At 71.4% G+C, this 115343-nt stretch carries 109 protein-coding genes, 3 tRNA genes and 1 pseudogene (2 of these 113 cut by a window edge); 34 read left to right on the forward strand and 79 right to left on the reverse strand.

The window, feature by feature from the left end:
- The 6 genes from EDF48_RS06250 to EDF48_RS06275 all read right to left on the reverse strand — a co-directional run.
- Positions 1-201 carry the start of a hypothetical protein gene (locus EDF48_RS06250; RefSeq protein ID WP_131878853.1) on the reverse strand. It extends 1158 nt beyond the left edge of the window, so only the first 201 of its 1359 coding nucleotides appear in the window; its start codon is at positions 199-201; its stop codon lies off the left edge, out of view.
- A 31-nt stretch (positions 202-232) separates the two neighbouring features.
- On the reverse strand, positions 233-952 hold the full coding sequence (locus EDF48_RS06255; RefSeq protein WP_131878855.1) for a GAP family protein: 720 nt from the start codon (positions 950-952) through the stop codon (positions 233-235).
- A gap of 80 nt (positions 953-1032) precedes the next feature.
- Positions 1033-1527, reverse strand: coding sequence for a DUF1269 domain-containing protein (locus EDF48_RS06260; RefSeq protein WP_123292617.1), 495 nt, complete (start codon positions 1525-1527; stop codon positions 1033-1035).
- A gap of 28 nt (positions 1528-1555) precedes the next feature.
- The gene (locus EDF48_RS19280) at positions 1556-2062 is read right to left on the reverse strand and encodes a DUF1269 domain-containing protein (protein ID WP_159573007.1); all 507 of its coding nucleotides are present in this window, start codon (positions 2060-2062) and stop codon (positions 1556-1558) included.
- A 57-nt stretch (positions 2063-2119) separates the two neighbouring features.
- Positions 2120-2422 (reverse strand): SHOCT domain-containing protein, encoded by a 303-nt coding sequence (locus EDF48_RS06270; RefSeq protein ID WP_131878857.1) that lies wholly within the window; start codon positions 2420-2422, stop codon positions 2120-2122.
- 8 nt (positions 2423-2430) lie between these two features.
- On the reverse strand, positions 2431-2859 hold the full coding sequence (locus tag EDF48_RS06275) for a DUF6325 family protein (protein WP_131878859.1): 429 nt from the start codon (positions 2857-2859) through the stop codon (positions 2431-2433).
- Positions 2860-3038: 179 nt separating this feature from the next.
- Between EDF48_RS06275 and EDF48_RS06280 the strand changes: the two genes are divergently transcribed.
- Together EDF48_RS06280 and EDF48_RS06285 are read left to right on the forward strand one after the other, a co-directional pair.
- Positions 3039-3293, forward strand: coding sequence for a DUF6458 family protein (locus EDF48_RS06280; protein ID WP_123340453.1), 255 nt, complete (start codon positions 3039-3041; stop codon positions 3291-3293).
- A 17-nt stretch (positions 3294-3310) separates the two neighbouring features.
- Positions 3311-3973: a GAP family protein gene (locus EDF48_RS06285; protein WP_159573006.1), complete on the forward strand. Its 663-nt coding sequence runs from the start codon at positions 3311-3313 to the stop codon at positions 3971-3973.
- 61 nt (positions 3974-4034) lie between these two features.
- Here the strand turns inward: EDF48_RS06285 and EDF48_RS06290 are convergent, their stop codons facing one another.
- Positions 4035-4970: an AraC family transcriptional regulator gene (locus EDF48_RS06290; protein ID WP_243650021.1), complete on the reverse strand. Its 936-nt coding sequence runs from the start codon at positions 4968-4970 to the stop codon at positions 4035-4037.
- 104 nt (positions 4971-5074) lie between these two features.
- Here EDF48_RS06290 and EDF48_RS06295 point away from each other — a divergent pair, with 104 nt between their 5' ends.
- Positions 5075-5407 carry a hypothetical protein gene (locus tag EDF48_RS06295; RefSeq protein ID WP_131878863.1) on the forward strand — a complete coding sequence of 111 codons (333 nt, stop codon included), beginning with the start codon at positions 5075-5077 and terminating at the stop codon, positions 5405-5407.
- An 86-nt stretch (positions 5408-5493) separates the two neighbouring features.
- Here EDF48_RS06295 and EDF48_RS06300 read toward each other — a convergent pair whose 3' ends face one another.
- Positions 5494-5808 carry a hypothetical protein gene (locus EDF48_RS06300; RefSeq protein WP_123672695.1) on the reverse strand — a complete coding sequence of 105 codons (315 nt, stop codon included), beginning with the start codon at positions 5806-5808 and terminating at the stop codon, positions 5494-5496.
- Between the two features lie 207 nt (positions 5809-6015).
- Here EDF48_RS06300 and EDF48_RS06305 point away from each other — a divergent pair, with 207 nt between their 5' ends.
- Positions 6016-6852: an alpha/beta hydrolase gene (locus tag EDF48_RS06305; RefSeq protein ID WP_131878865.1), complete on the forward strand. Its 837-nt coding sequence runs from the start codon at positions 6016-6018 to the stop codon at positions 6850-6852.
- 143 nt (positions 6853-6995) lie between these two features.
- On the opposite strand, the gene EDF48_RS06310 is transcribed toward EDF48_RS06305, so the two are convergent.
- From EDF48_RS06310 to EDF48_RS06340, 7 genes are read right to left on the reverse strand one after another with little or no spacing between them, the layout of a single operon-like run.
- Positions 6996-8621, reverse strand: coding sequence for an ABC transporter ATP-binding protein (locus tag EDF48_RS06310; protein ID WP_165932332.1), 1626 nt, complete (start codon positions 8619-8621; stop codon positions 6996-6998).
- Entirely contained in the window at positions 8618-9514 is an 897-nt protein-coding gene (locus EDF48_RS06315) for an ABC transporter permease (RefSeq protein WP_123938233.1), read from the reverse strand. Before EDF48_RS06315 ends, EDF48_RS06310 begins: the two co-directional genes overlap by 4 nt.
- Positions 9511-10494 carry an ABC transporter permease gene (locus tag EDF48_RS06320; RefSeq protein WP_131878869.1) on the reverse strand — a complete coding sequence of 328 codons (984 nt, stop codon included), beginning with the start codon at positions 10492-10494 and terminating at the stop codon, positions 9511-9513. Before EDF48_RS06320 ends, EDF48_RS06315 begins: the two co-directional genes overlap by 4 nt.
- Positions 10491-12053: an ABC transporter substrate-binding protein gene (locus EDF48_RS06325; protein WP_131878871.1), complete on the reverse strand. Its 1563-nt coding sequence runs from the start codon at positions 12051-12053 to the stop codon at positions 10491-10493. The genes EDF48_RS06320 and EDF48_RS06325 overlap by 4 nt, the downstream gene beginning before the upstream one ends.
- A 56-nt stretch (positions 12054-12109) precedes the next feature.
- A complete protein-coding gene (locus EDF48_RS06330; protein WP_123292604.1) occupies positions 12110-13432 on the reverse strand; it encodes an NtaA/DmoA family FMN-dependent monooxygenase in 1323 nt (440 codons plus the stop codon).
- Entirely contained in the window at positions 13429-14805 is a 1377-nt protein-coding gene (locus EDF48_RS06335) for an LLM class flavin-dependent oxidoreductase (protein ID WP_131878873.1), read from the reverse strand. Before EDF48_RS06335 ends, EDF48_RS06330 begins: the two co-directional genes overlap by 4 nt.
- Entirely contained in the window at positions 14802-15842 is a 1041-nt protein-coding gene (locus tag EDF48_RS06340; RefSeq protein WP_159573002.1) for an LLM class flavin-dependent oxidoreductase, read from the reverse strand. The genes EDF48_RS06335 and EDF48_RS06340 overlap by 4 nt, the downstream gene beginning before the upstream one ends.
- Before the next feature lie 235 nt (positions 15843-16077).
- Between EDF48_RS06340 and EDF48_RS06345 the strand changes: the two genes are divergently transcribed.
- Positions 16078-17085 carry an AraC family transcriptional regulator gene (locus EDF48_RS06345; protein ID WP_123938238.1) on the forward strand — a complete coding sequence of 336 codons (1008 nt, stop codon included), beginning with the start codon at positions 16078-16080 and terminating at the stop codon, positions 17083-17085.
- A gap of 118 nt (positions 17086-17203) precedes the next feature.
- Here the strand turns inward: EDF48_RS06345 and EDF48_RS06350 are convergent, their stop codons facing one another.
- Together EDF48_RS06350 and EDF48_RS06355 are read right to left on the reverse strand one after the other, a co-directional pair.
- On the reverse strand, positions 17204-17536 hold the full coding sequence (locus EDF48_RS06350) for an ASCH domain-containing protein (protein WP_131878875.1): 333 nt from the start codon (positions 17534-17536) through the stop codon (positions 17204-17206).
- Positions 17537-17539: 3 nt separating this feature from the next.
- The gene (locus tag EDF48_RS06355) at positions 17540-18517 is read right to left on the reverse strand and encodes a hypothetical protein (RefSeq protein WP_131878877.1); all 978 of its coding nucleotides are present in this window, start codon (positions 18515-18517) and stop codon (positions 17540-17542) included.
- 130 nt (positions 18518-18647) lie between these two features.
- Here EDF48_RS06355 and EDF48_RS06360 point away from each other — a divergent pair, with 130 nt between their 5' ends.
- Complete coding sequence (locus EDF48_RS06360; RefSeq protein WP_165932333.1) at positions 18648-19334, forward strand: HAD family hydrolase; 687 nt, start codon at positions 18648-18650, stop codon at positions 19332-19334.
- Between the two features lie 96 nt (positions 19335-19430).
- Positions 19431-20597 (forward strand): N(5)-(carboxyethyl)ornithine synthase, encoded by a 1167-nt coding sequence (locus tag EDF48_RS06365; protein ID WP_131878882.1) that lies wholly within the window; start codon positions 19431-19433, stop codon positions 20595-20597.
- A gap of 96 nt (positions 20598-20693) precedes the next feature.
- On the opposite strand, the gene EDF48_RS06370 is transcribed toward EDF48_RS06365, so the two are convergent.
- A complete protein-coding gene (locus tag EDF48_RS06370) occupies positions 20694-21272 on the reverse strand; it encodes a TetR/AcrR family transcriptional regulator (protein WP_131878884.1) in 579 nt (192 codons plus the stop codon).
- A gap of 81 nt (positions 21273-21353) precedes the next feature.
- On the opposite strand from EDF48_RS06370, the gene EDF48_RS06375 reads away from it, so the two are divergent.
- Positions 21354-22235: an NAD-dependent epimerase/dehydratase family protein gene (locus EDF48_RS06375; RefSeq protein WP_131846194.1), complete on the forward strand. Its 882-nt coding sequence runs from the start codon at positions 21354-21356 to the stop codon at positions 22233-22235.
- Between the two features lie 149 nt (positions 22236-22384).
- Here the strand turns inward: EDF48_RS06375 and EDF48_RS06380 are convergent, their stop codons facing one another.
- Together EDF48_RS06380 and EDF48_RS06385 are read right to left on the reverse strand one after the other, a co-directional pair.
- Positions 22385-22582: a hypothetical protein gene (locus EDF48_RS06380; RefSeq protein ID WP_123938243.1), complete on the reverse strand. Its 198-nt coding sequence runs from the start codon at positions 22580-22582 to the stop codon at positions 22385-22387.
- Positions 22583-22608: 26 nt separating this feature from the next.
- Positions 22609-22681, reverse strand: a tRNA-Val gene (locus tag EDF48_RS06385).
- A gap of 111 nt (positions 22682-22792) precedes the next feature.
- Here EDF48_RS06385 and EDF48_RS06390 point away from each other — a divergent pair.
- Both EDF48_RS06390 and EDF48_RS06395 read left to right on the forward strand, forming a co-directional pair.
- Positions 22793-23437 carry a SatD family protein gene (locus tag EDF48_RS06390; protein ID WP_123292593.1) on the forward strand — a complete coding sequence of 215 codons (645 nt, stop codon included), beginning with the start codon at positions 22793-22795 and terminating at the stop codon, positions 23435-23437.
- On the forward strand, positions 23437-24294 hold the full coding sequence (locus tag EDF48_RS06395; protein WP_131878886.1) for a hypothetical protein: 858 nt from the start codon (positions 23437-23439) through the stop codon (positions 24292-24294). The genes EDF48_RS06390 and EDF48_RS06395 overlap by 1 nt, the downstream gene beginning before the upstream one ends.
- Before the next feature lie 180 nt (positions 24295-24474).
- On the opposite strand, the gene EDF48_RS19535 is transcribed toward EDF48_RS06395, so the two are convergent.
- On the reverse strand, positions 24475-24600 hold the full coding sequence (locus tag EDF48_RS19535) for a hypothetical protein (protein WP_279432379.1): 126 nt from the start codon (positions 24598-24600) through the stop codon (positions 24475-24477).
- A 588-nt stretch (positions 24601-25188) separates the two neighbouring features.
- Here EDF48_RS19535 and EDF48_RS06400 point away from each other — a divergent pair.
- The 3 genes from EDF48_RS06400 to EDF48_RS06410 are packed head-to-tail and all read left to right on the forward strand — an operon-like array spanning position 25189 to position 27305.
- Entirely contained in the window at positions 25189-25716 is a 528-nt protein-coding gene (locus tag EDF48_RS06400; RefSeq protein WP_111085686.1) for a hypothetical protein, read from the forward strand.
- Positions 25717-25776: 60 nt separating this feature from the next.
- The gene (locus tag EDF48_RS06405; RefSeq protein WP_131878888.1) at positions 25777-26757 is read left to right on the forward strand and encodes an aldo/keto reductase; all 981 of its coding nucleotides are present in this window, start codon (positions 25777-25779) and stop codon (positions 26755-26757) included.
- Positions 26754-27305 carry a hypothetical protein gene (locus EDF48_RS06410; protein WP_131878890.1) on the forward strand — a complete coding sequence of 184 codons (552 nt, stop codon included), beginning with the start codon at positions 26754-26756 and terminating at the stop codon, positions 27303-27305. Before EDF48_RS06405 ends, EDF48_RS06410 begins: the two co-directional genes overlap by 4 nt.
- Before the next feature lie 88 nt (positions 27306-27393).
- Here the strand turns inward: EDF48_RS06410 and EDF48_RS06415 are convergent, their stop codons facing one another.
- Together EDF48_RS06415 and EDF48_RS06420 are read right to left on the reverse strand one after the other, a co-directional pair.
- A complete protein-coding gene (locus tag EDF48_RS06415) occupies positions 27394-28977 on the reverse strand; it encodes a CoF synthetase (protein ID WP_243698050.1) in 1584 nt (527 codons plus the stop codon).
- Positions 28974-30011, reverse strand: coding sequence for a hypothetical protein (locus EDF48_RS06420; protein WP_131878892.1), 1038 nt, complete (start codon positions 30009-30011; stop codon positions 28974-28976). The genes EDF48_RS06415 and EDF48_RS06420 overlap by 4 nt, the downstream gene beginning before the upstream one ends.
- Positions 30012-30114: 103 nt before the next feature.
- Between EDF48_RS06420 and EDF48_RS06425 the strand changes: the two genes are divergently transcribed.
- From EDF48_RS06425 to EDF48_RS06445, 5 genes are all read left to right on the forward strand, one after another.
- Positions 30115-30492 carry a holo-ACP synthase gene (locus EDF48_RS06425; protein WP_123938251.1) on the forward strand — a complete coding sequence of 126 codons (378 nt, stop codon included), beginning with the start codon at positions 30115-30117 and terminating at the stop codon, positions 30490-30492.
- Between the two features lie 124 nt (positions 30493-30616).
- Entirely contained in the window at positions 30617-30925 is a 309-nt protein-coding gene (locus EDF48_RS06430; protein ID WP_123292585.1) for an acyl carrier protein, read from the forward strand.
- A complete protein-coding gene (locus EDF48_RS06435) occupies positions 30922-32097 on the forward strand; it encodes an acyl-CoA dehydrogenase family protein (RefSeq protein ID WP_200849193.1) in 1176 nt (391 codons plus the stop codon). Before EDF48_RS06430 ends, EDF48_RS06435 begins: the two co-directional genes overlap by 4 nt.
- Complete coding sequence (locus EDF48_RS06440; RefSeq protein WP_131878894.1) at positions 32094-33047, forward strand: amino acid--[acyl-carrier-protein] ligase; 954 nt, start codon at positions 32094-32096, stop codon at positions 33045-33047. The genes EDF48_RS06435 and EDF48_RS06440 overlap by 4 nt, the downstream gene beginning before the upstream one ends.
- Positions 33044-34630: an alpha/beta fold hydrolase gene (locus EDF48_RS06445; RefSeq protein WP_131878896.1), complete on the forward strand. Its 1587-nt coding sequence runs from the start codon at positions 33044-33046 to the stop codon at positions 34628-34630. Before EDF48_RS06440 ends, EDF48_RS06445 begins: the two co-directional genes overlap by 4 nt.
- A gap of 174 nt (positions 34631-34804) precedes the next feature.
- Here the strand turns inward: EDF48_RS06445 and EDF48_RS06450 are convergent, their stop codons facing one another.
- Both EDF48_RS06450 and EDF48_RS06455 read right to left on the reverse strand, forming a co-directional pair.
- Positions 34805-35731 carry an alpha/beta hydrolase gene (locus EDF48_RS06450; protein WP_165932334.1) on the reverse strand — a complete coding sequence of 309 codons (927 nt, stop codon included), beginning with the start codon at positions 35729-35731 and terminating at the stop codon, positions 34805-34807.
- A 53-nt stretch (positions 35732-35784) separates the two neighbouring features.
- Positions 35785-36273 (reverse strand): peroxiredoxin, encoded by a 489-nt coding sequence (locus EDF48_RS06455; RefSeq protein WP_111085695.1) that lies wholly within the window; start codon positions 36271-36273, stop codon positions 35785-35787.
- 241 nt (positions 36274-36514) lie between these two features.
- Between EDF48_RS06455 and aceE the strand changes: the two genes are divergently transcribed.
- From aceE to EDF48_RS06485, 6 genes are all read left to right on the forward strand, one after another.
- Positions 36515-39259, forward strand: a complete 2745-nt coding sequence (gene aceE / locus EDF48_RS06460; protein ID WP_131878900.1) for a pyruvate dehydrogenase (acetyl-transferring), homodimeric type — start codon at positions 36515-36517, stop codon at positions 39257-39259.
- A gap of 37 nt (positions 39260-39296) precedes the next feature.
- Entirely contained in the window at positions 39297-40511 is a 1215-nt protein-coding gene (locus EDF48_RS06465) for a helix-turn-helix domain-containing protein (RefSeq protein ID WP_111085717.1), read from the forward strand.
- A gap of 78 nt (positions 40512-40589) precedes the next feature.
- Entirely contained in the window at positions 40590-41531 is a 942-nt protein-coding gene (locus EDF48_RS06470; protein WP_123292580.1) for an ACP S-malonyltransferase, read from the forward strand.
- Positions 41528-42532 (forward strand): beta-ketoacyl-ACP synthase III, encoded by a 1005-nt coding sequence (locus EDF48_RS06475; protein ID WP_123938256.1) that lies wholly within the window; start codon positions 41528-41530, stop codon positions 42530-42532. The genes EDF48_RS06470 and EDF48_RS06475 overlap by 4 nt, the downstream gene beginning before the upstream one ends.
- 120 nt (positions 42533-42652) lie before the next feature.
- Positions 42653-42901 carry an acyl carrier protein gene (locus EDF48_RS06480; protein ID WP_017886710.1) on the forward strand — a complete coding sequence of 83 codons (249 nt, stop codon included), beginning with the start codon at positions 42653-42655 and terminating at the stop codon, positions 42899-42901.
- Between the two features lie 83 nt (positions 42902-42984).
- Positions 42985-44229 (forward strand): beta-ketoacyl-[acyl-carrier-protein] synthase family protein, encoded by a 1245-nt coding sequence (locus EDF48_RS06485; protein ID WP_131878902.1) that lies wholly within the window; start codon positions 42985-42987, stop codon positions 44227-44229.
- A 202-nt stretch (positions 44230-44431) separates the two neighbouring features.
- On the opposite strand, the gene EDF48_RS06490 is transcribed toward EDF48_RS06485, so the two are convergent.
- From EDF48_RS06490 to EDF48_RS06515, 6 genes are all read right to left on the reverse strand, one after another.
- A complete protein-coding gene (locus EDF48_RS06490) occupies positions 44432-44932 on the reverse strand; it encodes a DUF3145 domain-containing protein (RefSeq protein ID WP_243698051.1) in 501 nt (166 codons plus the stop codon).
- Between the two features lie 170 nt (positions 44933-45102).
- The gene (locus EDF48_RS06495; RefSeq protein WP_131878904.1) at positions 45103-45933 is read right to left on the reverse strand and encodes a DUF1684 domain-containing protein; all 831 of its coding nucleotides are present in this window, start codon (positions 45931-45933) and stop codon (positions 45103-45105) included.
- Positions 45930-47054 carry an AI-2E family transporter gene (locus tag EDF48_RS06500; RefSeq protein ID WP_185094211.1) on the reverse strand — a complete coding sequence of 375 codons (1125 nt, stop codon included), beginning with the start codon at positions 47052-47054 and terminating at the stop codon, positions 45930-45932. Before EDF48_RS06500 ends, EDF48_RS06495 begins: the two co-directional genes overlap by 4 nt.
- Before the next feature lie 7 nt (positions 47055-47061).
- A tRNA-Ile gene (locus EDF48_RS06505) sits at positions 47062-47136 on the reverse strand.
- Between the two features lie 10 nt (positions 47137-47146).
- Positions 47147-48358, reverse strand: coding sequence for a glycosyltransferase (locus tag EDF48_RS06510; RefSeq protein WP_131878906.1), 1212 nt, complete (start codon positions 48356-48358; stop codon positions 47147-47149).
- Between the two features lie 144 nt (positions 48359-48502).
- Positions 48503-49414 (reverse strand): DMT family transporter, encoded by a 912-nt coding sequence (locus tag EDF48_RS06515; RefSeq protein WP_181437562.1) that lies wholly within the window; start codon positions 49412-49414, stop codon positions 48503-48505.
- 39 nt (positions 49415-49453) lie between these two features.
- Between EDF48_RS06515 and def the strand changes: the two genes are divergently transcribed.
- Complete coding sequence (gene def / locus EDF48_RS06520) at positions 49454-50029, forward strand: peptide deformylase (protein WP_131878908.1); 576 nt, start codon at positions 49454-49456, stop codon at positions 50027-50029.
- A 59-nt stretch (positions 50030-50088) separates the two neighbouring features.
- Here def and EDF48_RS06525 read toward each other — a convergent pair whose 3' ends face one another.
- Complete coding sequence (locus EDF48_RS06525) at positions 50089-50577, reverse strand: hypothetical protein (protein WP_131878910.1); 489 nt, start codon at positions 50575-50577, stop codon at positions 50089-50091.
- Between the two features lie 141 nt (positions 50578-50718).
- On the opposite strand from EDF48_RS06525, the gene EDF48_RS06530 reads away from it, so the two are divergent.
- On the forward strand, positions 50719-52137 hold the full coding sequence (locus tag EDF48_RS06530; RefSeq protein ID WP_131878912.1) for a hypothetical protein: 1419 nt from the start codon (positions 50719-50721) through the stop codon (positions 52135-52137).
- A gap of 98 nt (positions 52138-52235) precedes the next feature.
- Here EDF48_RS06530 and EDF48_RS06535 read toward each other — a convergent pair.
- From EDF48_RS06535 to dusB, 10 genes are all read right to left on the reverse strand, one after another.
- Positions 52236-52308 (reverse strand) — tRNA-Asn (locus EDF48_RS06535).
- 126 nt (positions 52309-52434) lie between these two features.
- Entirely contained in the window at positions 52435-53436 is a 1002-nt protein-coding gene (locus EDF48_RS06540) for a D-isomer specific 2-hydroxyacid dehydrogenase family protein (protein ID WP_243698052.1), read from the reverse strand.
- The gene (locus EDF48_RS06545; RefSeq protein ID WP_123292572.1) at positions 53433-54362 is read right to left on the reverse strand and encodes an ATP-binding cassette domain-containing protein; all 930 of its coding nucleotides are present in this window, start codon (positions 54360-54362) and stop codon (positions 53433-53435) included. Before EDF48_RS06545 ends, EDF48_RS06540 begins: the two co-directional genes overlap by 4 nt.
- Before the next feature lie 175 nt (positions 54363-54537).
- Complete coding sequence (locus EDF48_RS06550) at positions 54538-56214, reverse strand: ABC transporter ATP-binding protein (RefSeq protein WP_131878914.1); 1677 nt, start codon at positions 56212-56214, stop codon at positions 54538-54540.
- The gene (locus EDF48_RS06555; RefSeq protein ID WP_123292570.1) at positions 56211-57215 is read right to left on the reverse strand and encodes an ABC transporter permease; all 1005 of its coding nucleotides are present in this window, start codon (positions 57213-57215) and stop codon (positions 56211-56213) included. Before EDF48_RS06555 ends, EDF48_RS06550 begins: the two co-directional genes overlap by 4 nt.
- Positions 57216-57217: 2 nt before the next feature.
- A complete protein-coding gene (locus tag EDF48_RS06560) occupies positions 57218-58294 on the reverse strand; it encodes an ABC transporter permease (protein ID WP_123292841.1) in 1077 nt (358 codons plus the stop codon).
- Between the two features lie 117 nt (positions 58295-58411).
- Complete coding sequence (locus tag EDF48_RS06565) at positions 58412-60043, reverse strand: ABC transporter substrate-binding protein (protein ID WP_123292569.1); 1632 nt, start codon at positions 60041-60043, stop codon at positions 58412-58414.
- Positions 60044-60600: 557 nt separating this feature from the next.
- The gene (gene dnaG, locus EDF48_RS06570; protein WP_123340415.1) at positions 60601-62514 is read right to left on the reverse strand and encodes a DNA primase; all 1914 of its coding nucleotides are present in this window, start codon (positions 62512-62514) and stop codon (positions 60601-60603) included.
- A 40-nt stretch (positions 62515-62554) separates the two neighbouring features.
- Entirely contained in the window at positions 62555-63883 is a 1329-nt protein-coding gene (locus EDF48_RS06575) for a deoxyguanosinetriphosphate triphosphohydrolase (protein ID WP_131878916.1), read from the reverse strand.
- Positions 63880-65034: a tRNA dihydrouridine synthase DusB gene (dusB, locus tag EDF48_RS06580; protein WP_131878918.1), complete on the reverse strand. Its 1155-nt coding sequence runs from the start codon at positions 65032-65034 to the stop codon at positions 63880-63882. Before dusB ends, EDF48_RS06575 begins: the two co-directional genes overlap by 4 nt.
- A 47-nt stretch (positions 65035-65081) precedes the next feature.
- Here dusB and EDF48_RS06585 point away from each other — a divergent pair, with 47 nt between their 5' ends.
- Complete coding sequence (locus tag EDF48_RS06585) at positions 65082-65567, forward strand: YbaK/EbsC family protein (protein ID WP_131878920.1); 486 nt, start codon at positions 65082-65084, stop codon at positions 65565-65567.
- Positions 65568-65707: 140 nt separating this feature from the next.
- Here the strand turns inward: EDF48_RS06585 and EDF48_RS06590 are convergent, their stop codons facing one another.
- From EDF48_RS06590 to EDF48_RS06605, 4 genes are all read right to left on the reverse strand, one after another.
- Positions 65708-65917 (reverse strand): hypothetical protein, encoded by a 210-nt coding sequence (locus tag EDF48_RS06590; RefSeq protein WP_123340411.1) that lies wholly within the window; start codon positions 65915-65917, stop codon positions 65708-65710.
- Positions 65914-66648 carry a DsbA family oxidoreductase gene (locus EDF48_RS06595; RefSeq protein WP_131878923.1) on the reverse strand — a complete coding sequence of 245 codons (735 nt, stop codon included), beginning with the start codon at positions 66646-66648 and terminating at the stop codon, positions 65914-65916. Before EDF48_RS06595 ends, EDF48_RS06590 begins: the two co-directional genes overlap by 4 nt.
- Before the next feature lie 140 nt (positions 66649-66788).
- Positions 66789-68174 carry a glycine--tRNA ligase gene (locus EDF48_RS06600; protein ID WP_131878925.1) on the reverse strand — a complete coding sequence of 462 codons (1386 nt, stop codon included), beginning with the start codon at positions 68172-68174 and terminating at the stop codon, positions 66789-66791.
- Positions 68175-68281: 107 nt separating this feature from the next.
- Positions 68282-69337, reverse strand: coding sequence for an aminotransferase class V-fold PLP-dependent enzyme (locus EDF48_RS06605; protein WP_131878927.1), 1056 nt, complete (start codon positions 69335-69337; stop codon positions 68282-68284).
- A gap of 70 nt (positions 69338-69407) precedes the next feature.
- Between EDF48_RS06605 and EDF48_RS06610 the strand changes: the two genes are divergently transcribed.
- Positions 69408-70409, forward strand: a complete 1002-nt coding sequence (locus EDF48_RS06610; protein ID WP_131878929.1) for a LysR substrate-binding domain-containing protein — start codon at positions 69408-69410, stop codon at positions 70407-70409.
- Between the two features lie 8 nt (positions 70410-70417).
- Here EDF48_RS06610 and EDF48_RS06615 read toward each other — a convergent pair whose 3' ends face one another.
- The 15 genes from EDF48_RS06615 to hrcA form a co-directional block, all read right to left on the reverse strand.
- Positions 70418-71215, reverse strand: coding sequence for an isoprenyl transferase (locus tag EDF48_RS06615; protein ID WP_123292559.1), 798 nt, complete (start codon positions 71213-71215; stop codon positions 70418-70420).
- Positions 71212-72078: a DNA repair protein RecO gene (recO, locus tag EDF48_RS06620; protein WP_123938271.1), complete on the reverse strand. Its 867-nt coding sequence runs from the start codon at positions 72076-72078 to the stop codon at positions 71212-71214. Before recO ends, EDF48_RS06615 begins: the two co-directional genes overlap by 4 nt.
- Positions 72079-72362: 284 nt before the next feature.
- Entirely contained in the window at positions 72363-74138 is a 1776-nt protein-coding gene (gene leuA / locus EDF48_RS06625) for a 2-isopropylmalate synthase (protein WP_123292557.1), read from the reverse strand.
- 430 nt (positions 74139-74568) lie between these two features.
- Positions 74569-75969 carry an ABC transporter permease gene (locus EDF48_RS06630; protein WP_131878931.1) on the reverse strand — a complete coding sequence of 467 codons (1401 nt, stop codon included), beginning with the start codon at positions 75967-75969 and terminating at the stop codon, positions 74569-74571.
- Positions 75966-76718, reverse strand: coding sequence for an ABC transporter ATP-binding protein (locus EDF48_RS06635; protein WP_111085736.1), 753 nt, complete (start codon positions 76716-76718; stop codon positions 75966-75968). Before EDF48_RS06635 ends, EDF48_RS06630 begins: the two co-directional genes overlap by 4 nt.
- Before the next feature lie 111 nt (positions 76719-76829).
- Positions 76830-77519 carry a response regulator transcription factor gene (locus EDF48_RS06640; protein ID WP_111085737.1) on the reverse strand — a complete coding sequence of 230 codons (690 nt, stop codon included), beginning with the start codon at positions 77517-77519 and terminating at the stop codon, positions 76830-76832.
- Complete coding sequence (locus EDF48_RS06645; RefSeq protein WP_243698053.1) at positions 77516-78850, reverse strand: histidine kinase; 1335 nt, start codon at positions 78848-78850, stop codon at positions 77516-77518. Before EDF48_RS06645 ends, EDF48_RS06640 begins: the two co-directional genes overlap by 4 nt.
- 67 nt (positions 78851-78917) lie before the next feature.
- On the reverse strand, positions 78918-79856 hold the full coding sequence (era, locus tag EDF48_RS06650) for a GTPase Era (RefSeq protein WP_123292554.1): 939 nt from the start codon (positions 79854-79856) through the stop codon (positions 78918-78920).
- Positions 79853-81172, reverse strand: coding sequence for a hemolysin family protein (locus EDF48_RS06655; RefSeq protein WP_131878933.1), 1320 nt, complete (start codon positions 81170-81172; stop codon positions 79853-79855). The genes era and EDF48_RS06655 overlap by 4 nt, the downstream gene beginning before the upstream one ends.
- Positions 81173-81175: 3 nt before the next feature.
- Positions 81176-81637 (reverse strand): rRNA maturation RNase YbeY, encoded by a 462-nt coding sequence (gene ybeY / locus EDF48_RS06660; RefSeq protein WP_111085740.1) that lies wholly within the window; start codon positions 81635-81637, stop codon positions 81176-81178.
- Positions 81634-82695 carry a PhoH family protein gene (locus EDF48_RS06665; protein WP_228505182.1) on the reverse strand — a complete coding sequence of 354 codons (1062 nt, stop codon included), beginning with the start codon at positions 82693-82695 and terminating at the stop codon, positions 81634-81636. Before EDF48_RS06665 ends, ybeY begins: the two co-directional genes overlap by 4 nt.
- Before the next feature lie 70 nt (positions 82696-82765).
- On the reverse strand, positions 82766-83119 hold the full coding sequence (locus EDF48_RS06670) for a histidine triad nucleotide-binding protein (RefSeq protein WP_123292550.1): 354 nt from the start codon (positions 83117-83119) through the stop codon (positions 82766-82768).
- A 40-nt stretch (positions 83120-83159) separates the two neighbouring features.
- Positions 83160-83897: a 16S rRNA (uracil(1498)-N(3))-methyltransferase gene (locus EDF48_RS06675; protein WP_131878935.1), complete on the reverse strand. Its 738-nt coding sequence runs from the start codon at positions 83895-83897 to the stop codon at positions 83160-83162.
- Positions 83897-85009 carry a molecular chaperone DnaJ gene (gene dnaJ, locus EDF48_RS06680; protein ID WP_111085744.1) on the reverse strand — a complete coding sequence of 371 codons (1113 nt, stop codon included), beginning with the start codon at positions 85007-85009 and terminating at the stop codon, positions 83897-83899. Before dnaJ ends, EDF48_RS06675 begins: the two co-directional genes overlap by 1 nt.
- A gap of 53 nt (positions 85010-85062) precedes the next feature.
- On the reverse strand, positions 85063-86085 hold the full coding sequence (gene hrcA / locus EDF48_RS06685; RefSeq protein WP_123340397.1) for a heat-inducible transcriptional repressor HrcA: 1023 nt from the start codon (positions 86083-86085) through the stop codon (positions 85063-85065).
- An 88-nt stretch (positions 86086-86173) separates the two neighbouring features.
- Between hrcA and EDF48_RS06690 the strand changes: the two genes are divergently transcribed.
- Complete coding sequence (locus tag EDF48_RS06690) at positions 86174-86581, forward strand: DUF4870 domain-containing protein (RefSeq protein WP_228505123.1); 408 nt, start codon at positions 86174-86176, stop codon at positions 86579-86581.
- Between the two features lie 9 nt (positions 86582-86590).
- Here the strand turns inward: EDF48_RS06690 and hemW are convergent, their stop codons facing one another.
- Complete coding sequence (gene hemW, locus EDF48_RS06695) at positions 86591-87832, reverse strand: radical SAM family heme chaperone HemW (protein WP_131878938.1); 1242 nt, start codon at positions 87830-87832, stop codon at positions 86591-86593.
- Between the two features lie 28 nt (positions 87833-87860).
- On the opposite strand from hemW, the gene EDF48_RS06700 reads away from it, so the two are divergent.
- Entirely contained in the window at positions 87861-88553 is a 693-nt protein-coding gene (locus EDF48_RS06700; RefSeq protein ID WP_165932335.1) for an HAD family hydrolase, read from the forward strand.
- Positions 88554-88603: 50 nt separating this feature from the next.
- On the opposite strand, the gene EDF48_RS06705 is transcribed toward EDF48_RS06700, so the two are convergent.
- A complete protein-coding gene (locus tag EDF48_RS06705; RefSeq protein ID WP_111085748.1) occupies positions 88604-89251 on the reverse strand; it encodes a DUF1990 domain-containing protein in 648 nt (215 codons plus the stop codon).
- 140 nt (positions 89252-89391) lie between these two features.
- Between EDF48_RS06705 and EDF48_RS06710 the strand changes: the two genes are divergently transcribed.
- Positions 89392-89883, forward strand: a complete 492-nt coding sequence (locus EDF48_RS06710; protein ID WP_131878942.1) for a hypothetical protein — start codon at positions 89392-89394, stop codon at positions 89881-89883.
- 131 nt (positions 89884-90014) lie between these two features.
- On the opposite strand, the gene lepA is transcribed toward EDF48_RS06710, so the two are convergent.
- Positions 90015-91862: a translation elongation factor 4 gene (gene lepA, locus EDF48_RS06715; RefSeq protein ID WP_123292544.1), complete on the reverse strand. Its 1848-nt coding sequence runs from the start codon at positions 91860-91862 to the stop codon at positions 90015-90017.
- A 144-nt stretch (positions 91863-92006) separates the two neighbouring features.
- Positions 92007-93173 carry an aminotransferase class I/II-fold pyridoxal phosphate-dependent enzyme gene (locus EDF48_RS06720; RefSeq protein WP_131878944.1) on the reverse strand — a complete coding sequence of 389 codons (1167 nt, stop codon included), beginning with the start codon at positions 93171-93173 and terminating at the stop codon, positions 92007-92009.
- A 200-nt stretch (positions 93174-93373) separates the two neighbouring features.
- Between EDF48_RS06720 and rpsT the strand changes: the two genes are divergently transcribed.
- On the forward strand, positions 93374-93634 hold the full coding sequence (rpsT, locus tag EDF48_RS06725) for a 30S ribosomal protein S20 (RefSeq protein WP_111085752.1): 261 nt from the start codon (positions 93374-93376) through the stop codon (positions 93632-93634).
- 222 nt (positions 93635-93856) lie between these two features.
- Here rpsT and holA read toward each other — a convergent pair whose 3' ends face one another.
- The 13 genes and pseudogenes from holA to EDF48_RS19380 form a co-directional block, all read right to left on the reverse strand.
- Positions 93857-94876: a DNA polymerase III subunit delta gene (gene holA / locus EDF48_RS19370; RefSeq protein WP_123292542.1), complete on the reverse strand. Its 1020-nt coding sequence runs from the start codon at positions 94874-94876 to the stop codon at positions 93857-93859.
- 610 nt (positions 94877-95486) lie between these two features.
- Positions 95487-97337: pseudogene (locus EDF48_RS19375) on the reverse strand (ComEC/Rec2 family competence protein); the annotation flags it as partial.
- A 3-nt stretch (positions 97338-97340) separates the two neighbouring features.
- A complete protein-coding gene (locus tag EDF48_RS06740; protein WP_243698054.1) occupies positions 97341-98099 on the reverse strand; it encodes a helix-hairpin-helix domain-containing protein in 759 nt (252 codons plus the stop codon).
- A gap of 211 nt (positions 98100-98310) precedes the next feature.
- Positions 98311-100851, reverse strand: coding sequence for a leucine--tRNA ligase (gene leuS / locus EDF48_RS06745; RefSeq protein WP_123938283.1), 2541 nt, complete (start codon positions 100849-100851; stop codon positions 98311-98313).
- A gap of 50 nt (positions 100852-100901) precedes the next feature.
- Positions 100902-102590 carry a thiol reductant ABC exporter subunit CydC gene (gene cydC / locus EDF48_RS06750; RefSeq protein ID WP_131878950.1) on the reverse strand — a complete coding sequence of 563 codons (1689 nt, stop codon included), beginning with the start codon at positions 102588-102590 and terminating at the stop codon, positions 100902-100904.
- Positions 102587-104245: a thiol reductant ABC exporter subunit CydD gene (gene cydD / locus EDF48_RS06755; RefSeq protein ID WP_131878952.1), complete on the reverse strand. Its 1659-nt coding sequence runs from the start codon at positions 104243-104245 to the stop codon at positions 102587-102589. Before cydD ends, cydC begins: the two co-directional genes overlap by 4 nt.
- 10 nt (positions 104246-104255) lie before the next feature.
- Positions 104256-105260, reverse strand: coding sequence for a cytochrome d ubiquinol oxidase subunit II (gene cydB / locus EDF48_RS06760; protein WP_123340389.1), 1005 nt, complete (start codon positions 105258-105260; stop codon positions 104256-104258).
- A gap of 1 nt (position 105261) precedes the next feature.
- Positions 105262-106674, reverse strand: a complete 1413-nt coding sequence (locus tag EDF48_RS06765) for a cytochrome ubiquinol oxidase subunit I (protein ID WP_123292497.1) — start codon at positions 106672-106674, stop codon at positions 105262-105264.
- 274 nt (positions 106675-106948) lie between these two features.
- Entirely contained in the window at positions 106949-107869 is a 921-nt protein-coding gene (locus EDF48_RS06770; protein ID WP_123340387.1) for an ABC transporter substrate-binding protein, read from the reverse strand.
- Positions 107866-108594, reverse strand: a complete 729-nt coding sequence (locus EDF48_RS06775) for an ABC transporter permease (RefSeq protein WP_111085762.1) — start codon at positions 108592-108594, stop codon at positions 107866-107868. Before EDF48_RS06775 ends, EDF48_RS06770 begins: the two co-directional genes overlap by 4 nt.
- Complete coding sequence (locus EDF48_RS06780) at positions 108591-109307, reverse strand: ABC transporter permease subunit (RefSeq protein ID WP_123292494.1); 717 nt, start codon at positions 109305-109307, stop codon at positions 108591-108593. The genes EDF48_RS06775 and EDF48_RS06780 overlap by 4 nt, the downstream gene beginning before the upstream one ends.
- Positions 109304-110227, reverse strand: a complete 924-nt coding sequence (locus EDF48_RS06785; RefSeq protein ID WP_123292493.1) for an ATP-binding cassette domain-containing protein — start codon at positions 110225-110227, stop codon at positions 109304-109306. The genes EDF48_RS06780 and EDF48_RS06785 overlap by 4 nt, the downstream gene beginning before the upstream one ends.
- 215 nt (positions 110228-110442) lie before the next feature.
- Positions 110443-111090 carry a TetR/AcrR family transcriptional regulator gene (locus EDF48_RS19380; protein ID WP_166673162.1) on the reverse strand — a complete coding sequence of 216 codons (648 nt, stop codon included), beginning with the start codon at positions 111088-111090 and terminating at the stop codon, positions 110443-110445.
- Positions 111091-111229: 139 nt separating this feature from the next.
- On the opposite strand from EDF48_RS19380, the gene EDF48_RS06795 reads away from it, so the two are divergent.
- Positions 111230-112294, forward strand: coding sequence for a phosphatase domain-containing protein (locus EDF48_RS06795; protein ID WP_131878956.1), 1065 nt, complete (start codon positions 111230-111232; stop codon positions 112292-112294).
- Between the two features lie 122 nt (positions 112295-112416).
- Entirely contained in the window at positions 112417-114348 is a 1932-nt protein-coding gene (locus tag EDF48_RS06800) for a glycoside hydrolase family 15 protein (protein WP_131878958.1), read from the forward strand.
- A 102-nt stretch (positions 114349-114450) separates the two neighbouring features.
- Here EDF48_RS06800 and EDF48_RS06805 read toward each other — a convergent pair whose 3' ends face one another.
- Positions 114451-115343, reverse strand: the 3' portion of a protein-coding gene (locus EDF48_RS06805) for a glucose-6-phosphate dehydrogenase (protein ID WP_123292491.1). 481 nt of this gene lie beyond the right edge of the window; the window shows 893 of its 1374 coding nt (coding positions 482-1374); its start codon lies off the right edge, out of view; it ends in the stop codon at positions 114451-114453.

The following is a 115343-nucleotide window of genomic DNA, read 5'->3' on the forward strand; positions in this document are numbered from 1 at the left end:
GACCTCGCGCTGTGCCCAGGTGGTGATCACCACCACCGGTGCGAGCAGCGCCCCGACGACGATCAGTGCGGCGGACGGGATCGCCCAGCCCCACCCGCGGCGGCGGACCGTCGTGTCGTCGGAGTCCTGCCCGGCGAGCCGGATGCGCAGGCGCTCGTTCTCGGCGCGGAGTGCGGCGAGTTCGTCCTCGGTGGTGGTCATGGGCTGCGGTCCTTCCCGGGAGCGGCGAACGTCAGGAGATCAGGGCGGAGACGGCCTTCTGCAGCTGCAGCACACCGATGACCAAGATGAGCGCCGCGTTCAGCACGTTGGTGTGGCCGGCGATCCAGGTGCGCAGGCGCTCGAGGAGCGGTGCCGCAGCGTCCCCACGCGCGAGCACGAAGAACACCGGGACGGCGATCGGTGCGACCCCGACGGCGACGAAGGCGATCGCCACGGCGGCGCCCTGCCCGGCGGTCACCGGAGCGCCCGCGATGTCGATGCCGGCGATGATCGCGCACGAGGCGTCGACGGGGTTGACGGCGAAGATGCCGAACCCGAGTGCGAGGGACCGCGCCGGCGTGAACTCGCTGACCTTCTGCAGCCAGCCGGGCAGCTGTGGTGCGGCTGCCGCGACCTGCTCTGGCGTCGACGCCTCGGACATCTTCCGCAGGTCACGGCCGCCGCGCCGGAACACCCAGACCGCGGCGGCGATCAGCCCGAGTGCGATGACCAGCCGGACCACGGCCGTCCAGAGCGGGGTGTCGGTCCGGGGGTGGAAGTCGATCGCGGTGAACACCACGACGGAGACCCCCACGACGACGACGGTGGCGAGCAACCAGCCGATGAAGAACGCGAGGCCGTTGGAGCGGTACCGCCGCGAGAGCAGCTCGGCCACCAGGGCCATGATCGCCAGTGGGCTGAGCAGGATCCCGAGCGCCGGCGCGATGAGTCCGACGATGAGCGCACCCATGAGCCCGGTCCTTCCACGGGGGGGGGTGGCGACGCGCCGCCGACGTCAGGTGTCGGCGGCGCGTCGCCCGGGGCGCACGCTCAGCGCGCGCCGGTCATGTCGTGCGCGAGCTCGTGTTCGTCGTCTGCCGACAACGAGGTCTGCACGATGGTCCCGCCGAAGCGGGAGAGGGCTGCACCGAACTTGTCCTCGGTGATCTTCGTGGCGTAGATGACGACCGCGGAACGACCGTCCGCGACGGCGCTCTTCACCCGGTCGCGGAACTCGGCGTTCAGCCCGGTCTTGTCGAGCCCGGCGAACAGCGCGCCGAGCGCACCGCCGATCACCAGTCCGAAGAACGGCACGAAGAACAGGAGTCCGAGGAGGGTGCCGAACAGGGCACCTCCGGCGGCACCGGCCCCGACGTTGCCCGCCGGACCAGGGGTCTCGACGTGCGTCTTGCCCTTGTCGTCGACGCGGACGAGCGCGAGGCCGGACAGCTCGACGACGAGGTCGCTCTGTAGCTGCTGGACTTCCTCGTAGGCGGCGACGGCACTGGCGTCGTCGTCGAACGAGATCACGATGAGGTCTGCCATGATCGTTTCCTTCCGTTGGTGGTGGTCGTCACTCGGAGTAGCGGCTGACCCGGACCGGGCCGGCGCCGTCGAGGATGCGGTGGGCGGCGTCGACGGTCTCGCCGTCACCGTGCACGATCACGAGGTACCGGTCGGCCTTCAGGTCGTCCTCGTACTGCGGGATCTCGTCCTCGGGGACGGCCAGGCCGATGAGTGCGCCGAGACCCGCACCGATGCCGGCTCCGACGAGCGTGCTGGCCAGCCACCCGGCGGCAGCGACCCACCCGATGCCCGGGAGCCAGACGAACCCGAGCAGCAGCCAACCGGTGAGCGCGCCCCACAGGGCACCCCACCCGCCGAACGTGCCGGCCTCGTTGCCGACCGGGATCCAGCCGTGCACCTTCTTCTCGTCCTTGACGCCCTTGCCGACGATCGAGACGACGTCGTCGCCGTACCCGGCGTCCTTGAGCGCCTTGGCGGCGCCGAGGGCCTCGTCACTCGTGGCGAAGACACCGACGGTCGAGTCGGTGGCGGTGGTCGTGGTCGTGGTGGCCATGGGGGTTCCCTTTCCTCGTGGTTGTTGAACGGTCGTGCTGCAGGTGGTCGGTGTCCGTCACCCGCCGATGAGGCGCTGCTTGGCGGCGGCGAACTCGTCGTCGGACAGGAGGCCCTGCTGCCGGAGCCGGCCGAGTCGCTCGAGCTCGCTCAGCAGGTCGGGAGCGGCGGGGACGTCCGCCACGGAGCGTTCCGCTGCGGCGCGTTCCGCTGCCACCCGCTCCTCTGCGGCGCGGTCCTCTGCCGCACGCTCCTCGTGCCCGCGCACCGCACCGCCGACCGCCGACGCGGTCCCGGCCACGACCGCGGTCCGTGCAGCGAGCCCGAGCAGGCCGGGTCGGCCGAATCGTCGGAACGGCATGGTGTCTCCTACCCGATGTGCGCCGAAGCGGCGAGGTCGTTGAGTTCCGGTGCGGGGACGCGTGCGCTCCAGAGCAGCTGGCCCCCGCTGTCGGCGAACCGCTCCGCCAGGTCCTTGGCCCAGAGCTGCTCGATCACGACGATCGCGGCCGAGGTCCCGGGCGCGAGCGTGTCCGCGACCTGGTCGACGTCGTCGTTGGCGGCCAGGCCGCGGGCTTCCAGGGCGACCGAGCCGGACGTGCCGGTCCTGGTCACGTCGTCGACCTCGCGGACGTTGACGGTGCCGTCCTCGGCCCGGCTGATGAGCAGCAGGTCGAGGACCCGGACCGTCTCGGCGTCCGTCAGGTCGACGAGCGCGCCGAGCACGGCGTCGTCGGGCAGCTCGCCTCGGAACGAGACGACGAACACCTCGGCCGGGCCGTACGTGAAGGTGGTCACGGTGCCTCCCCTGTGGTCATGGCACCAGGTGTAGCCGCGGCGGAACCGGTCGGGCACCACCCTGAGCGGGTGATCTGGCACGCCTCCGCAGATCACCCGGGGCGGGTGATGCACCGCCGGCACCGGCCGTTGATCGTTGCGTCCATGAACCCCGTGACAGCACGACCCGCGGTGACACCGTGAGCATCGGCGGTGGGATCTTCCTGCTCGTCGTCGGCGCGATCATGGCGTTCGCGTTCGACTTCACGGTCGTCGGCATCGACATCCAGCTCATCGGCTACATCCTGATGGTCGCCGGCTTCCTGGTCCTCGTGCTGGGGATCGTCCTCCGGCTCCGCCCGCGCCGTGCCACGACGAGCGTCGTCACCGAGATCGACCCCGTGACCGGACAGCGTGTCGTCCGCCGGGTCGACGAGGACGACCGAGGGGTCTGACCGGCACCGTGCTCGCCGTGATCGGCCAGCTGCTGCCCCTCGCCATCGCCGGTGCGCTGAGCTCCGTCCCCATCGCCGCGGTGCTCACCCTGCTGCTCGGCGGTCGCGGCCTCGGTCCGGCCGTCCTGTTCGCGGTCGGCTCGGTGACCGGGGTCTTCGTCGTCACGGTCGCCGCGACGGCGCTGCTCGGCCGTGTCCTCGTCGTGGACCTGCCGGCGACGGCGTCACCGGGCCTCGGCCTGGGCGAGTGCCTGCTCGGGGTCGTCTCGGTCGTCGCCGCGGGGGTCGTGTTCCGGCGCCCCGCCGCAGCGGGACCGAGCCGGACGAGCGCACTCCTGACGGCGGCGGTCGGCACCGTCCGACCCGCCGTCGCGCTCGCCGTGGGCGCCGTGCTCGCGCTGCGTCCGAAGGCCCTGCTGCTGGCGTCCGGCGTCGGCATCGTGCTCGCCCCGGCTGAGCTGCCGGCGGTGCCGTCGACCGTCCTCGTCGGGGCGAGCACCCTGCTGATGACGGCCACGGTGACGGGGCCGATCGTCTTCGCGCTGGTCGGTGGGGAGCCGGCCCGCGCGGACCTGGAGCGGTTCCGCACCTGGCTGCGGCACAACTCGCGCGCCGTGACCGTCGTCGTCCTCGTGCTCGTCGGCGCGGTCCTGGTCGGCGACGGCCTCGGACGGCTCTGACGTCCGACGGATGAGCCGGCGCGAAGCCGTCGACAACGACCGACCGCCGGCCGACGGACCGCTACTCCCGCGCCGCCAGCGCCGTCTGCCGCGGCAGCTCCCCGAACTCCTGCCGGTAGCTCCCCGCGAACCGGCCCAGGTGCGCGAACCCCGTCGCCCGGGCGATCTCGGCGACGCTGCGGTCGTCGCCGGCCTCGAGCTGCTCCCGGGCGAGCAGGAGCCGGATCCGACGCAGGTACATCGTCGGCGTGATGCCGTGGTGCCGCTGGAACGCCGCCTGCACTCCTCGGACACTCAGCCCCGCGGCCTCGGCGACGTCGTTGACGGTGATCTGCTCGGTCGCGTGGTCGAGCAGGAACGTCTCGGCACGGGCGAAGCGCGCGGTCGACGCCATCACCGGCTCGTGCTGCCCCACCGGCCAGTGCGGGATCGCGGTCAGCAAGCCGCCGGCCGCGAACCGGGCGAGCTCCCGCTCCCGCTCGAGCGGCACGTCCGTCGGACCCTGCAGGACCTCCTGCGCGACCGACCGGACCATGAGCCACCAGGCGGCGAGCGGCGCACCCTCTGGCACGTGTCGGGGACGGAACTCCAGCGGACCCGGCGCCCAGTCACCGCGCTCGGCGGCGACCTGCTCGACGATCGACCGGTCGATGCGCAGCACGTCGTGCTGGAAGTCCACCCACCGGAACCGCTGCGGGTCCTGTCGGTAGAGCACGGGGCGGCCGATCTGCACCGGGTTGTCGTCGACCTGCGCCGAACCGGCCTTCACCCAGACGATCATCATCGCCCGCCCGGGCTCGACCGCGCCGCTCAGGGCACCCGTGCACCGCGTCGACTCGAGGGAGAGCAGGGCGGTGCCCCGCACTCGCTCCTCGAAGACGAAGCCCTCTCCGGTCGCCTCCACGGTGAGTCCGTGGGTCACGTGGGTCACCGACAGCGCCTCGGCCGCGACCGACGGCTCGTCTGTCCTGATCTCCCGCTGCGTGCGGTGCATCATCTCGGGCACGTGATGATCCTCGCGACATGTCGGCATCCGCGCAACGCACGACGCGCCGGGTTTCCTGGACGACGACCAGCATCCGCGCGTTTGACTGATGCGACATGAAGTACATCCAGTACGACCGCTCCACGTTCCTGACGAGCGACGACGTCGCCGACGCCGTGATCGAGTACGCCGCGGCGCTCGCCGGCGGCAGTCGCGCCGACGCGATCGCGGTCCCGACGGTGGCGGAGGACGGCACGATGACGACCACGAAGATCCTCATCGGCCCGTCGAGCGAGATCGTCGTCGCCGACGCGGACGAGGACGAGCTCGAGGTCGAGAACGGTGAGTTCGTGCAACGCCTGCGTGCTGCAGCGCGGACGTTCGACCACCCTGAGACGATCCACGCCGACACCCGCTCGGACCTGACGGGCGACGGACCGGTCGCCTGACCGCAGCGCGGTCGGAGCGACACGCACCGCGCGCACCGCGCCCACCGAGCCCACCGCGCGCACCGCGCTCACCGCGCGCAACGCGCTCACCGGCCGAGGTCGGTCGGGAACCTGCTGGCGTCGACCGCCAGGACCGCCTCGGTGCGTCGGCTCAGCTCGGCCAGGAACGCACCACTCTCGGGTTCCAGGTCGTCGTCCGGCGCCGGCTCCAGGGCGACTGCCACCGCTGGTGCGAGGAGCAGCTCCACCGTGCTGGCCGCGCCGAAGTCGTCGGTCGTCGGGACCGACACGACGTCGCTCAACCGGCTCTGGTGCAGGGCGGCCGCGTACCGGATCACCGCGTCGGCGACCGTGTCACCGGTCAGGACCCGGACGGTCCCCGCGTAGTTGACGTACTTCATCGGTGCTCCCTCGTGACGAGGGGCATCCGCCGCGGTGACGGTTCCCTGATCCTGCTGGACAGTAGGCCGTGGTCGCCGCTCCCGTCACAGACACCGACGCCGACGCCGACGCCGAGGGGTCTGTCCACTCCGCGCTGTCGCTCGGGATCCCGCTGGTAGCAACGAGGTGCGTGCCGCCTCCCGTGCGGCGCGGGAAGGAAGCGACTCTTGACCGAGATCACCGCCCACCACGGGCTCTTCAAGGACACGAACCTGCACGTCGACGACACCGGCGGCTCCGGCCGCACCGTCGTCCTGATCCACGGCTGGCCGCTGTCCGGCGAGTCCTGGAGCAAGCAGGTCCCGGCGTTCGTCGACGCCGGACACCGCGTCGTCACCTACGACCGTCGCGGCTTCGGTCGCAGCGACAAGCCGAAGACCGGCTACGACTACGACCACCTCACCGAGGACCTGCACACGATCCTCACCGAGCTCGACCTGCGAGACGTCACCCTCGTCGGCTTCTCGATGGGCGGCGGCGAGGTCGCCCGCTACTTCTCGAAGTACGGCACCGAGCGGCTGCACAGCGTCGTCTTCGCTTCGGCCGTGCCGCCGTACCTGCTGCAGACTTCGGACAACCCGGACGGCCCGCTGCCGAAGGAGCAGGCGGCCGAGATGACCGCGGGCCTGACGAAGGACGAGGACGCGTTCTACGACCAGTTCACGACCGACTTCTTCTCGGTGGACGGCACCCTGGTCGTCTCCGAGGAGGACCGGCAGCAGGCACTCACGCTCGCGAAGCAGGCGTCGAAGACCGCCGCGCTCGAGGCGATGGCGTCCTTCGCGAACACCGACTTCCGTGACGACCTGCCGAAGGTCACCGTGCCGACGCTCGTCATCCACGGTGACGGCGACGCGACCGTGCCGTTCGACGGCTCGGGTGCCCGCACGCACGCCGCGATCGCCGGCTCCGAGCTGCACGTCGTGTCCGGCGGCCCGCACGGCGTCAACGTCAGCCACCCGGACGAGTGGAACCGCGTGGTGCTGGCGTTCCTCGCGAAGTAGCGCGGAGACAGGGCGGACGGGAGGCCCGTGGCAGACCCGCCACCCCTCCCTCGCAGGCTCGGTCGGCGCGGCCCGCGTGCCGCTGGCGCGTCACGCTGATCGGCCCGCGCCCGTCCGCCCTGTGCGCAGGTCCAGGGCCCCACTCAGGCCGCGGGAGCCACCAGACCGGCGCGCCGGCGCAGGTCGAGCGCGGCCGCGACGAGCTCGCGGGTGCGCGGGTGCGCGTCCGCGTCGAACAGCCGCTCCGCGGGGCCCACGTCGACGACACGACCGCCGTCGAAGACCGCGATGCGGTCGGCGACCCGGCGCACGACGGCGAGGTCGTGCGAGATGAACACGCAGGTCGTGCCGGTGGTGCTCTGTAAGTCGAGCACCAGGTCGAGGATCCGCGCCTGCACCGAGACGTCGAGGGCCGACGTGGGTTCGTCGCACACCACCAGCGGCACCGGTCCGGCGAACGCCCGGGCGATGGCGACGCGCTGCTTCTGCCCGCCGGACAGCTGGGCCGGCCGGCGGTCGAGGACGTCGGCGGGCAGCCCGACCCGCGCCGCGAGCTGCTCGGCGGTGCCGTCGCCGTGCAGCAGCCGGATCGCCCGTCCGAGCACCTGTCGGACCGTGCGCCGCGGGTTGAGCGAGGCGTCCGCGTTCTGGAACACGACCTGCACGGGTGGGGTGCCGGCCGGCGTCCGGTCGCCGGCGTCCAGCGCGATCGTGCCGTCGTGTCGGACCAGTCCGGCGAGTGCTCGGCCGAAGGTCGTCTTGCCGGAACCGGACTCCCCCACGACGCCCAGCACCTCACCGCGGCGCAGCTCGAGGTCGATGCCGTCGAGGGCGACGGCGCCGTCGTACTCCTTGCGGAGGCCCCTGATCGTCGCGAGCACGTCGTGCTGCGCGGTCTCGGCGGTGGTGCCCGTCGTCCCCGCCTTGCCCGCCGTTCCTGCCTTGCCCGTCGTGATGTCGGGCAGGGCGTCGACGAGCTGCTTCGTGTACGGCTCCGTGGGGTGGAGCAGCACCTGGGTCGCGGTGCCCTCCTCGACGAGCACCCCGTGGCGGAGCACCCCGACCCGTCCGCAGTGCGCCGCAACCAGCGGCAGGTTGTGGCTGATGAGCAGGGTCGCGAAGCCGATCTCGGTCCGGAGCTCGTCGATGAGCGCCATGATGCCCGCCTCGACCGTGCTGTCCAGGCCGGTCGTCGGTTCGTCGAGCACGAGCAGGCGCGGACGGGCCACCAGGGCCATCGCGATCGCGATGCGCTGCTGCTGACCGCCGGACAGCTCGTGCGGGTACCGGACCCCGATCGTCGTCGGCGAGGGCAGCCCGACCCGCGTGAACGCCTCGATCGTCGCGGTGTCCGCAGCCGCGCGGCCGGAGCCCGTGGCGCGCAGGACCTCGGCGACCTGGCGTCCGACCGTCATCGTCGGGTTGAGGGCGAGGCCGGGTTCCTGGTGGACGACCGCCACGACGTCGCGCCGGAACCGCCGGAGGCGCTCACCGCGCAGGGACGCGACGTCGACGCCGTCGACGACCAGCGCCGACGATCCGACGGCGGCGTCCGGGCCGAGCGACGCCGTCAGCGTGCCGGCGACGGTGCTCTTGCCGGAGCCGGACTCGCCCACGAGCCCGTACGAGCCACCGGGCTCGATCACGAAGGCGACGTCGTCGACCACCCGGGTGCCGCGGTACGACACGGTGAGCCCCTCGACGCGGACCAGTGCGTCGGTCGTGCCGGTGGTCCGGGGCTGCTCGCGCGTGCCGGTCTGCTCGGTCACTCGGAGACCTCCTTGAGGTTGTCGGCGATCAGGTTCGCGGACACGACGATCGACGCCACGGCGACACCCGGGAACACGACCGTCCACCACGCGGCCTGCAGGTAGGCGCGGTTCGCGTTGATGTCGAGCCCCCAGTCGGCGGCCGGTGGTTGTGAACCGAGCCCGAGGAACGACAGCGACGCGGTGATGAAGATCGCGGCACCGAGGCTCAGGACCGCCTGGATCACGAAGACCCCGATCACGTTCGGCAGCAACTCGGTGACCATCGCCCGGACGGCGCTCTCGCCCTGCAGCCGTGCGGCCTGGACGTAGGACTTGCCCATCTCGACGAGCACCGCGGCCCGGACGATCCGCGCGATGCCCGGCGCGAAGAGCACGCCGACGATGAGGACGAGCGCGGGCGTCGACACCCCGAACGCACCGACGAGCACGACCAGGAAGATCAGGCTGGGCAACGCGAGCAGCACGTCGAAGAACCGCATCAGGGCGGTGTCGACCCAGCCGCGGTGGTAGCCGGCGAGCAGGCCGAGGGTGCCGCCGACGACGGTCGCCAGCGCCGCGCCGAACGGGCCGATGACGAGCGCCGGCCGGGCCCCGGCGGCGACGCGGGCGAAGACGTCGCGGCCGAGCGAGTCGGTGCCGAACCAGTGCGCAGCGCTCGGCGCCTGCAGGAGCTCACCGGTGCGGGCGAAGGGCTGCAGGCCGAGCAGGTGCCAGCCCACGGCCAGGACGACCCACCAGAGCAGGATCGCCACGGAGACCAGGAACGTGGGACGCCGGAGGAGTCCGCGCCACCCGCGGCGGGTGACCCGTGCGGTGCCCGTGGTGGTCGACGCCGACGGCCGACCAGCGAGGGCGTCGGTCTCGACGGCGCCGGGGACGACGGCGGTCATGCGGTGGCCACCCGTTCGAAGCGGATCCGGGGATCGACCACCACGAACAGCAGGTCGGTGAGCAGGAGCGCGCCGAGCGAGAGCGCCCCGGCGAGCATCACCCCGCTCTCGAGCAGCAGGGCGTCCTTGCGCTCGGCGGCCGACACGAGCAGCGCGCCGAGGCCCGGGTAGGAGAACAGGGTCTCGACGATGACGCTGCCGCCGAGCAGGGTGCCGAGGTAGATGCCGAGCACCGAGAACGTCGGGATGAGCGCGTTGCGGACGACGTGCCGGCGGACGACCTGGCCGGTGGTCAGGCCCTTGAGCACGGCGGTGCGGTGGAACTGCGACCGGATCGTCTCGATCGTCCCCGCACGCACCATCCGGGTCAGGACGGCGAGGTACGCCAGGGCGAGCACCACGGCGGGCAGCGTGAGCACCCGGAGCCGCTCGCCGAACCCGGCGTCGAGCGCACCGGATGCCTGCACGGGCACCACCCGCAGCCAGACCGCGAAGACGAGCAGCAGCACGATCCCGACGACGAACTCCGGCACCGCCGAGATCGTCAGCAGCCCGACCGTGACGGCACGGTCGGAGCGGCGACCCTGCCGGTACGCCTGCACGGCACCGAGCGTGATCGCGACCGGCACCATGATGACGAACGCGTACGCGCCGAGCAGCAGGGAGTTGCCGAGACGACCGAGCACCAGGTCGCGGACCGGCTCGGAGTAGACGAAGCTCGTGCCCCAGTCCCCCGTGACGAACCCGCCGATCCAGTGCAGGTACCGGCTGACGAGGGACCCGTCGAGGCCGTGGTCGACGTTCCACGCGCGCACCTGCGCCGCCGTCGCGTACTGCCCGAGGGCGTTCCGGCCCGGGTCCCCCGGCACGACCTGGACGAGCCAGAACGTCAGGACGGAGACCACGACCAGGACGAGCGGGATCTGGACGACCCGTTGCCCGACCAGGGTCAGCAGACGACGGCGGCGCGCGGTGCTCATGACGCGGTGACCCCGATGCCCCGGAAGTCGAACCCGCCCGGGAAGTCCTGCCCCGACCGGAAGGTGCCCGTGACGCGCTTCTGCAGCAGGATGCTGCTCGACGCGAACGCGGGGACGATCACGGGCAGGTCGGTCCACTCGATCTCGGCGATCTGGTTCGCCAGGTCCTGCCGCTCCGACTCGTCGGTCGTCGACTCGTACCGGTCGGTCAGCTGCTCGAGCTCCGGGCTCGAGTACTTCGAGGCGTTCCAGACCGCGCCGTCGCGGTAGATCAGGTCGACGTACTGCGCGGGCAGGCGCTGCGCCCAGTTGGTGATCGTCACCGGGGCGTTCAGCCACGGGGTGTCGTCGCCGTCGGCGTAGTACTGCGCGCTCGTCAGCACCTTGAGGGTGACGTCGAACCCGCCGACCGCCTCGAGCTGCTGCTGCACCACCTGGGCGAGGGCCTTCTCGGCGTCGAGCGTCGTGATCTCGAAGGAGACCGTCCTGCCGCCGAGCAGGTCCGCGACCTCGGCCTTGTCCTGCTCGCGCTGCTCGAGTCCCTTCGGTCGGATCGCCGAACTCGGGAAGAACGTGGTGTCGTTGCCGACCTCGGCTGCGCCGCCGTAGACCGTCTTGACGATCTCCTCACGGTCGATCGCGAGGGCGAAGGCCTCACGGACCTTCGGGTCGTCGAAGGGCGCCTTGGTGACGTCGAGGAAGATGCCGTCGAACTTGTTGAAGTACGGCTCGGTCTCGGTGTAGTCCGAGGCCTGCAGCGTCGACGTCGCGGTGGGGCTGGCGGCGATCTGGTCGATCTCCCCGCTCTGGAACGCGAGCAGCTGGGCCTGGTCGTCGGCGTAGAACTTCACGTCGACCTGCTGCAGCTCCACGTCCTTCGCGTCCCAGTAGTCCGGGTTCTTCGTGAACGTGGCGCCCTGGCCGGCCGAGTACTTCGTCAGCACGAACTGTCCGGCGCCGACGGGCTGCTTGGCCCAGTTCGCGCCGGCGTCGAAGCCGGCCGGCTGGATGGTCGTGTTCGAGCCCGTGAGCAGGTACGGGAAGTCGGCGTACGGCTTGGCGAGCGTGAAGTCGATGGTCGAGGCACCGTCGGCGGCGACCGACTGCAGGATGCCGTCGAAGCTCGACTTGCCGGGCGACTGGCTGTCCTTGCCGATGATCGAGTCGAACGTCGCGACGACGTCCTTGCTCGTGAGCGCGGCACCGTCGGAGAACTGCAGGTCGTCGCGGAGCTGCACCGTCCAGGTGCGTCCGTCGGACGACGCCTTCCACGAGTCGGCCAGACGGCCCTCGAGCTTGCCCTTCGCGTCCTGGCTGAGCAGGCCCTCGGACGCCAACCCCACGATGAACATCGCGTTGTAGTCCGAGGTGGTGAGCGGGTTGATCGTGCTGTCGGGCTCCTGGAGTCCGAGCGTGTAGGTGCCGGTGTCCGAGGACGATCCGGGCGAGGCGTCGCCGCCGGACGAGCACGCGGCGAGCGTGAGGGCGAGGGCGGACGCGGTGGCCGCGAGGGCGAGGCGCTTGAGGCGACGCCGCCGCGACGTGAGGTCGACGGTCACGGATGACTCCTAGGGGTTCGGGTTGCAGGGGTGCGGTGCTGGGAGGGGTGGAGCGGTCAGCGGTGCGCGCGGTCCGGCACCCGGGGGTGTCCGAAGCGCTCGCGCAGGGTGAGGTCGTCGTACGCCGTGGCGGTCCGGCCGCGGCGCTGCAGTTCGGGCACGACGTGGTCGACGAACCGGTCGATCCCGCCGGGCAGGTACGGGAACTGCACGATGAAGCCGTCGGCGCCACCGTCGTCGGCGAGCTCCTCGAACCGGTCGGCGATCTCCGGTCCGGTGCCCGTCAGCAGGCTGCGGCGGTACGACCACGCGTAGACGTCGCGGGGCGTCGCGGGGCCGTCGGCGAGGAGCCGGTCGACCGCGGGCTTCGGCGAGCGGGTCTCGTTCGAGGTGTCGAACTCCTCGGCGTAGTCGAACGGCACGTCGACGTCGCGGCCGGACAGGTCCTGCCCGATCTGGTGCGACACGTCCTCGAGGATGAGAGCGTCCGGCGTCAGGGCGAGGATCGCGTCCGCCTCGGCTCGGGCGTCGGCGGCGGTCTCCCCCACGACCGGCATCACCGACGGCATGATCTTCACCGCGTCGGCGGAGCGGCCATGCCGGACGGCGCGGGCGCGCAGGTCGTCGACGAAGCGTCGGACGTCCGCGGTGGAGCCACCACGGGTGAACACCGCGTCGGCCGTGTCGGCGGCGAGTTCCAGCCCGGACTCGGACCCGCCGGCCTGGAACAGCAGCGGGTGGCCCTGCGGCGGCCGGGCGATGTTGAGCGGCCCGCGCACCCGGAAGAACTCGCCCTCGTGGTCGAGACGGTGCAGGCCGTCGCGGCGCGCGAAGACCCCGGACGACGGGTCGGCCACGATCGCGTCGTCGTCCCAGCTGTCCAGCAGCCCGTTCACGACGTCGACGAACTCGCGACCGCGCTCGTACCGCCGGGAGTGGTCGATGTGGGCGTCACCACCGAAGTTGCGAGCCTCTTCGTCGTAGCGGCTCGTGACGAGGTTCCACGCGGCTCGCCCACGGCTGAGGTGGTCGAGCGAGGCGAGGGTCCTGGCCACGTGGTACGGCTCGTTGTAGGTCGTCGACACGGTCGCGGCGAGGCCGATCCGCGACGTCACCTGGGACAGCGCGGCGAGCAGCGTGAACGGTTCGGGCCGCAGCGCACCGTAGTGGTCGACGCCCGACGGGTACCGGTCCCAGAAGTACAGGCCGTCGGCGAGGAAGAGCGTGTCGAAGACCCCGCGCTCGGCGGTCTGCGCGATGTGGCGGTGGTGCCGGATGCTCAGGTGCTCGGCGGGGCGCGAGGACGGGTGCCGCCACCCGGTGACGTGCGCGCCGCCCGGGTGGAAGGCGAAGGCGCCCAGCAGGATGCGGTCGCTCATGCGGACGCCTCCTGGTCGACAGCCGCGGGCGCGGGCGCGGCTGCCGAACCGTCGTACCGGCTCGCCGGTCGCGCCAGCCCGAGGTGCTCCCGCAGGGTGTCGCCGCGGTACGTGCGGTCGTACACGCCACGACGTTCGAGCTCCGGCACGACCTGGTCGACGAACCGGTCGACGCTCACCGGGATCGACGAGAACGCGAGCATGTAGCCGTCGGCGGCGTCCTGCTCGTAGCGCTCGGCCAGCCAGTCGGCGATCTGCTCGGGCGTGCCCGGCAGGAACCGACGGCGCAGGATCGTCCGGTAGACCTCGCGCAGCGTGGTGGCCTCGGCGGCGATGCGGCGGATCGACTCGTAGACGGACTTCGACTGGTTGATCGCCGTCTCGTCGAAGACGTGCTCGAACGGTGCGTCGAGCGGCCGGTCGGACAGGTCGGTCTGCAGGTAGTGGGACAGCAGGTCGAGCGAGACGCGGTCCGGTGTCAGTTCCTCGATCTCGTCGAGCTGCCGCAGCGCGTCGGCCTCGGTGTCGCCGATCACCGGCGACACCGCCGGCAGGATCAGCATCGACGACGCGTCACGTCCGTGCTCGACGGCGCGGCGCTTGTAGTCGGCGTACAGGGCCTGCGCGTCGGCGAGGTCGTCCTGCCAGAGGGTGAAGACGCCCTCGGCCTTCGCCCCGGCCAGCGCGCGGCCGGCCTCGGACGCCCCGGCCTGGAACAGCACCGGGTGGGCCTGCGGCGGCCGGGCGATGTTGAGCGGCCCGCGCACGCGGAAGAACTCGCCCTCGTGGTCGAGCACGTGCAGTCCGTCGCGCTTCGCGAAGTACCCGGACTCCTGGTCGTACAGGAACGCGTCGTCGTCCCAGCTGTCCCAGAGGCCCTGCACGACGTCGACGAACTCGGCACCCCGGCGGTAGCGGACGGCGTGGTCGAGGTTCGCGTCGCGACCGAAGTTCCAGGCCTCTTCGTCCGAGGCGCTCGTGACGAGGTTCCAGGCGGCCCGGCCCTCGCTGAGGTGGTCGATCGACGCCAGCTTCCGGGCCACGTGGTACGGCTCGTTGTAGGTGGTCGAGACGGTCGCGGCGAGCCCGATGTGCTCGGTCCGCTGCGACAGGGCACCGAGCAGGGTGAAGGGCTCGGTGCGGATGTTCACGGCGTGGTCGATGCCCGATGCGAAGCGGTCCCACACGTACAGCTCGTCGGCGATGAACAGCGTCGCGAACCCACCGCGCTCGAGCGTCTGCGCGAACCGGACGTAGTACTCGACGTCCAGGTAGGCGTTCGGTTCGCTGCCCGGCAGGCGCCAGCTCGTGACGTGCTCGCCGCCGGGGTAGAACACCATCCCGCCGAGCACCAGGCCGCCGTCGCGGGTCATGCCGTCACCGCCTCGTGGGCCAGGACGGCGCCGAGCTGCGGGGCCACCTGCTCGGCGAACAGCGCGAGGGCGTCCGTCCGTGCACCGACGTCGGAGTAGCCGTCGTCGACCTGCACGTTGAGCTGCGTCGCGTACCGGGAGTACGGCTTCGACGCGATCGACTCCGCGATGTCGTCGGCCGTGCCGTAGTGGAGGTTGAGCGACGCGGCCTTCTCGGCCAGGGTCGTCGCCGGCGGCAGGAACGACTCGCCCCACGCGTACTTCGCCTCGATGCCCGCACGCGCCTCGCGCAGCGCGGTCTCGCGGTCCGGGGCCGGGTAGATCGCCGTCGAGAGCGCGACGCGGGGAACAGCGCCGTCTGGCAGTGCGGCGTGGTAGGCGTCCGCGGTGACCTCGGCCGGCACGGTCTGCGTGGTGCCGATCAGCACTCCGTGCCCCCGACGGGCGGCGATGGCGGCGCTCTCGGCGCTGAGCGTGGCGTCCCAGATCCGGTCGAGCAGCCCGCTGCCGTCCGGGTTCAGGCGTGCGGTCCCCGTGCCGAGTGACGCACCACGCAGCGCGTCGAGCAGCCGTGCGAGCTGCTCGTCGAACGCGGCACGACGGGTGTCGTGGTCGGCCCCGACCAGACCGGGCGCGAAGACGTCGAGGGTCTCCGGGCCGCCACCGTTCGCGACGCCGAGTTCCACCCGGCCGTCGCTGATCGCGTCGAGGACGGCGGCGTCCTCGGCGACCCGGACCGGGTCCTCGTGCGGCAGCGTGACCGCGCCGAGCCCGAGGCGCAGGGTGGACGTCCGTTCGGCGAGGGCGGCGAAGAAGACGAACGGGGACGGCAGACCGCCGCGAGCCGGTGCGTCGTCGTGCCGGAAGTGGAACTGGCGGACCCAGGCCCCGTCGTACCCGAGGCGTTCCGCCGCGGTGAAGAGCTCGAGCTCCTCGCGGTAGGCCCGGGTCGCCGGCGGCGCCTCGGTGCCGTGCGAGAACACCGCGATCCGCAACGGCACCGTGGCCGCGCGGGCGGTGCGTTCGACGTGCGTCATGCAACACTCCCTCGTCAGTGGAGCGATGCAAACACGAGCGAGCGACGCGCACGAGCGTCGACGTAACGGGGCGCAGTGATTCGTCACGGAACGTAGGAGAGCGCGCACAGCGCGGAACAGGAGCATCATCACCGCCCTTGTGCCCGGAGCAGGACCGACGTAGCTTGGCGGCAGCTGCCCCGGACCCCGGTCGCCGGAACTCCTGTGTTCCTCGAGACGATCAGGGAGTGTCACCGTGCCGCAACAATCCGTCGACGAGACGTCATCCGCGACCACCACCGAACCGAACACCGCCACCGCTGCCGCACCGGTCCGCCTGGAGGCCTCGGCGTCCTCGCCCGAACAGGCCCTCGAGCAGTTGCCGGGCCTCGTCACGGGCACCTCCTGGCAGACCCGTCCGACCACCGGGGCGTACTCGTTCCGGTACCTGGCCGTCGGTGACGGCAACGTGACGCTCCGCCGGTCGCAGATGCGCGGCTACGTCCGCGGCACCGTGGCCCCCGACGACGCGTACATCGTCGTCCTGGTGCTCGGCGGCGTCGTCACGCTCGACCTCCTGCGCGGCGGCGGGCCGGTCGACAACGGCGTGCCGGCGCTGATGCCCACCGAACGACGCGCCGTCGTCGAGGCCAGCAACCACGACGCCGTCATGGTGCACCTCACCCGCGCGTTCGTGCGGTCCGTCGCCGAGGAGCGCCACGGACTGCCCTCCGGCGGCCTGCACCTCGACGAGCGTGCCGTCCCCGCAGCGGACGCCGTCGTGCGCTGGCGGCAGGTCCTCGAGTCCGCTCGTCGGGTCCTCGCGGCGCAGGGTGTGGCCTCCACCGCCTGGTCGGACGCCACCCGGGCCGTCGCCGTCGCCTTCCTCGCCCTGTACCCACCGAAGGCCGCCGAACCGTCGAGCGCCCTGTGGGCACCCCGGAACGCCCGGATCCGGCGAGCGGTCGACCACGTGCACGAGCACGCGGCGGAACCCATCGCCGTGTCGGACCTCGCCGCGGTGTCCGGCTTGAGCGTCCGTGCCGTGCAGGAGTCGTTCCAGCGGCTGTTCGGGATGCCGCCGTCGGCCTACGTCCGGTCCGTCCGGCTCCAGCGCGTCCGGGGCGACCTGCTGCGACTCGACACCGCGACCACCTCGGTGAGCGAGGTCGCACGCAGCTGGGGGTTCGCCCACCTCGGCCGGTTCTCGGCGGAGTACACGAGCCGCTACGGCGAGTACCCGAAGGCCACGCTGCACCGGTGACCGGTCGAGCGCGCACCACGCGCCCTGGGCAGGGCCGACGGGCGGACGGGAGGCGCGGGGCGGGCCCGGACCGCGCCTCCCGTCCGTCAGGTCGTCCCGTCCACCGCCCTGGCGGACGTCACGCAGACGGCGTCGCGTCGAGCGCGATGACCGCGACCTGGACCACCGCGTCGTCCGGCATGTCCGGGTAGTAGTTGGCGCGCAGCTGCCGGGCGAAGTCGACCATGTCGGTGTCGGCCGGCTGGTGCGCCGCCCGAGGGGTGAGCTCCGCCAGGCGGTGGTCGGTCACCTCGGTGACCTGGCCGCCCAACGGCGTCGCTGAGGGGTGCTCGTCGAAGACGAACACCGCGGGGCCGGTGCGGATGTCCTCGTGCCAGCGCACCGTCGTGACCTTCTCGCCGCGGTGGACGGCGTCGTGGTGCTTCTGGTGGAAGTGGATCGTCGGGGACACGGATCAAGTCTGGTCGATGTCGACCAGGTCCGCGTGCCGCGCGGCGTAGGCCGTCGCACGGCGGATCCGGCGGAGCGTCAGCGGGACGATCCAGACGAGCACCGCCACCATGAGCACGAGGAACACCGGCGGCAGGATCCCGAGGTCGCCGCGGATCCACGTCGACACCATCTGGAACGCGAGCGCCGTGTAGAGCAAGCCGATGTACACGAGCTGGAACCGCAGCGCGAGTGGGACAACCGTGGCGTACCGGACGACGCCGACCTGCTCAGCCGGGTCGAGCGGCAAGTCCGCGCCGCGGAGCACGATCTTCGAGAACCGGCGGAGCCGACCGAGGTCGTGGCCGGCGGACGCCCGCAAGAGCCCGTTCAACGGCAGCGACTGGAGCAGGGCCGCGAACGCGGTCGCAGTGAAGACCAGCTGGCCGGCGAGGAAGGCGGCCTGGGTGAGTCCAGCGGGGTCGTCCCCGGAGAGGGCGGCCAGGACCACCACGCCGATCGTCACGACGACGATGGACACGCCGAAGGTCACCGCGATCACCACGATCGTGTGGCGGAGTTCGGCCAGTCCGAACCGGTAGCCGACCGGGTACGCCGACGGCGACGGCTCCGTGCGCCGGAACAGCGCACCGAGTGGTCGCGCGATCACCAGCAGCACCGCCGCTCCCCCGATCAGCACGACCGGCACCCAGACCGGCGCGCCGGCCGAGACCGACGCGAGCACGACGACCACCGCACCCGCCACGTCCACGGCGACCACGCCCAGCAGCCACCACCGCAGGTACCGGGAGCTGTCCGTGGACGACCGGTGGTCCCAGTAGCCCGCCAACGACCCGACCACCGCAGGTCCGACGACGAACATCGGGATGCTGACGCTCACCGCGATGATCAGGGCGTCCGAGACGTCGCTGAGTTCGAACACCGCCAGCAGGGTGCCCCCGAGGGTGAGCGCCGTGATCAGCACGTAGCTCAGGACCCGCATGGGGAGACTCCTCTTCCGGCAGGACGACGCCTCCCAGTGCATCCTGGCCGAGCTCCGACGGGCCGGCCCACTTCGTGCGGAGAACCGCATCACGTCACGTCGTCGAGGTCGCCGTCCCTACGCTGAGGACATGGCGCATCTGCGAGCGGTCGGGTTCGACCTCGACGGGACGCTGTTCGACCACCGTGGTGCAGCGACCACCGGTGCCGGCCGTTTCCTCGAGTCACTCGGCATCCCGGTCTCGGTGTCCGCCATGGGCCGTTGGTTCGCCGCCGAGACCGAGCAGTTCGAGCGGTGGCGAGCCGGGCAGATCAGCTTCCCCGAGCAGCGGCGTGAACGGCTGCGGGCCGTCCTGCCCGCGCTCGGCGTGCCGATCCCCGCCGACGACGGTGGGCTGGACGAGCTCTTCGACGCCTACCGGCGCCAGTACGAGGCATCGTGGCGTGCGTACCCGGGGAGCCTGCCGCTGCTGCGGGCGCTCCGTGTGCGGGGGTACCGCATCGGCGTGCTGACGAACGGCACCGAGACGCAGCAGGTCGACAAACTGCGCCGGACCGGCCTGCTCGACGCGGTCGACGTCGTGTGCACCTCGGAGCGGATCGGGGTGCAGAAGCCGGACCGTCGAGCGTTCGAGACCCTGTCCGCCGAACTCGGCGTCGAGCCGAGCGGCTGCTTGTTCGTCGGGGACAGTGTCGCGCACGACGTGGAGGCGGCCCGGTCGGCCGGGATGCACGGGCTGTTGATCGACCACGGGGCCCAGGACGGCCCCGACATGGAGACCCTGGTGCTCACGGCGCTCGGCGACCGCCGCGGGTGACGTGGCCGCTCGGCCGCTCGGCCGCCCGGCGGCTCGGCGGCTCGGCGGCTCGGCGACTCGGCCGCTCGGCGGCGGCAAGCGGCCGTAGAGTGCACCATGACCCAAACACCGGCAGCATCGCCGCTGCTGCACCTCGGGGTGCTGGCCGAGTCGCGGAAACCCGACGAACGCCGCCTCCCGATCCACCCCGCCCACTTCGAGCGCATCGACCCCGACCTGCGCGCGAACATCATCCTGGAACGCGGGTACGGTCGCCGCTTCGGCGTCACGGACGACCAACTCGAACCCCTCGTCGGCGCCATGGCGGACCGTGACGAAGTCATCGCCGCGTCGGACGTCGTGCTGCTGCCCAAACCCCAGGTGTCCGACCTCGAGGACCTACGGGACGGACAGGTCCTCTGGGGCTGGCCGCACTGCGTGCAGGACCCCGCCCTCACCCAGGTCGCGATCGACAAGCGCCTCACCCTCATCGCGTGGGAGTCGATGAACCACTGGCGGTCGGACGGCGGGTTCAGCCTGCACGTGTTCCACAAGAACAACGAACTCGCGGGCTACTGCTCCGTCATCCACGCCCTGCAGCTCTGCGGCTCCACCGGGGACTACGGCCGCCGCCTCACCGCGGTCGTGATCGGCTTCGGGGCCACCGCCCGCGGTGCCGTCACCGCGCTGAACGCCCACGGGATCCACGACGTCCGCGTCCTGACCAACCGCGACATCGCGGCCGTGGGGTCGCCGATCCCCTCCGTCGACATGCTGCAGATCAGCCAGGACGACCACGACCCCAGCGGCAACACGGTGAAGACCGAGGACGGTCCGGTGCCGCTGGCGCCGTACCTGGCCGAGAACGACATCGTCGTCAACTGCACGCTCCAGGACCCGAACGCTCCGCTCACGTACCTGCGCACCGAGGACCTGGGCGTGTTCCGTCCGGGCAGCCTCATCGTCGACGTCTCGATCGACGTGGGGATGGGGTTCGAGTGGGCGCAGGCGACGACCTTCGCCGAACCGATGACCACCGTCGGCGAGAGCACGAACTACTACGCCGTCGACCACAGCCCGTCGCTGCTCTGGAACTCGACGACGTGGGAGATCAGCGAGGCGCTCATGCCGTTCCTCCGACCGGTCATGGAGGGCCCGTCGTCGTGGGCCGACTCGGACACGATCCGACGCGCCGTCGAGATCGAGGACGGCCACGTGCGCAACCCGGCGATCCTCGCGTTCCAGGGGCGCTCGGACGAGTACCCGCACGTGGTGGGCGGCTGACGCGGGCGCTGGGGGCGCTGGTCGGCGCTGACCCGATGCGGAACGACGAGGTCGACGTCGTGCGACAACGGCATCGTCGTACCGCGTCGGCGGTGCTCACCGGAGCGCCGCAGCAGCCTCCCGCAGCTCGGCGAACGCTGCGAGCGCATGACCCGCGAGTCCGTCGTCATCAGCGCGTGCCGCACCGGCCCACCGGTCGAACCCCTGCTTGAAGGCGAGCACGCCCATCTCGCTCGCGAGCCGGGCCGTCGGTTCCGCGACCCCGCGCTCGATGAGCGCATCGGTCATCGCGGCGGCCATCCCGACGCTCTTCAGGGCGTCGCGCTCCTGCAGTTCGGCGCTCGCGGCGACCGCGGCCTTGAGTCGCGGTCCCAGCTCGCGGTTCATCGGACCCATCTCGCCCGATGCACGTTCGAGCCCAGCGGCGACGGCGTCGAGCGGTGAACGTTCGGGCGCTGCGTCGGTGATCCCCTCGGACAACAAGCGGCTCAGCGTCTTCTGCCCGGCGACGAGCAGTTCGCGCTTGTCCGGGAAGTGTCGGAAGAAGGTGCTCTTCGTGACCCCCGCTCGCTCGGCGATCTGCGTCACGGTCGTCTCGTCGTACCCCTGCTCGGAGAACAGGTCGACGGCGGCCAGGACCAGCCGTTCCCGAGCTCCCGGTTCCCATCGCGCCATGGAAGCATCCTACGGGACGGGACAATTGTCTCATCACAGGTGTACGGTGACGAGACACTTGTCCCATCACTGGAGGATCTCATGCGCGTCTTCATCACCGGCGGCACCGGCACCATCGGAACGGCCGTCGTCGCCGAACTCATCGCCGCAGGCCACAGCGTCACTGCGCTCGCCCGCTCGGAACGCTCGGCCGCAGCCCTCACCGCGGCGGGCGCAGAACCGATCCGGGGCGGTCTCGGCGACCTCGACGTCCTGCGTGCCGGTGCTCGCGCCGCCGACGGCGTCGTCAGCCTCGCGTTCTCGAGCGACTTCAGCTCGCCGGACGCCCTGACCCGGGGCATCGCCGAGGAGGCGGACGCGATGGCCGCACTCGGCGAGGAACTCGTCGGCTCCGACCGCCCGTTCGTCGTCGTGTCCGGCACCCCGTGGGTCCCGGGCAGGGCGTCGACCGAGGCCGACCCTCTGCCCCTCGAGGGACCGGTCGCCGGCCGCGCTCGGTCGACGCTCGCCGCGCTCGAGCTCGCGGAGCGCGGCGTCCGGGTGTCGGCGATCCGCCTGCCGCGGACCGTGCACGCCGACGGCACGGGCGGCTTCGCGGGCATCCTCACCGAGACGGCCCGAGGCAGCGGTGTGGCCGGGTACCCCGGAGACGGCGAACAGCGCTGGCCCGCCGTGCACGCTCGGGACGCTGCCGTGCTCTTCCGACTGGCGCTGGAGGTCGCACCGGCCGGCACGGTCTGGCACGCCGTGGCCGACGAGGGCGACCGGGTGCGCGACCTCGCCGAGGTGATCGGCCGACGGCTCGGACTGCCGGTCGAGCGCGTCGCGGATGAGACGTTCGGGGCGTTCGCCCCGATCTTCGTGATGGACCAGCCGGCGTCGAGTGAGCACACGCGTCGCACGCTCGGTTGGGAGCCGGTCCACGAATCACTGCTGGCAGACCTGGAACACGTCGAGCGCTGACGTCGAGCGCTGACGTCGGGCCCTGGGCGCGACCGAGGGACGGACGGGAGGCGCGGTGCAGGCCCGCACCGCGCCTCCCGTCCGCCGTCGGCGCGCGTGACCTGCCCCCCGTCGGTCGCGCGGACCGGTGCGGTCGTCAGGCGGTGCGGTCAGTTCCCCCACACGAAGAACGCGATGACCCCGCCGACCAAGACCGCGCCGATCGGGACGAGGTACACCCAGTCGTGACGGATCGGACCCTGTCCGGGCTGGTGGTCGCGCTGGAACGGGGCGACCGGGTTCCCACTCGTTCCCGGCAAGAAGTCGACGGAGTGCTGTCGGACCGGCTCGTGTCGTCGGCTGTTCATCGGACCCCCCGTGATCGCGTCTGCGGTGGGCTCTGGCGGGCTCGAACCGCCGACCACTTCGGTGTAAACGAAGTGCTCTACCAACTGAGCTAAGAGCCCGCGACACGATCCTAGAGGTCGATTCCCCGTATCGTTGCGCTGGACATCCCGTCCGTTGGCCAGTTCAGCGCTCGGCTTCATTTCGCCGATAGTAAGCCGTACACTTAACCCATGTCCGACGACCCCGTCTACGCCGTGATCCTCGACCTCGTCGACTCACGAACGCTCGACGACCGCCCCGCCGCACAGCGCGAGGTCGAGCAGGCGTTCCGCGAGACGACCGACGTCACCCCGGTGGACCCGGTGCACGCGACCGTCGGCGACGAATTCCAGGTGATCTACGCCACGCTCACCGACGCGCTCGTCGCCAGCACCGCCGCCATGCTCGCCCTGCCACCGACGGTGCAGGTCCGGCTCGGGATGGGTCGCGGGACGGTGCGGACGGTGGGGTCCGGTACGAGCGGTCCGCTCCAGGACGGCCCGGCGTGGTGGTCCGCCCGCGACGCCATCAACGAGACGCACCGCCGCGAAGACGGCCGGACGTCCTTCCTCCGGTCGTGGTTCCACGCGTCCGACGATCGCCACGGCACCGAGGAGCGACTCGTGAACGCCTACTTCCTCAGCCGCGACCACGTCATGGCCCGCCTGACGCCCCGGGCAAGACGCATCGCGCTCGGCCTCGTCCAGGGCCGGACCCAGGCGCAGATCGCCGCGACCGAGGGGATCACCCCGTCAGCGGTGTCCCAGTCGGTGCAGAAGTCGGGTGTGGCCGCGATCGTCGAGGGCCTCCGGGTCCTCGTGGGACAGGAACGCTGATGCTCGCCGGGATCCTCCTCGCACTCATCGGTCTGGGCGACGTCGTCCGGGCCCGCACCGGTGCCGATGCACACCGGCAGCGCACGCTGACCACCATCGCGGTCGTCGTGCTGTGGGCCGGGGTGTCCGCCGTGGCGTGGCTCGGTCTCGGTGTCCCCGTGTGGGGTGTCCTCGTCACGGTGGTGCTCGCGGCGGCGTGGATCGCCACGACCGCGCCGGTCCGGGCCGGTACCGGGACCGCCGACGACGACCATGACGCGCCGACGACCCGGGGGCTGCTGCGGCGGTCCGGGTCCTGGCCAGCGGTCCTGCTCGCCCTCGCCGTCGCCGTGCTGCTGCTCTGGGGGCCACTGCCCGACGGCACGGGCTTCGTGGTCGACTGGCACGACGGCTCGGGCCTGGCGTTCGTCGACGCCGTTCCGCTCGCCGCCGTCGTGGGCGGTGTCGGCTCGGCGCTGTTCCTCGTCGACTCCGCGAACGTGGTCGTCGCCCAGGCACTCCCGCCGGGACTGCAGCGCGGAGCCACTACGGGCGCCGAGGCCGATGACCTCCGCCGCCGGTTCGGGCGACGCCGACGCGCCGACGCCGACGCCGAACAGTCCGGGGACAGCACGGTGAGCCTCAAGGGTGGACGACTGATCGGCCCGATCGAACGACTGCTGCTGGCCGGGTTCGCGATGGCAGGGGCCTTCCCGGTGGTCGCCGCACTGATCGCGGCCAAGGGCATCGTCCGGTTCCCCGAGATCCGGCGCGAGACGACCGGCTACCAGGCGGAGTACTTCCTGATCGGCAGCCTGGTGAGCTGGGCGATGGCCTTCGCCGCCGCCGGCATGTGCTGGCTCCTGGCGCACAGCTGACGCGCGCGGAGCCCGTCGCGTCCCCCGTCCCCGTCCCCGTCCCCGTCCCCCGAGGTTCCGAAATCTCGGCACCTCGCAGCCCCGAGCGCGCCGCCGTGGAACCTCGGCGATGAACGGGCGGCGAGTCGTGGAACCTCGGCGCAGTAGGTCCGCCCGGCATCGGGGTGCTTCGGAGCCTCGTCAGGCCGCGCGGCGGGCCCGACCCTCGACCTGGCGTTGGACGAACGCCTGTCGGAGTCGTTCGAACAGCACGGCCGGACGCCCGGCGTCGGCAACTGTCGCGTGGATGACGATCCAGCCGTTCACCGCGAACCCGTTCGACCGGCGCTGATCGTGCTGGAAGGTCCGGCGGTCACGGTGGTGGTCACCGTCGTACTCGAGCGTGATCTGGAGCGTCGGCCAGGCGAGGCGCTCCCCAGAGCCGAGCGGCCGTGGTGTGGCTGACGAACTGGTCGCTCCGGAGGACGACGGCGATCGCTTCGACGACCGTCACGGGCACGTCCGCTCCGACGCGGACGCCGTGGACCGGAGCCCTGAGGTCACGACGGGTCAGCCGCGATGGGCTCGCTCCGGCCCCCAGCGCCTCTCGCACCGGGAACGGCCTCGGCGAGTGGTCGACGCGTGCTCGATTCCCCATGACGAGAGCATCGCGCACGAGGTGTCGGGCCCGACCCCGGTGGGACGCAACTGTGGAGAACGACGCGGGACGGGCCTCCAGTCCGAACCAAAATGACGTGGCGAGGTTCCACGACATGCCGCGCGATGATCACCGAGGTGCCGATCCCGGGCGCACAGCGGCCCGAGATGCCGAGATTTCGGAACCTCGGGGCACAGCTGCACCCTCGGGCGCACCCGCACCCGAGAACCCCGGGGGTGGCGGGTACCCTCTCCCTCGTGAACGGTGCCGGTGTCCTCGACGAATCCGGGCGGCTGCGGCTCCTCGGCTCCGGGGTGACGGGTGCCGCGTTCGCGGTCGTCCTCGTCATGCTCGTGTTGTCGTCGTGGACGGAGGCGACCACCACCGTCCTGGTCTCCGTCGGCATCCCGTCCGCGGCGGCAGGTGCCGCGATCGCCGTGTACCTGCAGCTCCGGTCCTGGCGCGCCGAGGGCGGGTACGAGAACTCGGTCCTGGTCCGCGACTGGGTCGCCGAGGGCCAGATCCCGGTCGGAGTACCCGCCGAGCTGTGGATCCCACTCGTCCAGGCGCAGGCCGACCGCGAAGGAGCCGGCTGGGGCAAGGTCGTCCTCGGCACGCTGTGGATCGCGATGACGTGGTCGATGCGTGACCAGCACGACGCCCTCATCACGACGATGTTGATCCTGCTCTGGGCCGGCATGGTCCTGTGGGCGGCGGTGTGGGTCATCCCCCGTGCTCGAGCGGCCCGTGCGCTGCTCCGCCGCGGCGTCTCCACGATCGGCTGAGCGACCGCGCGGGACCATCGGCTGAGCGACCGCCGGAGCCCGCTGACTACGCTCGGCGGCATGCAGAGTCGCACCCTCGGTCGCACCGGCCGCGAAGTCTCCCCCATCGGTCTCGGTACGTGGCAGTTCGGCGGTGACTGGGGTCCGGTGAGCGAGGCGGACGCGAACGCCGTGATGGACGCCTCGGTCGAGTCCGGTGTCACGCTCTTCGACACCGCCGACGTGTACGGCGACGGTCGCAGCGAGCAGCTCATCGGGTCCTGGCGCGCATCGAACCCCGACGTGCCGTTGACGGTCACGACGAAGATGGGTCGGCGTGCCGAGCAGGTCCCGGCGAACTACGTCGCAGCGAACTTCCGCGAGTGGGTCGACCGTTCCCGCACGAACCTGCGGCAGGACACGCTCGACCTGTTGCAGCTGCACTGCCCGCCGTCCGAGGTCATCGGCGACGACGCCGTGTACGACGCCCTCGACGCGCTGGTCGCGGACGGCTCGGTCGCTGCCTACGGCGTCAGCGTCGAGACAGCCGACCAGGCACTCGCCGCGATCGCCCGGCCCGGCGTCGCGAGCGTCCAGATCATCCTCAACGCGTTCCGGCTCAAGCCGCTCGACCGCGTGCTGCCGGCAGCCCTGGAGGCAGGGGTCGGCATCCTCGCGCGCGTCCCGTTGGCATCGGGGTTGCTGTCCGGCAAGTACACGACGGAGACGTCGTTCGCCGAGGGCGACCACCGCAACTACAACCGCCACGGCGAGGCCTTCGACCAGGGCGAGACGTTCAGCGGTGTGGACTACGACGACGGCGTGCGCGCGGCGCAGACCTTCGCAGCGTCGCTGCCGGACGCCGTCTCGGTGCCGCAGGCGGCGCTCGCCTGGGTCATCGCGCAGGACGGCGTGACCGCGGCGATCCCCGGAGCCCGAAACCCGGAGCAGGCCCGGTCGAACGCGGCGGCCGGCGACCTGCCGGAGATCGACGGCCTGGACGCCACGGTGCGCGACCTCTACGACACGTGGTTCCGCGCCACGGTCCACGACCGCTGGTGAAGACCCGCGTCGTCGCGGTCGCGGTGGCAGCACTCCTGCTGCTGTCCGGCTGCGCAGCGCCGGAGGCGGGGGCGTCGCGCGACGCTCCGCCCTGGCCGCGGCCGACCGACCTGTCCGCCCGTGCCGACGCGGCGGGCCTCCGGAACGTGTGGGGCGAGCGGCTCGCCGAGCACGTCCACACCCACCTGACGATCCTCGACGGCGACACCCCGGTGACGGTCCCGGCGAACATCGGGCACTCGGACCGGGGGAAGTTCGCCGCCGAGATCCACACGCACGACACCTCGGGCATCGTGCACGTCGAGTCCCCCACCGAGCAGACGTTCACGCTCGGCCAGTTCTTCGACGAGTGGGGTGTCTCGCTCGGTCCGGAACACGTCGGCGGCCTGCGCGGCGAGCTCACGGTGTGGGTGGACGGGCGCCGGACGATCGGCAACCCACGCTCGATCGAGCTGACGAACCGGCGCGAGGTCGTCCTGATCGTCACGACGATCGGCGAGGTCCCGCGCCTGCCGGCCCCCTTCGACTGGCCGCCGCAGTACGGCTAGCTCGAAGGGTGCGAGGTTCCGTACCCGGTGCGCCCCGACGGGACCCGCACCGAAGACGGAACCTCGCACGGAACCGCACCGCCCCCGCTCACGCCTCCTTCGGCGCGACCCACGTCAGGTCGAGCTCCCACTGCTCCACGGAGCCGGCCGGCAACTGCCACACGTACTCGTTCTTGAGCTTCTTGCCGTCCTCGCGGAACGGCCCCGTCCGGTACGGGTAGAACGCCACCGTCGGCAGTGTGCCGGGCGGCGCAGTGCGGATCGCGTTCGAGAAGTCCTTGTTCAGCCGCCGCAGTTCGGCGATGACCGCGGGGCGCGCCGCGTCCGAGTCGAAGTCACCGGCTCCGGTGGCGAGCTGGAACGCGATGTGCAGCTGCCGGTCGCCCCGGTCGTCCTCGTAGCTGATGAGCCGGTGGTTCTCGACGGCCTCGAGCAGCTCCGGGTCGCCGTAGACCACGTCGCGCACGACATCGGGCGCGACGACCGCGCCGTTGTAGTCGACGGACAGGTCGGACCGGCCGTAGTGGAACAGCAGCGGCAGGTCGAGCTCGGCGGCGTCGGCGAGTTCGTCGAAGCCGTGTGCGCGGAGCGTCTGCCGCAGTGGACGCATCCGGACGACGTGCCCGCGGTCGTGGATGTTGTACCGGATCCGCGGACTGATGTTCTCGGACCGGGTGATCGTGACGACGAGTTCGCCGAGTTCGTTCGTCTCGATCAGGTACCCGAACGGGTTGAACTGGAACACCATCGGCAGCACGCCGTACTCGGCCTGCTTCGTCAGCGCGGCGGACAGCTCGGGCGACGCCGCGATCGCCCGACGCAGCTGCACGCTGAACGGCGTCTCGATGCCGAGGTTGATCTCGAGGTCGCTCGCCCCGTACGACCCGAGGACGGCCTGCGCGTACTGCTCGATGTGGGCGCGCATGTTCTCGCTGATGCCCTCGCCACCGAACGCCGCGACGATCGTGTACTCGCTCCAGTCGATCCGGTCGTCCTCGAACAGCGCCTTCAGGAACGGCGGGTAGCTGCAGATGATGTACGTGAAGTCGGTGCCGAACTCGCGCATCGTCTGCACGATCTTGTCGCGGTCGGGCCCGATCGACTTGATCATCGACGACTCGGTGAGCGACGCCGTCACGTTCATGCCGGTTGCCCACGCCCCGAGCGAGAACGCGTTGAGCACGAACGGCTGCTTCGGCAGGTCCTTCGCGGTGCGCGAGAACCCGAGCTGCAGCAGTTGCCGTGTGGCCTGGCGTTCGTCGGGACCGCGCACCCAGCTGGTCGGCGTGCCGCTCGACCCGCTCGACTCGTCGACGACGACCCCGCGCCGTGGCAGCCGTCCGTCGACGCAGCGCTCGGGGATGCTCCACCGCTTGACGTACGACTCCTTGTCCATCTCGGGCAGCCCCGAGATCGCTGCGGCGATCCCGCCACGCGTGTCGAGACGGAACGGACGGGAGGCCCGCCCCGCCTCCGCCAGGAACGCCCCGTACGCAGGCACCCGCTTCGCAGCCCGCTCCACGGTCCGCCAGGCACGCCAGCGTCCGAGGGTCCAGCGGAGCGGCTCGATGCCCGGCGTGAGCAGGAGCTTGTGGGTGCCGACGCGCGGCATGAACAGCGCCACGAAGGTCTCGACGACCCAGACGACCGTGAAGACCGCCGCGCGCTTCACCGTGCACCCCCGAGCGTCATGGCGGCCGCGGGTCTGCGGTGTGCCAGGGGTGGTGGCGCGCTGTGCCCGAAGCGGAAGAGCATCCACGCCATCCGACCGTCGGACTCGTCGACGCCGGCCTGTTCGACGAAGGCGGCGTGCGAGCGCGGGTTCGTGATCACGGTGCCGAACGGGTGCAGGGCGATCCCCCGCGCGGTGAACTCGAGCCAGATCCGCATGAACACGCGGCCGGCCTCGACGTACTCGGCCGGCGTGCGGAACGGCCCTTCGAGCCAGCCGAGCTGCCGGACCCCGCGCATGGTCGACAGGTACACGCGCTTGAAGACCCCGCCGACTCCGGGTGCTTCCCACAGCCCGCGGTGCTCCATCGCGAACCGGAGCACCGGTCCGGGCATGAGCATCGTCTCGGCCGACAAGCCGTCACCGGTCGTCGCCGCCTGCCGCTTCGAGAACCGCAGCCAGTGCAGGATCTCGTCGTGCACGGCGTCGTGCTGCAGGTCGTCGAACAGCGTCTCCTGGTTGACGCGCACGATCTCGTCGACGGTCGCCCGGTCGGACGTGGTGCGGAAGCGCTGCCCGGCTGCCGACGCGATGGCGGACGCGGCCTCGATCGCTGAGTCGTCCACCAGGGTGGCGTCGTAGGGCCTGCGTGAGGTGCGCCGCGCGAGGAAGCGGGCCAGGGCCTCCCGGTCGTCCGCCGTGACCGCCCGCGGACGCAAGGTCACGCTGCCCAAGCGGTGCAGACCGTCATCGGCCGCGCCGTCCAGCCGGCCGAAGTCCATCTCGGCGTGGTCGAGCCGCTCCTGCACGGAGAAACCGTGCGCCCGGGCGACGACCTCGAGCCCGGCCAGGAACACCCCCGCGCAGACGTGCCCGAACGGGATGCCGAAGGACTCCGCCGGCAGCCCCCGTCGCAGGTCGTAGAACACGGTCGCGGTGCGGTCGTCCTCGACGCGCACGACGATCGGTTGCGAGTTGTGCGGCGACGGGTAGTGTCGCGCGTCCTCGATGATGCCGGTCCACGGTGATGCCATCGGTTCCCCCTCGGTGGTCTCTGGCACCGATCATACGAACCCCCTCCGACGCCCATGCCGCTGCCGGCATGCGGGGTCGCCGCGACCTGCGTAGCCTGCTGCCATGGGCACGATCCGGACCGGCACCGACCTCGCCGCGGTCGAGGACGTCGTCGCGAGCATCTCCGCCCACGGTGAGCGGTACCTGGACCGGCTCTTCACCGTGCGGGAGCGTACCGACGCGGGCGACGACCCGGAGCGTCTGGCGGCACGGTTCGCGGGCAAGGAAGCGGTGGTGAAGCTCCTCCGCCCCGCGCCGGAACAGGCGATCCCGCTGCGCGACGTGGCGATCGTCCTCGACGACCGCGGGGCGCCGACGGTCGAGCTGACCGGGGCCGCCGCCGCGCTGGCCGAGTCGGTCGGGTGCGGCCCGATCGCGGTGTCACTCGCGCACGAGCGGGGGCTGGCCGTGGCGACGGCGGTCGCGCTGTCCGACCGCTGACGGGGCGCACCGGCACCACCGCCCGCGCCACCCTGTACCACCGCACAGGGGCGTCGGACGCCGTGCGGTTTCGCGCACCCGCACGGCGGTTTCCCGAGGCCCGGTCTTCCTTATCGTTGCCGTCATGGACCAGGAACCACAGCTCTCCAGCACGACCGCACCGACGGCGACCACGACCGCGACGCTCGCCGACCCGGCGATCGAGCAGGCCGTCCGCCGCGCCCTCGCCGACCACGGGCGCCTGACCGTGGACGCGCAGGACGTCGCCTCGATCGCCGACCTGTACGCGCTCGGGCTGTCGTCGCACGCCACGGTGAACGTCATGCTCGCCGTCGAGTCCGAGCTCGACGTCGAGTTCCCCGACTCGGTCCTGAACCGGTCCACCTTCGCCACCGTCGAGTCGATCGTGGCCGCTGCGGAGCTCGCCTCGTGACCCTGACCATGGCGGCGACCGCGGTCGTCGACCGGTTCGCCGAGCGTGCCGCCGCCGTCGCCGCGGTCGCTGCGCAGTTCGCGGACGAGGTCGACCGCGACGCCCGTCCGCCGCGCGAGGCCATCGCGGCGATGCGCGAGTACGGTCTGCTCGCCGCTGCCGTCCCCGCCGAGCACGGTGGCGAGGGCGCTTCGGTGTCCGAGCTCTCCGCGATCGCCACCGAGCTCGGGCGTGCCTGTGCCGCCACCGGGATGGTCTTCGCGATGCACCAGGGTCAGGTGATGGCGCTCTGGCGGCACGGCGGCGACGGTGCCGGGGTGCTCGAGACCATCGCCGCGGTCCGTGACGGCGCACTCGTCGCCTCGGCCACCACGGAGCGCGGGGTCGGTGGCGACGCCCGTCGTTCGACGTGCTCGATCGAGGCAACCGACGACGGCCGGATCCGCCTGCGCAAGGACGCGCCGGTGATCTCGTACGCCACCGAGGCCGACGCGGTGTTCGTCACCGCCCGCCGCGACCCGGACGCCCCGGCCTCCGACCAGCGGCTGCTCATCTGCCGGACCGACTCGATGCTGCTGTCGCAGACCTCCACCTGGGACACCATGGGGCTGCGCGGGACCTGCAGCAACGGCTGGATCCTCGACACCGAGACCACGGTCGACCGGGTGTTCCGCGACGACTACGCCGCGATCTCGGCGCAGACGGTCCTGCCGGTGTCGCACGTGCTCTGGGCCTCGGTGTGGCTCGGCATCGCCGCCTCGGCAAGCGAGCGCGCCCGGACCGCCGTCCGCAAGCAGGCCCGCGCCGCGATCGGGACGACCCCGCCCGGAGCACTCCGGCTCGCCGAACTCCTGGTCGACCTGCAGGCCCTCGCCGACTCCGTCCGGCACGCCGCCGAGCGGTTCGACGCCGCCGCCGACGACCCCGAGGTGCTCGCCTCGAGCGCCTACGCCCTCGCCGCGAACGCCCTGAAGATCGGGGCGTCCGAGCGCGTCACCGACATCGTCACGAAGGCGATGCGGATCGTCGGGATCGCGGGCTACGCCGCCTCAGGTCCGATGAGCATCGCCCGACACCTCCGAGACGCCCACGGCGCCGCCGTCATGGTGAGCAACGACCGTCTCCTCAAGAACGACGCCGACCTGGCCCTCATGACGGGAGTGATCCTGTGACCCTCACGGACCCCACCACCACCACCACCACCGCTCCGGACCTCGACGCCGCCCGCGCCGCACTCCGTGCCCGCCTGCTCGCCGACCGCGTGCTCATCGACCTCGGCTCCCCCGGGCTGTACGGCCGCACCGGCGTGTTCGAGCGCGTGTACACGGCCGTCGACGCCGCAGCCGAGCGCAGCCAGCAGGACCTCGACGCCGAGGTGCTGCGGTTCCCGCCGGTCGAGCCGCTCGCCGCGTTCGAGCGCACCGACTACATCGCGTCGTTCCCGGACCTCGCCGCGTCGATCTCCGGCTTCACCGGCGACGACCGCACGCACCGGGCACTGCTCGCCGCCCGCGAGCGCGGTGAGCGCTGGGAGGGCTTCCTCGAGCCCGCCGACCTCATGCTCACCCCCGCGGTCTGCCACCCGGTGTACGGCCTGGTCGGCGACACGATCCCGCAGGAGGGCCGCTTCTTCGACATCGTCGGCGACTCCTTCCGCCGCGAGCCGTCGCTCGACCCGATGCGCCTGCAGGCCTTCCACATGCACGAGTTCGTGCACATCGGCACGCCGGCGTCGGCCCAGCAGCACCGCGACGGCCGGATCCCGGTGATGCGCGAGCTGCTCGAGTCGTTCGGGCTCGAGATCGACGTCGTCCCCGCCAACGACCCGTTCTTCGGCCGCGTCGGGCAGATGCTCGCCCGCAACCAGGTCGAGCAGGCGCTCAAGTTCGAGTTCGTCACGCCGGTCTACGGTGACGACCACCCGACCACGGCGATCAGCTCGGCGAACCTGCACGAGGACCACTTCGGCACCTCGTTCGGCCTCCGCACCGCCGACGGCAAGGTCGCCCACAGCGCCTGCATCGCCTTCGGCCTGGAGCGCATCACCATCGCCCTGTTCGCCGCACACGGCACGGACGTCGACGCCTGGCCGGCGTCGGTCCGCGCGGCACTCGAGCTGTGACGACGCTGCACGGATGGTCCGGTTCACCGGCCGTCCGGGCCGCCGTGCAGCTGCCGCCCGCGGCGCGGGCCGGCGTCGTCATCTGCCCGCCGCTGGGTCAGGAAGGCGTGATCGCGTACCGCACGCTCCGCCTGCTCGCAGACCGCCTGGAGGCCCGTGGCATCGCCTCGGTGCGCTACGACCCGTCCGGACGCGGTGACGGCGCACCCGACACCGACCCCGACGCGCAGGTCCGGTCCGCACGCCACGCGGCCGCCGTGCTCCGCACGTCGGGAGTGCAGCACGTCGCGTTCGTCGGACTCGCCTCCGCAGCCCTCGTCGCCGCGGCCGCCGCGGAGGAAACCGACGCCCTGCTCGTCTGGGACGCCCCGGCGTCCGGTCGGGGCTGGCTCCGTCGGCAACGTGCCCTGGCGACGATCACGATCGGCAGCGAGCGGATCGTGGACGGCGTCGAGAGCCTGATCGGCATCGAGGTCGAACCCGACGAGGCGACGGCGCTCTCCGCCCTCGCGTTCGCGCCGCGCACCGGTCCGACCGTGGCGTTGGTGCGGCCCGAGACCCGCGCGCCGAAGGCCCTCGGTCCCGTCGAGACCGTCGAGGTGCCCGGCAGTGCCGAGTTGCTCGACGGCACGAGCATCCACGCCCGGATCCCTGGAGCCGCGGTCGACCGAGCCGTCGCCTGGCTCGACGCCTGGGCGCCGACCGCTGCGGCGCCGGTGGTGCCGCCCGTGCTCGACGAGGTCCTGGACGTCGACGGCCGCGTGTCGGAGCGCATCGTCCACCTCGGCCCCGACGCGTTGTTCGCCGTCGAGACCGTGTCGTCCGCCCAGCACCACGACGCCCCGCTCGTCGTCCTGCACAACGGCGCCGCCGAACACCGGGTCGGCGCCACCGACTACCAGGTCGACCTCGCCCGTGCGCTCGCGCGTGACGGCGCCCGCGTCGTCCGGGTCGACCGCCGTGCCACCGGCGAGAGCACCAGCGTGCGCGAGGACGAACGCAGCTTCCTCTTCGCCCAGGAGTGGGTGGAGGACCAGTCCGCCGTCGTCGCCGACCTCGGCACCCCCTCGGACCGCCTGGTGCTCGTCGGCATGTGCGCCGGCGCGTGGCTCGCCGGTCGGTCGGCCGACGAGGCTCCGCGCCTGGTCGTCGAGATCAGCCCGAACGACTACCGCCGGCAGCCGGCGGCACCGGGCAGCTACGAGGACGCCGTGCGGGCGATCGACGCCCCCTCGGCCGGTCGGCTGTGGGTCCGCCAGCGGTACAACGCCGTCGTGCCGAAGGCCCTGCGCGAGTGGATCGCGCGGCGGGATCGGGTCGGCGGCGTCGTCGAGCACGTCCGACCGCTCGTGGAGCACGGCACCGACGTCGTCGTGATCGCCGCCCCGGACGACGCCGCGCTGTTCGACCGGCTCGGCGGACAGAAGGCCCTGCGCCGCTACGGCGGTGTCGGTCGGCGCGGTTCGGTGTCGATCGTGCGGGTCGAGGACGGCGACCACTCGCTGTTCTCCCCCGTGATGCGTCGCGCCGTGCGCGCCGAGGTGCGTTCCCGCGTCGCGGCGACGTTCCCCGTCCCCGCCTGACCCGTCGACCCGCTCCGGTGCGTGTGCATCGAGCGACGTTCCACGAGCGGATCGACTCGTGGTCTGTCGCAGTGTGCGCACGCATCAGGTGCGTGTGCATGTTCCGACGATCCACCGGTCGATCGACGCGTGCTTCGTCGGAACATGCGCGCGCAACGACAGCGCGCGCGAGCGTCAGGCGAGCCCGAGCTCCCGGGCCACGGCGTCCGGGTGCTCGACGTGCGCGAAGTGCCCGCAGTCGTCGAGCAGCACCGTGCGGACCTGCGGCACGAACTCCCGCAGGGCCTCGAGGTCCGAGACGCGCGCGAACACGTCGTCGCGCCCGGCGATCGCGGTGACCGGGCAGGTGATCCCCCGCCAGCGGCCGAGGTCGTAGCCCGCAGCGGTCCGCGCCGCGTCGGTGAACCGGGTCGGCCGGAGTTCCTGGACGAAGGCGTCGAGCACGCTGCGGTCGAGGCGTCGCACGTGCGTGAACACGGGTGCGGCGAGCAGCGGCAGTAGCCCGACGCGAGACAGCGCCCGGAGCATCGGCCGCGCGGCCTCGCCGGTGATCGACAGGCCCGCACGCAGCAGGGTGAACGACGGCAGCGTCCGGAGCCCTCGGAGCGGGTGCCGTGCGGCGTCCGCGGTCGCGACGGTCGTGCCGGACACGAGGGCCACCGAGCGCACGAGCCGGGGCGCGACGACCGCCAGGTGCATCCCGACGAAGGCCCCCATCGAGTGCCCGACGACGTCCACCGTCGTGATCCCGAGTGCATCCAGCACCGCGACCAGCGACACGGCCACGTCGTCGAGGTCGAACGAACCGCTCGGCGCCGGCGACGATCCCCAGCCCGGCAGGTCGACGAGCACGAGGCCACGGTCACCGACGCCGTGCGCCGCGGTCAGCAGCGGGGTCCACGTCGACCAGGAGCCCGCGACGCCGTGCAGCAGCAGGAGCGGGTCGGGACCCGCGCGGTGGTGCACCACGACGGGTCCTGCGGGCGTCAGGACCTCGGTACGCCGGAGGTGCCACGCGGCGGGCGTGGGCGACACCGGGTAGGGGGCGTAGGCCTCGGTGGTGACCACACGGTCACGTGCGTCCGTGTCGATGGCGTGCACCGGGCCTCCTGTCCGCTGTCGACGCGGATGCGTCGCAGGAGGGATTCGGAACGCTAGCCGACCGGGACGGGTGCGGTGCAGGCGGCGAGGCGGTCGAGCGCGGCCTTGTACTCGGCGACGTCGCGCTGCAGGCCGGGCTCGGTGATGATCGAGGCCTTGATGCGGCCCTGCACGTCGATGACGAAGGTCGCACGGGTGGCGAAGCCCTTGTGCTCGAGGAAGACGCCGTACTCCTTCGAGACCGCGCCGTGCGGCCAGAAGTCGGCGAGGAGCTCGAAGTCGTAGCCGTTGAGCTCGGCGAAGGAGCGGAGCGTCGCCTTGGAGTCGACCGAGATGCCGATGAGCTCGACGCGCTGGTCCTGGAACATCGCGACGTTGTCCTGCAGGGCGCAGAGCTCGTTCGTGCAGTTCGACGAGAACGCGAGCGGGAAGAAGACGAGTGCGACCGGGCGGTTGCCGCGGAAGTCGCTGAGTCGGACGTGCTCACCGAACTGGTTCGGGAGCTCGAAGTCCGGCGCGAGAGAGCCGATCTCGAGAGCCATCGGGACGTGTGCTTCTTCCTCGGGTGTGGGGTGTACCCGTCGGGTCCGTGCGCACGCGGGTCGCGTGTGCACGATCGGCCATGCTACGCCGACCGCACCCGAATGCAAGCACCCGCCACGTGCACCGCACCATCAGCATCACCGTCGGTGCTGGGGCCTAGAGTGGACGGGGCCCCATCCGGTCGTGACCCGACCACCGGAGCCACCATGTCCACCACCACGAGAACGAACGAGGTCAAGGGTGACGGTGAACGACCAGGACCCGTACAGCACCGGGGCGAACGACCAGGACCCGCAGGAGACCGCCGAATGGCGTGAGTCCCTCGACGGATTGGTCCAGACCCACGGACACCAGCGCGGTCGCGAGATCATGCTGAGCCTGCTCAAGCGGTCCAAGGAACTGCACCTCGGTGTGCCGATGGTCCCGACGACGGACTACGTGAACACCATCGCGCCGGAGAACGAACCCGAGTTCCCCGGCGACGAGGAACTGGAGCGCCGGTACCGCCGGTGGATCCGCTGGAACGCGGCCATCACGGTGCACCGCGCGCAGCGTCCGGGCATCAGCGTCGGCGGCCACATCTCGACGTACGCGTCGAGCGCCGCGCTGTACGAGGTCGGCTACAACCACTTCTTCCGCGCGCAGGACCACGCGTCCGGCGGCGACCAGGTGTTCTTCCAGGGCCACGCCTCCCCCGGCATGTACGCCCGCGCTTACATGGAAGGGCGTCTCGGCGAGGACCAGCTCGACGGGTTCCGTCAGGAGAAGTCCCATGCCGGCGGCGGCCTGTCGTCGTACCCGCACCCCCGGCTCATGCCGCACTTCTGGCAGTTCCCGACCGTGTCGATGGGCATCGGCCCGATCAACGCGATCTACCAGGCGCAGCAGGCCAAGTACCTCACCAACCGCGGCATCAAGGACGCCTCCGACCAGCAGGTCTGGGCGTTCCTCGGCGACGGCGAGATGGACGAGGTCGAGTCGCGCGGACAGCTCCAGGTCGCGGCGAACGACGGCCTCGACAACCTGAACTTCGTGATCAACTGCAATCTGCAGCGGCTCGACGGTCCGGTGCGCGGCAACGGCAAGATCATCCAGGAGCTCGAGGCGTTCTTCCGCGGAGCGGGCTGGAACGTCATCAAGGTCGTCTGGGGGCGTGAGTGGGACGACCTGCTCGCCCGCGACACCGAGGGCGCGCTGCTCAACCTGATGAACCAGACGCCGGACGGCGACTACCAGACGTACAAGGCCGAGAACGGCGCGTACGTCCGCGAGAACTTCTTCGGGCGCGACCCGAAGGCGCTCGAGCTCATCGAGGGCTACAGCGACGACCAGGTCTGGAACCTCAAGCGCGGTGGCCACGACTACCGCAAGGTCTACGCGGCGTTCAAGGCCGCGACCGAGCACAAGGGCCAGCCGACGGTCATCCTGGCGAAGACGGTCAAGGGCTACGGCCTCGGCCCGAGCTTCGAGGGCCGCAACGCGACCCACCAGATGAAGAAGCTCACGCTCGACAACCTCAAGCAGTTCCGCGACGAGATGCGCATCCCGATCTCCGACGCGCAGCTGGAGGAGAACCCCTACACGCCGCCGTACTACCACCCGGGCAACGACGACGAGGCGATCCAGTACATGCACGAGCGTCGTCAGGCGCTCGGCGGCTACGTGCCGGAGCGTCGCACGAAGTACACCACGATCACCCTCCCCGAGGACGCGAAGTACCAGGTCGTCAAGAAGGGCTCCGGCAAGCAGGAGATCGCCACCACCATGGCGTTCGCCCGGCTGCTGAAGGACCTTCTGCGCTCCCCGGACTTCGGCAACCGCGTGGTGCCGATCATCCCGGACGAAGCCCGCACGTTCGGCATGGACGCGTACTTCCCGACGGCGAAGATCTACAACCCGAACGGCCAGCACTACACCTCGGTCGACCGCGAGCTGCTCCTGGCGTACAAGGAGAGCCCGCAGGGCCAGATCATCCACGTCGGCATCAACGAGGCCGGGGCCATGGCCGCGTTCACCGCGGTGGGCACCTCGTACTCGACGCAGGGCGAGCCGCTCATCCCGGTCTACGTCTTCTACTCGATGTTCGGGTTCCAGCGCACGGGTGACGCCATCTGGGCCGCCGGCGACCAGATGACCCGTGGCTTCATGATCGGCGCCACCGCCGGTCGCACGACGCTGACGGGCGAGGGACTGCAGCACGCCGACGGCCACTCGCTGCTCCTCGCGACGACGAACCCGGCCGTGGTGTCGTACGACCCCGCGTACGGGTACGAGATCGGGCACATCGTGCAGGCCGGCCTCGACCGGATGTACGGCACGAACGAGGACGGCTCGCCGAAGCACAGCGACCCGAACGTCATGTACTACCTGACGGTCTACAACGAGCCGATCGTCCAGCCGGCCGAGCCCGAGGGCATCGACGTCGACGGCATCGTCAAGGGCATGTACCTGCTCAAGCCGAGCGAGCACGACGGCCCGAAGGCCCAGCTGCTCGCTTCCGGGGTGGCCGTGCCGTGGATCCTCGAGGCGCAGCAGCTCCTCGCCGAGGACTGGGGCGTCTCCGCCGACGTCTGGAGCGTCACGAGCTGGGGTGAGCTGTACCGCGACGGTCTCGACGCGGAGCAGCACGCGTTCCTCAACCCGAACGAGTCGCCGCGCACGCCGTACGTCACCGAGCGCCTGCTCGCCACCGAGGGGCCGGTCGTCGCCGTCAGCGACTTCATGCACCAGGTGCAGGAGCAGATCCGCCCGTTCGTGCCGACCGACTACGCCACGCTCGGCGCCGACGGCTTCGGCTTCTCGGACACCCGTCCGGCCGCTCGTCGCTTCTTCCACATCGACGGCCCCTCGGTCGTCGTGCGGACGCTGCAGCAGCTCGCCCGCCAGGGCAAGGTCGACGGCGCACTCGTCCAGCAGGCGATCGACAAGTACCGCCTGCACGACGTGACCGCCGGCACCACGGGCAGCGCGGGCGGCGAGAGCTGATCAGCAGGTGACGCCCGTCCAGCCGGACACCGAGGGCCTGTCGAAGGCCCAGAGCCAGGAGAGCGCGCGCGAGCGGGCGCTCTCCTGGCTCCGTCAGGTGTCCGGAGAACTCTCCACCGCCACGATCAAGCGGCTCGAGGACACCCTTCCCTGGTACAGCGAGATGCCGCCGGGGCGCCGCTCCGCCGTGGGCCTCGTCGCCCAGGCAGGCATCACCTCGTTCATCAGCTGGCTCGAGGGCACCGCGTCGACGCCGTGGATCGCCGCGGCCGACGTCTTCGGTTCGGCCCCGCGTGAGCTGCTGCGCTCGGTGAGCCTGCAGCAGACCCTGCAGCTCATCCGCGTGGTCGTGACCGTGGTCGAGGAACGCGCCGCCGACGACGAGATGCTGCAGGAAGCGATCCTCAAGTACTCGCGGGACATCGCCTTCGCGGCGGCGGACGTCTACGCCCGGGCGGCCGAGGCCCGCGGGCTGTGGGACGCCCGACTCGAAGCGCTCGTGGTCGACTCGATCCTGTCGGGCGAGTACGACGACGAGCTGCCGTCCCGCATCGCCGCCCTCGGGTGGCACGGGCACGGCGAGGTCGCGGTGCTCGTCGGCACGGCACCGAAGCAGCTCGAGGTCGACCAGGTCCGCCGCACCGCCCGCCACATGGACGCCGACGTGCTCGTCGGCGTCCAGGGCTCGCGGCTCGTCGTGGTGATCGGGCGCTCGACCCCGCGGGACGACGTGCCCGAGGGCGAGGACCCGGTCTCGTTCACGGCGATCGCGCAGGCGCTCGAGCCGCTGTTCGGCGAGGGCCACCTGGTGCTCGGCAACGAGGTCCCCGGGGTCGTCGACGCCTCGACCAGCGCGAAGGCAGCCCTCGCCGGGTTCGCCGTCGCGCGGGCATGGCGCGGGGTCCCCCGTCCGGCGCTGGCCGACGACCTGCTGCCCGAACGTGCCCTGGCCGGCGACCCGCTCGCCCGGTCCGCCCTGGTGCAGCGGATCTACGTGCCGCTCAAGGACCAGTCCACCGAGCTCCTGCAGACCCTGTGGTGCTACCTGGACACCGGTCGGTCGCTCGAGGCGACGGCGCGCGAGCTCTTCGTGCACCCGAACACCGTCCGCTACCGCCTACGCCGCGTCGCGGACATCATCGGGTGGGACGCCACGCACGCTCGGGACGCCCTGATCGTGCAGTCGGCCCTGATCCTCGGCGCGATGTCCGAATCGGCCACGGGTCGTCGCCGGATCACCCCACGCCGGTAGGGAACCGACAATGTCACGCGGGGTTTCGTGTGGGAAGCCCACACGGGCCCCGCGGTGCATGAGCGACAGGATTGTCCGGTGATCGTCGTCGTCGCGCCCGGACAGGGCTCCCAGACCCCCGGCTTCCTCGCCCCCTGGCTCGAGGACGCCGCCGTTCGTGAACGTGTCGGGCAGTGGTCCGAGTCGATCGGGGTGGACCTCGCCGCACACGGCACCACGTCGGACGCCGACACCATCAAGGACACGGCGCTCGCGCAGCCCCTCATCGTCGCCGCCGGTCTCGTGACCGCCGACGCCCTGCTGGCCGACGGCCGCCGTGCGCTGGTCGGCGGGGTCGCCGGGCACTCGGTCGGCGAGTTCACCGCCGCTGCGGTCGCCGGGGTCCTCGAGCCGACCGACGCCGTGTCGCTCGTCGCCGAGCGCGGCCGGGCCATGGCGGACGCCGCTGCCCTCGAAGCGACCTCGATGGCCGCCGTGCTCGGTGGCGACGCGGACGCGGTCGCCGCAGCACTGGAGTCCCACGGGCTCGTCCCCGCGAACCACAACGGCGGCGGCCAGACCGTCGTCGCCGGCACGGCCGCCGGCATCGCCGCGCTCGTGGCGGACCCGCCCGCCAAGGCCCGCGTGATCCCGCTCGCCGTCGCCGGTGCGTTCCACACCCACTTCATGGCCCCCGCGGTCGAGCGCGTGGCCCCGGTCGCCGCGGCCGCCACGGTGCACGACCCGACCCTGCCGATCTGGACCAACGCCGACGGCTCACGGGTCGACGACGGTCGCCGGTTCGTCGACCTGATGGTCCAGCAGATCGCGAGCCCCGTGCACTGGGACGCCGTGATGGAGTCGTTCGCGGCCGCCGGCGTCACCGGCATCATCGAGCTCGCGCCGGCCGGCGCCCTGGTCGGGCTCGCCAAGCGCGGCCTGCGCGGCACGCCGTCCGTCGCCATCAAGACCCCCGAGGACCTGCCCGCAGCGATCGACCTGCTGCAGCGCGCGGACCAGGAAGCAGACGCCACCGCATGACCGAACGTCCCGCACTCTCCCAGCGCCGCGGCCACGAGTTCACCCGGATCCTGGCCTTCGGCGCCGCCCGCGGCGAGAACGTCGTGCCCAACGACGACCTGGTCGGCCCGATCGACTCGTCCGACGAGTGGATCCGCCAGCGCACCGGGATCATCACGCGCAAGCGTGCCGGCAAGGACGTCGAGGCCGTCGACCTCGCCGAGGCGGCCGCGCGCGAGGCGATCGAGAAGGCCGGCCTGTCCCCCGACCAGATCGGTGTCGTGCTGGTCAGCACCGTGACGCACACCGTCGCGACCCCGTCGATGGCGTCGCTGCTCGCCGAGCGGATCGGCGCGACGCCCGCCGCCGCGTACGACATCAGCGCCGCGTGCGCCGGGTACGCCTACGGCATCGCCCAAGCCGACTCGTTCATCAAGTCCGGCCTCGCCGACCACGTCCTGGTCGTCGGTGCCGAGAAGCTCAGCGACGTCGTCGACCCGACCGACCGCTCGATCTCGTTCCTGCTCGGCGACGGTGCCGGCGCGGCCGTCGTCGGCCCGAGCGACTTCCCCGGCATCGCCCCGACCATCTGGGGCTCGGACGGTTCGAAGTGGGACGCCATCGGCATGACGGCGACCTACAACGAGTGGGAGGCCGGCGCGCCCCGCCCGACCATGCGCCAGGCCGGTCAGACGGTCTTCCGCTGGGCCGTGTGGGAGATGGTGAAGGTCGCCCGCGAAGCCCTCGAGACCGCCGGTGTGCGTCCGGAGGACCTCGCGGCGTTCGTGCCGCACCAGGCGAACATCCGCATCATCGACGAGTTCGCGAAGCAGCTCGGCCTGCCCGAGTCGGTCACGATCGCCCGTGACATCACCACCACCGGCAACACCTCCGCCGCGAGCATCCCGCTCGCCACCCACCGCCTGCTCGAGGAACACCCCGAGCTGTCCGGCGGGCTCGCCCTGCAGATCGGCTTCGGTGCCGGGCTCGTGTTCGGCGCCCAGGTCGTCGTCCTGCCCTGATCCCACCCGGCCGCGCATCCCGCGCGACCAGCGACCACCCCGACGAGTCTCCGGGCGCGAGCACGCTGCGTGCCCTAGGCTGGTCCACGGTCAAACGACACCCCCCTCAAGGAGAAACTCATGGCCCTGTCCAACGAAGAAGTCCTCGCCGGCCTGGCCGAGCTGATCAACGACGAGACCGGTATCGCCACCGACACCGTCGCCGCCGACAAGTCCTTCACGGACGACCTCGACATCGACTCCATCTCGATGATGACCATCGTGGTCAACGCCGAGGAGAAGTTCGACGTGAAGATCCCGGACGAAGAGGTCAAGAACCTCAAGACCGTGGGCAACGCGGTCGACTACATCGTCAAGGCCCAGGCCTGACACGAGCTTCCTGAGCGCCGCGGCCAGCGGTCACCGTCGGCCGCGGCGCTCATCTTGTTCCCCAACGAAAGAACCGTCGTTCCATGACCAAGAAGACCGTCGTCGTCACCGGGATCGGTGCGATCTCACCCCTCGCCGCGACTGCCCCGGAAACGTGGGACGCGCTGCTCGCCGGCAAGTCCGGCATCACCCGCATCGAGGACCCGCGTTACGCCGAGCTCGAACTCCCCGTGGAGTTCGCCGGCCAGGCACGTCGGTTCCTCACCGACCAGCTCACCCGCCCCGAGTCGAAGCGCCTGGACCCCTCTTCGCAGCTGTCGCTCGTCGCGGCGCGTGAGGCGTGGGCCGACGCCGGCATCGACGCCGATTCCGTCGTGCCCGAGCGCCTCATCGTCGACTGGGCGACCGGCATCGGTGGCGTGAACACCCTGCTCGACGCCTGGGACACCCTGCGCGAGAAGGGCCCGCGTCGGGTCCTGCCGATGACGGTCCCGATGCTCATGGCGAACGGTCCGGCCGCTGCCATCGAGATGGAGTTCGGCGCCCGTGGCGGCGCCCGCACCTACCTGTCGGCCTGTGCCTCGTCGACCGAGTCCTTGGCCGAGGCGTACCGCCACGTCGCCGACGGGGACGCCGACATCGTCATCACCGGTGGCGCCGAGGCCGCACTGCACCCGCTGCCCCTGGCGGCGTTCGCGGCGATGCAGGCCCTGTCGCGCCGCAACGACTCCCCCGAGACCGCGTCGCGTCCGTACGACGTCACCCGTGACGGCTTCGTCCTCGGTGACGGCGCCGCGGCGCTCATCCTCGAGTCGAAGGAGCACGCAGAGGCCCGCGGTGCGACCATCTACGCCGAGGTCGCCGGCGCCGGCATCACCTCGGACGCGTTCCACATCACGGCACCGGACCCCGAGGGCAGCGCGGCCGCCCGTGCGGTCCTGCAGGCCCTCGACCACGCCGGAGCCAGCCGCGAGGACGTCGTGCACGTCAACGCGCACGCCACCTCGACCCCGGTCGGCGACGTCGCCGAGTACCACGCCATGCGTCGCGTCTTCGGCGACCACCTCGACGACATCGTCGTGTCGGCGACCAAGGCGTCCACTGGGCACCTGCTCGGTGGCGCCGGTGCGATCGAGGCCGCGTTCACGGTCCTCGCGCTGCACAACCGTGTCGCGCCGCCGACGATCAACCTCAACGACCAGGACCCGGAGATCGTCATGGACGTCGCGCGGGAGCCGCGCGCGCTGCCCGACGGCGACCTCCTCGCGGTGAGCAACTCGTTCGGCTTCGGCGGCCACAACGCCGTGGTCGCGTTCCGCAGCGTCTGATCCGTCGCACCCTGCCAGGAGGCCCGTCCCGCGTCGTCGGGGCGGGCTTCCGTCGTGTGTGTTGCCGGCTTCAGTGCCGCGAAGGCGACAGTTCGCGGCCACACGTTCACGACCGCACCGTCAAAGCGACAGTCTGCGGCCGAATGTTGGCGGCACAGTGTCGCTTTCGCGAAACGGCCGAGACGCCGGCGCGGCCCGAGTCTCAGCCGACGCGGTGCAGCCAGACGACGGGGTTGCCCTCGGCCGCGTGACGGAAGGGCTCGAGCTCGTCGTCCCAGGCCTGTCCGAGCGCGAGCCGGAGCTCACGGTGGAGTTCGAGCGCGTTGCTGCCCGCGACCTCCATCGCGTAGCGGACGCGGTCCTCGGGGACGACCACGTTCCCGGTCACGTCGGTCTGCGCGTAGAAGACCCCGAGGTCGGGCGTGTGCATCCAGCGGCCACCGTCGGACTCGGTCGTCGGTTCCTCGGTCACCTCGTAGCGCAGGTGCTCCCAGCCGCGCAGCGCGGAGGCGATCGCGGCACCGGCGCCGACCGCGCCGGTCCAGGTGAACTCGGTCCGCCGGGCACCGTCCTGTGCCGGCTGGTCGAGCCACGAGAAGTTCACGGCGCGGTTCATCGCGCGACCTGCTGCCCATTCGACGTGCGGGCAGAGCGCGCGGGGTGAGGAGTGCACGTAGAGCACTCCTGTCGTCGTTCCGTTCACGGTTCCTCCGATACGTCAGGTGCGACTTCCCCATCGACCTGGTGCGGAGGATCCGAGCGGCTGCGAGCCACGGAACCATTCGGTATGCGATTGTGATGTCCCGACAGGACACGCCCATTATGCAGCGTTCCGGCTGGGAACGGCAAGGACCCCGCCGAGCGCGGTCCGGTTCAGTGCAGGACGGTGCCCGCAGCGTCGACGGGGTGCCGCTCGCCCGCCGTGATCGGCGCGGGCACGCGGTTCTCGGCCGGCGGGATCGGGCAGGCGAACTGGTACGAGAACGCGCAGGGCGGCAGCACGAGCAGGTTCCAGTCGAGCTCGACCGGGCCCGCGGCGCCGGGGTCGTCGAGGTACAGGAAGCGGCCCATCGAGTAGGTGCTGCCGGGGTCGTCCTCGGCGAGGGCGCTCGTAGTGTCCTGCACGATGAGCTGCAGTCGCGGAGCACCCCGGAACGCCGCGGACCGGACCGCGACGAACCGCATGGTCGTGCTGCCGACGGCCGTCTCGATGTGCCCGGCGACCGGCAGGGCGTCGCCGGCGGCGTCGAGGACGCTGCCACGGGCCTCCTGGTCGTCGCCCGCACCGGGGTCCAGCGGGACGTACGTGCCGGAAGCCACCCAGTCGTCGGACCGGTCGAACCGGGCGATGCGCGCGAAGCGGTGGATCGGCTCCGCCGCGGGGTCCCAGACGCGCAGCGTCGAGCCGGACACGGTGCCCGCGAAGCCGTCGGGGAACCCGACGGCGGACGGGACCACGGCGGTGTCACCGGCGACCAGCACCGTGCCGTCCACCGGGACGCCGTCCACGACGACACCGTCGGTGGCGGCGGCTGTCACCGAGAGGCCGCCGACCGTCGGTGCCCAGGTACCGGGGACCGGCCACACCGGCTGCGGGTGGTCGACGTGCTGGGCGTTCACGAGAGCCAGCGGGCCACGGGGACTGCGTGCCCAGCGGTCGCGTTCGGCGACGTGGTCGGCGAAGTCGGAGGCGGCGTCCGTCACGCCAGCTCCTGGCGCGGGTAGATGACCTTCTGCACGATGATGATGATCGACGCGGCGACGGGCAGGGCGACCAGGGCGCCGAGCACGCCGCCGATCGTGCCGCCGGCCACCGCGGCGATGACGACGAGGGCCCCGGGTACCTGCACGGCACGCGACATGATGCGCGGCGAGATGAGGTACGCCTCGACCTGCATGTAGACGAGGTAGTAGATCGCCGCGGCGAGTGCTGTGGCGGGCGACGCGAACAGGCAGAGCAGCGAGATGACGATCGCGGCGCCGAGGGTGCCGACGAGCGGGATGAGCGAGCCGAGGAACGCGAACGAGGCCAGCAGCACGGGCAGCGGCGCACCGATGATGAGCAGGAACACCAGGCTCAGGATGCCGTTGATGAGTGCCTGCGACACCTGGCCGACGACGTACCGACCGACCGCCTGGGTGATCTGCTCACTGACGTCGATGAAGTTCTCGCGGCGGGACGCCGGAACGAACCGGTACGCCGCACGCTTCATGCCCCGCATCGACGCGAGGAAGTAGAGCATCAAGATGAGGACGATGAGCACGCCGGTGAGCCCCGACAGGATGCCGCTGCCGACCGCCAGGATGCCGCCGCCGACGCTGAGCAGGTTGCCCGGGTTCTCGACGAACGACTGCACCGACTCGAGGGCGTGGTCGATGTCGAACGACCCGGCGAACTGCTTCGACAGGTCCTGCACCCACTGCTGTTTCGAGATGTCGTCGACGACCTCGGGGAAGTTCTGGATCAGGTTCGTCGCCTGCTCGACCAGGATCGGGACGACCGCGAAGACGACCCCGGCGAACGCCGCAAGGACCCCCACGACGACGACGGTGATCGCCGCCCACCGCGGGATGAGCCGCTCGAGGAACGAGACGAGCGGGTCGATGCCGAGCGCGAGGAAGAGCGCGACCCCGATGTAGACGAGGACGGTGCTGAGCTCGCCGATGATGGTGCCGGCGAGCAGCGCGACGAGCACACCGATGGCACCCATGAACCCGATGCGGAAGGCGTTGACGCGCACGCCGGTGCCACCACGGTTCACCTGGAACGTGACGTTCGGCGTCGGACCAGCTGCGTCGTGGTCGTCCTCGCGCTTGCGTTTCATCTGCACGTAGGGCGGGCGGGACTTGAACCCGCGAATCGTTCGGTTATGAGCCGACTGCCTTGACCAGCTTGGCTACCGCCCCTCGACGACCGTCAGGCCACCGGTTCCCCACGATACAGCGCCTCGAACGTCGTGAGCGTGCGGTTGATGTCGTGTGCCTCGATCATGGCCAGACTGCGCTCCCGCATGGCCGTGTACTCCGCTTCCGACGCCGTGAGCACCGCCTCGAGCTTGGCGGCGAGGTCGTGTTCGTCGCCGGGGGTGAACAGGTACCCGTTGCCGTCGATGAGGTGGGGCAGCGCCATCGAGTCGGCCGCGACGACCGGCAGCCCGGACGCCATGGCCTCGAGCGACGAGATGCTCTGCAGCTCGGCGGTGGAGGGCATCGCGAACACCGTGCCGTTCGTCAGGGCGGTGCGCTTGGCCTCGTCCGAGACGAACCCGAGGAACCGGACGCGGTCCTCGAGCCCGAGTTCCTTCGCCAGGGCGGTCAGCTTCGGGATCATCTCGCCGTCGCCGACGATCGTCAGGGTCGCCGCGAGCGAACCGGGCAGCAGCGCCACGGCCCGGACCAGCACGTCGAGGTTCTTCTCCGGCGCCACGCGGCCGACGAACACGATGTCGTTGTTGACCGGACGGCCCTCGCGCGCCACGTACCGCGACGCATCGATCCCGCACGAGATCGCGAGCACCCGCTGACCGGCGATGGCCTTCCGCAGGTAGTCGGCGGCCAGGTTCGTCGGCGTCGTGATGGTGTCGGCGAGCCGGTAGGTCTTCGCGGCGTCGCTCCACGCGATCTTCAGCGCGATGGGCAGCGTCCACTTGCCGAACGGCGTGTACTCGAGCAGGTTCTCGGGCATGAAGTGGTTCGTCGCGATGACCCGGATGCCGCGCGCGTTCGCCTCGGGGACGATCCCGCGACCGATGACGACGTGCGACTGGATGTGCAGGACGTCGGGCTTCACGGCGTCGAGGATCGGGCCGGTCCACTTCTTGACGCTCCACGGCCACACGAAACGGAGCCAGGCGTGCAGCGGCCACTTGTACGACTTCAGGCGGTGCACGACGAGGGTCACGCCCTGGTGCTCCTCGTCGAAGGTGCCGTAGTTGCGGCTTGAGGCCGGGGCGACGACGTGGACCTCGTGCCCGCGCTCGGCCAGGCCGACGGCGAGCTGCTCGGCGAAGGTGGCGGCGCCGTTGACGTCCGGCGGGAAGGTGTCCGCGGCGATCAGGATGCGCAAGGGCCGGTGTCCGCCCGTCGCACCCGTCGGTTCGGCGGTGGCGGTGGTGACGTCTCCTGACACGGCTGGCGTCGTCCTCTCGTGGGCGATTGCTGGTCGGACTGCCGACGGTACCGCACCTGGTTCCGCGGCCGCGTCAGCCGCGCGGAGGACCCCGTGCTCCCGCGGGGTGACGGGGCGACGGCGCTGCGCCGCGCCCGTCCGCGGTCAGGCGCGGGTCTGCGGGTGGTGCTTGGCGAGCAGGAACACCCCGGTGATGGCGATGCCGGCCGCGACCACGAACCCGGCGACCGCACCCCACGGCGCCCCGGACGCCTCGTCGAGCACGACCACGCCGATCCCGACGGCGACGATCGGGTCGATCACGGTCAGCCCCGCGATGACGAGGTCCGCCGAACCGGCCGAGTACGCGTTCTGCACGAAGTACCCGCCGAGCGACGCCGCGACGACCACCCCGATGATCGCCAGGACCGTCAACCAGTCGAACGTGCCGTTCACGAACCGGTTCAGCACGACCTTGGCGAGCGTCGCGACGAACCCGTAGAGGATGCCCGCGCCGACGATGTAGTAGAGCGCGCTCTTGTGCTTGGCCACGAGTCGGAACGACACCAGCACCAGCACGAGCACCACCGCCAGGATGATCAGGACGGTCACCAGCTGCTGCCGGGTGATCGCGCTCTCGTGCCCGACGAACGCCGCGATGCCGACGAAGATCGCGACACCGATGATGCAGGTCCACACCGCACGCTTCGCCCGACGGCCCAGCGGCACGCCCGACGAGCGGGAGGAGAACCACGTGGTGATCACGAGCGCGACCGCTCCGAGCGGCTGCACGACGATCAGCGGCGCGTACGTGATGCTGATGAGCTGCAGCACGACGGCGATGCCGAGCATCAGCGTTCCGAGCACCCAGTAGCCGCTCGAGACCAGCCCGACGACGTGCCGGACGCTCAGTCCCTTCGACTGCCGCCCCAGCCGCGCTTCGACCCGCTGCACGCCACGACTCTGGAACTGCGCTCCCAGCGACAGGAACACCGCACCGATGAGCGCGACGGGGATCATGAGGGCCTGGAACGGCGTCAGGTTCACCGCGTCGGGCAGCTGGAGGTCCGTCGTCACGCGTCGAGGCTACCGTCCACCGCCGGATAACCTGGGTGAATGGCCGTTCTCCCGATCCGCATCACCGGCGAACCCGTCCTGCACGAGCGTGCAGCCGAGGTCACCGAGTTCGATGACGACCTCCGTTCCCTCGTCGCCGACATGTTCGAGACCATGGACCTCGCCCCCGGCGTCGGGCTGGCCGGACCCCAGGTCGGCGTCGGCAAGCGCCTGTTCGTGTACTCGTACACCGACGACGACGAAGTACTGCACCGCGCCGCGGCCGTGAACCCGGTCCTCTGGATCAGCCCGCCGGTCCCCGAGTCGGTCGACGAGCTCCACGAGGACGACGAGTCCGAGGGCTGCCTGTCCGTGCCGGGTGAGCGCTTCCCGCTCCGACGCTCCGGCAGCGCGCTGCTCCAGGCGTTCGACGAGCACGGCGAACCGTTCGAGGTCCGGGCCGACGGCTGGCTCGCGCGCATCTTCCAGCACGAGTACGACCACCTGGACGGCTGGCTCTACGCCGACCGCCTGGTGCACCCCTACGCCAAGCAGGTCGCCAAGGCCATCCGCAAGAACAGCTGGGGCGGCCCCGGCCAGTCGTGGCTACCGGGTCGCGACCACCCCGAGGGCTGACGGGCCGGTCCGGCCCGCGCGTCGCCTGCCGTGGACAGCTGACGACCGGGAGGCCCGGCTCAGCTCCGGTACGTCGTCAGCGCGTCGCGCAGGTGGTCGGTCTCCGGGTGCCCCGGGCAGTACTGCAGGAGGCCGGCGGCGACGTGCGCTGCGCCGTCGTCGGCGACGGCCGACGTCCACGGGTCCGTGCCGGTCACGGCGCAGGTGCTCGCGAGCTCGACGAGGGTGGCGTCGCCCCGGGTCGCATCGACCGCGGCCTGCTGCTGCGTCGACGGCACCGAGCCCGTGAGCCGCTTCGCGGTGCACGAGGTCCGCTCGTCCTCCCACACCGCAGAGTAGGTCGTGTAGGTCTCGGGGTCGCCGTCGTCGCACACGAAGGCGAACACGACCGGCGAGGCACCCGACCCGAGCCCGGTCTCCGAGCTCGTGGGCTCCTCTGACGCATCGGTGTCGGGTCCGGCATCGCTGCACCCGACGAGCACGGGCGCGATGACCGCCGCGAGCATCACGCCGAGGAACACGGCGCGGGGCGGACGGGATCGGTGCACCTGTGAACGCTAACAGCAACTGCCCGGCAGGACCCGCACGGTCGCTCCTGCGATGATGGTCGGGCACGCCCCGCCCTGGAGGTCCTCATCCCCCGCCTGCACTCCCGCCCCGTCCGCGTCGCCGCCCTCGTGGTCGTCGCCGTGGCTGCCCTGTTCGTCGCCTTCTGGCACCTCGGCCGCCCGACCATCGTCAACGACGAGTTCGTCTACCTCCGGGCGAGCTGGGCGTACGTGCACGGCAACTTCTCGCTCAACCTCGAGCACCCGCCGACGGCGAAGTACCTGTACGGCATCGCGCAGCTCGTCGTCGGACAGGGGCCGCTCGGGCCCCGCCTGGTGGCCGCGGCCGCGATGCTCGGCACCGGCGTGGTCCTGTTCGTCTGGTTGCGCCGTGAGGTCGGCTTCTGGACGGGGCTCCTCGCCGCCGGTGCGTGGTGGCTGACGCCGCGCGGGTCCGGTGCGTCGTGGGCCGAGGCGGGTTCGGTGATCGGCGCGCGGATCGACCGCTTCGCGATGCTCGAGCCCCTCATGGTCTTCTTCGCGATCGCGTCGCTCGCCGCCGCCTGGACCTGGATGCGCACCGGCAACCGGTGGTGGATCGCCGCAGCAGGGGCGCTGCTCGCGATGTCCGTCACGTCCAAGGTCTCGACCGCCGTGCTCGTGCTCGCGATCGGCGCGCTGCCCCTGCTGTTCCGCCGCTGGCGCGACCTGGGCGTGGGCGCACTGTACGGCGGCGTCGCGTTCGTGGTGGTCTTCGTGCTCCTGTACCTGCCAGTGGGGCTCTTCACCGCCATCGGGCACATGCTGAAGTTCCAGGCACAGCAGAACGCGCACGGACACCCGACGACGATCCTCGGCACGATCTACCCCCAGGCACCGTGGTGGGCCAACTTCGCGTTCCTGGCGACGGGCACCGGCTGGTTGCTGCTCACGGTGCTGGTCGTCGGCGTCGTGTGCGCTCTGGCGATCCGGCCGGACCGACTCGTCGCGTACCTCGGCATCGCGCTCGGTGTCTTCCTCGTGTTCTACGTCATCGTCGCGAACGTCTCGCTCCCGTACTACTACGACGCCTGGATGCCGCTCATCATCGCCCTGGCCGCCATCGGGTACGGCCGGCTGGCATCGGTGCGGCCACCCGCCGGACGCATCGCGGCGGCCGTCCTCGTCGCCTGCCTGCTCGTGCCGGCGGTGCGGCTCGGGGTCGCGGTGGCACAGTCCCGCCCGAGCGGCATCGCCCTGCTCTCCGACGCCCTGCACGTGCGCGGCAAGGACTCCGAGGGCGTGCTGTTCGCCCGCTTCAGTGCGAACACCTGGCGCATCTACCTGCCCGACCGGGGCACGCAGAAGCCGCAGTACGGACCGTTCGACGCGATCGTGGTCGGCCACGACGACCGTCGGGCCATGCCCCACCAGGTCACGGAGTTCCTGTCCGAGTACGCCGATCAGCTCGACCATTTCCGGCTCGACTACCTCGACGTCTACGTGCCGAAGACCGGCACGATCGACGACAACAACCGCGACGGCACGCTGCACATCGAGCCGAGCACCCCCGCCTCCTGACCGGCGCGGCCGTGCGGCGCGCGGCCGTGCGGCGCGCGGCCGTGGGCATCGCCCCGGGAACGCAAAAGGCCCGGATCCGTGAGGATCCGGGCCAGACGCTCCCCGAGTTGGACTCGAACCAACAACCTGCCGGTTAACAGCCGGCTGCTCTGCCAATTGAGCTATCGAGGATCACTGTCCGCTGTCGAATGTCGTGCGAACAACGGGTAACAGCATAGCAGCACCGCAGCGCCCCTCACCGCATCGGACACGCCGCCCGGGCGCGCCGCGCTGTGGCCCCCGGTGCAGCGCTGCTCCTCAGTACCCGGCGACCGGGTCGACGACGCCGACGAAGCCCTCGCCGCTGCCGTCGAGGAACGCCGTGGTGTTGAGTCGCACCCGCTCGGCGAGCAGCGGCGCGACCATCTCCGGGGTGTCCGCCTGGTGCGGCGTGATGACCGCGCCGGGCTCGGACCACAGCGGGTGGCCGTCCGGCAACGGCTCGGGGTCGGTGACGTCGAGCCCTGCGGCGGCGATCGCACCGCTGCGCAGGGCCTCGACCAGGGCGTCGGTGTCGACGAGTCCCCCGCGGGCGATGTTGACGAGCCGGGCGGACGGCTTCATGATCGCGAACTGATGACCGCCGAAGAGCTTCGCGGTGCCCGAGGTCATGGCTGCTGCGATCATCACGACGTCGGCGTCGGGCAGGACCTCGTCGAGCTGGTCGGTGGTGACGGTGCGCGATGCGCCGTCCACCGGGTCGGCCGAGCGACGCACCACGGTGACGTCGACGTCGAACGGGGCGAGCAGGCGGATGTACTCGAGCGCGATCCCGCCGGCGCCGATGACGACGACGTTCCGGCCGTAGAGCGACACACCCTCGGGCTCGGTGGCCCACGAGTGTGCACGGGCACGCTTCTGCAGGACCCGCAGCGTCCCGAGCGTCAGCGCCAGGGCGTGCTCGGCGACGGGCTCCGCGTACGCGCCCTTCGCCGAGGTGAAGAGCACGCGGTCCCCGTGCTCCTGGATGAGGTGCGCGAAGGCGTCGACCCCGGCGAACGGCAGCTGCACCCAGCCGATCCCCGGTGCCGCGTCGAGCGCGTCCGCCAGGCCGGACGGGTCGCGGGGGTCGAGCCAGACGAGCCCGCGGGTGTCCGCGTCGAGCGGCGCGACGGTACCGCCGGCCTCGGTCACGGCGGTGACGTGCAGGTCGGTCGGCTCCGGCAGCACGGCGACGGGGCCGGGCTGCGGTGCGTCGATCGGCAGCGGGGCGCCGGAGGTGGGGACGACGGCGCGGTGGCCTCGGGTGGCGGTGCTCACGGGTTCTCCTGTCGGTCCGTGCGGGGGCCGGTGCCGGCGGCGACCGGTCGGCGTGGCGCCGTCGAGCGGCGCGGGGCGGTGGGTGCCGGGCGACGCTTCACGCCGCGGGCCGCGGTCGCGGCCAGGGTCTTGACGTAGGGGTCGACGGGGTTGTCGAGGACCTCGTCGAAGGTGCCGAGGCCGACCAACCGGGCATCGGCCATCACGGCGACGCGGTCGGCCAGGGCGCCGGCTTCGCGCAGGTCGCTGGACACCACGACGGCGGAGAACTGCCGGTTGCGCTGCAGGGTCGCCAGGGCCTCGAGCACCGACTGGCGCACGAGCACGTCGACGCCGCGGGCGGGTTCGTCGGCGACCAGGAGCTGGGGTTCGAGCACGAGGGCCCGCGCCAGGGCGACACGCTGCCGCTGTCCGCTGGAGAGCTCCCAGGTGTTCAGCCGCATCACGCCGAGCGGCAGGTGCACGGCGTCGACCAGGCGCGCGACGATCAGGCCCGCCTCTTTCCGGTCGAAGCGGCGGTCGCGCTGGTAGATCGGTTCGGCGATGGCCTCGCCGACGGTGAGGTCCGGACTGAGTCGATCGGCGCCGTCCTGCGGCAGGTAGCCGATGCGGCCGCTCAGCCGCTCGAGCTTGCGGGACGAACCGCGCAGCCCGCGGGTCTTCTGGCCGAGGACGGTCAGTTCGCCCCCGACGATGTGCCGGCGCAGCGCACCGTCACCCTCGCCGTGTGACCCGAGCTGCCCCGCGATCGCGGCGGCGAAGGTCGACTTGCCCGACCCCGACTCTCCGAGCAGCGCGAGGATCTCGCCCTGCCGCACCGTCAGGCTGACCCCGTCGACCGCTCGGATCGACTCGGACCCCCGTCCGCCCCGGTACTCGATCGACACGTCGTCCGCGACGACCGCCGGTCCGTTGACCGCGATCATGGGTCCCCTTCCACGCCGCCCCCTGGCGGCGGTTCGCGACGGACCGCGCTGGCAGGACCGTCGTGCGTACAGCTGTGGAGGCGACCGTCCAGGAGGCCCGGCGTGCGTCGACGACGCTGGACGGGCCTCCTGGGCGGGTCGCGCCGGGTCGGGACCAGACGCGGGTCGCATCGGGTCAGGACCCGACGTTCTCCAGTTGCTCCAGCGTACGCCGTCGCTCGGCCTGCTCCGCAGGGTCCGGCACCGGGAGCGACGCCAGCAGGCGTTGCGTGTACGGGTGCTGCGGAGCGCCGAGGACCTGCGCCGTCGTGCCCACCTCGACCAGGTCGCCGCGGTAGAGCACCGCGATCCGGTCGGACAGCGCGCCCACGACCGCCAGGTCGTGGCTGATGAACAGCGACGCGAAGCCCAGGTCCTGCTGGAGCTCGAGGAAGAGCTCGAGCACGCGGGCCTGCACCGACACGTCGAGCGCACTCGTCGGCTCGTCGGCGATGAGCAGCTTCGGCCGGAGCGCGAGCGACCGGGCGAGCGACGCGCGCTGGCGCTGCCCACCGGAGAGCTCGTGCGGGTAGCGGTCCCCGTACGCCTTCGGCAGCTGGACCGCCTCGAGGAGTTCGTCGACGCGCTTACGGGCCGCACGCGGGCTCGACACCTCCTTGTGGACGACCAGCGGCTCGGCGACGCACTCGGCGATCGTGAGCAGCGGGTTGAACGACGTCGCCGGGTCCTGGAACACGAACCCGATGTCCTTGCGCAGGTGCTTGAAGTCGCGCTCCCGGTAGCCGAGCATCTCGGCGCCGAGGACCTTCAGCGAGCCGCCGGTGACCTTCGTCAGCCCGGCCATGGCGCGACCGATCGTGGTCTTGCCGGAGCCGGACTCCCCCACCAAGCCGAGGACCTCGCCGGGACGGATCGCCAGGTCGACGCCCTTCACGGCGCGGAACGCGGGCGAACCGAGGCGGCCGGGGTACTCGATCTTGAGCCCCTTCGCCTCGACCAGCGGGGTGACGTCCTCGGTGATCGCGGCACGGCGGGCGGTGCCCGTCGACGCCTCGAGCCGGGGCACGGCGGCGAGCAGCCGCTTCGTGTAGTCGGCCTGCGGACGCGCGAACAGGTCCGTCGCCGATGCCTCTTCGACGATCTCGCCCTGGTACATCACGGCGACGCGGTCGGCCAGGTCGGCCACCACACCCATGTTGTGCGTGATGATCACGATCGCCGTGCCGAACTCGTCGCGGCAGCGGCGGAGCAGGTCGAGGATCTCGGCCTGCACCGTGACGTCGAGCGCCGTGGTCGGCTCGTCGGCGATGATCACCGACGGCTCGAGGGCCAGGGCACTCGCGATGACGACACGCTGCTTCTGGCCGCCGGAGAACTGGTGTGGGTAGTGGTCGACGCGGGTCTCGGGGTCGGGGATGCCGACGCGGCCGAGGTAGTCGATGGCCTTCGCCCGCGCCTCCTTCTTGGACATGCCGCCGTGGGCGCGGAGCCCCTCGGCGATCTGCCACCCGACCGTGAAGACCGGGTTGAGGGCGGTCGACGGCTCCTGGAAGACCATCGCACCGGCGGTCCCCCGCAGGCTGCGGAGCTTCTGCGCGCCGACGGTGACGACGTCGGTGCCGTCGAGCAGCACCGCGCCGCCGAGCGTCGCCGTCTCGGGCATGAGCCGGAGCATGGCGCGAGCCGTGACGGACTTGCCGGAGCCGGACTCGCCCACCAGGGCGAGGACCTCGCCGGGGCGGACGTCGAGGCTGACGCCCTTGACCGCGTCGACGGCGCCGCCGTCGGTGGCGAAGGTGACCGTGAGGTCGTCGACGACGACCACGGGTGCGTTCTCGGTGTCGGTCGTCATGCGCCCGATCCTTCCGCGGTGGCCGTGTTGCGCGCGTCGCGCGTGGACACCAGCTGCTTCAGCCGTCGGCGCGCACGCAGACGGGGGTCGGAGATGTCGTTGAGGCTCTCGCCGATGAACGTCACACCGAGCACCAGCACCACGATCGCGACACCCGGGTAGACACCGGTCCACCAGACGCCGCTCGCGACGTCGGACAGCGCACGGCTGAGGTCGTAGCCCCACTCGGCGCCGGACGTCGGACCGATGCCGAACCCGAGGAAGCCGAGGCCGGCCAGGGTCAGGATCGCGTCGCTGGCGTTGAGCGTCAGGATGAGCGGCAGGGACCTGGTCGAGTTGCGCAGCACGTGGCGGGTCATGATGCGCCACGGGTTCGTGCCCATCACGCGCGCCGACTCGACGAACGCGTCGTTCTTCAGACGCACGGCCTCGGCACGGACCACCCGGAAGTACTGCGGCACGTAGACGACGGTGATCGAGATCGCCGCCGCGATGATGCCGCCCGAGTAGCTCGAGTTGCCGCCGGAGATCACGATCGACACGACGATCGCGAGCAGCAGCGAGGGGAACGCGTAGATCGCGTCGGCGACCACGACGAGGACCCGGTCGAGCCAACCGCCCAGGTAGCCGGAGACCAGCCCGAGCAGCACGCCGACGATGATCGACACGACGACCGCGACGATCACGACGAGGACCGCGGTCCGGGCGCCGTAGACCACCCGGCTGAACACGTCGAACCCGCCGACGGTGGTGCCCCAGATGTGCTCGGCGCTCGGTGCGCCCGTGCGCGGGAAGCTCTCGCCGTCCGCGCCCTGCAGCTGGCCGAAGCCGTACGGGGCCAGCAGCGGCGCGAAGACCGCGACGAGCAGGTACAGGGCGCAGATGACCACGCCGACGATGAGCATGGCGCGCTGCCAGCCGGTGCTCTTGCGGAGCTGGACCACCACGGGCAGCCGCTTCCAGAGCGGCTCGTGGCGGTCGACGAGGGTGGTGTCGGCCATCGTCAGAACCTCACTCTCGGGTCGATCAGGGCGGCGACGACGTCGACGATGAAGTTGGTCACCGCGACGATCACCGCCAGCATCGCGACGATGCCCTGGACCGCGACGAAGTCACGGGCCGACAGGTACTGGTTGAGCTCGAAGCCCAGGCCGCGCCACCCGAAGGTGGTCTCGGTCAGGACCGAACCGCCCAGCAGCATCGCGATCTGCAGGCCCATCACGGTGATGATCGGCACGAGAGCGGGGCGGAACGCGTGCGTCCGCACCAACCGCGACTCGCGGACACCGCGCGAGCGGGCCGCGTCGACGTACTCGGAGCCGAGCGACCCGATCATGTTCGCGCGCACCAGGCGCAGGAAGATGCCGGCGGTCAGCAGTCCGAGGGTCAGCGCCGGCAGGACGGCGTGCTGCAGCACGTCGCCGATGACCGCCGCGTTGCCGGTCCGCAGTGCATCGATGATGTAGATGCCGCTCGCGCCGGGGATGCCGTCGAGGATGAGCTCCACCCTGGTCGACGCGCGGTCGCCGAGCGGCAGCCAACCGAGCCACACCGAGAAGACGAGCTTGAGCAGCAGGCCGCCGAAGAACACCGGGGTCGCGTACGTCAGGATCGCGAGGGCACGGAGCAGCACGTCGGGCCACTTGTCGCGCGTGTACGCGGCCAGCATGCCGAGCGGGATGCCGAGCACGAGCGCGACGACGAGGGCGTAGAAGACGAGCTCGGCGGTCGCGCCGCCGTACTGCAGGATGATCTCGGTGATCGGCCGGTTGTCGGTCGACGCGTTGCCGAAGTCACCGCGCAGGATGCCGCCGAGGTACTCGAAGTACTGCACGAGCACGGGACGGTCGTACCCGGCGGCGTGCAGGCGTTCCTGCAGCTGCGTCGGGGTGAGTCGGCCGCCGACCGACGCGGTGATCGGGTTCCCGATGACGCGCATCAGGAAGAACACGAGCGTCACCAGGATGAAGACGGTCGGGATGATGAGGAGGAACCTGACGAGGACGTACCGGCCGAGTCCGCCGCCACTGCTCTTGGCACGACGTTGTGCCTGTGGCTTGGTCGGATCGGTGCCGTTCACGTCCTGGGTCGCCTCTGGGGTGCTCAGGGTCACGGGGAGGGGTGCCTTTCATGCCGGTGCGCAGGCACGCGGGCGTTCCTCGTGGGAACGCCCGCGGCCTGCGCGAGGGGCGTGGTGCTACTTGCTGAGGGTGGCGTACCGGAACTTGAACGAGGCATCGAGGGTCAGGCCCTTGACGTCCTTGCCGGCGACGGCGACGGACTTGCCCTGCAGCAGGGGCAGCGTCGAGATCTGCGATGCCTCGCGCTCCTGGGCCTGCTCGATCAGGTCGGCACGCTTGTCCGGATCGGACTCCGCCTGCTCCTTCGCGATGAGGTCCTGGATGACCGAGTCGTCGTAGTGGTTCTGGACGAAGTTCTCCTTGGTGAAGAACGGCGACAGGTAGTTGTCGGCGTCGGAGAAGTCCGGGAACCAACCGAGCTGGTACTCCGGGTACGCGTCCTTCGTGCGCTCCTGGGCGTAGGTCGTGTAGACCGTCGACTGGATGTTGACGGTGAACAGGCCCGAGTCCTCGAGCTGCGTCTTCAGCAGCGCGTACTCGTCGTCCGACGCCGAACCGTAGTGGTCGGGCGCGTACTGGATGTCGAGCTGCACCTTGCCGGAGACACCGGCGTCGGCGAGGGTCTTCTTCGCCTTGTCGACGTCGGGGCCACCGTCGCCGTCGCCGTACATGTCCTTGAACGGCTGGACCGCACCGGTGAGGCCGTCCGGCACCATCGAGTACAGCGGCGTGAAGGTGTCGTTGTAGACCTCCTTCGCCAGGGCGGCGCGGTCGACCACGTCAGCGGCGGCCTGGCGCACGGCGAGGGCCTTCGCCTCGTCGGCGTCGTCCTGACCGGTACCGAACGGCTGCGTCTTGAAGTTGAAGACCACGTAGCGGATCTCGCCGCCGGGGCCGTCGGTGACCTTGAGCTTGTCGTCCTTGCGCAGGTCCGAGATGTCGGTCGGCGTCAGGGAGCGGTACGCAACGTCGACGTCGCCCTGCTGCACGGCGAGCTTGAGGTCGGTCTCCTTGGTGTAGTAGTTGGCCGTCACCTCGGAGGTCTTCGCCTTGCCGAGCAGGCCGTCGTACTTCGGGTTCGTCTTGTACTGGATCAGCTGGTTCTCCTTGTAGGAGCTGATCTGGTACTGCCCGGCGAACGCCTTGCCCTTGACGATGTCGTCGGCGCTGGTGAGCTTCGTCGCGCTGAAGACGTCCTCGTCGACGATCGGGCCGGCGGGGCTCGAGAGCACCTGCGGCCAGGTCTGGTCGGCGTGGTCGAGGTTGAACACCACGGTCGTGTCGTCCGGGGTGTCGATGCTCTTGAGGTTGGCGAGCAGCGACTGTGGGCCGTTCTCGTTGTTGATCTTGAGTTCACGGTCGAACGAGAACTTCACGTCGCTCGACGTGAGCTTGTTGCCGTTCGCGAACTCGAGGCCGTCCTTGAGGGTGACCTCGTACGTGGTCGGGCTCGTGAACTCCGCCTTCGTGGCGATGTCCGGCTCGACGTCCGGGCTGCCCACGGGCGTGTTCATCAGGAACGGGAAGACCTGGTTCTGCACGGCGAACGAGCCGTTGTCGTAGGAACCGGCCGGGTCGAGGGACGTGATCTTGTCCGTCGTCCCGATGCTCAGGCCGTTCAGCTCGGTGTCGCTCACGCTGCTGCTCGCGCAGCCGGTCAGCACCAGCGCCGTCGCTGCTGCTCCGGCGCCGAGCGCGATGCCGCGCCTGCCCCACGTGGCTGTGTGCTTCTTGAACACGGATGCCATGTTCGATGCCTCTCTTGAAGTTGGGTGCAAGTGTCCGGACCGGCGGGTGGTACGTCTGTGTGCCCGGCCAGGAACGCTCATTGGTATCACCCTGTCACGGAACAGATCGAACCGGGAGCGATTTGTTTACACCGCTGTAATGCAAGCACCCGTCGCGTGATGCATCATTCGTGCGCATCGACCCGGCGCGCCGCACACGAAAGTTGCGCCGTGCAACCTGGGTGGTCGCCCCCGCCGACCGGTCACGACACACCGCCCGTCCCACCCCGAGCGGTCACGTCCCGTCGGCCGGACCCCGGCCAGCCGACGCCCTGCGACCACTCGACGCCCGACACGCGGCACGTCGTGCGGCCACACCGTCGGCCTGGAGGCTCGCCCCACGTCGGCCCCGTCCCTCGCCCCCGCCGACCGGTCACGACACACCGCCCGTCCCACCCCGAGCGGTCACGTCCCGTCGGCCGGACCCCGGCCAGCCGACGCCTTGCGACCACTCGACGCCAGACACGGCCGCGCGCCAGGCGCCCGGCGCCCGGCGCCCGGCGCCCGGCGGGGAGAGGCTAGGACGCCTCGGCGTCGGCGCGGAGCCGCATGCGCTGCGCGTCGATGTCCACGAGCTGCCGCTGGATCTCAGCGCGCCGCTCGGCCTGCTCGTGCGGGTCCGCACGCTGCAGTTGTCCGAGCAACGAGGCCTTGCGGGCGAGCAGGTCCCGCTCGACCAGGGCGACGACGATGCTCCGGCAGTACGCGGCGAGGTCCTCGGCGTTGCGCGCGGGGATCGGCGCGAGGGCCAGCTCGTGCGTCAGGGTGCGCAAGGGGGTCGGCACGTCGGCGAGCAACCGGTCGAGCCAGTCCCCCGCCCCGATGACGTCGACGTTGGCGACCACGGCGTCCCGCACGACGGCGAGCATCGGCGCCGAGAACGTGGCGGACGCGGCGAGCCCGAGCAGCGGCGCTCCGACCGAGGTCGGCTGCTGCACCATCGCCATGACGGCGTCGCGCTCCATGCGGCTGATCGGGTCGTTGGGCAGCGAGCGGATCCCGGCGACGGGCTCCTCGACCACACCGGCCCCGTCGGTGGCGTGACCGGCGCGGCCGTCGCGCCCCGGGCCTCCTGACCGATCGTCCGTCGACCCCGCACGCCGACGCGCGGTCTCGACCGATCGACGGACCTCGGGCATGTCCATGCCGAGCCAGCCGGCGAGCTCGCGGACGTACCCCTGGGTGAGCGACCGGTCGCGGATTCCGGCGAGCACGGGCGCGGCGGCGCGGAGGGCACTGACGCGGCCCTCGACCGTCTCGAGGTCGTGGCCCTCCAACGTGCGGCGGATCATGAACTCGAACATCGGGCGCTTGTTCGTGATCAGGCGGCGGATGGCGTCGTCGCCGCGGGCGAGCCGGAGGTCGCACGGGTCGAGACCACCGGGCGCCACCGCGACGAAGGTCTGCGCGGCGAACCGCTGTTCCTCGGCGAAGGCGCGGGAGGCGGCACGCTGTCCGGCCTCGTCCGGGTCGAAGGTGAAGACGACCTCGCCGTTGGCGTTCGGGTCGGCGCCGGCCAGGTCGCCGAGCATCGGGCGCAGCACCTTGATGTGGTCGACGCCGAACGAGGTGCCGCACGTGGCGACCGCGGTGGTGATGCCGGCGACGTGGCAGGCCATGACGTCGGTGTAGCCCTCGACGATCACGACCTGCTTCTGCTTCGAGATGTCGCGGCGGGCCAGGTCGAGCCCGTAGAGCACCTGGCTCTTGTGGTAGATCGGGGTCTCGGGCGTGTTGAGGTACTTCGGGCCCTTGTCGTCGTCGAGCAGGCGACGGGCACCGAACCCGATCGTCGCCCCGGTGACGTCGCGGATCGGCCACATCAGGCGACCACGGAACCGATCGTACGGCGACCGGTCGCCCTGGCTGACGAGCCCGGCCGAGGTGAGTTCCTCGAGCGTGAAGCCCCGACCGCGCAGGTGGTCCTTGAGCATGTCGAAGGACTTCGGGGCGAAGCCGACACCGAAGTGCTGCGCCGCCGAGGGATCGAACCCGCGCTCCCCCAGGAACCGCCGTGCGGGGTCGGCCGCGGCGGTGGTGAGCTGCGCCGTGTAGAACTCGAGCGCGGCTTCGTTGGCGGCGATCAGCCGGGCGCGGGTGTTGTAGTCGGTGCGCGGCCCGTCGCCCTCTTCGTAGTGCAGGGTGAAGCCGATCTTCGCGGCCATGCGCTCGACGGCCTCGGCGAAGGTGGTGTGGTCCTGCGCCATGATGAAGCTGAAGACGTCGCCGTCCTCGCCGCAGCCGAAGCAGTGGTAACGCCCGACCTGGGGCCGGACGTGGAACGACGGGGAACGTTCGTCGTGGAAGGGGCAGAGCCCCTTCATCGAGCCGACGCCCGCGTTCTTCAGCGTGACGTAGTCGCCGACGACGTCGGCGATGTTGACACGCGAGCGGACCTCGTCGATGTCGTTCCGCGCGATCCTGCCAGCCACCCTCTGATCCTAGTTCGTGGGACCGACCTCGGCCGACCGCTCACACCGGGATGTGGACCGCTTCCCGCTCGCCGACGACCAACCGACGGTGCCAGGCGATCGCCCCTTGGTCCGTCAGGCTCGCGACCTGGTCGACCACGGCGCGGAGTCGGCCGTCGTCGTCTGACGCCGCACTCCAGTCGGCGGCGAAGCCGGGCTCGAGGTCCGACGCACCCGATGCTGCCAGGGCGTCGAGCAGCTCGGTCAGGATCCGGCGCTGGTCTTCGTACACGGGCTGCCGGTCGCCCTGCGTCATCACGAACGCCGCCACGATGCCCTTGAGGACCGCGATCTCGCCGATGATCTCCGGCGGCGTCACGACGGACGCCGCGAACCGGACCAGGGACCCGGAGGCGTAGGACTCGCGGGTCGCGGCCGTCGCCGTCCGCGCGAAGCGTCCGATCAGCTGCGAGGTCAGGTTCTTCAGGTGCGCTGCGTCACGCCGAGACCCGTCGTACGAGGTCATCCAGAGCGGCAGGGCCCGGAGGCGGTCGAACGCCTCGAGCAGTTCCTCACGACTCAGGTCGTCGCCCACCCACGCGTGCATCGCGGTGACGATGTCGTTCTCGCCGACGCGGTCGCCGAGCGCCGCGACGTCGATGAACCCGGCGACGACGGCGTCCTCGAAGTCGTGCACCGAGTACGCGATGTCGTCGGACAGGTCCATGACCTGCGCCTCGATGCACCGCTGCCGACGGGGCGCCCCGGCACGAAGCCACTCGAAGGCGTCGTGGTCGTCGTCGTAGAAGCCGAACTTGGTCCGGCCCGATGACGACTCGGAGACGCCCTGCGCCGCGGGCCACGGGTACTTGCAGCTGGCGTCCAACGACGCACGGGTCAGGTTGAGTCCGAACGGACGGTCGACGTCGGCGCCGGCCCCCGCGCCAGCCCCAGCGGCGCCCGCCCCCGGCCGCAGCCCGTACACCTTCGGCTCGAGCCGGGTGAGCAGCCGCAGCGTCTGCGCGTTGCCCTCGAACCCGCCGATGCCGGCGGCCCAGGCGTTGACGGCGGTCTCACCGTTGTGGCCGAAGGGCGGGTGGCCGATGTCGTGCGCCAGGCACGCGGTGTCCACCACGTCGGGGTCGAGGCCCAACGAGTCCGCGAGCTCGCGACCGACCTGCGCCACCTCGAGCGAGTGGGTCAGGCGGTTGCGGGCGAAGTCGAGCCCGGTCGTCGGGCTGAGCACCTGGGTCTTGGCGGCGAGGCGACGGAGCGCGCTGGAGTGCAGCAGCCGTGCGCGGTCGCGGGCGAAGTCCGATCGGCGGTTGCCGTGCTCTTCCGGGAGCCAGCGCTCGGCGTCGGCCGGGCCGTACGAGGCGGTGGCGCTCATCCGCCGCTGTGGTGCAGCTCGGCGGCGGCGAGGACCTTGCGGAACTCGCTGTCGACGTCGCGCGACTCGAGCCAGCGGTCGGGCAGTGCGATGCGCTTCGGGTTGCCGGAGCGACCACGGGGGCCCTCGGCGCCCTCGCCCGGGTACGGTGCGTCGCGGTCGAGCTGCCCGAGCAGGTCGTCGATCTCCTGCAGGCTCGACGACAACGCGAGCCCGGACCGCACGTCGCTGCCGATCGGGTACCCCTTGAAGTACCAGGCCACGTGCTTGCGGGCGTCGCGGCAGCCGTGGTCCTCGGACCCGAAGAACTCGACGAGCAGTTCGGCGTGCCGACGGAACCCGTCGGCGACCTCGCCCAGGGTCGGCATGTACCGCAGCCCTTCGCCGCGGAACGCCGCCGCCAGGTCGCCGAACAGCCACGGGCGCCCGAGGCACCCGCGTCCGACGACGACGCCGTCGACGCCGGTCTCGTCGACCATGCGCAGGGCGTCGGCAGCCGACCAGATGTCCCCGTTGCCGAGGATCGGGATGTCGGTGACGGTTTCCTTCAGCGTCGCGATCGCCGACCAGTCGGCGTGACCGGAGTAGTGCTCGTTCGCCGTGCGGGCGTGCAGCGACACCGCGGCGACGCCGGCGTCCCGCGCGATGCGGGCGGCGTCGAGGTAGGTCAGGTGGTCTTCGTCGATGCCCTTGCGCATCTTCACGGTGACCGGCACGTTCCCTGCGGCGCGGACGGTCTTCGTGACGAGTTCGCGGAACAGCTCGAGCTTCCAGGGCAGGGCCGCGCCGCCGCCCTTGCGGGTGACCTTGGGCACCGGGCAGCCGAAGTTCAGGTCGATGTGGTCGGCGCGGTCCTCGCCCACCAGGATCGAAGCGGCCTCGGCCACGGTGTTCGGCTCGACGCCGTACAGCTGGATCGACCGCGGGGTCTCGGACTCGTGGTGCTGGATGAGCTGCATCGACACGGGGGTTCGTTCGACCAGTGCGCGCGAGGTGATCATCTCGCAGACGTAAAGACCGGCGCCGTACTCGCGGCAGAGCCGGCGGTACGCCATGTTCGTGATGCCCGCCATGGGCGCGAGCACGACCGGCACGTCGACCTCGATCGGGCCGATGCGCAGAGGCCGTGCTGGGGCTTGTGTGATCGTCATACCTGTCCCATCTTCCCACGTCGGTGCTCGCCGGTAGCGTTCTCCACATGACGATCGACGCCAGCACCCGGTTCGACACCGACGCAGCAGCCCGCGGCCTGACGGTCGAGGTCGTCGAACGCCCCGCCGCGGACTCCCTGCAGCAGGCCGCCGGACTGCTCGGCATCGACCCCGGCGACATCGTCAAGACGCTCGTCGTGAAGCGCCACGACGGCGGCTTCCTGCTCGCGCTCGTGCCGGGCGGCCGGAGCATCGCGTGGAAGAAGCTCCGCACCGTCGTCGGCGTGAACAAGCTCTCGATGCCCGACGCGGCGACCGCGCTCCAGGCGTCGGGCTACGAGCGCGGCACCATCACGCCCATCGGCGCGACCGGCAACCTGCCCGTCTACGCCGACGAACGGATCGCCGGTCGACGGGTCGCCCTCGGCGCGGGCCGGCACGGCGCGAGCGCCTTCGTCGACGCCGACGACCTCGTCGCCGCGTACGGCGCGACGGTCGCCGACATCACCGACGAGGAACCGCAGCGCGCCTGACCGGTCCTGCGACCGACGGATCGCGCCCCCGCACAGCCGTTGCGCCCCGCAGAGTCGGGGCGCAACGACCGCACGGGGGCGCGGGACCAGCAGCGCGCGGCGCGGGACGAGCAGCGCGCGAAGCGCGACCGACGGATCCGTCAGTCCGGCACCTCGGTCCAGTCGCCCTCGGCACCGGCGAACGATCCGGCGTCGATCAGGCACGAATCACCGTCGCAGACCGGCGCACCGCCGGGCGTGACCAGCGTGAGCAGGCCGGGGCGCGCCTCCAGACCGGAGATCGCATCCGGGACCGACGGGGCGGACGGGAGGCCCGCCCCACCCCCGACGGTGACCGTCGCGCCCGTCATCGGGTCGCCGCCACGTCGGCGCTCGCGTCGTCCGCAGCGCGTTCGGTCGCCGAGGCGACCTCGTCCGGAGTCGTCCCGCGCAGCGCGACGACCTGCGTCAGCACCTGCTCGAACGCTGCCGGATCCTGCGCGCCCGAGACGCCGTACTTGCCGTCGATGACGAAGAAGGGGACGCCGTTGATGCCGAAGGCCTGCGCCTGGGCCTGGTCGGCGCGGACGGCTGCGAGCTGCGAGTCGTCACGGAGCGTGGCGAGGACCTCGTCGCGGTCGAGCCCGATCTCGGCGGCCAGGTCGGCCAGCGTCGCGTCGTCGCCGACGTGCTCGCCGCGCTCGAAGTAGGCGGTGAACAGGCGCTCGACCATGTCGAGCTGCTTGCCGTGCTGCTTGGCGAGGTGGATGACCTGGTGCGCCTTCACGGTGTTCGTGTGGTGCATGGCCTCGAAGCCGTAGTCCAGCCCGACCGAGGCCGCGATGCCGGTGACCTGGTCGAGCATCTGCTGCGCCTGCTCGACGGGCATGCCCTTGTGCTCTGACAGGAACTCGGCCTCGGTGCCCTCGAAGTCGACCGGGGTTTCCGGGCTGAGCTCGAAGGAGTGGTACTCGACCTCGACCGGGCGGCCGTCCGCCGAGGCGCCGAACGCGGCGACGCCGGCCTCGAACTTGCGCTTGCCGATGTAGCACCAGGGGCAGGCGATGTCCGACCAGACATCGACCTTCACGGAGTCGTTCATGCTGATCCCAACGCGGACGTTGCGCGCGCATTCCCGCCGCACAACCAAAATCACCTCGCGCCGCGGGATCGCGCGGTTCGAGGTGACTTTGGTTGTGCGAAGCGCATCCGCGCCGTGCCGGGTCGGGCCGCGCCGCGCCCCTACGCGCCGAGCAGGCGCTGCGCCAGGTAGCCCTGCAGCTGGTCGAGGGCGACCCGCTCCTGCGCCATGGTGTCGCGCTCGCGCACGGTCACGGCCTTGTCCTCGAGCGTGTCGAAGTCGACCGTGATGCAGAACGGCGTACCGATCTCGTCGTGGCGACGGTAGCGACGGCCGATCGCCCCGGCGTCGTCGAAGTCCACGTTCCAGTTCTTGCGCAGGTCGTCGGCCAGGCCGCGGGCGACCGGCGAGAGCTGCTCGTTGCGCGACAGCGGCAGCACCGCGGCCTTGACGGGCGCCAGGCGCGGGTCGAGTCGCAGGACGGTGCGCTTGTCGACGCCGCCCTTCGCGTTCGGTGCTTCGTCCTCGTGGTACGAGTCGAGCAGGAACGCCATGAGCGCACGGGTCAGGCCGAAGGACGGCTCGATGACGTACGGCACGTACTTCTCGTTCGCCGCCTGGTCGAAGAAGCGCAGGTCCTGGCCGGACGACTCGATGTGGTTGTTGAGGTCGAAGTCGGTGCGGTTCGCGACGCCCATGAGCTCGCCCCACTCCGATCCGGTGAACCCGAAGCGGTACTCGATGTCGGCGGTGGCGTCGGAGTAGTGCGCCCGCTCGCCGTCCGGCACGTCGAAGCGGCGGAGGTTCTCCGGGTCGATGCCGAGCTCGGTGTAGAACGCGATCGAGTCGGCGATCCACTGCTCGTAGTGCTCCGCAGCCTCGGCCGGCGGCACGAAGTACTCGATCTCCATCTGCTCGAACTCGCGGGTGCGGAAGATGAAGTTGCCGGGCGTGATCTCGTTGCGGAACGCCTTGCCGACCTGGCCGATGCCGAACGGGGGCTTCATCCGGCTGGTCGTCACGACCTGCGCGAAGTCGACGAAGATGCCCTGCGCGGTCTCGGGGCGCAAGAAGTTCAGGCCCTCTTCGGACTCGACCGGGCCGAGGTACGTCTTGAGCATCCCGGAGAACTCGCGGGGCTCGGTCCACTCGCCGCGGGTGCCGCAGTTCGGGCAGGCGATCTCGGCCATGCGGCCCTCGGGGTCGCGGCCCTTCTTGGCGACGAACGCCTCGATCAGGTGGTCCTCGCGGAAGCGGTGGTGGCAGTGCAGGCACTCCACGAGCGGGTCGGTGAAGGTCGCGACGTGGCCGGAGGCCTCCCACACCTTGCGGGGCAGGATGACGGCGGAGTCGAGGCCGACCATGTCGCCACGGCCGCGGACGAACCGCTGCCACCACTGACGCTTGATGTTCTCCTTGAGCTCCACACCGAGGGGCCCGTAGTCCCACGCGGAGCGGGAGCCTCCGTAGATCTCACCCGACTGGAAGACGAAGCCGCGGCGCTTGGCCAGGGCGATGACGCTGTCGAGACGGGTGGGCTGTGCCAAAGAGTGCTCCAGAGGTCGCCGAGCTGGGTGCTCGGTGCGGAAACGGTCCGGGCAAGACTACCGGCGTTCGTCGGCCGGGAGGCCCGCCCCGCGTCCGCCCGCAGCGCTCACGTCCTCGCCGTGGTCGCCCCCACCCCGCACAGTGCGGCCGCCACGTCGGCCACGTCGGACTCGTCGTTCCACAGGTGGAACGCGATCCGGAGTCGCCCGGCACGCCCCGACGCGGTGAGCCCGGCGGCGGTGAGGGCCCGGAGGGCCGACCCGTCGGCGTCCGCGAACGTCACGATCGCCTGCCCGTCGCCCTGCCGAGGCGACCCGAGGGCGTCGCACAGCCGATCTGCGAGACCGGTGGCGTGCCTCCAGACCGCCTGCTGGTCGAGCGCGACCGCGTGTTCGAGCGCGGCCACGGCACCGGGCCACGCCTGCCAGGCCGGCGAGACGTCGAAGCGACGGGCGTCGTCAGCCAGGCGCATGTCGGGGCCGTAGCAGGACGACCAGACGTCCGCGCCGGCGTACCAGCCGGCCTGGACCGGGCGGAGCCGACCGAGGGCGGTGTCGGAGAGTGTCATGAAGGCGACGCCGCGCGGCGCGCAGAGCCACTTGTAGGCGTGCGTGAGCGTCACGTCGAACAGTGCCGCGTCGACGGGCAGGACGCCGGCCGCTTGCGTGAGGTCGCAGAGGGTGAGGGCACCGACCCGCCGGGCAGCGGCGACGACCGGGTGGGGATCCGTGACGGCGCCGGTGGCGGACTGCACCGCGGACCACGCGACGAGGGCGGTGTCGGGCCCGACGGACGCGGCGAGCCGGTCGAGCGGCACGTGCCGGACGCGGACGCCTCGGTGCGCCTGGGCGAGGAACGGGAAGACGACCGAGCTGAAGTCGCCGTCGGGGACGACCACCTCAGCACCGTCCGGCAACGCGTCGGCGACTACCGCAGCCATCACCGAGGTCTGCGAGCCGGTCGCGACATGGGACACCGGCACCCCGACGAGGGCGGCGAACAGCGCGCGGCCCTCCTCGACCAACGCTCCGTAGTGGGCCGGCGAGGTCTCGGCGCGGGACCACGCATCGAGGTCGGCCCGCTGGGCGGCGAGCGTGGCCCGGGTCGGCAGACCGGCGGTGCACGCCGCGAGGTAGCCACGGCCGGCGGGGAAGGAGTCCATGCGGACAGCGTCCCGGCTCGTGCCCCATCACACCAGGCCGGGTTCGTTGTGCAGCCGATAACATCGCGTGATGGACGACATCGATCCCCAGCTGCTCCGGGTCCTCCGCGCCGTGGCCGACGGCGGATCGATCACCCGCGCCGCCGCAGCGCTCGGGTCGAGCCAACCCGCGGTCAGCCAGTTGCTCGCCCGGGCCGAGCGGCGGCTCGGGCACACCCTGGTGCTGCGGTCCGGGCAGGACGGTCGCGGCGGGCGCGGTGCCACCCTGACGGACGCCGGTCGGGTGCTCGCGGACCACGCCCTGCACGTGCAGGCCGCACTGGCCGCCGCGCGCGAGGACCTCGACGCCGTCGGGGGGCTGACCCGCGGCCGCGTGCGCCTCGCCGGGTTCCCGAGCGCGTCCTCGGCCCTCGTGCCCGCGGTGCTCGCCCGGCTGGCGTCGACGGCTCCGGGCGTGACGACCTCGTACGTCGAGGTCGAACCGCCCGAGGCGCTCGACCTGCTGCGGAGCGGGGAGGTCGACGTCGCCCTGACCTTCACCTACGTCGGCGACGAGGTCGGGTCCGCCCCGGACCCCGGGCTCGTCACCCGGGCGCTCGGGCGTGACCCGCTCGCGCTGGTGACGCCGGTCGGAGGCTCGGGCGGCGTCCGCGCCGGGGACTCCGGTGCCGAGGGCACTGGCGCCGTGGACGCCGGTGCCGTGGGCTCTGCCGTGGACCTTGCGTCGCACCGCGACGCCCGCTGGATCGGCGGCTGCCCGCGGTGCCGCGGCCACCTGCTCGCCTCGTGTGCGACCGCCGGGTTCACCCCGGACATCGTGCTCGAGACCGACAACGCGGCTGCGGTGGTGGGGCTCGTCGCCGCCGGACTCGGCGTGGCCCTGCTCCCCCGGCTGGCGCTCGCGACGACGGTCATCCCCGCCGAGGTCCGGGTCGACCCCGTGGACGACGACCTGGCCCGCCGGGTCGAGGTCGTCATCGCCCGAGGGGCCGAGCGCGTCCCGAGCGTCCGTGCGGCCCTGGACGCGGTGCGGTCAGCGGCACACCTGCTCGACGGGCCGCTGCCCGGCTGACGGGTGCGTCAGGCGGTCGGGGCGTCGACCGCACCGCCGTAGCGACGGTCGCGGCGTGCGTACTCCTCGATCGCGCCCCACAGGTCGGTGCGCCGGAAGTCCGGCCACAGGCGGTCCAGGAACACCATCTCGGCGTACGCCGACTGCCACAGCAGGAAGTTGCTCGTGCGCTGCTCCCCCGAACTGCGCAGGAACAGGTCGACGTCGGGCATCTCGGGCACGTAGAGCCGCTTCGCCAGGGCCTTCTCGGTGACCTGGCTCGGCTTGAGGCGTCCGGCGGCGACCTCTTCGGCCATCCCCCGCACGGCGTCGACGATCTCGTTCCGGCCGCCGTAGTTGACGCACATCGTCAGGGTCAGCACGTCGTTGCCCGCGGTCATCTGCTCGGCACGGTCGAGTTCGTCGATGACGCTCCGCCACAGCCGCGGACGCCGTCCGGCCCACCGCACCTTGACGCCCCACTCGTTCAGTTGGTCGCGCCGACGACGGATCACGTCACGGTTGAAGCCCATCAGGAACCGGACCTCTTCCGGCGAACGCTTCCAGTTCTCGGTGGAGAACGCGTACGCCGAAATGTGTTTGACGCCGATCTGGATCCCGCCGGCGACGACGTCGAGCAACGAGGCCTCGCCCGCCTTGTGTCCCTCGATCCGGGTGAGCCCGCGGCCGTTGGCCCACCGACCGTTGCCGTCCATCACGATCGCGACGTGGTCCGGCACGAACCGGGCCGGGATCGCCGGAGGCGTCTCACCGGTCCAGTCGATCGGGCGGAACGGCTCGGCGTCGTCGGGGCGGCGGGGGCTCATGCGGTGGGGGTTCCTTCCACGGTGCGGGTTCCTTCCACGGCGGGATCGGGCTCGGGGACGGCGGGTGCGGGGGTCGAGGCCACCGCGCGTGCTGTCGCCTCGGGTCCATCATGGGTCAGCGGCACGGGCAGCGGGTGCTCCGAGCGGTCGACGTGCGGCAGGGACCGGAGCGATCGTTCCAGGTGCCACTGGGCGTAGGCCGCGACCACGCCGGAGGCCCGCGACCGCGTCCGTTCGTCGGTGGCGTCGACGCTCGCCCAGTCGCCGGCGAGCAGCGAGCCGAGCACGCCGAGGGTCGCCGGGTCGAGCCGCGGCGTGCCGGGAGGCGCAGCCCGGTCGGCGACGACCCCGCCGAGCTGCACCACGAACGCGGAGTGCGGCCCGGGCTCCCCCGTGACCGCGCAGTCGCTGAACGACGGCGCCCACCCCGCGATGCTCATCGCGCGGAGCAGGTAGGAGTCGAGCGTGGCGCTGGAGTGGTGCTCACCGCGCGACAGCGACCGCAGCGCGCCGACGAGCAACAGGTACTGCTGCAGCCCGGCGTCGGCCTCGCTCAGGCGGTCGGCGGTCTCGACCATCGCGCTGGCCGCCGTGTACGCGCCGTAGTCGGCGACGATCTGCGCCCCGTAGGCCCCGAGCGACTCGGCCTGCGTGACGATGTCGAGCGAGCGGCCCTCGTAGAACTGGGCGTCGACGACCATGAACGGCTCGAGCCGGCTGCCGAACTTCGACGCCGTCCGCCGCACGCCCTTGGCCACCGCACGGATCTTGCCGTGCTGCCGACTGAGCATGGTGACGATGCGGTCGGCTTCCCCGAGCTTGTGGGTGCGCAACACGACGCACTCGTCCCGGTACAGCGGCATGCCCCCAGTATCCCCCGCCCCGCCGACACCGCGTGCGGCGCGCAGCGCGCAGCGCGCGCCGCGCGCAGGGGTACCGAGCGGAATCGGGCGTACCTGGTCGAAAGAAACGATCAGGTACGCCCGATTCGACTTGCCATCGCGCGTGACGGGGGAAAGACCGGGCACAGACGGGAGGCTCCCCACCGGGCACGGCCGGTCCGCCGCTGGCGCGTCGGCCCGGAACCGGCCGGCGTGGGCCCAGGTGCAGGACGGACCTGCACCGCGCCTCCCGGTCTGGCCGCGTCTCAGGCGGAGACGAGCTCCGGCGAGTCGGCGCCGGCAGCAGCACCGGCGCGCACCGCGCGGTTCACCGCGGACACGATCGCCTTGAGCGAGGCCGTCGAGATGTCGGCGTCGATGCCGACGCCCCACAGGCGCACGCCGTCGACGTCGAGCTCGACGTACGACGCCGCCTTGGCGTCACCGGAGGCGCTCATCGTGTGCTCCGAGTAGTCGTACAGCGTGACCTGGACGCCCTGCTCGGCGAGGACCTTGAGGAACGCGTCGATCGGACCGGTGCCCACGGCGTCGGCGGTGACGGAGCCCTCGTCGACGCGGAGTGCGACCGACAGCGAGGTCGTGCCGTCGAAGTCGCTCGAGGTCGCCGTCTTGGTGAGCTCGTACCGGCCCCACTTGTCGTCGTCGGTCGAGGCGGGCAGGTACTCGTCCTGGAACACGTCCCAGATGCGCTGCGACGAGAACTCGCCACCCTCGGTGTCGGTGTGCCGCTGCACGACGCCGGAGAACTCGATCTGCAGCTTGCGGGGCAGGTCGAGGGCGTGGTCGGTCTTGAGCAGGTACGCGACGCCGCCCTTGCCGGACTGCGAGTTCACGCGGATGACGGCCTCGTACGACCGGCCGATGTCCTTCGGGTCGACGGGCAGGTACGGCACCGCCCACTCGATCTCGTCGATGTCCTTGCCCGCGGCGGCAGCCTTGGCCTTCATCGCCTCGAAGCCCTTGTTGATGGCGTCCTGGTGCGAGCCGCTGAACGCCGTGTAGACGAGGTCGCCCGCCCACGGCTGACGCTCCGGCACCGGCAGCTGGTTGCAGTACTCGACGGTGCGCTTCACCTGGTCGATGTCCGCGAACGAGATCTCCGGGTCGATGCCCTGCGTGAACAGGTTCATGCCCAGCGCGACGAGGTCGACGTTGCCGGTGCGCTCACCGTTGCCGAACAGGCAGCCTTCGATGCGGTCCGCGCCGGCCATGTAGCCCAGCTCGGCGGCGGCGACGGCGGTGCCGCGGTCGTTGTGCGGGTGCAGCGAGAGGATGACGTCCTGGCGGTGCGCGAGGTTGCGCGACATCCACTCGATCGAGTCGGCGTAGACGTTCGGCGTCGCCATCTCGACGGTGGCCGGCAGGTTGATGATGACCTTGCGGTCGGGGGTGGGCTCGAAGACCTCGAGCACGGCGTTGCAGATCTGCAGCGCGACCTCGAGCTCGGTGCCCGTGTAGGACTCCGGCGAGTACTCGTAGTAGACCGTCGTGTCGTGCTGCAGCGTCGCCTCGGCCGCCTTGCAGAGCTTCGCGCCGGCCACCGCGATGTCGACGACACCCTGCACGTCGGTGCGGAAGACGACCTCGCGCTGCACGATCGACGTCGAGTTGTACAGGTGGACGATGGCCTGCTTCGCGCCGTCGATCGCCTCGTACGTGCGCTGGATGAGGTGCTCGCGCGCCTGGGTCAGCACCTGGATGGTGACGTCGTCGGGGATCGCGCCCTCGTCGATCAGGCTGCGGACGAAGTCGAAGTCGGTCTGGGAGGCGCTCGGGAACCCGACCTCGATCTCCTTGTAGCCCATGCCGACGAGCAGGTCGAACATGGCGCGCTTGCGCTCGGCGTCCATGGGGTCGATGAGGGCCTGGTTGCCGTCACGCAGGTCGACCGCGCACCAGCGCGGCGCCCGCTCGATGCGCTTCGTCGGCCAGGTGCGGTCGGGCAGTTCGACCGAGATCTGTTCGTGGAAGGGGACGTACTTGTGGATCGGCATCCCGGAGGGCTGCTGCGTGTTCTGCATCGTTCGTCGCTTTCGTCGCGTGTTCGTGTGCTCTGGAGAGTGCGGCCACGACGGACTCCGCGACGAGGTGGGCCGGTGTGTCAGGCCTCGTCGCGGCAGCGAAGGAGGAGGAGTGCCGAGTACATCGAGTCCACGGTAGCACCGGCGGGCTGCTGTGTGACAAGCGCGTGACGCGGGGGCGGCCAGGCACGGTCCGAGCCGGACACCGGACGGGGGCGAGCGGTCACGACATGCCGCGGGTCGGCCGCCGAGCGGTCACGTTCTGTCACCTGAGCCGCGTCCAGGCGACAGTTCGTGACCATTCAACGGACGTGAGCGGCGTGGCACTGCGGTGCGGCACACGTCCACGCGACCACGCGGCGGACGGGAGGCACGGTGCCAGCTGGCACCGTGCCTCCCGTCCGCCGCGTGGTGCGACCAGAGCGCCGCGTCAGTCGACCGCGAGCGCCTCGGTCGGGGGCACGCGCATCGCGCGCCGCACCGGCGCGATCGTCGCGACGACCGCGAGCACGAGCGCCCCGACGACGACGATCCCGATGGTGAGCGGCGGCAACACCGGCGTGACCGGGTGCCCGAGCGACCCGAGCAGCGTCTGCCCGCCGACCCATCCGTAGAAGGTGCCGAGCACGAGCCCCGAGACGACGGCCGCGACGACCATCTGCACGGCCTCGGTCACGATCATCCGGCGGACCTGTGCCCCGGTGAGTCCGAGCACCCGCAGCAGCCCGAGCTCGCGTCGGCGCTGCAGGACCCCGAGTGCCAGCGCGTTGACGACCCCGACGGCGGCGATCACGGCGGAGAACCCGACGATGACGCTGACGACGGCGTTCAGCTGCACGAAGAAGTCGCGCTGCGCCTGCACCATCTCGGTCGTCATCTGGCCCTGTCCCATCTGCTCGAGCTGGGCCTCGAGCACGTGCTGCATGATCCCCAGTGCGACGGCGAAGGTGACGAGCAGGGTGACGCCGATGACGAGCCCGATCGTCGCCCGCGAGGACCGACCCGGCGCACGCATGGCGTTGCGGCCGGCGAGCAGGACGACGGGGTCGTGCGAGCCGATCCGACCGATGAGCTGCAGCACCGGCGGCATCACGATGGTCGCTCCGACGGCGACGCCGGCGAACGACACGAACCCGCCGAGGGCAGCCGGCAGCACCGCGATCGGCGAGCTCGTGCTGACCGCGAGCCCGATGAGCATGAGCGCCGCGCCGCCGACCATGAGCACGATGGCCCAGACCTTGCGGGCCGTGCCGGAGCGGACGTCGTCGTGGCTCGGTTCGACGCTCGAGGACAGCGCCTCGAGCGGAGTGACGGTCAGCACCCGGCGGGAGCCCGCGGCGAAGGCCCCCCAGGTCGCCAGGACCACGGCCACGACGGGCAGCACGAGCTCCCACGGCAGGAGCGTGTAGTCGGTGTCGGGCAGGAACCCGTTGCCGCGCAGGACGACCACGAACACCGCGGACAGCCCGGTACCCACGACGGCGCCGATCAGTCCGCCGAGCACCCCGACGACCAGTCCGGTCCGGGTGATCCGGGCCCGGAGCGTCGCGCCGGTGGCACCGACGAGCCGCTGCAACGCGATGATGCGGGTCTGCCCGGCGATGAGGGTCGCGCAGGTGTTGGCGGTGACGATCGCGCCGACGTACAGCGCGATGCCGAGGAACAGCCACCCGACGACGGACAGGATCGCCCTGACCGGCCCGAGGTCGGCGAGCCCGGCGGCGCCGAGCGCCTCGGTCACGATGCCCGGGGCGATGACGAGTGCCGAGCCGAACGTGGTGCCGAGCGCCGCGACCAGCACGGTGGGGGCGAAGGAGCGGACGCCATTCACGCTGCCGCCTCCATCCCCAGCATCGTGGTGGAGATCGCGCCGGCGTCCATCGCCGGGCGGTCGGCGACGACCCGGCCGTCGGCGAGGAACAGGATCCGGTCGGCGTTGGCGGCGGCGACGGGGTCGTGCGTCACCATGACGACACTCTGACCCCACTCCTGCACGGCCCCGCGCAGGATCGCGAGCACGTCACGGCCGGTGCGCGAGTCGAGGGCACCGGTCGGCTCGTCGGCGACGACGACTGCCGGCCGCGAGGCGAGCGCCCGGGCGATGGCGACGCGCTGCTGCTGCCCACCCGACAGCTGGTGCGGCCGGTGCGACAGCCGGTTGCCGAGTCCGAGCTGGTCGACCAGGCGGTCGATCCACGCGCTCTCGTCCTTCGACGGCTTGTGCCCGCCGAGCAGGAACGGCAGCCGGATGTTCTCGCTGACGTCGAGCGTCGGCACCAGGTTGAACGACTGGAACACGAACCCGAGCCGGCGGCGACGCAGCTCGGTCAGGTCCTTGTCACCGAGCCCCGTGATGTCGACCCCGTCGATCTCGATGCGGCCCGCGGACACCGCGTCGAGGCCCGCGGCGACGTGCATGAGCGTCGACTTGCCGGACCCGGACGGCCCCATCACGGCGGTGAACTCCCCCGCGCCGATGTCGACGCTGACGTCGTCGAGCGCCGTCACCCGGCGCGCGGCGTCGCCGTAGTGCTTGGACACGTGGTCGAGTCGGATGATCGGAGCGTGGCTGGTGGTCATGCACCAACGATGGCGTCCGGGAGGCCCGCCCCGCGTCCGTCGGGCGGCTCCTGTGGATGAGCCGCTCGGCTCGACTTCCTGTGGACGGGTCATCCGATCGGATGACGTCCGTCAGTCGGCCTTGCTCACCAGCCCGTGCTCGTGCGCGAACACGACGAGGCGCACGCGGTCGCGGAGTCCGAGCTTCGTCAGGACCCGCGAGATGTGGGTCTTCACGGTCGCCTCGCTGACGTACTCGTGCTGCGCGATCTCGCTGTTGCTGAAGCCGCGGGCCGCCAGGTCGAAGATCTCGCGCTCGCGCGGGGTGAGGTCGTCGAACGTCGCCGGCACGGTCGCGGCCTGCTCGACCGAGTCGTCGTAGCGCCGCAGGAGTTCCCGCGTCGCCGAGGCCGCGAAGACCGCGGTGCCGGCGTGCACGGTCCGCACGGCGGCGAGCAGGAACTCGGGGTCGGCGTCCTTCAGCACGAAGCCGCTCGCCCCGGCCCGGATGGCCTTCGCCGCGGCCTCGTCGAAGTCGAACGTGGTCAGGACGAGCACCTTCGCGCCGTCGGTGCCGGCCTGTTCGACGATGTGCGCGGTCGCCGTGATGCCGTCCATCACGGGCATCCGGACGTCCATGAGCACGACGTCCGGACGGGTGCGCCGGACGAGTTCGACTCCCTCGGCACCGTCGCCCGCCTCGCCCACGAAGTGCAGGTCGGGTTGGGAGCCGATGAGCATCCGGATGCCGGTGCGGAAGAGTGCCTGGTCGTCGACGAGGGCGACGCGGATGCGGCCGTCGGCCGGCGGGGTGGTGGTCATCGGGCGGTGCGCTCCTGCTCGGTCGGACTGCTGGTCGGGGCGGGGGCCGACTCGGCGGTCGGGCTCGCGGCCCGGCTCGCGGTCGGGCTCGCGGTCGGGCTCGCGGTCGGGCTCGCGGTCGGGGTGATGCGCCCGCGGGGCATCTGCCCGCTCGCGGGGACGGCGGGCATGCGGACGGCGACCTCGAAGTCGGGGCCACGGACCCCGGCGGTCATCGTGCCGCCGGTCATGGTGGCACGCTCGCGCATGCCGACCAGGCCGTGCCCGGTGCCGGGGCCCCGGGTGCCGTCGTCGGCGCGGCGGTTCACCACCGCGATCTCGACGGTGTCCGGGCGGTAGGTCAGCGATGCGTGCACCGGCGTGCCGGGCTCACCGTGCTTGTAGGCGTTCGTCAGGCTCTCCTGCACGATCCGGTACACCGCGAGCTGCGTCGTGGTGGGGAGGCCGGTCGGGTCGCCCTCGCGCTCGACCCGGACGTCGAGGCCGACCTGGCGCATCTCGCCGACGAGCCGGTCGATGTCGTCGATCTCCGGCGTCGGGACGGTCCCCTGCTCGTGCCGGAGCGCGCCGAGGAGCTCGCGGACGTCGCCGAGGGCCCGGCGGGCGGTGGTCGAGATGGTGCCGAGGGCCTGGTCGGCGACGGCGGGGTCCGCCTTCAGCGCGTAGCGGGCTCCGTCCGCCTGGGCGATGACGACCGCGAGCGAGTGCGCGACGATGTCGTGCATGTCCCGGGCGATGCGCACGCGCTCCTGTTCGACCGCGACCGCTCGGTCGGCACGGGCGGCGTCGCGCTCTGCGAGCAGCTGGGCCTCGCGGCTCATGCTCGCCGACCGGCGGGTGCGGACCACGAGGCCCGCCAACCACGGCAGCAGCAACAGGAGCAGGACGACCGCGAAGTACGAGACCGTGACCTGCACCGACTCCTGGAACGGGGTCGACGCGGTGTCGATCGTCAACCGGTTGCGGTAGTCGTCGACGCCGATGTACAGGGCCGCGGTGACGGACCCGACGATCGCCGAGACGAGTCCTGCCAGCCGCACCCGCCGGCTGCCGTAGGCACTCGTCGTGTAGAGCACCGCGGCGATGAAGGCGTTCGACAGGTCGGGCATCTGGCCCGTGACCATCTCGAAGACCGCGAACACCCAGGCGACGGCCAGTGCGAGTCCGGGCGACAGCCGTCGGAGCGCCAGGGCAGCGGTCATGCCGACGACCGTGACGATCGCGAGCGGGGAGTCCATGCCCCGCGCCGAGGTGATCAGCACGAGCGAGCCGAGCACCACGGCGATGACGACGTCGGTGATGACCTGCGCGCGCAGCATGGGACGGAACACCCGTCCACGGTACGGCGCTCGGCTCACGGGCGCGTCCCTCGTGTGGATGACTCCTGGCGCCGGACGCTCAGAAGCCGAGGCGTCCGAGCTGCTTGGGGTCACGCTGCCACTCCTTGGCGACCTTCACACGGATGTTGAGGTACACGTGCCGACCGCCGAGCAGCGACTCGATCTCGACGCGGGCGCGGGAGCCGACGTCCTTCAGGCGCTCCCCCTTGTGGCCGATGACGATCGCCTTCTGGCTGTCGCGCTCGACGAACAGGTTCGCGAAGATGCGCAGCGGCCCGTCGGCGTCGTCGTCCTCGTCCGGCTCGACGATGTCCTCGATCACGACGGCGAGCGAGTGCGGCAGTTCGTCGCGGACGCCCTCGAGCGCGGCTTCGCGGATGAGTTCGCTGATGCGCTCCTCGTCGGTCTCCTCGGTCACGGCCGACGAGTCGTACAGCTGAGGCGATTCCGGCAGCAACGAGGTGATCTCGCCGAGGAGGTCCTCGAGCTGCAGGCCCTTCGTGCCGGACGTCGGGATGATCGAGTCCCAGTCGCGGAGCCGGGAGACGGCCAGCAGCTGCTCGCCGACCTTGTCCTTCGAGGTGCGGTCGATCTTGGTGACGATCGCGACCTTCTTGGCCCGCGGGTACTGGTCGAGGGTGTCGTTGATGAAGCGGTCACCCGGGCCGATCGGCTCGTTGGCGGGGACGCAGAACCCGATGACGTCGACGTCACCGAGCGTGGACTGCACCAGGTCGTTGAGCCGCTCGCCGAGCAGGGTGCGAGGACGGTGCACGCCCGGGGTGTCGACGATGATGACCTGGCCGTCGGGCCGGTGCACGATGCCGCGGATCGCGCGACGGGTGGTCTGCGGCTTCGACGAGGTGATCGCGACCTTCTGGCCCACCAGCGCGTTCGTCAACGTGGACTTGCCCACGTTCGGACGCCCGACGAACGAGACGAAGCCCGCGCGGTAGGGCTTGCCCGAGGCGGTGGGGGTGGAGTCGGAGTCGGTCATGCGTGCGTGGTTCCCGTCGTGGTGGTGGCGTCGTCGAAGGCGTCCTCGACACCCGCGAGGGCGTGAGTGCGTTCGGCGAGCACGGTGATGAGGTGGCGGCGCTTGCCCTCGACCCGGTCGGCCGTCAGGACGACGCCGGACACCGTGACCGTGTCGCCGGAGACCGCCAGGTGGCCGAGCTCCTTGGTGAGCAGACCGCCGGCGGTGTCGACGTCGTCGTCGTCGAGCTCGATGCCGAACAGGTCGCCGAGCTCGTCGACGGGCAGTCGGGCCGAGATGCGCCAGAGGCCGGGCTCGACCTCGACCCGGTCGACCACGGCGTGGTCGTACTCGTCGGAGATGTCCCCGACGAGCTCTTCGATGAGGTCCTCCATCGTGACGAGACCGGCGACGCCACCGTACTCGTCGACGACCAGGACCAGGTGGTTCTTCGCGACCTGCATGTGCCGCAGGGTGTCGTCGGCGGCCTTCGACTCCGGCACGAACTCGGCCGGACGCAGCAGCCGGGTGACCCGCTCACTGCCGGACCCCGGTCGCTCGTACAGCGCCCGCGACACGTCCCGCAGGTACAGGACGCCGAGGACGTCGTCGCTGTCCTTGCCGGTGACGGGCATGCGGGACACCCCGGCGGCGAGGAACTGCTCCATGCCCGCGGCGAGCGTGTCCGAGCCGTCGACCGTGAGCATGTCGGTGCGCGGCACCATCACCTCGCGCACGAGGGTGTCGCTGAACTCGAAGACCGAGTGGATGAGTTCGCGGTCCTCGTCCTCGAGCACGTTGCTCTCGGTGGCCTCGTCGACGAGGGACAGCAGTTGTTCTTCGCTCGACACCGTCGAGGCGCTGCGGCCGCGGCCCGGGGTCACGCGGTCACCGATCCGGACGAGCAGACCGGCGAGCGGACCGAGCACGATCCGGACGGCGCGGACCAGGCCGCCGGTGGACGCCAGCAGCCGTTCGGCGTGCGCCCGTCCGACGCTGCGCGGACTCGACCCGACGAGCACGAACGACACGGCCGTCATGATCGCGGCGGAGACGATGAGCGCCACCCACCAGCTGTCGAACGCCCGCACCAGGGCGATCGTGACGAGCACGGCCGCAGCGGTCTCGGCGAGCACGCGGAAGAAGTTCAGGGCGTTGACGTGCGCGCCGACGTCGTCCGCGATCGCCTCGAGCGCACGACGACGCTCGTTGCCGCGGGCGATCTCGTCGAGGTCGGCACGGGACACCACGGAGAGCGCGGCGTCGCTCGCGGCGAGGAGCCCGCCGAGCACGACGAGCCCGAGCGCGACCGCGAGCAGACCGACGACGACGAGCATCGGCTACCGACCCCGGCGCTGGGCCGCGAAGGCCGTCAGGATCTCGCCCTGCAGCCCGAACATCTCGGCCTTCTCGTCCGGCTCGGCGTGGTCGAACCCGAGCAGGTGCAGGATGCCGTGGCAGGTGAGCAGCAGCATCTCGTCGGTGCTGGAGTGCCCGGCGGTCTTCGCTTGTTCCTCGGCGACCTGCGGGCAGAGCACGATGTCGCCGAGCAGGCCGGCGGGCGTGGGGTCCTCTTCGGTGCCCGGTCGGAGCTCGTCCATCGGGAAGCTCAGGACGTCGGTGGGGCCGGGCTCGTCCATCCACCGCACGTGCAGCTGCTCCATCGCGCCCTCGTCGACCAGGACGATCGCGAGTTCGGCGTCCGCGTGCACGTGCATCGCGTCGAGGGCGAACGCGGCGAGGCGCTGGATGGCGGCCTCGTCCACCTCGACCCCGGACTCGTTGTTGAGCTCGATGCTCACCGGTTGCCTCCTCGGGCGTCGTTCTGGGGGTACGGGGGTCGCTGGCGGTCCTGCGGCGGCCGACCACGGCGCTCGGCACGGTTGGCGCCGTCGGGGTTGCCGACCGGCGCGCTGCCACGGCCACCGGGACGGTGACCGGCCTGCTCGGCAAGGCGTTCCTCGTCGTAGACGGTGTAGGCGTCGACGATGCGACCGACGAGCGTGTGCCGCACGACGTCCTCGCTGCCGAGGCGGGCGAAGTGGATGTCCTCGACCGTCTCGAGGATCCGCGTCACGAGCCGGAGTCCGGACACGTTGCCCGGCAGGTCGACCTGGGTGATGTCACCCGTCACGACCATCTTCGAGCCGAACCCGAGACGCGTCAGGAACATCTTCATCTGCTCGGGCGTCGTGTTCTGCGCCTCGTCGAGGACGACGAACGAGTCGTTGAGCGTCCGGCCGCGCATGTACGCGAGCGGCGCGACCTCGACCGTGCCCGCAGCCAGCAGCTTCGGGACCAGCTCGGGGTCCATCATCTCGTTCAGGGCGTCGTACAGCGGCCGCAGGTACGGGTCGATCTTGTCGGTGAGCGTGCCTGGCAGGAACCCGAGCCGCTCGCCGGCCTCGACCGCGGGACGGGTCAGGATGATCCGGGTGACCTCGCGCCGCTGCAGGGCCTGGACGGCCTTCGCCATCGCCAGGTACGTCTTGCCGGTGCCGGCGGGGCCGATGCCGAACGTGATGGTGTGCTCGTCGATGGCGTCGACGTAGGCGCGCTGCCCGTCGGTCTTCGGCCGCACGGACTTGCCGCGGCTCGACACGATCGGCGTGCCGAAGGTGTCGGACGGCTTGCGGTCGTCGTCGAGGATCCGTGCCGACATCGGGATGTCCGACGGGCCGATGTCCTGCCCGCGCTTGACCATGCCGACGAGTTCGTCGACGAGCGCCTTCGCCCGCGCGACCTCGCGCTCGGGCCCGGTGAGCGTGACCTCGTTGCCGCGGACGACGACCTTGACGCCCGGGTACTGCCGTTCGACGGTCTTCAGCAGGCGGTCCTGGGGACCGAGGAGCTGGACCATGGCGATGCCGTCGACCTGGAGGGCGACGGAGACGACCTGGTCGTCGTCGGTGGTGGGCTGTGCTGGTTCGTTAGCCGGCAAGGGTGCCTTCCTGCAGTTCACCTGCGAGTACGTGCGCGTGCACGTGGAACACGGTCTGACCGGCGGCTTCGCCGGTGTTGAAGACGAGACGGAACTGGCCGCCGGCGCGCTCGTCGGCGATGCGCTGCGCGGTGGCGACCAGGTGGGCGAGGAGGTCGGGGTCACCGGCCGCGAGTTCGGCGACGTTCGCGTACTGCTCGGTCTTGGGGATGACCAGCACGTGGACGGGTGCCTTCGGGGCGATGTCCTCGATCGCGATCACGCGGTCGTCCTCGGCGACGACGGTCGCCGGGATCTCGCGCGCGATGATCTTGCTGAAGACGCTGGGCGTGCTGGTGCTCATGACTCCATCGTAGAACGCAGGACCGACCTCGGGCCTTCCCTCACCAGCGCCCGAGTCCGGCCTGCAGGATCGCGAGTGCCGCGGGACCGGCGGTCGACGTCCGCAGCACGCTGTCGCCGAGCCGGACCCTGATCGCTCCCGCGGCTTCGAGCCGCTCGAGCTCGGAGCCGTCGATGCCGCCCTCCGGCCCCACCACGAGGGCGATCTCGTCGAGGTCCGCCGTCGGTGCCCACGTCGCGAGCCGCACGGTCGCGGTGGGGTCGAGCACGAGCACCGCAGCACCGGCACCGAGCGCGGGGACGAGCTGCGCCGTCGTGACGAGCGGCCCGACCTCGGGCACCCGCGACCGGATCGCCTGCTTCGCGGCCTCGTGCGCGATGGCCGTCCACCGCGATCGACCCTTCTCGACCTTCGGGCCCTCCCACCGGGAGACGCTGCGCGCGGCGGACCACGGCACGATCCGGTCGACGCCGATCTCCGTCGACGCCTGCACCGCCATCTCGTCGCGACCGCCCTTGGCGAGGGCCTGCACGAGCGTCAGCGACGGGACCGGCAGCGGGTCGACGGACAGCGATGCCACGGACAGCACCAGCGAGTTGCGGTCGACGGATTCCACCGCACCGGACACGACGGTCCCCCGTCCGTCCGAGAGCCGCAGCGTCTCACCGACCCGCACGCGCGAGACGGTCACGGCGTGCCGCCCCTCTGCCCCGTCGAGCGTCACGGAGCCACCGACGGCGACCCCGTCGAGCGACTCCACGACGTAGAGCGATGCCATCAGAAGTTGAAGAAGCGGTCGCGGAGCTTGCCGAACATGCCCTGCTGGAACCGGGCGAGCTGCGGCGCCGACGCCTTGTGCGACTTCGCGAGCTGCTCGACGAGCTGGCGTTCCTTGTGCGACAGCTTCGTCGGGGTGACGACCTGCACGCCGACCCGGAGGTCGCCGCGGCCGCTCCCACGCAGCTTCGTGATGCCGCGGTCCTTGATCACCAGGACGTCCGCGCTCTGCACCCCCGGACGGATCTCGAGTTCGACGGGCCCGTCGAGTCCGTCGATCGTCGTGGTCGTGCCGAGCACGGCATCGGTCATCGCGACCTCGAGGGTGGCGAGCAGGTCGTCACCGTCGCGGCTGAAGACGTCGTCGTGCCGGACCCGGATCTCCAGGTACAGGTCGCCGGAGGGGCCACCGGCGGGGCCGACCTCACCCTGGCCCGGCATCTGCAGACGCAGGCCCGAGTCGACGCCGGCGGGGACGTCGACCGGCACGGTGCGACGGGCGCGGACGCGGCCCTGACCCTGGCAGGTCGGGCAGGGGCTCGGGATGACGGTGCCGTAGCCGCGGCAGGTGCCGCACGGGGCGCTCGTCACGACGTTGCCCAGCAGCGAGCGGACCTGGCGCTGGATGTTGCCGGACCCGCCGCAGATGTCGCAGGTGCGCGGGCTGGTGCCGGGTGCGCAGCACGACCCGTGACAGGTCTCGCACAGGACGGCGGTGTCGACCTCGACGTCCTTGTGGGTGCCGAAGACGACCTCGTCGAGGTCGACGTCGATGCGGAGCAGGGCGTCCTGCCCGCGCTCGGCACGGCTGCGGGGACCACTGCCCCGGCCGCCACCACCACCGCCGCCGAAGAAGGCGTCGAAGATGTCGCTGAACCCGCCGGCGCCGCCACCGAAGGGGCTGTCGGCCTGGGGCCCGGCGTCGTACCGGCGCCGCTGCTCCGGGTCGCTCAGGACGTCGTACGCGTGCGTGACGTCCTTGAACCGCTCGGCTGCCTCTGGGGCAGGGTTCACGTCCGGGTGGAGCTCACGCGCCAGGCGGCGGTAGGCCTTCTTGATGTCGGCATCGGAGGCGTCTCGCTGGACGCCGAGGACGTCGTAGTGGTCTGCCACGTATCCCTCAGTCGGTTGTGTTCGGTCGGTCGGTCGGTCGGTGTTGCAGTCGATCAGTGTTCGCCCAGGAGCTTGGACAGGTACCGTGCGACGGCCCGGACGGCAGCCATGTTCGTGCCGTAGTCCATCCGGGTCGGTCCCAGGACACCCAGGCGTGCCACCTCGCCGCCACCGGCGAGGTACCCGCCGGCGACGATGCTCGTGGCGTCGAGCCCGTACTCGGCGTTCTCGACGCCGATGCTCGCCGCCACCGCGATGTCGTCCACCTGCATCTCCCCGAACAACCGGAGCAGGGTGACTTGTTCCTCGATCGCTTCGAGCACCGGGAAGAGGCCTCCGGAGAAGTCCTGCTCGCTCTTCGCCAGGTTGGCGGCGCCGGCCATCACCAGGCGGTCCTGCCGGTTCGCCGCGACCTGCTCGATGAGGGTCGCCACGACGACCCCGCCGAGTGCCTGGGCGTCGGGCCGGAGCTGTTGCGGGACCGCACGGAGCGCGGTGGGCACGTCCTGCAGCAGGAGCCCGACGGCCGCGCCGTTCAGCACGGTGCGGAGTTCGGTCAGCAGCGGCTCGTCGAGCGCGACGTCGGTCTCGACGACGCGTTGTTCGACCCGGGCGGTGTCGGTGATGAGCACGACCATGAGCCGGGCGTCGCCGAGGCGCACCAGCTCGACGTGCTGCACCCGGGCGCGCACCATCGAGGGGTACTGCACCAGGGCGACCTGGTTCGTGAGCTGGCTGAGCAGGCGCACGGTGCGGCCGAGGACCTCGTCGAGGTCGTTCGGGGCCCCGAGGAAGGTCTCGATGGCGTGCCGCTGCGCGCTCGTCAGCGGCCGGGCTGCGGCGAGGTGGTCGACGAACAGCCGGTAGCCCTTGTCGGTCGGCACCCGGCCGGACGAGGTGTGCGGCGCGACGATGAGCTGCTCGTCCTCGAGCAGGGCCATGTCGTTGCGGATCGTGGCGGCACTGACGCCGAAGGCGTGCCGCTCGACGATCGTCTTGGAGCCGACCGGTTCACGGGACGCCACGTAGTCGCGCACGATGGCCTTCAGGACCTCGAGGCTGCGTTCACTGACCACGAGCGCTCCTTCCTGGTCGACCTGGCACTCGGACGTGTCGACTGCTGATCCTACGCCCGCACGACTGCACCCCCGATACGCTTCCGGCATGACCTACGGACAGCAGCCCGGTGGCCCGCAGAACCCCAACGGGCCCCAGTACCCGGGCGGGTACACCCCGCCGCAGCCGATGAGCCCGGAGGACCAGCGCCTCTGGGCCACGCTGACCCACATCGGCGGGATCTTCTTCAACTTCGTCGCCCCGCTCGTGGCGTACCTGGTGCTGCGCGACCGCGGCGGCTTCATCCGCGAGCACACCCGGGTCGCACTGAACTTCCACATCACCGTGGCGATCGCGTACATCGCGTGCGCCATCCTGAGCGTCGTGGTCATCGGCGCGCTGCTGTTCCCGATCGTCGTCGTGCTGACGATCGTCTTCGGCATCCTGGCGGCCGTCGCGGCGAACCGGGGCCAGTTCTACCGCTACCCCCTGTCGATCGAGTTCATCAAGCAGTAGCGAGCAGCGTCAGTCCAGCAGCTCCCGCACCACCGCGTCGGCGAGAAGGCGACCCTGCAGGGTCAGGTCGATGCGTCCCCGCACCGCGGCCGACCCGTCCACGAGACCCCGTGCGATGAGTCCCGCGACCCGGCCACGGGCCTCCTGGCGGATCTCGCTCGTCGCGAGCTCCCCGCGGACCCGCGCGGCGAGGAGCAGGCGCTCGACGTAGCGGGTCTCGTCGTCGATGACCTCGCGCCCGGCGGCCGGCGACTCGCCGGACAGCACCCGGTTCGCGTACGCGGCCGGGTGCTTCACGTTCCACCAGCGCGTGCCGGCGACCGCGGAGTGGGCGCCGGGGCCGACACCCCACCAGTCGTGGCCCTTCCAGTACGACAGGTTGTGGCGACTCGCGTGCGCGTCGCCGCGCGCCCAGTTCGACACCTCGTACCAGGAGTACCCGGCGTCGCCGAGCACCTGGTCGGCGAGCTCGTACATGTCGGCGGCCAGGTCGTCGTCGGGGGCCGGGAGCTCCCCGCGCGCCACCATGCGGCCCATCGCGGTGCCGTCCTCGACGATGAGCGAGTACGCCGACACGTGGTCGGGCTCGCAGGCCAGCGCGGCGTCGAGCGAGGTGCGCCAGTCGTCGAGGGACTCCCCCGGTGTCGAGTAGATGAGGTCGAGGGAGACGTCGAGGCCCTGCTGCTTCGCGAGGTCGACGACGACCGGCACGCGCAACGGGTCGTGGGTGCGGTCGAGGGTCGCGAGGACGTGCGGGACCGCGGACTGCATGCCGTAGCTGATCCGGTTGAACCCACCCTCGCGCAGTCTCTGCAACGAGGACGCGTCGACCGAGTCCGGGTTCGCCTCGGTCGTGACCTCGGCACCGGGCAGGATCCCCCACGTGTCGTCGATGGCCCGCAGGATCATCGCCAGGTCGGACGCCGGCAGCATCGTCGGGGTCCCGCCGCCGAAGAACACGGTCGACACGGGCCGACGCGGGACGCCGGAGCGGTCGAGCACGGTCGCGGCCCACTCGATCTCCCGCACGGCGTGGCCGGCGTAGTCGTCGCGGCGCACGCCGCGGAGCTCGGACGCCGTGTACGTGTTGAAGTCGCAGTAGCCGCAGCGCACCCGGCAGAACGGCACGTGGACGTAGACCCCGAACGGCACGGCCGCCGGGTCGGAACCGCCGGCGGAGCCCGCCGCGGCTCGCGGCACGATCAGTCCGTCAGCGGGTGCCGGATCGGCGATCGGGAGAGCACTCGGCATGGAGTCCATTGTCCGTCATGATGGACGCATGGAGCACCACCCCGTCCCCACCACGGTCCTGTGGGACATCGACGGCACCCTCGTGATGAACGCGTCGTCCCCGGGCAACCTCTACCACCTCGCGCTCGAGCGAGCGGTCGGCCGCGACCTCACCCTGCGCGTCGGGCACCAGCACGGTCGGACCGATGCCGGACTCATCGCCGAGCACGTCCGTGCGCACGCGTTCGAGGACACGATCATCCCGACGGTCAGCGGCCACCTGCGCGACCTCACCGCCGAGCGGCACGCCTCGGGCGACCACCGGTCCCCCGTCCCCGGTGCCACCGCGCTGCTCACCCGCTTCGCCGAGCTCGGGTGGCGGAACGGCCTGCTCACCGGCAACTCCGAGTACCGCGCACGCGTCAAGCTGGCCGGTGCCGGGTTCGACGAGAGTCTGTTCGACTGGGACCACTCCTACTTCGGCGACACCGAGGTGGAGCGTGCGGACGTCACCACCCGCGCGGCGGCGGAGCTCGCCGGCACCCGCGCAGTGATCGTCGGCGACACCCCGCGTGACGGCGAGGCCGCGGACGCCGCCGGCATCCCCTTCCTGGCGGTCGCCACCGGGGTGTTCGACGTCGAGGCGCTGCGGGTCACCAACGCGGTCACGGTCGCGCGGGACTGCCGGGTCGACGCCGCGCTGATCGAGGACGCCATCGCGGCGCTGCCGCCACTGCGCTGACCCAGCGCGCAAGCGCCCGCAAGCGCGTGAACGCTCGCACGCGCTCGCCGCTAGTCGCCCCGCAGCGCCGCCAGGTACTGCTCCGCCATCACCTTCTGCTGCCGTCGCAGCAGCGGCGCGACGAACTGCCACTTCCGGCTCGACGGCTGCGAGAACTGCCGGATCTGCAGCCACACGGAGCCGTCCGACGTGCGCTCGACGACGAACGACTCCTCGCCGGAGAGCGGGTGCCCCTCGAGCGTGCCGTACGCGAAGCCCTTGCGGTCGTGCTCGTCGATGATCGACACGACCCGCACGGGCGCCTGCACGGTCCGCCCGAAGGCGTGCATCGTGAGCGTCGCCGACGTGCCGGCGGTCACCAGCGGTGTGCCGTCGGGCGCGAACTTCTCGACCCGGGGCGTGCCGATCGAGGCCGGGGCGATCGGGACGCCGTCGTCGTCGAACGTCACCGGGTTGTACCGGACCTCGTCGTCGTCGGGCTGTTCCTCGACGCGCACGCGGATACCGCTGCGCTCCTGGATCTGCCACGTCAGGGCCTGCGTCACCGCGGTCTCGAACCGCTGGTCGCCGTGCCCGATCCGGGCACGCGACTCGGTGGGCGTGAACCCCTCGGGCGGGTACGTCATGAGGTCCGACGCCTGGGTCGCCCCCACCGCGCCGTAGGTCAGGGCGGTCCGGTAGCTCCCGCGGATGCTCATGCCGCCAGCCTACTTGCGCCTGACCCGTCGGATCGAACCGATCACCGCTCAGGTCGTGTCGACCGGGTCTCGTCGTCCGGTTCGCGTGCACCCCGAACTGGAGGCCCGACTCGCGGCCGCCCCGCCCCTATCGTTGCAGCGTGCCCCGCTCCACCCCCGCGCCCTGGCGGTCCGTCGACCGTCGGACCACGACGCTCGCCGCGCTCACGCTCGTCGCCTTCGGCGCCGCCGCACTCGCGCGTGTCCTGGTCGACGCGACGACGGCGAGCATCGGCTCGTCGACGCGGTACGTCACAGTGCCGGCCGCGCAGTGGGACACCTTCGACACCGCGAACGCGATCGCCGGCGTCGGTGCGTGCTGCGCCGGGGCGGGTGTGCTGCTGTTCGGAGCCACCCTGGTCGTGGCGGTCCGTCGGCACCGCGCGGCGCGACTGCCGCGCCTGCTCGCCGCCGTGACGCTCACGATGGTCGTCGGTGCCGTGCTCGCCGGGATCGCCGCGGGGGCGCAGGACGACTTCGCAGCGGCTGCGGGCTGGACCATCGTGCGGACCGCACTGGCGGGACTGGCCGCCGCGAGCCTCCCGGCCCTCTGCCTGGCCGCCTTGCGGACCCGCGCCGCGCGCCTTCGCTGACGGCGCCCGACCGCGGCTGCCGGCGCCGACCGGCCCGGGCGAACTCTCGCGCCCAGCGACACTTCACGGCCGCCCCGGCGCGTGCGGTGTCGCTCAGCGCGAAACGTCGGAACCCGGCGCGACGCGCGCTACTACTTCTTCTTCTCTTCCACGTCGCCGGAGAGCGCGGCGATGAAGGCTTCCTGCGGGACCTCGACCCGGCCGATGGTCTTCATGCGCTTCTTGCCCTCCTTCTGCTTCTCGAGGAGCTTGCGCTTGCGGGTGATGTCACCGCCGTAGCACTTCGCCAGGACGTCCTTGCGCATCGCGCGGATGCTCTCGCGGGCGATGATCCGCGCGCCGATGGCCGCCTGGATCGGGACCTCGAACTGTTGGCGCGGGATGAGCTTGCGCAGCCGCTCGGTCATCAGCGTGCCGTAGGCGTAGGCCTTGTCGCGGTGCACGATCGCGCTGAACGCGTCGACCTGGTCGCCCTGCAGCAGGATGTCGACCTTGACGAGGTCGGCCGCCTGGTCGCCGATGGGCTCGTAGTCGAGCGACGCGTAGCCCTGCGTCTTGCTCTTCAGCTGGTCGAAGAAGTCGAACACGATCTCGCCGAGGGGCATCTCGTAACGGATCTCGACGCGGTCCTCGCCGAGGTACTCCATGCCGAGCAGCGAGCCGCGGCGCGACTGGCACAGCTCCATGATCGCGCCGACGTAGTCCTTCGGCGCGAGGATCGCCGCGCGGACCATGGGCTCGCGGACCTCGACGATGCGGCCGCCGGGGAACTCGGACGGGTTCGTGACCTCGGTCACGGAGTTGTCCTCGTTCGTGACCTCGTAGATCACGCTGGGCGCGGTCGTGATGAGGTCGAGGCCGAACTCGCGCGAGAGCCGCTCGGTGATGATCTCGAGGTGCAGCAGGCCGAGGAACCCGCAGCGGAAGCCGAAGCCGAGCGCCACGGACGTCTCGGGCTCGTAGACCAGCGCCGCGTCGGAGAGCTTGAGCTTGTCGAGCGCGTCACGGAGGTCCGGGTAGTCCGACCCGTCGATCGGGTACAGGCCCGAGAACACCATCGGCTTCGGGTCCGTGTAGCCGGGCAGGGCCTCGGTCGCGGGCTTCTGCGCACTCGTGACGGTGTCGCCGACCTTGGACTGGCGGACGTCCTTCACGCCGGTGATCAGGTAGCCGACCTCGCCGACGGAGAGCCCCTTCGTCGGGATCGGCTCGGGGCTCGACACCCCGATCTCGAGGATCTCGTGCGTCGACTTGGTCGACATCATCTGGACCTTCTCGCGCGGCTTGATCGAGCCGTCGATCATCCGGATGTACGTGACCACGCCGCGGTAGCTGTCGTAGACCGAGTCGAAGATCATCGCGCGGGGCGCGGCCTCGACGTCGCCGACCGGTGCCGGCACACGCCGGACCACCAGGTCGAGGAGCTCGGGGACACCGACGCCGGTCTTGCCGGAGACGCGCAGGACGTCCTCCGGCTTGCCGCCGATGAGCTGCGCGAGCTCGGCCGCGTACTTCTCGGGTTCGGCCGCCGGCAGGTCGATCTTGTTGAGGACCGGGATGATCTCGAGGTCGTTCTCGAGCGCCAGGTACAGGTTCGCCAGCGTCTGCGCTTCGATGCCCTGGGCGGCGTCGACGAGCAGGATCGCGCCCTCGCACGCTGCCAGGGAACGCGAGACCTCGTACGAGAAGTCGACGTGCCCGGGGGTGTCGATCATGTTGAGCGCGAAGGTCTCACCGTCGAGCTCCCACGGCATGCGGACGGCCTGCGACTTGATCGTGATGCCGCGCTCGCGCTCGATGTCCATGCGGTCGAGGTACTGCGCGCGCATCGCGCGCTCCTCGACGACGCCGGTCATCTGCAGCATGCGGTCGGCCAGCGTGGACTTGCCGTGGTCGATGTGCGCGATGATGCAGAAGTTGCGGATCGCGCCGGCCGGGGTCGCGGCGGGCTCGAGCGGAGCGGATGCTTGTGGGCTCACGGTTCCTCAGGTGGGTCGGACGGTCGGCCCAGTCTCCCATGCTTCACCCGCTCTGGAGGCACGGCGCGGCTGCGCGACGTGCGATGCGGAACGCGGGGCGGGCCTCCCGTGCGTCACCCGCCCCGGTCCGGACGGTCGCCGCCGTCAGACGGAAGCGTGCGCCGGCGCCGGCAACGCGCCCAGGCCGCGCCGCAGGTCGTCAGGGGTGGCGGCCAGGCAGACGCGGATCCAGCCCTCGCCGGTGCGGCCGAACGCGCTGCCGGGCGCGACCGCGACGGCCTCGCGCTGCAGGAGGCCGAGCGCCCACGCCGCGACGTCGCCGTCCGAGGCGTGCGACACGTCGACCCAGAGGTAGAAGGCGCCCCGCGGGTCGAGGTACCGGATCCCGGCGGCGTCGAGGACCTCCTTCGCGACCTCGAGGTTCGCCCGGTAGTGCTCGCGGGCGTCGCGGACCGCGGAGTGGTCCCCCACGATCGCCGCCAGCGCCGCGTACTGGTCGGGCTCGGCGACGCAGCTGATCATCGCCTCCTGCGTGGTGCGCATCGTCGGCCCGAGGCCCTTCGGCGTGACGAGGTACCCGACCCGGACACCCGTCATCGCGTAGGTCTTGCTCAGCGAGAACGCGGAGAACACCCGGTCGTCCTCGTCGAGCGCGGCCAGGCTGACGTGACGGGTGCCGTAGGTGAAGTACTCGTAGACCTCGTCGCTGATCACCCACAGGTCGTGCCGCTTCGCGAAGGAGAGCAGCGCGCGGAGGGTGTCCTCGCTGAACACCGAGCCGAGCGGGTTCGACGGCGAGTTCACCACGAGCACGCGCGTGCGCTCGGTGACGCTCGCCTCGAGTGCCTCGAGGTCGGGTTCGAACCCGTGCTGCGGTTCGAGCCGGTACGGCACCGGCGTGGCCCCGAGGATGTGCGCGTTCATCGTGAAGGTCGTGTAGCCGGGGTCCGGCACCAGGACCTCGTCGCCGGGACTCAGCGTCAGCGTCATCGCCTGGAACAGGGCCTGCGTCGCGCCGATCGTCATCCAGATCTGTTCGAGGTCGGCCTCGATGCGGTTCTCGCGGCGGAGCTTGTCGCGGATCGCCTCGCGCAGGGGTGCGATGCCACCGTTCGGCGTGTAGTCGGTGCGGTCCTCGGTCCACGCGCGGCGGGCCGCGTCACCGATGTGCGGTGCCACGGGCACGTCCGGTTCGCCGATCACGAGCATCGTGACCGGGGTGCCGGCGGACTGCAGCAGCGCTGCCTGCTCGAAGACCCTCCGGATGCCGGAGGCGGGCACGGTGTCGATCCGAGGAGCGAGGGATGGCATGCCCGACACCGTATCCGGTGCGTGTTGCCGCGAGATCACGCCGATCCAGCGGTGTTTCGTGCTTTGGTGGCGGGCCGTTCGCCTGGTAATGTTGGTGGCTGGCTTGCGCGTTCCCCGCCCACGGGTGGAACGCGATGCGACCGAGGGCCCCTCTACCCCGCGGTCGCGCCCACCCGTACGAGACGAAGCAGGAGCTACACATGGCGAACATCAAGTCGCAGATCAAGCGCATCAAGACCAACCTCAAGGCCACCGAGCGCAACAAGGCCTACAAGTCGGAGCTGAAGACGTTCATCCGTCACACCAACGACGCCGTTGCCGCTGGCGACAAGGACAAGGCCGTTGCCGCCCTGGCCACCGCGTCGAAGAAGCTCGACAAGGCCGTGAGCAAGGGTGTCATCCACCGCAACCAGGCAGCGAACCGCAAGTCGGCCATCGCGAAGAAGGTTGCGTCGCTCTGATCTCCTGAGCGCCGCACGAAGGCCCCGCACCGAACGGTGTGGGGCCTTCGTCGTGTGCGGGGGTGGGGCGTGGGCGGCGGGCGTCTGGGTGGTGGCGGCGGCGGGCCGCACGCTTCGTGAGCAGAAATGGTCGGGTCGCCGGTCGGCACTCGACCATTTCTGCTCACCAAGTGCGCGGGTGTGGGCGCGCGAGCGCGCGACGACCGGGAGGCGCGGGTCGCCTCAGCGCGCCTCGCCGCGTCGGGCGATGGTGCGGACCATGACCTCGAGTGCGTAGTGCGCGTCGCGCGAGCCGCCCTTCACCGCGGTGTCCGCCTCAGCGATGCTCGTGATCGCGTTCGCGAGACCCGTCTCACTCCACGAGGCGACGTCACGCTGCGCGCGCTGCACCTGCCACGGGGCCATGCCGAGCGCCGACGCCGCCTGACCGCTCGGCCCGCGGAACGCGCTGACCTTCGCCATCGTGCGGATCTTGCTCGCGAACGCCGCGACGATCGGCACCGGTGCTTCGCCCGTCGCCAGCGCGTGCCGCAACTCGACGATCGCCGGAGCGGACCGTCCGGCCAGGGCGATGTCGGCCACCTTGAACGCGTTCGTCTCGACGCGACCGCCGTAGTACTTGTCGACGACCTTGTCGGTGATCTCCTGCGCTTCGTCCGCCAGGAGCTGGCGGCACGCGGCGGCGAGCTCAGCCAGGTCGTCCGCGAAGGCGACCACGAGGGTGCGGACCGCCGACGGCGCGATCTTGCGTCGAGCGGCGCGGAACTCGGCGTTCACGAAGTCGATGCGGTCGGTCTCGCGCTTGAGCTCGTCGCACAGGACCTCGACCCCACCGCCGACCCCGCTGCGGATCGTGTCGAGCAGCTTCTTGCCACGCACCCCGCCGCCGTGACGGAGCACCAGGGTGACGTCGTCGGCCGGGGCCTGCAGGTACGAGATGGTCTCGGTGATGAAGGCGTCGGTGCACTTCTCGACGTTGGTGACCCGCACGAGCCGCGGCTCGCCGAACAACGACGGGCTGGCGAGGGTCGCGAGTAGCCCGGGAGCGTACTGGTCGGCCTCGAGGTCGTGCACCTCGAGCGCCGGGTCCTCGCCCACGAGCAGGTCCTTGAGCACACTGCTGGCCCGGTCGGCCAGGAACGCCTCGGGCCCGGTGACGAGCACGACCGGGGCCGGCCGGATCCCCGACCAGGGGACTTGGTCGATCTTCGCTGCGGCGCGCGCGGGCTTCTTGGCGGGCATGCGGTCCTTCCGGTGGTGCCGACCCGGACGGTGCCGGTGCGACGAGTGCTCCGACGATCCTACGGGCGGCCACCGACGGCGTGCGCTCCGTCCACACCCGCAGGTCGTCGGCGGCCGCCCGACCCACCACGACGGTGCCGAGTTCGTCGGTCCGGTACGTGGCGGTCCCGGACGATGCGAGCATCGACAGCGCCGACCGTGTCGGGTGGCCGTAGGTGTTGTCCGCGCCGACGCCGACGAGTCCGACGCGGGCCGCGAGCTGCCGGTACAGCAGGGGGTCCTGGTCGGCCGAACCGTGGTGCGAGACCTTCACGACGTCGACGCGCCCGTCGGGGAGTGCGCTGCCGGAGCGGACACGGCGCTGGGCGGTCTCCCCCAGGTCGCCGAGGAACACCCCGGACAGGCACGTCGGGCAGCCGCCACCTGGCGGCGGCTCGGTCACGAGCACGATGCTCGCGTCGTTGCCGGCGTCCGGGCTGCCCGCCCGCGGCCACACCACGCGCCAACCGAGCGGCCCGAGCACACCGGACACCCGGTCGTCGGCCTGCCGGACGTCGACGCCGCCGCGCTGCAGGTCCTGCACGACGCGGCTGTCCGACGCACGGCCGACGGGTCCGACGAGCGCCGTGTCGACGATGCCCGCGACCTCGTCGACCGCCCCGACGTGGTCGCGGTCGAAGTGCGTGAGGACGAGCAGGTCGATCCGGCGGACCCGCAGCAGGTCGAGGCAGGCCCGGAGACGGTCCGGGTCGTCCCCGGTGTCGATCAGTGCCGTGCTGTCGCCGCCACGGACCAGCACGGCGTCACCCTGTCCGACGTCGCACGCCGCGACCGCCCAGTCGCGCGGGACGGTACCGCGCACGACCAGCACGGGTACCGCGACGGCGGCGACACCGACCACGACGACGACTCCCGCGACGAGCAGCAGGCGGCTCCGCGCCGTCGGAGTGCTGAGCACGGCGACCGCGAGGCACGCGCTGACGACCACGGCGCCGACCACCCCGACGGTCCCACCCGGCCACGGCGCCGACGCGTACGGCAGGAGCGCTGCGCCGTGGGCGATGCCCCCGACCGCCGACGCGGGGGCCCAGGCGACGGCGGCCAGCACCGACCCACCCCACGGCCAGACCGGCGCGAGCAGACACGCACCGAGGCCGACGACGGTGACGATCGGTGCCAGGGGCTCGGCCAGCAGGTTCGCCGGCACCGCGTAGGTCGGCAGCGCCGCGGACAGCGGGATCGTCACGGGCCAGCAGGCGACCTGTGCTGCCACCGGCACGGCGAGGGCGGCGGCCGCCGGGGTCCACAGCCGTCGGGCGAGGAGCGTGGTGAGCGGTGGCCCGAGCACCAGGATGCCGCTCGTGGCGAGCACCGACAGCGCGAACCCGAACGACCGCGCGAACCAGGGGTCGACCACCAGCATGCCGATCGCGGCCAGGGCGATGAGGGGCACGCCGCGCACGGGGCGGCCGGACAGGTGCACGACCAGCACGACGACCGCCATCACCGTGGCCCGGACGATCGACGGGTCTGGCCGTACGAGCACCACGAACGCGAGCAGCACGGCGACGGCAGACGCCGCCCGGAGCCCCCGAGGCACCCCGCAGAGTCGCCCGACCACCACGACGAGGCCGACGATCACCGCGCAGTTCGCCCCGGACACCGCGGTCAGGTGGGTCAGCGCCGAGGTCTCCATCGCTGCCTCGGTCGCGGCGTCGAGGCCGGACCGGTCGCCGATCGCCAGGCCACGCAGGAGCGCAGCCCCGGGCTCGGGCAGGTCCGCCGTCGCGCGGACGAAGGCCCGGCGCGCGGTGTCGGAGGCTCCGAGCAGTCCCCCGGGTGGCTCGGTGGCGGGCACACCCCGGAGGAACAGCACGAACGCGGTCGCGGAACCGGGGACGTCGGCCTCGATCGTCCCGGTGCCGGTCACCCGCGTTCCCGCGGCCAGCACGCGGTCGTCATCGTCACCCGGCGGGACGAGCGCACCGTCGCCCGGCGGGACGAGCCGGACCGGTACCCGGAGCGCACGCTCCGTGTCGGCACGCTCGAGCGTCGCGAGGACGGAGCGGTCACCCGGGCCCAGGTCGCGCGACAGGACCGCGTCGAACGAGACGGTGCCCGACCCGGAGGCGAGGGGGCGGAGCACCTCCGGCGTCCGGCGGGTCTCACCCACGGTGACCGACACCGCGAGCAACGCGGTCAGCGCCGCCGCGACGAGCACCGGGCCGGCACAGGCGGTCACGGTGCGGCAGCGGCGGCCCGAGCAACGACGACCCGCGATGATCACACTCCCACCGGCGAGCACGGCCAGCACGGCCAGCACGGCCAGCACGGCGGCCACGATCCCGACCACCGGCGCTGCCGCCGGTCGACCGACGAGCACGGTCGTCACGATCCAGGCGATCGCCACCGGCACCGCAACCCGCAGGTCCGTCGCACTGGGTCGCAGCTGCACGGGCACGGCTCAGACCCGCACGCGGTCACGCAGCTCAGCGAACCGGACGTCGCCGATGCCGCTGACGTCGAGCAGGTCCTCGACCGCGGTGAACCGGCCGTGTTCGTCGCGCCAGGCGAGGATCCGGCCGGCCAACCCCGGGCCGATGCCGGGCAGGGTCTCGAGCGCAGCCTGGTCGGCGCTGTTCAGGTCGACGACGGGGTCAGCGCCGGTTCCCCAGGCATCCGCGGCACCCGTACTGCTGCCCCCGCTGCTGCCCGCCGCGGCCGCACCGCCGTCGACCGGATCGAGCGCCGCCGGGACCTCGTCCTCGCCCACGCGGGGCACGTACAGCCGCTCGCCGTCGGTCAGGACCCGCGCCAGGTTCAGTCGGTCGAGGTCCGCGTCCGCCGTCACGCCGCCGGCCCGCTCGATCGCGTCGGTGACCCGGCTCGACGGCGGCAGGCGCACCACGCCGTCGCGCTCGACCGCCCCGAGCACGTGCACCACCACACGCGCCGCACCACTGGCAGCTGTTTGCCCACCGGATGCAGGACCAGCGGTCGACGACCCAGCGGTCGGCGCGCCAGCGATGGGCGCACCGGCGGTCGGCACCCCGGCAGTCGGCGCGCCGGCGGTGGGCGCACCACTGACGACGACCCCGCCCGCGCCGGCACCACCACGCCCCGTCAGCGACCCGACCAGGACCACCACCAGCGCCACAGCCACGACGACCCCGGCCAGCACCACCGCGGCCCGCGGCGACAGCACCAGTCGCGACCAGGGCACGCGTCCCGATGCGGGCGCGCCGTCCACTGACCGAGGGTCCGGTGACGATGGCGACGACATGCCCCGAACGCTACGGAGCCCGGCCGATCGGCCGGGCTCCGGAGTGCTGGTCTGTGGACAGGTGCGTCGGACGCCCACCCTGTGGACGGCCAGACGCCCACCCTGTGGACGGCCAGACGCCCACCCCGTGGACGGCCGCGCCGCCCGAGGACTACCCCTTGATGGCGATGTTCACGAGCTTCGGCGCCCGCACGATGACCTTCACGATCTCGCGGTCACCGATGTACCGCTGCACGTTCGCAGAAGCCCGCGCGAGTGCCTCGAGCTCGGACGGCTCGATCGACTTCGACACCTCGAACGAGTCGCGGACCTTGCCGTTGACCTGGACGACCGCGGTGAGGGTCTCCTGCACCAGCAGCGTCGGGTCGGCCTTCCGCCAACCGTGCAGCGCGACGGTGGCCTCGTACCCGAGCTGCTCCCACATCTCCTCGCCGGTGTACGGCGCGAACACGGCGAGGCCGAGCGTGACGGTCTCGACGGCTTCGCGCACGGCGGGGTCGGCGGCACCGGGGCCGCTGTCGATCGCCTTGCGGGTCACGTTGACCAGGTCCATGAGCCGCGCGATCACGACGTTGAACTTGAACGACTCCATCAGGCCCGGCGCATCGGCCAGGAACCGGTGCGTCACCTGGCGCAGGGCGCGGTCGCCCTCGGCCCAGACGACGTCGGGGGTCGACGTGACGTCGGTCGCCAAGCGGTAGGCGCGGGCCAGGAAGCGTGCCGAGGCGGACGGCGAGACGTCCTCCCAGTTGATGTCGTCCTCGGGCGGGCCGGCGAAGCCCATCACCAGGCGGATCGCGTCGACGCCGTTCGCGTCGAGCTCGTCACCGAGCGAGACGCCGCCCTTGGACTTCGACATCTTCGAGCCGCCGGACAGCACCATGCCCTGGTTGAGCAGTGCCGAGAACGGCTCGGTGAAGTCGAGGTAACCGAGGTCGAAGAGCACCTTGGTGACGAAGCGCGCGTACAGCAGGTGCAGGATCGCGTGCTCGATCCCGCCGATGTACTGGTCGACCGGCGCCCACTTGCGGGCGACCGCGGGGTCGAACGCCTGGGTGTCGTCGTTCGCCGCCAGGAAGCGCAGGAAGTACCACGACGAGTCGACGAAGGTGTCCATCGTGTCGGTGTCACGGAGCGCGGGCGTACCGTCGACGGGGTTCGGGACGTTGACCCAGTCGGTCGCTCCGCCGAGCGGCGAGGTGCCCTTGGGCTTGAGGTCGAGCCCCTCGGTGTCGGGCAGCCGCACCGGCAGCTGGTCGAGCGGCACGGGGTGCTCGCTGCCGTCGGCGCCGTGGATGATCGGGATCGGCGTGCCCCAGAAGCGCTGGCGCGAGATGAGCCAGTCGCGCAGGCGGTAGGTCTTGGCGGCGCGACCGGTCCCGCGCTCCTCGAGCAGGGAGATCGCGGCGGTGATCGCGTGCTGCTTCGACATGCCGTCGAGGGGGCCGGAGTTCATCATCCGGCCCTGACCCGTCAGTGCCTCGCCCGTGGTGGCGGGGTTGAGGTCGGGCAGCTCGGTGTCCTCGGTGATCACCGGGATCGCTCCGGTGACCGCGGCGTTGGTGTCGACGACGACCTTCACGGGCAGGTCGAACGCCCGGGCGAAGTCGAGGTCGCGCTGGTCGTGCGCCGGGACGGCCATGACGGCGCCGTGACCGTAGTCGGCCAGCACGTAGTCGGCGGCCCAGATGGGCAGGCGCTCCCCCGTCAGCGGGTGGATCGCGAAACGGCCGAGCGGCACACCGGTCTTCGGGCGGTCCGCGTTCTGCCGGTCGATCTCCGACGTCTTCTGGGTGGCGACGAGGTAGGCATCGAAGTCCGCACGGACGGAGGAGGACGCTGAAGCGACCAGCGACGCCGCCAGGTCCGAGTCCGGTGCGACGACGAGGAACGTCACGCCGTGGATCGTGTCGGGACGCGTCGTGAACACCGTGACGGGCTCGTCACGGCCCTCGATGACGAAGTCGACGTCGGCGCCGACCGACCGGCCGATCCAGTTGCGCTGCTGCGCGATGACCTTGGCGGGCCACCGTCCCTCGAGCTGGTTGAGGTCGTCGAGCAGGCGGTCGGCGTACTCCGTGATCTTGAAGTACCACTGCGTGAGCTTCTTCTTGACGACGACGGCGCCGGAGCGGTCCGAGGTGCCGTCGGGCAGGACCTGCTCGTTCGCGAGCACGGTCTGGTCCACCGGGTCCCAGTTGACCCAGCTGTCCTTGCGGTACGCCAGGCCCTTCTCGTACATCTTCAGGAACAGCCACTGGTTCCACTTGTAGTACTCGGGGTCCGAGGTGTGGATCTCGGTGCTCCAGTCGAACGACGGCGCGTAGCGCTTGAAGGACGCCTTCTGCTGCGCGATGTTCGCGTAGGTCCAGTCCTTCGGGTCCACCCCGCGCTTGATCGCGGCGTTCTCGGCGGGCAGACCGAAGGAGTCCCAGCCGATGGGGTGCAGGACGTTGAAGCCCTGCTGGCGCCAGTAGCGCGCCACGAAGTCGCCGAGGGCCCAGTTCTCGGCGTGCCCCATGTGGAGGTCGCCGGACGGGTACGGGAACATCTCGAGGATGTACTTGCGCGGACGCGTGTCGTCCAGGTCGGTGGTGAAGAGCCCGAGCTCTTCCCAGCGGGGCTGCCACTTCTCCTGGATACGACGGAAGTCGTAGGCGTTCGGGTCCTCGGCGTGCTGCTCGGTGGTCACGGACGTCAACGATACAAGCCGGGAGGCCCGTCCAGCGTCCGCCTGTCGGGTCATCCGACGAGCAGGCGGCCGGCGGCCATCCGCAGGGTGCGGTCGACCAGGTCCGCCCGGACCGGCACGTGCGACACGATCACGACCGTCCGTCCCGCTGCGCGCGCCGTCGTGACGAGGTCGTGCAGGACGGCGTCGCCGAGGTCCGGGTCGATGTCGGCCGTGGGTTCGTCGAGCACGAGCACCGGGAACGCGTGCAGGAGCGCGCGCGCCAGGGCGAGCCGGTGCGCCTGTCCGCCGGAGACGAGGCCACCGCGCTCCCCCACCGACGCATCGAGCCCGCCGCGACGTCCGACCCACTCGCCGAGGCCGACCCGGTCGAGCACGGCGAGCAGCTCGTCGTCGGTCGCGGTCTCGCGGGCGAACAGCAGGTTCTGTCGGACGGACTGGTCGAAGACGAACGGGTCCTGCTCGATGAGCCCGATGCGGGCACGGACGGCGTCGGGGTGCATGTCCTTCGCCGAGACCCCGTCGAGCGTGTACGAGCCCTGGTGGTCGACGAACCGGACGAGCGCGTCGACGAGGGTGGACTTCCCCGCGCCGCTCGGCCCTTCGAGCACGACGACCTCGCCGGGGTGCAGGTCGAGCGAGACCCCGTCGACCGCCGGCGTCGTGGCTCCGGGCCACTGCACGGTCAGGTCGCGCACCGCCACGGTGACCGGACCGGACACCGCCAGTTCGGCCGGGTCGGCGTCCTGCTCGGGTTCGGGCACGATGCCCGCGGGCACCCGTGCCGGGACGACCTGCTCGACCCGCTCGGCGGCGGCGCGCACCCGGCGCAGCGTGAGGACGGCGAGCGGGACCCCGCCGACGACCTCGAACAGGGCGAGCGGCACGAACACGGTCAGTGCCCAGAGCGGTCCGTCGAGCGCCCCGGACACCACGGCGGGTGCACCGACGGCCAGGATCCCGATGACCGCGCCGCCGCCGACCAGCCCGACCAGGGCACCGACGAGCGCCTCGACCGTGCCACGGCGGCGCACCGCACGGGTGACGCCGGCGTCGAGACGGGCGATGTGCGCCAGCCGCTCGTCGAGGGTGCCGTAGGCCGCGAACACGTCGAGCGTCCGCACGGTGTCGAGCACGAGGTCGGCGACCCGACCACGGTCCGCCGCGGTCTCACGGTCGGAGCGCTCGGCGATCGACCCCGTCACGACCGACCCGAGCAGCGCCGCGACCGCCAGGCCGAGCACGAGCACGAGGGCGGCCGGCACCGACACGATCGCCACCGCGACGACGGACAGCAGGGCGACGACCCCGGCGGACACCAGCGGCCCGACGACGCGGATGGGCAGGTCCTGCAGCCGGTCGGTGTCGGTGACCAGGCGGGTCATCAGGTCGCCACGGCCGGTGCTGCCGAGCCCTGCCGGTGCGACCGAGGCGAGCCGCCGGTACATCTCGGTGCGCACCACCGCGAGCTGCCGGAAGGACGCGTCGTGCCCGGCGAGCCGGTCGACGTAGCGCAGCGCCGCACGCCCGAGTGCGAACGCCCGCACGCCGACCATCACGAGGGTCAGGTAGAGGATCGGCGGGTGCTCCGCGGCACGGGTGATGAGGTAGCCGCTCGCGGCGAGGAGCGCCACGGCGCAGACCGCACTGAGCGCGCCGGCGGCGACCGCCTTCGCCCAACCCGACCCGTGGGGCATCGCGAGGCGCAGGACCGACGCGCCACGAGCCTCCCGGCTCATGCGCGCACCCCCGTCCGGACGGTGACCGACCCACCGGTGCCGATGTCGACCCGGACGTCGGCCGCGGCCACGACCGCCGGTCGGTGGCTGGCCACCACGACGACCGCGCCGTCGGCCGCCAGGCCGCGGATCGCGGCGACGACGTGGGCCTCGGCCTCGGCGTCGAGCGCCGACGTCGGTTCGTCGAGCAGGACCAACGGCGTGCCGACGCGGCGGGCGCGGTACAGCGCCCGCGCGACGGCGACGCGCTGCGCCTGGCCGCCGGACAGTCCGCTGCCGCCGGCGCCGATCGGGAGGCCCGGGTCGACCCCCAGCCCCGCGTCGCGCAACGCGGTCTGGACGTCCACGGCGTCGGGGGTCGCGCTGAGCGCGACGTTCTCGGCGACGGTCCCGCGCACGAGGCGGGGTCGCTGATCGGCCCAGGTGGTGCGGCCGGCGGCGGTCGTACCGGCGGCGCCCGGGACGACCACGGTGCCGTCGTGCGGCAGGACGCCGCGGAGTGCGGCGATGACGCTCGACTTGCCCGAGCCGCTCGGACCGGCGAGCACGACGACGGTGCCGGGGTCGGCGTGCAGGTCGAGCGGGCCGATCACCACGTCGGGCCGGCGGACGGTCAGACCGTGCACGGCCAGCGCCGCGGCAGCCGGAGCGGTCGCCGCGGGGTCCGTGTCGTGGTGCGGCGCGGGCTCCGTGTCGTCGTCGAGGACGTCGAGGACCGCTGCCGATGCCTCGACGCCGTCCTGGGCGGCGTGGAAGTCCGCGCCGACCTGGCGGATGGGGGCGAACGCCTCGGGGGCGAGCACCAGGACGAACATCGCGGCGCCGAGCCCGAGCGAGCCGTCGACCAGCCGGATGCCGATCGACACCGCGACGAGGGCGACGGACAGGCTCGCGGCGAGCTCGAGCGCGAACCCGCTGACGAACGACAGCCGGAGCACCCCGAGCGTGCCGCGACGGTACTCGTCCGTGACGGCGCCGATGCGGCCGACCTGGCGCCGGGCGCGACCGAACACCTTGAGGGTGGCCAGGCCCTCGACGGCCTCGAGGAAGGCACCGCCGAGCTTGGCGAGGGCATCGGACTGCTTCCGCTGCAACGACTGGGTCGCGAGTCCGATCAGGATCATGAACACCGGGATGACCGGCAGGGCGAACAGGATGATCAGCCCGCTCGTCAGGTCACCGAGGCCGATCGCGACCAGCAGCAGCGGTGTGGCGATCGCGGTGAGTGCGAGCTGCGGCAGGTAGCGACCGAAGTAGGCGTCGAGCGCGTCGAGGCCCGGCCCGAGGGTGGTGGCGAACCCCGCACTCGACCGGCCCGCCAGCCAGGACGGACCCCGCTCGGCGGCGCGGGCGAGCACCGTGGTGCGCATCTCGCTCTTCACCTTCGCCGCGGCGCGGGCGGCCAGGTCGTCGGTCGCCCAGGCCGCCACGGCACGGAGCACGAACGCGCCGCCCAGCAGCGCGAGCGCCTGCCCGAAGGCGCCCGGGACACTGCCGTCCTGGACCGCGTCGATGCCGAGGGTCACGGCGGCGGCGATCCCCCACGCGATCGCGATGGTCGCGACCGTGCGGAGGACGCCGGTGCCGGCGGCCGCGACGATGAAGCCGCGCGCCGTCCGCGACAGGCGCAGGAGTCGCGGGTCGAGCGGCTTCACCGTCGCCTGCCTAGTGCGCGGCCTGGGTGACCTGGGCCCGCGAGACACGCTTGCGGAACACCCAGTACGTCCAGGCCTGGTACGCGAACACGAGGGGCACGAAGATCAGCGCCACCCAGCTCATCACCGTCAGCGTGTACGAACCGCTCGAGGCGTTGTACACGTTCAGGCTGTTCGCCGGGTCGTTGGTGGCGGGCATGACGTCCGGGAAGATCGCCGTGAACATGGCGAGCACGATCGCGGCGATGGTGACGGCCATGAGCGTGAACGCCCGGCCCTCCTTGCCCCAGGCGTTGCACAGCACGGCCAGGACGAGCGCGAGTGCCGCGACCACCGAGAGCACGAGCGAGGCAGGGGTCGCCCGGACGAACGCCATCCAGACCAGGAACGCGGCACCGACGACGATCGTCAGGATGCCGGCCCGGGTCGCCAGGCGCTTCGCCCGCTCGCGGATCTCGCCCTCGGTCTTCAGCGCCACGAACACGACGCCGTGCGTGAAGAACACCAGCAGCGTCGCCACGCCGGTCAGGAGCGCGAACGGGTTGAGCAGGTCGAAGAGCGTGCCCGTGTAGTTGTGCCCGGAGTCCATCGGGATCCCGCGGACGACGTTGCCGAACGCGACGCCCCAGAGGAACGACGGCAGGGCAGAGCCGACGATGATCATCAGGTCGAAGCGACGCTTCCACTCGAGGTGCTTGTTCTGGTGGCGGTACTCGAACGAGACACCGCGCAGGATCAGCGCCGCGAGGATGAGCAGCAGCGCCAGGTAGAACCCGGAGAACATCGTCGCGTACCACTCGGGGAACGCCGCGAACAGGCAGGCGCCGGCGACGATGACCCACGTCTCGTTGAGGTCCCAGACCGGGCCGATCGTGTTGATGAGCACCCGACGGTCGGTGTCGTCCTTGCCCAGGAAGGGCAGGGACATGCCGACCCCGAAGTCGAAGCCGTCGAGGACGAAGTAGCCGACGAAGAACACGCCGACGATCGCGAACCAGAGGACAGGCAGATCCATCTCAGTACACCGTCACTTCGTGCTTGACCTCGCCGGTCTCCTCGTCGACCTCTGCCGGAGCGGCAGGGCCCTCTTGCGCGACCTTCTTGATGAGCTTGAACTCGACCACCGCCAGCGAGCCGTAGATCACGGTGAACACGACGAGCGAGATGAGGACCTCGAGCCCGGTCACGTTCGGCGAGACGCCGTCGCTGGTCTTGAGCAACCCGAACACGAGCCACGGCTGGCGACCCATCTCGGTGAAGATCCAGCCGACGATCATCGCGGCCATCGGGAGCGGGACGGTCCAGGTGGCGACGCGCCAGATCCAGCGCTTCGTCGGGAACCGGCCCTTGCGGGTCAGCCAGAGGCCGGCGAGCGACACCATGACCGCACCGACGCCGAGCGCGATCATCCAGCGGAACGACCAGTAGGTGACCCAGATGATCGGCTTGTAGTCGCCGGGCCCGTACACCTGGGTGTACTGCGCCTGCAGGTCGTTGATGCCCTCGACCGTGCCGTTGAAGGTGTGCGTGGACAGGAACGACAGCAGGTAGGGCACCCGGATCGAGAACAGTTCGTGCACGCCGTCGGGGGTGCCGAGCGTGAAGATCGAGAACGAGGCGTCCTTGCCGGTCGCCGTGTTGTAGAGCGCTTCGGCCGCGGCCATCTTCATCGGCTGGGTGTCGACCATGGTCAGGCCGAGCTGGTCGCCGGTGAGCACCGTCAGGGCCCCCGCAGCCACCATGGTCCACATGCCGAACTTGAGCGCCGGCATCATCGTCTCGAGGTTCTGGTTCCGCGCCAGGTGGTAGGCGGCGACCGAGATGATCACTGCTGCGGCGACCATGAAGCAGGCGAACAACGTGTGCGGGAAGGCGGCGAGGGCGACCTTGTTGCCGAGGACCGCCCAGATGTCGGTGAGCTCCGCGCGGCCCTTGGCCTCGTTCATCGAGAAGCCGACCGGGTGCTGCATGAACGCGTTCGCGGCGATGATGAAGTACGCCGACATGATCGTGCCGGCGCTGACGCACCAGATGCTCGCCAGGTGCAGTCCCTTCGGCAAGCGGTCCCAGCCGAAGATCCAGACGCCGATGAACGCGGCTTCGAAGAAGAAGGCCAGGATCCCCTCGAGCGCGAGCGGGGCGCCGAAGACGTCACCGACGAAGCGCGAGTAGTTCGACCAGTTCATGCCGAACTGGAACTCCTGCACGATGCCCGTCACGACGCCCATCGCGAAGTTGATCAGGAAGATGCGTCCGAAGAACCGGGTCAGCTGCAGGTAATGCGCGCGACCGGTCCGGTACCAGGCGGTCTGGAACACGGCCACCACGGCGGCCATGCCGATCGTCAGCGGGACGAAGAGGAAGTGGTAGATGGTCGTCAGACCGAACTGCCACCGCGACAGGATGAGCGGGTCGAGGAGGTCGGTCATGCGGCACTTCCCAGTCGGGTCGCCGCGCGCAGTCGGTGCACGTCAGTGTCTTCCTGTGGAACGGATACATCAGATGTCACAGCCGTTGGGACTCTTCAACGGTACCGCGTCACCACCGACTTCGACAACTTGTAGAAATGTTCCCTGCACGAACGTGCAAGGGTGCTGCACGGCACAACCGTGCGGCACGGATGTGCCGATCCCCGCTCCGCCGAACGACGACAGGCGCCGGGCAGTTGCCCGACGCCTGTCGTCTAACGCACGAGGACTGCTGTTACAGCAGGCCCTCGTCGGTCAGGAACTCCTTGGCGATGGTGGACGCCTTCTCCTTGTCCGCCGTGCTCTTGGTGTTGAGCTCGATCAGGGCCTCGGGCGTCAGCTTCTCGTTGACCGAGTCGATCGCGTCCGCGGCCTTGTCGTTCACCTTGTCGGAGACGACGGGGATGACGTTCTGCGGCAGGATCAGGTTCTCCGGGTCCTCGAGCGTGACGAAGTCGTTCGCCTTGATGCTCGGGTCGGCGCTGTAGATGTCGGCGAGCTGGACGGTGCCGTCCTTCAGCGCCTTGACCGTCAGGGCTCCGCCGGAGTCCTCGACCGCCTTGAAGTCGACGTCGACGCCGTAGACCGACTTCAGGCCCTTCGGACCGTACGGACGGGTCTGGAACTCGGAGTTCGCGCCGACGGTGAGCTTCGACGTGACGTCCTTCAGGTCGGCCAGGCTCGTCACGTCGTTGTCCTCGGAGAACTTCTTCGTGACGGTGTAGCTGTCCTGGTCGGTCGCCTCGGCCTCGTCGAGGACCCGGAGGCCCTTCGGCAGCGCCGTCTCGAGGCCGTCGTCGATCTGGTCGGCGGTCTTCGCCGTGGAGTCCTTGTCGAAGTACTGCAGCAGGTTGCCGCTGTACTCGGGCATGACGTCGATCGCGCCCTTCTCGAGCTGCGGGATGTAGACCTCGCGCTGCCCGATGTTGAAGTTGCGCTTGACCTCGAAGCCGTTCTTCTCGAGGACCTGTGCGTACAGCTCGGCGATGATCTCGTTCGAGTAGTACTGCTGCGAGCCGACGACGATCGTCTTGGAGTCGGACGACGCGCTGGAGCCGCTGTCGAGCGGGTCGCTCGACGCGCAGCCGGTCAGGGCGGCGGCGACGCCCAGTGCGAGCGCTGCTGCGACGCCCGCACGGATCTTTGCTGTGATCACGATGGATTTCCTTCCGGGATGGGATTGCGGGCTCGCTCGCGCGATCCCTGGCGCTGCCGGGCCGACGGGTCGGCGGTGCCCTTGGGCACCGACGCCCGCTGCAGCACGGCGAACACGATCTCGAACGCGATCGCGAGTGCGATCACGAGGATGGAGGCGCCGAGCATCTCGGCGTAGTCCTGGGTCTTCAGACCGAGGAAGAAGTAGCCGCCGAGGCCGCCGGCACCGACGTACGCGGCGAGCGTCGCCGTGGCCACGACCTGCAGCACGGCTGCGCGGAAGCCGCCGATCAGCAGGGGCAGGCCGAGCGGGACCTCGACCTTCCACAGGATCTGCCACCCCGTCATGCCCTGGGCCTTGGCGGCGTCGACGGTCACGGGTTCGACCGACTCGATGCCCGAGTACGCACCGGCCAGCACCGAGGGGATGGCGAGCACGACGAGCGCCAGGAGCGGAGCCTGCAGGCCGATGCCGAGCAGGAGCCCGAACAGGGAGAGCACGCCGAGCGTCGGCAGTGCGCGGATCCCGCCGGACACGGCGATCGAGAAGCCCCGTGCGCGGCGCGTGTGGCCGATGGCGTACCCGATCGGCACGGCGATCACCGAGGCGATCACCACGGCGAGCAGCGTGATCCAGATGTGCTCCCAGAGGCGGCCGGGGATCGCGTTGTACCCGGAGTAGTTGGTGGGGTCGAAGACCCAGGCGAAGGCCTGTCCGATGATCACGAGGCGACCTCCGCTGCTTGCAGGACACGGCGGGTCCGGCGACGCGACACCGAGGTCGTCCGGGTCCACGGCATGACGATCCGGCCGAGCAGCACCAGGATCCCGTCGAGCACGAACGCCAGGACGAGGACCATGACGATGCCGGAGATGATCTCCTCGTAGATCCCGCGGCCGAGGCCGTCCGTGAACAGCGAGCCGAGGCTCTGGATGCCCAGGACGGCGCCGACGGTGGTCAGCGAGATCGTGGACACCGAGACCACCCGCAGCCCGGCGAGCAGCACCGGCCCGGCCAGCGGCAGTTCGACGCGGAAGAACCGCTGCGCCGACGAGTACCCCATCGCGGTCGAGGCCGACTTCGTCCCCGAGTCCACCGAGGTGAGCCCGTCGACGGTCGACCGGACCATGAGCGCGAGGCCGTACAGGGTCAACCCGATCACGACGTTGACCGGGCTCTGCAGCCCGGTGCCGATGATGCCCGGCAGCGCCACGAACAGCGCCAGGGACGGGATCGCGTAGAGCAGCCCGGCGAACGTCACGATGCCGCTGCCGACACCCGAGGCGAACCGCGATCCACCGGGGCGCTGGAGGCGGACGACGAGCCAGCCGATGGGGATGGACAGCAGGAACGCGATGATGATCGGCGGGATGGCGATGGCCAGGTGCGCGACCGTGGCGTCACGGATCGTGTCCAGGTTCGCGAGGACCCACTTCACCGCGTGCCCTCACCCTGCGCCGGAGCACCCGGGGCGTCGAGCGACGCTCCGGCCTGGTTCGATGCGGGGTCGGCCTGCACCGCTGCGGCGGCGTCGACGACGTTGACCGGTCCGGTGAGGACACCGGCTGCACGCCCGTCGCCGTCCACGACGATGGGGCCCGTGGGGGTGTGCTCGACGCGCAGCGACCGACGCCCACGGCCCACACCGATGAAGTTCGCGACGAAGTCGTCCGCCGGCTCGGCGAGGATCTCGGACGGCGTGCCCTGCTGGGCGATCTCGCCGCCCTTCTTCAGGATGACGACCTGGTCGCCGAGCTTGAACGCCTCGTCGATGTCGTGCGTCACGAACACGACGGTCTTGCCGAGTTCACGCTGCAGGCGGATGAGCTCGTCCTGCAGGTCGTTGCGGACCAGCGGGTCGACGGCGCCGAAGGGCTCGTCCATGAGCAGGATGTTCGGGTCGACGGCGAGGCCGCGGGCCACACCGACGCGCTGCTGCTGCCCGCCGGACAGCTGGGACGGGTACCGGTCGGCGAACGCCCGGTCGAGTCCCACGGTGTCCATGAGCTCGAGCGCACGCGTGCGGGCGTCGGCCTTCGACACCCCGGTGAGCAGGGGCACGGTCGCGATGTTGTCGACGACCTTGCGGTGCGGCAGCAGACCGGAGTTCTGCATGACGTACCCGATGCTCCGCCGGAGCTTCACGGGGTCGACGCCGGAGACGTCGGATCCGTCGATCTGCACGGAACCCGAGGTGGGGTCGACCATGCGGTTGATCATCCGGAGCAGCGTCGTCTTGCCGCAGCCGCTGGAGCCGACGAAGACGGTCGTGGTCCGGGACGGGATCACGAGGTCGAAGTCGTCGACCGCGGTGGTGCCGTCCGGGTAGGTCTTTCGTACCGAGCGGAACTCGATCATGGGTGCCCTTCTGTTCGGAGGTAGCCCGACTCCGGATGAGAGTACCCGTCGGGTCCGACAGCGGTTCACCCGTTCCGGCACGCGGCGCGTCCCGGACAGGTGCGCACCGCCGTGGACCGGACCGAGCGCACGACGGAACCAGCGCGGACGACGACGCCCGCGCCTCCTGTTCGGAAGCACGGGCGTCGTCGGATGGGTGCGGGACCCCGCGGCGGTCAGCCGGCGGCGACCACGGACTCCATGTGGGCACGGCTCATCGTGCGGTACTCGGCGATGAGCGCCGAGTCGGGGTGCTCGCGGTCGCGGTGCGCCCGCGCCAGCACGGCGTGGCCGGACTCGGCCAGCACGACCCAGGCACGTGCGATGCGCTCGTTGTCGGGCAGCCCGAACCGGTCGCGCATGATCTGCCCGACGGCGGCGCCGAGCGCTCCCATGCGGTCCTCGGCGTCACCGGTGCCGGTGTCCGCGGTGTCGCCGAAGCGGATCGCGCGGAACCCGGGCTCGGTGCGGTACAGCTCGGCGGTCTCGTCGATCAGCGCGTCGCAGGCCTGCTGCCAGGTCTCCGCGCCGCTCGCGTCGAGCGCCGCGACGAAGCGCGCGGCGAGCCGCTGCGTGCAGCGGATCGCGAGCGCGTCGACCACGGCGATGCGGTCCGGGAAGTAGCGGTAGACGGTGCCGATGGACGCGCCGGCCCGCTCGGCGACCATCGCGGTCGTGAGTCGCTCGAACCCGATCTCGTCGATCACCGCGGCAGCAGCGTCGAGCAGACCCGCGAGGCGCGCCGAACTGCGGGCTTGGACCGGCTCGTTCCTGAGCAGTGATGATCCCCCCGGCAGAGCGTTCGTTACCTCGGTGACGAGCACGTGTTCTCCTCTTGCGCTCCAGCGCGGTTCGTTGGTGTGACGAGGACGATTTTCGCAGAGACCGGCTGGAACATGGCTGCGACTCACCACAGGTGCCGCGGGACGTGGACTTCCGGGTCCTGCATGGGATGATGGGGCGATGCCCGACCCGACGCCCCACGAGCCGTCGTTGGCCGAGCCGCTCCTGCACCGCGCGGCCCGCATCGAGGACGCCGTCCAGGAGTTCCGCGAGCACCGCGCCCGAAGCCGTGGCCTGGTCCCGACCGTCGTCCCCTACACCGGCTACGGCGCTCCCGGATGGGTCCGCATCCTCTGCCGCGTGCTGCTGACCCGCCGTGGCCTCGCCTCCGACGTCTCGTACGCCGGTGTCCGCGGGTGGAAGAGCTTCACGAGCGTCGCGGTCGACCACGCCGAGGTCACCGTCACCGCCGGTGGGGTCTCGCACGTCGTCGAGACCGACCGTGGCGGGGTCGTCGACACCATCGTGCCGATCGACCTCGAGCCGGGCTGGCGCACCGTCCGGTTGTCGGCCGGCGGCGGGCGCGACGTCGAGGCGGACGTGTTCGTCGTGCACCCCGACACCCGCTTCGGGTTGCTGTCCGACATCGACGACACCGTCATGGTGACCTCGCTCCCCCGTCCGATGCTGGCGGCGTGGAACTCCTTCGTCCTCACCGAGCACGCCCGCCGCCCCGTGCCGGGCATGTCCGTGCTGTACGAACGCGTGCAGGCGCAGCACCCCGGCTCCCCGACCGTGTACCTGTCCACCGGTGCCTGGAACGTCGCGCCGACCCTGCAGCGCTTCCTGACCCGCAACATGTACCCGTCCGGCACGCTCCTGCTCACCGACTGGGGCCCCACGCACGACCGGTTCTTCCGGAGCGGGCAGCTGCACAAGCAGCAGAACCTGCGGCGCCTGGCGAAGGACTTCCCGGACGTGCAGTGGCTGCTCGTCGGCGACGACGGCCAGCACGACGAGTCGCTGTACGGCGAGTTCGCCCGCGAGCACCCGGAGAACGTCGCGGGCGTCGCCATCCGGCAGCTGTCCACGAGCGAGGCGGTCCTGGCCGGCGGACGCTCCCGGGCGCAGGAACGCTCCCGCGACACCTCGGCGCCGTGGGTCTACGCACCCGACGGTGCCGGGCTCTGGTCCGAACTCGCGCGGGTCGGGCTCGCCGAGGCGGACGCCTCCGACCCGACCTGAGCGAGGCTTCATGCACACCGACGGCACACTGCCGCCAGACGGCCGACGGCACGCGGCCGCCAGAGGGCCAGCGGACCGTCCGCGCGGCCACGACGCTCGGCCTCCGGGTGTTCGATCGGGGCATGAGCACCGACACGGACCGGACCGCCGACACCGAGCGAGCACCCGCGCCCCCCGCGACTCCCCCGAACCTGATCGAGGACCACGCCGTCATCGGCGACACCTCGACCGCCGCGCTCGTCGGTCGCGACGGCACGATCGACTGGGCGTGCCTGCCGCGCTTCGACAGCGCCGCCACGTTCGCCTCGCTGCTCGGCTCCGAGGACCACGGGCACTGGACGCTCCGACCGACCGACCCCGCCGCGACGGCGCACCGGAAGTACCGCGGCGACACGCTCGTCCTGTCGACGGTCTGGACCACGGCGGACGGTGCCGTCGAGGTGACCGAGTTCATGCCCGTCGGCGCCCACCGCCCGTCCATCGTCCGGCGTGTCCGCGGCCTGAGCGGCACGGTCGAGGTGCAGCAGACCCTGCGGATCCGGTTCGACTACGCCCTCGCGCTGCCGTGGGTGCGCCAGATCGGCGGCGACGAGGACCCTGCACTGCTCGCCACCGCCGGCCCCGGGTCGGTCATCGTGCGCGGCCCGCGCTTCCGGGCCTCGGACCACCGGCACACGGCCACCGCGACGATCCACGACGGTGACGTGCTCGACACCGTGCTCACCTGGTACCCCTCGCACCGCGAGCCCCCGGAGCCCGTCGACGTCGACGCCGAACTCCACCGCACCGTGACGTGGTGGACGGACTGGATGGCGACGGCGCGCACCGAGGGACGCTACGCCGACGCCGCCCGCCGCTCACTCTTGCTGCTCCGCGCGATGACCCACGGCGAGACCGGCGGCGTGGTGGCCGCCGTGACCACGAGCCTGCCGGAGGACCCGGGCGGTGAACGCAACTGGGACTACCGCTACGTCTGGCTCCGCGACGCCTCCCTCGCCCTCGCCTCGCTCATCGCGCACGGCTACCGCGACGAGGCGGCTCACTGGCGCGGCTGGTTGCTCCGCGCCATCGCGGGCGACCCCGCCGACGTGCAGATCATGTACGGCATCGCCGGGGAGCGCGAACTGCCGGAACGGGAGCTCCCGCACCTGCCCGGGTACGCCGGCTCGACGCCCGTCCGGGTCGGCAACGGCGCGTACACGCAGTACCAGGGCGACGTGTTCGGCGAGGTCCTGGCCGCCCTGCACGACGCCCGCGAGCTCGGGGTCGAGGAGAACGCCGACTCGTGGGCCCTGCAGCGCGCCCTGCTCGGCTACGTCGAGGAGCACTGGCAGGAGCCCGACAACGGCATCTGGGAGATGCGCGGCCCGCGACGGCACTTCACGCACTCGCGCGCGATGATCTGGGCCGCGTTCGACCGTGGGGTCGCCGCGGTCGAGGAGTTCGGTCTCGAAGGGCCCGTGGACCGCTGGCGCACCCTGCGCGACCAGGTCCGGGCCGAGATCGAGGAGCACGGCTGGAACGCTGCACGCGGCAGCTACCGGCAGCACTACGACACCGACGAGGTCGACGCGAGCCTGCTCGTCCTGCCGCAGATCGGCTACGTCTCCGCCCACGACGCCCGCATGACCGGCACCGTCGCCGCCATCGAGCAGGACCTGTCCACCGGCGCCGACGGCCTCGTGCTGCGGTACCGGACGTCGTCGGGGTTCGACGGGCTCGCCGGCGCGGAGCACCCGTTCCTGGCGTGCTCGTTCTGGCTGGTCGAGCAGTACGCGGCATCGGGGCGGATCGACGACGCCGAGCGCCTCATGGACGTGCTCGTCGGGTACGCCAACGACGTCGGCATGCTCTCCGAGGAGATCGACGTCGCCACCGGACACCACGTCGGCAACACGCCGCAGGTGCTGTCGCACCTGACGCTCGTGTCCGCGTCGGACGCGATCGCGCGGGCGCGGGGCGCGTCGACCGGGCACCGCACGCGGCTGCCCGTACACGACGGTGGCACCCGCTCGTGGACCGGCGAGGGCGAGCGGGCGGGCAACCCCGCCTGATGCGGTGGTCCTGACCACGAAACGGACGGGAGGCACGGTGCCAGCTGGCACCGTGCCTCCCGTCCGCAGTTCCGCCCGTTCAGGGCGCGACGGTCACGTCCGTCAGGACGACGACTCCCAGTCCGCCGGGCCGCGCGAACCGGCGCGGTACTCCTCGAGCGGGACCTCGTCGGCCTTCCATGCCTTGACGACCGGCTCGACGATCTCCCAGCAGCGCTCGGCCACGTCGCCGCGGATCGAAAGCAGCGGGTCGTCGTGGAAGATGCCGTTCAGGACCTCGCCGTAGGGGGTCAGCTCGCCGTCGCTGAACGACGACGACAGGGTGACCTGGCCCATCTCGAACGGGTTGCCACCGCCGTTGGCCGACACGGTCAGCTCGATCTCGTCCGGGTTCAGGACGATGCGGAGCGTGTCCGCCTTCGGGCGACCGCTCAGGCCGGAGGGCAGGCGCGTGACCGGCTTGAAGGTGATCAGCACCTCCTTCCGGCTGTTGCCGAGTGCCTTGCCGGACCGCAGCGTGAACGGGACGCCCTTCCAACGGGCGGTGTCGACCTCGACCGAGATCTCGGCGAGCGTCTCGGTGCTCCGCGACTTGTCGACGCCGTCCTCGTCCTGGTACGACGGCAGCTCCTTGCCATCGATCGTGCCGGCCGTGTAGACGGCACGGCGCGACGCGATCTTCGCGTCGTCACCCTTGAGCCGCGTCGAACGGAGCACCCGGGCCAGGGACGAGCGGAACTCGACCGCGTCGATGTCCGCCGGGGCGTCCATCGTCACGATGCCGAGGATCTGCAGCAGGTGCGACTGGATCATGTCGACCATCGCGCCGGCCTCGTCGTAGTACTGGGCGCGGTTCTCGAGACCGAGGGTCTCGTCGTAGAAGACGTCGACCTTCTCGATGTTGTCGGCGTTCCAGATCGGCTCGAACAGGCGGTTCGCGAAGCGCAGACCGATGATGTTCAGGACCGTGGTGCGTCCGAGGAAGTGGTCGGTGC

The organism is Curtobacterium sp. PhB191, assembly GCF_004346515.1.
GTDB lineage: Bacteria > Actinomycetota > Actinomycetes > Actinomycetales > Microbacteriaceae > Curtobacterium.

Coding starts and splice junctions, on each gene's coding strand:
- EDF48_RS06255 (WP_131878855.1), bottom strand. CDS start 952: ATGGGTGCGCTCATCGTCGGACTCATCGCGCCGGCGCTCGGGATCCTG.
- EDF48_RS06260 (WP_123292617.1), bottom strand. CDS start 1,527: ATGGCAGACCTCATCGTGATCTCGTTCGACGACGACGCCAGTGCCGTC.
- EDF48_RS19280 (WP_159573007.1), bottom strand. CDS start 2,062: ATGGCCACCACGACCACGACCACCGCCACCGACTCGACCGTCGGTGTC.
- EDF48_RS06270 (WP_131878857.1), bottom strand. CDS start 2,422: ATGCCGTTCCGACGATTCGGCCGACCCGGCCTGCTCGGGCTCGCTGCA.
- EDF48_RS06290 (WP_243650021.1), bottom strand. CDS start 4,970: ATGATGCACCGCACGCAGCGGGAGATCAGGACAGACGAGCCGTCGGTC.
- EDF48_RS06295 (WP_131878863.1), top strand. CDS start 5,075: ATGAAGTACATCCAGTACGACCGCTCCACGTTCCTGACGAGCGACGAC.
- EDF48_RS06300 (WP_123672695.1), bottom strand. CDS start 5,808: ATGAAGTACGTCAACTACGCGGGGACCGTCCGGGTCCTGACCGGTGAC.
- EDF48_RS06315 (WP_123938233.1), bottom strand. CDS start 9,514: ATGACCGCCGTCGTCCCCGGCGCCGTCGAGACCGACGCCCTCGCTGGT.
- EDF48_RS06320 (WP_131878869.1), bottom strand. CDS start 10,494: ATGAGCACCGCGCGCCGCCGTCGTCTGCTGACCCTGGTCGGGCAACGG.
- EDF48_RS06330 (WP_123292604.1), bottom strand. CDS start 13,432: ATGAGCGACCGCATCCTGCTGGGCGCCTTCGCCTTCCACCCGGGCGGC.
- EDF48_RS06335 (WP_131878873.1), bottom strand. CDS start 14,805: ATGACCCGCGACGGCGGCCTGGTGCTCGGCGGGATGGTGTTCTACCCC.
- EDF48_RS06340 (WP_159573002.1), bottom strand. CDS start 15,842: ATGACGCACGTCGAACGCACCGCCCGCGCGGCCACGGTGCCGTTGCGG.
- EDF48_RS06355 (WP_131878877.1), bottom strand. CDS start 18,517: ATGCGGGTCCTGAGCTACGTGCTGATCACGGCGCTCACCCTCGGGGGC.
- EDF48_RS06360 (WP_165932333.1), top strand. CDS start 18,648: ATGGCGCATCTGCGAGCGGTCGGGTTCGACCTCGACGGGACGCTGTTC.
- EDF48_RS06365 (WP_131878882.1), top strand. CDS start 19,431: ATGACCCAAACACCGGCAGCATCGCCGCTGCTGCACCTCGGGGTGCTG.
- EDF48_RS06370 (WP_131878884.1), bottom strand. CDS start 21,272: ATGGCGCGATGGGAACCGGGAGCTCGGGAACGGCTGGTCCTGGCCGCC.
- EDF48_RS06375 (WP_131846194.1), top strand. CDS start 21,354: ATGCGCGTCTTCATCACCGGCGGCACCGGCACCATCGGAACGGCCGTC.
- EDF48_RS06380 (WP_123938243.1), bottom strand. CDS start 22,582: ATGAACAGCCGACGACACGAGCCGGTCCGACAGCACTCCGTCGACTTC.
- EDF48_RS06390 (WP_123292593.1), top strand. CDS start 22,793: ATGTCCGACGACCCCGTCTACGCCGTGATCCTCGACCTCGTCGACTCA.
- EDF48_RS06395 (WP_131878886.1), top strand. CDS start 23,437: ATGCTCGCCGGGATCCTCCTCGCACTCATCGGTCTGGGCGACGTCGTC.
- EDF48_RS06405 (WP_131878888.1), top strand. CDS start 25,777: ATGCAGAGTCGCACCCTCGGTCGCACCGGCCGCGAAGTCTCCCCCATC.
- EDF48_RS06420 (WP_131878892.1), bottom strand. CDS start 30,011: ATGGCATCACCGTGGACCGGCATCATCGAGGACGCGCGACACTACCCG.
- EDF48_RS06425 (WP_123938251.1), top strand. CDS start 30,115: ATGGGCACGATCCGGACCGGCACCGACCTCGCCGCGGTCGAGGACGTC.
- EDF48_RS06430 (WP_123292585.1), top strand. CDS start 30,617: ATGGACCAGGAACCACAGCTCTCCAGCACGACCGCACCGACGGCGACC.
- EDF48_RS06455 (WP_111085695.1), bottom strand. CDS start 36,273: ATGGCTCTCGAGATCGGCTCTCTCGCGCCGGACTTCGAGCTCCCGAAC.
- EDF48_RS06475 (WP_123938256.1), top strand. CDS start 41,528: ATGACCGAACGTCCCGCACTCTCCCAGCGCCGCGGCCACGAGTTCACC.
- EDF48_RS06480 (WP_017886710.1), top strand. CDS start 42,653: ATGGCCCTGTCCAACGAAGAAGTCCTCGCCGGCCTGGCCGAGCTGATC.
- EDF48_RS06485 (WP_131878902.1), top strand. CDS start 42,985: ATGACCAAGAAGACCGTCGTCGTCACCGGGATCGGTGCGATCTCACCC.
- EDF48_RS06500 (WP_185094211.1), bottom strand. CDS start 47,054: ATGAAACGCAAGCGCGAGGACGACCACGACGCAGCTGGTCCGACGCCG.
- def (WP_131878908.1), top strand. CDS start 49,454: ATGGCCGTTCTCCCGATCCGCATCACCGGCGAACCCGTCCTGCACGAG.
- EDF48_RS06545 (WP_123292572.1), bottom strand. CDS start 54,362: ATGATCGCGGTCAACGGACCGGCGGTCGTCGCGGACGACGTGTCGATC.
- EDF48_RS06550 (WP_131878914.1), bottom strand. CDS start 56,214: ATGACGACCGACACCGAGAACGCACCCGTGGTCGTCGTCGACGACCTC.
- EDF48_RS06555 (WP_123292570.1), bottom strand. CDS start 57,215: ATGGCCGACACCACCCTCGTCGACCGCCACGAGCCGCTCTGGAAGCGG.
- EDF48_RS06565 (WP_123292569.1), bottom strand. CDS start 60,043: ATGGCATCCGTGTTCAAGAAGCACACAGCCACGTGGGGCAGGCGCGGC.
- EDF48_RS06575 (WP_131878916.1), bottom strand. CDS start 63,883: ATGAGCGCCACCGCCTCGTACGGCCCGGCCGACGCCGAGCGCTGGCTC.
- dusB (WP_131878918.1), bottom strand. CDS start 65,034: ATGACGATCACACAAGCCCCAGCACGGCCTCTGCGCATCGGCCCGATC.
- EDF48_RS06585 (WP_131878920.1), top strand. CDS start 65,082: ATGACGATCGACGCCAGCACCCGGTTCGACACCGACGCAGCAGCCCGC.
- EDF48_RS06590 (WP_123340411.1), bottom strand. CDS start 65,917: ATGACGGGCGCGACGGTCACCGTCGGGGGTGGGGCGGGCCTCCCGTCC.
- EDF48_RS06595 (WP_131878923.1), bottom strand. CDS start 66,648: ATGAACGACTCCGTGAAGGTCGATGTCTGGTCGGACATCGCCTGCCCC.
- EDF48_RS06605 (WP_131878927.1), bottom strand. CDS start 69,337: ATGGACTCCTTCCCCGCCGGCCGTGGCTACCTCGCGGCGTGCACCGCC.
- EDF48_RS06610 (WP_131878929.1), top strand. CDS start 69,408: ATGGACGACATCGATCCCCAGCTGCTCCGGGTCCTCCGCGCCGTGGCC.
- EDF48_RS06615 (WP_123292559.1), bottom strand. CDS start 71,215: ATGAGCCCCCGCCGCCCCGACGACGCCGAGCCGTTCCGCCCGATCGAC.
- recO (WP_123938271.1), bottom strand. CDS start 72,078: ATGCCGCTGTACCGGGACGAGTGCGTCGTGTTGCGCACCCACAAGCTC.
- leuA (WP_123292557.1), bottom strand. CDS start 74,138: ATGCAGAACACGCAGCAGCCCTCCGGGATGCCGATCCACAAGTACGTC.
- EDF48_RS06635 (WP_111085736.1), bottom strand. CDS start 76,718: ATGACCACCAGCCACGCTCCGATCATCCGACTCGACCACGTGTCCAAG.
- EDF48_RS06640 (WP_111085737.1), bottom strand. CDS start 77,519: ATGACCACCACCCCGCCGGCCGACGGCCGCATCCGCGTCGCCCTCGTC.
- era (WP_123292554.1), bottom strand. CDS start 79,856: ATGACCGACTCCGACTCCACCCCCACCGCCTCGGGCAAGCCCTACCGC.
- EDF48_RS06655 (WP_131878933.1), bottom strand. CDS start 81,172: ATGCTCGTCGTCGTCGGTCTGCTCGCGGTCGCGCTCGGGCTCGTCGTG.
- EDF48_RS06665 (WP_228505182.1), bottom strand. CDS start 82,695: ATGGTCCAGCTCCTCGGTCCCCAGGACCGCCTGCTGAAGACCGTCGAA.
- EDF48_RS06670 (WP_123292550.1), bottom strand. CDS start 83,119: ATGAGCACCAGCACGCCCAGCGTCTTCAGCAAGATCATCGCGCGCGAG.
- EDF48_RS06675 (WP_131878935.1), bottom strand. CDS start 83,897: ATGGCATCGCTCTACGTCGTGGAGTCGCTCGACGGGGTCGCCGTCGGT.
- EDF48_RS06690 (WP_228505123.1), top strand. CDS start 86,174: ATGACCTACGGACAGCAGCCCGGTGGCCCGCAGAACCCCAACGGGCCC.
- hemW (WP_131878938.1), bottom strand. CDS start 87,832: ATGCCGAGTGCTCTCCCGATCGCCGATCCGGCACCCGCTGACGGACTG.
- EDF48_RS06700 (WP_165932335.1), top strand. CDS start 87,861: ATGGAGCACCACCCCGTCCCCACCACGGTCCTGTGGGACATCGACGGC.
- EDF48_RS06705 (WP_111085748.1), bottom strand. CDS start 89,251: ATGAGCATCCGCGGGAGCTACCGGACCGCCCTGACCTACGGCGCGGTG.
- EDF48_RS06720 (WP_131878944.1), bottom strand. CDS start 93,173: ATGCCATCCCTCGCTCCTCGGATCGACACCGTGCCCGCCTCCGGCATC.
- rpsT (WP_111085752.1), top strand. CDS start 93,374: ATGGCGAACATCAAGTCGCAGATCAAGCGCATCAAGACCAACCTCAAG.
- holA (WP_123292542.1), bottom strand. CDS start 94,876: ATGCCCGCCAAGAAGCCCGCGCGCGCCGCAGCGAAGATCGACCAAGTC.
- cydC (WP_131878950.1), bottom strand. CDS start 102,590: ATGAGCCGGGAGGCTCGTGGCGCGTCGGTCCTGCGCCTCGCGATGCCC.
- cydB (WP_123340389.1), bottom strand. CDS start 105,260: ATGGATCTGCCTGTCCTCTGGTTCGCGATCGTCGGCGTGTTCTTCGTC.
- EDF48_RS06765 (WP_123292497.1), bottom strand. CDS start 106,674: ATGACCGACCTCCTCGACCCGCTCATCCTGTCGCGGTGGCAGTTCGGT.
- EDF48_RS06785 (WP_123292493.1), bottom strand. CDS start 110,227: ATGATCGAGTTCCGCTCGGTACGAAAGACCTACCCGGACGGCACCACC.
- EDF48_RS06795 (WP_131878956.1), top strand. CDS start 111,230: ATGCCCGACCCGACGCCCCACGAGCCGTCGTTGGCCGAGCCGCTCCTG.
- EDF48_RS06800 (WP_131878958.1), top strand. CDS start 112,417: ATGAGCACCGACACGGACCGGACCGCCGACACCGAGCGAGCACCCGCG.